The sequence below is a fragment of the Streptomyces sp. NPDC003016 genome (assembly GCF_053591455.1).
In genome coordinates this window covers 170,964-283,207 of sequence record NZ_JBSFTV010000001.1, presented here as the reverse complement: position 1 = coordinate 283,207, position 112,244 = coordinate 170,964, and the positions used below count along the sequence as shown (strand labels likewise).

Here is a 112,244-nt window from a genome sequence, read left to right as displayed (position 1 = left end):
CGTCGCGCACACCTCCGGGGACGACTCGTCGGTCTTCGACAACGGGCTGCCGCTGACCGCCACGGACTGGATGCGGGACGGGCGGCTGGAGCACCTGGTCACCACCCGGCACAGCGCGGGACTGACCGGGCTGCCGGTGGCCCCGGCGATCGGCAACCTGATCCTGGACGGCGGGGGCGGGCGCTCCCTGGAGGAGATGGTCGCGGACACCGAGCGCGGCCTGCTGCTCACCTGCCTCTGGTACATCCGCGAGGTCGACCCGGCGACGCTGCTGCTGACCGGGCTGACCCGGGACGGTGTCTATCTCGTCGAGAACGGGGAGGTGACGGGCGAGGTGAACAACTTCCGGTTCAACGAGTCGCCGGTCGGCCTGCTGTCGCGGGCCGCCGAGGCCGGGCGCAGCGAGAAGACGCTGCCGCGCGAGTGGGGCGACTGGTTCACCCGGGCCGCGATGCCGTCGCTGCGCGTCCCGGACTTCAACATGAGTTCGGTCAGCCAGGGCGTGTGACGCCCATACACTGGCCGGAAACGATCCGCATCGACACCGATGAAGCGTCGAAACCAGTCGAAGCACATCCGAGGAGAGACAAGACCGTGACGGACATCGTCGACGACCTGAAGTGGCGCGGGCTGTTCGCCCAGTCCACTGACGAGGACGCACTGCGCAAGGCGCTCGCGGACGGTCCGGTCACCTTCTATTGCGGCTTCGACCCGACGGCGGCGAGCCTGCACGTGGGGCACCTCGTGCAGGTCCTCACCGTCCGCAGGCTCCAGCAGGCCGGGCACCGGCCGATCGCCCTGGTGGGCGGGGCCACCGGCCAGATCGGTGACCCGCGGCCGACCGCCGAGCGCACGCTGAACGATCCGGAGACGGTCGCGGCCTGGGTGACGCGACTGCGCGCCCAGATCGAGCCCTTCCTGTCCTTCGAGGGCCCGAACGCGGCCACCATGGTCAACAACCTGGACTGGACCGCGGGGATGTCCGCGATCGAGTTCCTGCGGGACATCGGCAAGCACTTCCGGGTGAGCAAGATGCTCGCCAAGGACTCGGTGGCCCGGCGGCTGGAGTCCGACCAGGGGATCAGCTACACGGAGTTCAGCTACCAGCTGCTCCAGGGCATGGACTTCCTGGAGCTCTACCGGCGCCACGGCTGCACGCTCCAGCAGGGCGGCAGCGACCAGTGGGGCAACCTCACGGCGGGTCTCGACCTGATCCACCGCCTGGAGCCGGGCGCCGAGGTGCACGCGCTGGCGACGCCGCTGATGGTCAAGGCGGACGGGACGAAGTTCGGCAAGTCCGAGAGCGGGGCCGTCTGGCTCGACCCGGAGATGACGACGCCGTACGCGTTCTACCAGTTCTGGCTGAACGTGGACGACCGGGACGTCTCGCCGTACCTGCGCATCCTCAGCTTCAGGAGCCGCGAGGAGCTGGAGGAGCTGGAGAAGCTCACCGAGGAGCGTCCGCAGGCCCGTGCCGCCCAGCGTGCGCTGGCCGAGGAGCTGACGACGCTGGTGCACGGCGAGGAGCAGTGCGCGGCGGTCGTCGCGGCGTCGAAGGCGCTGTTCGGCCAGGGCGAGCTCACCGGGCTCGACGAGGCCACGCTGGGCGCGTCCCTGTCCGAGCTGCCGCACGCCAAGGTCGCCGGGCTCGGATCCGTCGTGGACCTGTTCGTGGAGGTGGGACTGGCGCCGAGCAAGTCGGCGGCCCGCCGCACGGTCAAGGAGGGCGGGGCCTACGTGAACAACGTCAAGGTCGCCGACGAGGACGCCGTACCGGCGGTCGAGGACCTGCTGCACGGCCGCTGGCTCGTGCTGCGGCGCGGCAAGAAGAACCTGGCGGCGATCGAGGTCGCGGCCGGCTGAGTCACTTGCGCGGCGGGAAGCGGCCGGGAGCGTGGTTCCACGCTCCCGGCCGCTTCTCCGTGCGCGCGTCCGCGCACCGTGCTCAGGTCCGCTGTTTCTTGCCCTTCATCGATGCCCAGAGCATGTCGCCGAGTCCGACGATCACCACGGCGCCGATCAGCTGGAGCAGGTGCCGGATCCAGTCGACCCCCTTGGTGTCCTCGACGCCGATCCCCGCCGCGACAGCGTTGCCGACGATGCTGCCGAGGATTCCGAAAATTACCGTCAACCACAGCGGGATCTGCTGCTTGCCCGGGATGATCGCTTTGGCGAGCAGACCCAGGACCAGACCCACGATGATCGCCCACAACCAACTCATGTCGCCTCCTCGTGCGGCGCGGTGTGCGCATGTCCGCCCAGTTTCGGACAACCGCCCGTACGGCGCATGTCGGACAGGTCCATACGTGGCCCGTCGGTGGCCGGGTGTCCGGGCCGGGCACGCCCCGCTCTCGAAGGCGGCGGAGTACCGGCGTACCGTGGAGGGGTCCGGTCAGGGAGCGACCGGCGCGGAACCGGGTGGTGGAACGTGATGCGGAAGCACAACAGCGCCGAGGTCTTCCGGATCACCGGTGCCCGGCAGGGACTGACCGACGACGTGCGAGGCCGGCAGCGTCGTTACGTCATTTCGATGCTGGTGCGGACCGTCGCGGTGATCCTGGCCGCGACCTTGTGGAACGTGGAGCGGCACGTCGCGGTCGTGGCCCTGGCACTGGGTCTCCTCCTCCCGTACATCGCCGTGGTCATCGCCAACGGGGGCCGGGAGAACGCCTCGTCCCTGCCCTCGGTCCACCTGCCGACACCCGTACGGCCGGCCCTGGAGGCCCGTCCCGAACCGGCCGACGCGGAACCCGGGCCGGCCGACGCGGAACCCGCACCGGAAGCGGCGGACCAGGCCCGCGAGCAGGAGCGGCACGGCCGGAGCTGATCCCGGGCGGCTCTCAAAGCTCAATAAAAGCTCAGATCAATCATGAAGTTCCGGTGCACCGCACCCTGGGTCGCGTGACATACTTCGTAGGCGCTCCGCATCCCCCGTCGGAGCGACGGACCGACGCCGGGCAGCTCCCCCCGTGGCTGCTCGGCGTCGTTTTTTTGACCTAGGGTTGAGTGCGTGAACTCCCCTGATCCCTTTCTTTTCCCCGGTTCGGCAGACGTCGGCGCCACCGTCTGCTCCGCCAAGGGCTGCCGCTCCGCCGCCGTATGGGTGCTCGCCTGGAACAACCCGAAGCTGCACACGCCGGAGCGCCGCAAGACGTGGCTCGCGTGCGAGGAGCACCGTGAGCACCTCTCCCAGTTCCTCGGCGTACGCGGCTTCCTGAAGGACGTCGTGACGCTGGAGGAGTGGGAGAGCCCCGTCGCCGAAGGCGACTGATGAACGCTTCAGCCTCCGATGGCTGACATCGGCCGGTCGGGCTGCAGGAAGGACGGGTCGTCGAGGCCGGAGCCCGCCTTCTTGCCCCACATCGCCAGCTTCCAGAGCCGGGCGATCTCCTCGTCCGGGGCGCCGGAGCGCAGGGCGCCGCGCAGGTCCGACTCCTCGCGGGCGAACAGGCACGTGCGCACCTGACCGTCGGCGGTGAGCCTGGTCCGGTCGCAGGCCCGGCAGAACGGACGCGTGACGGAGGCGATGACGCCGACGCGGTGGGGGCCGCCGTCGACGGTCCAGCGCTCGGCCGGAGCCGAGCCCCGCTCGTCCTCGCCCTCCGCGGTGAGCGTGAAGCGTGTACGCAGGGACTCCAGGATGTCACCGGCGGTGATCATGCCGTCGCGCTTCCAGCCGTGCTGGGCGTCGAGCGGCATCTGCTCGATGAAACGCATCTCGTAGTCGTTCTCGACGGCCCAGGCGAGCAGGTCGGGGGCCTCGTCGTCGTTGAGCCCGGGCATCAGTACGGCGTTGACCTTGACCGGGGTCAGGCCCGCGTCGCGGGCGGCCGCCATGCCGTCGATGACGTCGTGGTGGCGGTCGCGGCGGGTGAGGGTCTTGAAGACGTCGGGGCGCAGGGTGTCGAGTGAGACGTTGACCCGGTCCAGGCCGGCCGCCTTGAGGGCGGTGGCGGTGCGCTTGAGGCCGATGCCGTTGGTGGTGAGGGACATCTTGGGACGCGGCGCGAGTGCGGCGCAGCGCTCGACTATGCCGACCAGCCCCGGGCGCAGCAGCGGCTCTCCGCCGGTGAAACGCACCTCGGTCACACCGAGGTCGGTCACGGCGATGGAGATCAGCCGCACGATCTCGTCGTCCGTGAGCAGATCCGGCTTGGCCAGCCACTGCAGACCCTCTTCGGGCATGCAGTACGTACAGCGCAGATTGCAGCGGTCGGTGAGCGAAACGCGCAGGTCAGTGGCAACACGGCCATAAGTGTCGATAAGCATCCTCGGCCCCCTCCCCGATCCGGAATTCGTCTGTCTCGAACACTGTCGAGCCTACGCGACACCTCTGACAACACGAGGGGCCCGATACCACGAGGAGCGGTGTGGCCGCGTCGTACGACTCTACGACGCGGCCACGGGGGCACAGCTGTGGGAAAAGGGCCGCCGGTGCGCTCAGTGCGCGCCGATGCCGGTGAGCGACTTGACCTCCAGCTCCGCGTACTTGCCCTTGTCCGGCTCGTCCTTGGACAGTACGGACCCGGCCCAGCCGAGCAGGAAGCCGAGCGGGATCGAGATCAGTCCGGGGTTCTCCAGCGGGAACCAGGCGAAGTCCACGCCCGGGAACATCGAGGTGGGCTTGGAGGAGACGACCGGCGAGAACAGCACGAGGCCCACGGACGCGGTCAGACCGCCGTAGATGGACCACAGGGCGCCCTGCGTCGTGAACTTCTTCCAGAACAGGCTGTAGAGGATCGTCGGCAGGTTGGCGGACGCCGCGACCGCGAAGGCCAGGGCGACCAGACCGGCCACGTTCAGGTCGCGGGCGAGCGCGCCCAGCGCGATGGAGACGACGCCGATGGCCACGGTCGCCCAGCGGGCGGCGCGCACCTCTTCCTTCTCGGTGGCCTTGCCGCGCCGGATGACGTTGGCGTAGATGTCGTGCGCGAACGACGACGAGGACGCCAGGGTGAGGCCCGCGACCACCGCGAGGATGGTGGCGAAGGCGACCGCCGAGATCACGGCGAGCAGGATCGCGCCGCCGGTCGAGCCGGCGCCGCCGCCGATCTCCAGGGCGGCCAGCGGGGCCGCCGTGTTGCCCGCCTTGTTGGAGGCGATGATGTCGCCGGGCTTGAGCAGGGCCGCGGCGCCGAAGCCGAGCACGATGGTCATCAGGTAGAAGGCGCCGATGATGCCGATCGCCCAGTTCACCGACTTGCGGGCGGCCTTGGCGGTGGGGACCGTGTAGAAGCGGATCAGGATGTGCGGCAGGCCGGCGGTGCCGAGGACCAGGGCGACGCCGAGCGAGATGAAGTCGAGCTTGGAGGTCCCGGTGGCGCCGTACTTGAGGCCGGGCTCCAGGAACGCCGAGCCCTTGCCGCTGTTGGAGGCCGCCGTGCCGAGCAGGTCGGAGAGGTTGAAGTTGAACTTCAGCAGGATCAGGAAAGTGATCAGCAGGGTGCCGGCGATGAGCAGGACGGCCTTGACCATCTGGACCCAGGTGGTGCCCTTCATGCCGCCGATGGTGACGTACACGATCATCAGGAGGCCGACGAGGGCGACGATCAGGATCTTGCCGGCGTCGCTGGTGATGCCGAGGAGCAGCGAGACCAGTACGCCCGCGCCCGCCATCTGCGCGAGCAGGTAGAAGATCGACACCACGATGGTGGAGGTGCCCGCGGCGGTGCGCACGGGGCGCTGGCGCATGCGGTACGCGAGGACGTCGCCCATCGTGTAGCGGCCGGAGTTGCGCAGCGGCTCGGCGACGAGGAGCAGCGCGACCAGCCAGGCGACCAGGAAGCCGATGGAGTAGAGGAAGCCGTCGTAACCGAAGAGGGCGATGGCGCCCGCGATGCCGAGGAAGGAAGCGGCGGACATGTAGTCGCCGGAGATGGCGAGGCCGTTCTGGAAACCGGTGAACTGGCGGCCGCCCGCGTAGAAGTCGGAGGCGCTCTTGGTCTGACGGCCCGCCCATACCGTGATGAAAAGGGTGGCGACCACGAAAAGGCCGAAGAGGGTGATGATCAGCGGCCGGTGCTCGCTCGCGTCACCGGCGGCGGCGAGCCGGACTGTGGCCGCCGTGGTCAGCGCGGTGCTCATGCGTCGCCCTCCATACGGGACTTGATCGCCTCGGACTTCGGGTCGAGCTGCGTGGCGGCATGACGCGAGTAGAACCAGGCGATGAGGAAGGTGGTGACGAACTGGGCCAGGCCCAGGACGAGAGCCACGTTGATGTTGCCGAGGACCTTGGTGCCCATGAAGCCGCCCGCGTAGTTGGACAGCAGGACGTACAGCAGGTACCAGGCGATGAAGGCGATGGTCAGGGGGAAGGCGAAGGAGCGGTGGGAACGGCGCAGTTCACCGAACTCCGCGCTCTCCTGCACCTCGACGAACTCTTGTGTCGTGTGCCCTGTTCGGATCTGGCCCGTGCCGCCCTGGGGCGGTGGTGCATCGGTTGCCACGGATTCTCCTCGCGACGCGGGTTCGGCTGGGACGGTCAAGGTGACCTCGCTGGTGGGGGAAGTGGTGGTGCTCGTCTCCCTGTCAACGGCACGGACCGCACGACGTCTCGGTTCGGTATCCGCCATTTCTTTTCCCCACGCATTGATCCGCACGTGTGATCGGCGCTAGCTTCACTCGTCATGTACCCGCCCCTGCGCATCCGCGCGAGGGGCGGCTCTCACGGATGATGTGGAGAACCCATGGCTCATCTGGGATCCAGACGGCAGCGCGCACTGGCTCTGCCCGTCGGACTGGCTCTCACGGCTTCGCTCGGCTTCCTGCCCGGAGCGGTCGCTTCGGCCGCACCGCTGGACGAACCCGCGGCGGCGGCGACCGCCACCGGGCCGAAGATGTCGTACGTGGTCAACACCAAGGGCGGCCACGGTACGAGCGCTTCGGTGAAGCGGGCGATAGCCAGGGCCGGCGGGACGGTGGTGAAGGCGTACGACCAGATCGGCGTCATCGTCGTCCACTCGCAGAACCCGGACTTCGGCCAGCAGATACGCAGGGCCAAGGGGGTGTCCTCGGCGGGCGCGACCCGTACCGCCCCGCTCACGCCGGTCGGGATCACCGAGGAAGGCACCACGCAGAAGCTGTCCGCGGCCGAGGCGTCGAAGGCCGCCGCGGCGGCGGCACCCGGTCAGGAACCGCTGGAGGCCAACCAGTGGGACATCCGTGCCATCGGCGCGGACAAGGCCGCCGAGGTCAACGACGGCAGCAGCAAGGTCACCGTCGGCGTGATCGACACCGGTGTCGACGACACCCACCCGGACCTCGCGCCGAACTTCTCCAAGTCCCAGTCGGCCAACTGCGTGGGCGGCGTGGCGGACTCGTCGGAGGGCGCCTGGCGTCCGTACACCGACGGCAGCGACCACGGCACGCATGTCGCCGGTACGATCGCCTCTCCGCGCAACGGACTCGGCATCGCCGGTGTCGCGCCGGGCGTGAAGCTGGCGGGCATCAAGGTCAGCGAGCCGGGCACCAGCCTCTTCTTCACCGAGGCGGTCGTCTGCGGCTTCGTCTGGGCCGCCGAGCACGACATCGACGTGACGAACAACAGCTACTACGTCGACCCGTGGATGTTCAACTGCAAGGACGACCCGGACCAGAAGGCCCTGCTGGACTCCCTGACGCGCGCCACGCAGTACGCGGAGCGCAAGGGCGCCCTGAACGTCGCGGCGGCGGGCAACTCGGACTTCGACCTGGCGGCCGACGAGATCCTCGACGACTCCAGCCCCAACGACACCACCCCCGGTGACCGGATCATCGACCCGTCCGAGTGCCTGGACGCGCCGACCCAGCTGCCCGGTGTCGTGACGGTCACCGCGACGGGCGACAAGAACGTCAAGTCGTACTACTCCAGTTACGGGTACGGCGTCGCCGACGTCGCGGCTCCCGGCGGCGACAAGTGGCAGATCCCGGCCACGCCGGACGCCAACGGCCGGGTCCTGTCGACCGTCCTGGGCGGCGGGTACGGCTACAAGCAGGGCACCTCGATGGCCACCCCGCACGTCGCGGGCGTCGCCGCGCTGCTCAAGAGCGCGCACCCGAAGGCGAGCCCCGCGCAGCTCCAGCGCCTGCTCAAGAAGCAGGCCGACAACCCGGGTTGCCCGAGCCATGTCTACGACTCGGCCGGCAACTGGGTCGAGGCCACCACGTGTGAGGGCGGCAAGAACTACAACGGCTACTACGGCGCCGGCATCGCCGACGCGCTGGACGCCGTGACGGAGAAGTAGAGAACGCTGCACGCGTGCGCGGGCCGCCCGGTCCTCTTCGGTACCGGGCGGCCCGCGTCATGCTGTTTCCTGCCGCCCCAGCACCCCTGTGACCAGCAGGTACTGCGCGGCCGCGTAGGTGAGCATGACCCAGAAGCCGGGGGCGGGCAGCTGCGGCCATCCGGCGACGCCGGTGGCGATGAGGGTGTCGGAGAGCAGGAAGAGCGCGCCGCCGAGCCCGGCGTACAGGCCGGTTGCGCTCGCGCGAAGCGCCATGAGGGTGAGCAGCAGGCTGTATCCGGCGACCGGGACGCGCAGTTCGGCGGGGAGGCCGGGCCACAGGAGGGCGACGGTGGCGACGAGGGCGGCGGCGTACCCGGCGCCGAGCGCCCTGGACGTACGGCCGCGCCGGAACAGCACGAGATAGCAGACGTGTCCGGCGGCGAAGCAGCCCATGCCGGCCATGAAGGCCCAGTCGGCCCCGGCGAGCAGGAACACGTCGCCGCCCCAGCCGAGGAGCAGCGCGAGGACCAGCGTGCGCGGTGCGCCGCGCACGGCCGCGTACGCCGCGAGCAGCGGCATCAGCAGCGGCTTGGCGATCATGTGGCCGGAGTCGGCCCCGGCCACGAGGGAGCCGAGGTCCGCGAGGACCGCGACGGCGAAGGCGGCCAGGAGCCCCCGGCCCGGGGCCGCCCCGTCGACCCCGTCGGCAGCGTCGACCCCGTCGGCAGCGTGGGAACCGGCGCCGGCGGCGTCCGTACCGGCGCTCACGCGGTGGTTTCCCGCGCCTGCCCGGTCACTCCCGGCTCCGCCGGGCGCGGCTGCCAGCCGGGGCCGCGGAAGATCCGGCCCGCGCGCTCGCGCCAGGTGGCCGCCGCCCGTACGTCGCGGGCGATGGCGGCGTACTCGTGGGTCGCGACGCGCAGCGGATTGTAGGTCTCGATGTTCTTGGTCAGGCCGTAGACGGGCCGCTCGGTCTCGGCCGCGAAGGAGCCGAAGAGCCGGTCCCAGACGATCAGGATGCCGCCGAAGTTCCGGTCCAGGTAGCCGCCCTGGGAGGCGTGGTGGACGCGGTGGTGGGACGGCGTGTTCAGGACGTACTCGAAGGGGCGCGGCAGTGTGCCGACCCGCTCGGTGTGGACCCAGAACTGGTAGACGAGGTTCGCGGACGAGCAGAACGCGAGCGCGGCCGGGTGCACGCCGCACGCGATCAGCGGCAGGTAGAACGGCCAGACGGTGAGGCTCGTCCAGGGCTGGCGCAGGGCGGTGGTGAGGTTGAACCTGCGGCTGGAGTGGTGGACGACGTGACAGGCCCACAGGATGCGGACGACGTGGTGGCCGCGGTGGGACCAGTAGTAGAAGAAGTCCTGGGCGAGCAGCATCAGCGGGACCGTCCACCACAGGAGGGGGACGCGGGCGGGCGTCAGCTCGTACACCGCCATGTAGATCGCGACAATCGGGATCTTCCAGAGGAAGTCGAACGCGATGCTGCCGAGCCCCATGCCGACGCTGGTGACGGCGTCCTTGGTCTCGTAACCGGCGGCGTCCTCGTCGGGATGCAGGCGGTAGCTCACGATCTCGACGACGGTGAGCAGGACGAAGGCCGGTATCGACCACAGCACGACATCGGGCAGGTTCGGCATGCCCGCACGATAGAGGTGGCGCCGAGGGCTCGGCTAGGGGTTGTTACCGACAAGTATGTGAGACGGCTTGTCAGCGGGAGGCGAAGTACGGAATCACACCCCTGCCGCTGGGGGTGTTCCGCATACGATGCTGGTCCGCCGACGCCTACGCACTCCTGCCCCGCCTACGCCGTGGAGGAACACCCTTGCAGGGCCTCGAAGTTGTCCTCGTCCGGCTCGCCGGCACGGTCGCCGGGGCGGCGGCCAGGTCCCTCCTGGTCCCCCGCCCCGGTGCGGGCCTGGTCGGCGCGCCCCTGCGCCCGCTGCCGGGCCCGGCGAGCCCCGGCCGGCTCGCGAAGGTGCTCGGGCGCCGGCTGTCGGAGTCGTACGCGGGGCTCCCGGAGGCCGAGCGGCTGGCGGCGGCGGACGCGGTGCGGGACGCGTTCGAGGCGGCGGGCGAGATCGGTCCCGAGCGGCTGTTCGCGGTGGACCTGGATCCGGCGCGGCTGGCTGCCGGGCTGCGGGGGCCGGCCGCCGGACTGAGCGCGCGGGGCGAGGAGCTGTACGAGGAGCTGCTGGGCCTGTGCTGCGCGCACCTGGTGGAGCAGCTGACGGCGCACCCGCACTTCCCGGCGCGGGCCGCGGTGGAACAGGTGCGGGCGGCGGGGCGTGCGCGGGAGCTGGTGGAGGACGTACAGGCGCGGGTGGGGCGGCGTCCGGACGCTGAGGCACTGGCCTTCGAGCAGCGGTACGCGGACTTCGTGGCCCAGACGCACGGACGGCTGGAGCTGTTCGGGCTGACGCTGGGACGGTCGGGGAGCGAGTGGCCGCTGGACACGGCGTACATCAGTCTGGCGGTGAGCGGGGACGGCGGACCCCGGCCCGATGTCATGGGGCCGGGGGCGGCGCAGGGCTCGGTCAAGGCCGAGCAGGCACTGGCCGGCGCGGACCGGCTGCTGCTGCGGGGTCCCGCCGGGGCGGGCAAGAGCACGCTGGTGCAGTGGCTGGCGCTGAACGCGGCGCGGCGCAGTTTCCCCCGGGAGCTGGACGACTGGAACCGGTGCGTGCCGTTCGTCCTGCGGCTGCGGGCCTTCACGTCGTCCGGCGCCCTGCCGATGCCGGAGGACTTCCTGCGGGCGGCAGGGGTGCCGCTGCACGGGTCCGCCCCCGCGGGCTGGGCGGAGTCGCTCCTGGCACAGGGGCGGGCACTGGTTCTCGTCGACGGCGTGGACGAGGTGCCGATGCGGCTGCGGAGCCGTACCGAGGCGTGGCTGAAGGCCCTGATCGCGGCCTTCCCGCAGGCGCGGTACGTCGTGACGACGCGGCCGTCGGCGGTGCCGGAGGACTGGCTGGCGGGCCAGGGTTTCGTGGCGCACTCGCTGTTGCCGATGGAACGGGAGGACATCCGCGCGTTCGTCGCGCACTGGCACGACTCGGCGCGGCGCGCGTGCCTGTCCGACGCGGAGCGGGAACTCCTCGGCACGTACGAGGAGTCGCTCGTCCGGGCGGTCACGACGCGCAGGGACCTGGGGCGGCTGGCGACCAACCCGCTGATGTGCGCGGTGCTGTGCGCCCTGAACCGCGACCGCCGGATGCAACTTCCCCGCGCCCGCAAGGAACTGTACGACGCGGCGCTGGACATGCTGCTCGTACGGCGGGACACCGAACGGGAGATCTCGGGTGTCGAGGGCGTCGACCTCACCCGCGAGGAGCAGACGGCGCTGCTCCAGCGGCTCGCGTACTGGCTCGTCCGCAACGGCCAGGTCGAGGCGGAGATCGCCGACGCCGTGGAGATGGTGACGGAGTGGCTGTCCGCGATGCCGCAGGTGCGGGGCGCGCCGGAGCAGGTGTTCTCGCACCTGCTGATCCGCAGCGGGCTGCTCCGTGAACCGTCGCCGGGCGCCGTGGACTTCGTACACCGCACCTTCCAGGACTACCTGGGCGCGAAGGCGGCGGTGGAGGCGCGCGACTTCGGGGTGCTCGTACGGAACGCGCACGACGACCAGTGGGACGACGTCGTGCAGATGGCGGTGGGGCACGCGCGCGTGGAGGAACGGGCGCGGCTGCTGCGGCAGTTGATGCGCCGCGCGGACAAGGCCAAGCGGTGGCGGCACCGGCTGGTGCTGCTGGCGGCGGCGTGCCTGGAGCACGCGCCGGAGCTGGATGCGGCGGTACGGGCGGAGGTGCAGGCCCGGACGGAGGAGTTGCTGCCGCCGAAGAGCCTCGACGAGGCGGAGAAACTGGCCAAGGTGGGCGAGCTGGTGCTGGAGGTGCTGCCGGGGCCCGAGGGACTGGACGAGAACTGCGCCCAGGCGGTCGTGCGAACGGCGGGGCTGGTCGGGGGGGATGCGGCGATGGAGGTGATCGCCAGGTTCCGCGACGACCCGCGTTTCCCCGTCACCTTCGAAGTGTCCAACCAGTGGGGCGCGTTCGACACGAAGGAGTACGTGGACACGGTGCTGTCGGGTGCCGCTCTGCCGGAGACGTATCTGAAGGTCCGCACCCCGGAACAGGTGGCCGAGCTTCCCAGGCTGCGTCACCTCACGTATGTCCGACTCGAAGGTGAGCACGGAATCCCGCCGGAGATCACCGGTCACACCTGGCTGGAAGCGCTGTTCTTCAACAAGGACCCCGGACTGAGCGATCTGGCCCCGCTGGCGTCGCTTCCGCACCTGGGATCGCTCGGCTTCGACGAGTGCCAGTCGGTGACGGACCTCGGGCCGCTGCGTCACCTGCCGCTCCACCAGCTGTATCTCGCACGACTGACCGAAGGGCTGTCCCTGGCTCCGCTCGCCGGACTCCCGGCGCTGCGCACCCTGGGGCTCTCCTTCTTCGTCCCGGGTGCGACCAGCGTCGGTGACATTCCGGCCGGCCCCAGCCTCAGGAGCCTCAGCCTTCTGGGAGAAGCCCGTGCGATCCGCCTCGACGGGCTCGAGCGTTGGCCCGGGCTCGAAAGGCTGTCCATCGCGGGCGACATGCAAGCCGGGCAACTGGCTGAGCACAGTCATCCGTTCCGGCTGACCCTTCTGCAGATCGTCGACCAGGGCTTCCTCGACCTCGGCACTGTGGTGCGTCACCAGGAGCTCACCACGCTGCACCTGGCCGGATGCCGGTTCGTCTCGGGCCTGGAAGCACTGCGGGATCTGCCACACCTGAGGCATCTCAGTCTGAGTGACTGCGCAGGCCCCGTCGACCTCACTCCGCTCGCCGACCTGGAAAACCTCACGATCCACACGTACCTCAATACGACGGTGCACGGAGGGGCCCTCTTCCCACCGGAGCGGCTCACCCACCACCGCTAGACCCCCGCCGCCCCCAGCAGCAGCCCCGCCCCGTGCGTCACCGCCCTCGCCGGCGCCCCGCCCGCCATGTTCCGCAGCACCGCCGGGCGGGGCCGCCCCGCGGCGGGCGCTGCCCCGGCCGGTCGGAGACGATGCCGTCGTTGGCCCCGAGCACCCCGGCGCGCAGCCGGTTCAGCCGGGAGCCGAGGCCCCCGCCGTGGGCTTCGGCATCCGTCAGGCCGGTCACCCGGGGAGGGTCTCGACCGCGCCGTCGCCGGACGCGGACCGACGCGTACCCACCGGTGGTCGCGCACCCGGGCGGCCGGGGCTGTCAGTGGAGGCCCGTATCCTCAGTGACCATGCTCGAAGACCACTCGACAGCAGTGCCGTGGCCGACCGCCTACCCGAAGGGGTACGCGGTCGTCGACGTGGAGACCACCGGACTCGCGCGCGACGACCGGATAATCTCCGCTGCCGTCTACCGGCTGGACCACCGGGGGGACGTCGAGGACCACTGGTACACGCTGGTCAACCCCGAGCGCGACCCGGGCCCCGTCTGGATCCACGGACTGACCAGCGATGTGCTCGCGGACGCCCCGCTGTTCCCGGACATCGCGGCCGAGCTGTCCGAGCGGCTCGACGGCCGGGTGCTCGTCGCGCACAACGCGATGTTCGACTGGTCGATGATCGCCCGGGAGTACGCACGCGCCGAGCGCACCGCGCCCGTCCAGCAGCGGCTGTGCACCATCGCGCTCGCCAAGGAGCTCCGGCTCCCCCTGCCCAACCACAAGCTGGAGTCGCTGGCCGCGCACTTCGGCGTCGTACAGCAGCGGGCGCACCACGCCCTCGACGACGCGCGCGTGCTCGCCGAGGCGTTCCGCCCGAGCCTGCACGCGGCGGCGCGGGACGGGGTGCGGCTGCCGCTGCTCGAATGCCGGCCGCTCACCGAGTGGTCGGACGCGCCCCCGGCCCCCCGGGCCGGCTACCAGCCGTCGTACCGGGGAGCGGGCGGCGCGAGCTGGCGCCCGTCGCGCAAGCGCCCGGCCTGCCCGTACCCGAACCCCGGGCGCTACGAGCCGGGCAAGCTGCTCCGGCAGGGGATGCGGGTGGCGTTCTCGGGTGACACGTCCGTGGACCGCGAGCTGCTGGAGGACCGGGCCGTCGAGGCGGGGCTGCACATCGCGACGAGCGTGTCCCGGCTCACCAGTCTGCTCGTCACCAACGATCCCGGCTCGGCCACGTCCAAGACGGTCAAGGCCAAGGCGTTCGGCACCCCCGTCGTCGACGAGGCCGCCTTCACCCAGTTGCTGCGGGACGTGGTCGCGGCCGAGGTGTAGGTCCTGCGGCACGGGCAGGTCCCACGGCACGGGGGGGAGCAGGTCCCACGGCAAGGCCGGGTCCCGGCAGACGGGTGATTGGTACGCGACTCGCCCGCCGACCGCTCGCGAGCCGCCGCCCGGCGTCCCACCCTGTGGCGCATGGCACGTTGTGAAGTGTGTGGAAATGACTACGGCATGTCGTTCGAAGTGCACGCGCAGGGCGCGGTGCACGTCTTCGACTGCTTCTCCTGCGCCATCCACAGGATGGCACCGATCTGCGAACACTGCCGGGTCCAGATCATCGGCCAGGGCGTGGAGGCCGAGGGCCGCTGGTTCTGCAGCGCGCACTGCGCGCGCGCGGAGGGGAAGGTGGGCATCGTCGACAAGGTCTGACGATCCGACGCCGCGACGCGCGGCCGTCGCACAGCCGCGGCGCACATGCGGGGCTCGCCCCCGGCGGGTGACCCACCCGCCGGGGAGCACCGCGCGCCAGGTAACGTCAAGGACGTGTACCGCTTCCTGTTGTCCCGGCAGTGGGTGATCCTCACCCTCCTGATGCTCGTCCTCATCCCCACCATGGTGGAACTGGGATTCTGGCAGCTGCACCGGCACGAGCACCGGGTCGCGCAGAACGAGCTGATCTCCGGCAACCTCAGGGCCGAACCCCTGCCCGTCGGTGACATCACCTCCCCCGGGCACACCGTTCCGCGCGCCGACTACTGGCGCCGGGTGACCGCCACCGGTACGTACGACACCGCGCACGAAGTCGTCGTACGCCGCAGGACCGACGCCGACGACCAGGTCGGCTTCCATGTCCTCACTCCGCTGATCATGGACGACGGCCGTGCCGTCCTCGTCAACCGCGGCTGGGTCCCCTTCGGCGCCGACCAGCAGGCGTTCCCCGAGATCCCGGCCGCCCCCGAGGGGGAGGTAACCGTCACCGGGCGCCTCAAGGCCGACGAGACGACGGCGGGCAGCGGCATCAAGGACCTGAGCGGCCTGCCGCCCCGCCAGGTCATGCTGATCAACAGCGAGCAGCAGGCGAAGACGCTCTCGCGGCCCGTCCTCGGCGGTTACATCGAGCAGACCGAGCCCGTCCCGGCCGGTCCGAAGCCGCAGCTCGTGCCCGAGCCCGACGCCGACTCCATCGGCCCGCACATGGCGTACGCCGTGCAGTGGTGGCTCTTCGCCGCCGCGGTGCCGGTCGGCTGGATCGTTCTCGTACGCCGCGAACTGCGCGACCGCGCCCAGGCCGCCGAATCCGGCGGGGCGGACGGGTCCGGCGGGGCAGGTGGGCCCGGCGGAGGGGCGCCGGCCGAGCCCGCCACCGCCGACGCCTGAACCGGCGTCCGCCGTTCAAACGGATACGGCTTAATGCCGTCCCCCCGTGGGAACACGAGTGTGCGTGACCCAACTCATCGAGGACTACGCGCTCATCGGGGACCTGCAGACCGCGGCACTGGTCGGCAGAGACGGTTCCATCGACTGGCTCTGCCTGCCCCGCTTCGACTCGGCCGCCTGTTTCGCCGCGCTGCTCGGTGACGAGGAGAACGGACACTGGCGCATCGCCCCGTCCGGCGGGGGCCCCTGCACGCGCCGGTCCTACCGGGGGAACAGCCTCATCCTGGAGTCGGTCTGGGAGACCAGCTCCGGCACGGTCAAGGTCACCGACTTCATGCCGCAGCGCGACCGGGCCCCCGACGTCGTACGGATCGTCGAGGGCCTCTCGGGCGCGGTGTCGATGCGCTCCACGCTCCGATTGCGCTTCGACTACGGCAACGTCGTGCCGTGGATGCGCCGCTCGAACGGCCACCGGGTGGCCATCGCGGGGCCCGACTCCGTCTGGCTGCGCTGCGACGCCACCGACCGGGTGAAGACCTGGGGCCAGCAGTACACCACCTACTCGTCGTTCACCGTCGCCGAGGGCGAGAAGGTCGCGTTCGTCATGACGTGGCACCCGTCGCACGAGCCGCAGCCCGACTTCATCGACCCGTACGAGGGCCTGGAGCACAGCCTCCACGACTGGGAGGAGTGGGCCGCCCGCTGCCAGTACGAGGGCCCGTACCGCGAGGCCGTGCTGCGCTCCCTCATCACCCTCAAGGCGCTCACGTACGCCCCGACCGGCGGCATCGTCGCCGCCCCCACCACCTCCCTCCCGGAGGAGATCGGCGGCGTACGCAACTGGGACTACCGCTACTGCTGGCTGCGCGACTCCACCCTCACCCTCGGCGCGCTCATCGCCGCCGGCTACACCGAAGAGGCCGGGGCCTGGCGCGACTGGCTGCTGCGGGCGGTCGCGGGCGACCCGGCCGACCTGCAGATCATGTACGGGCTCGCCGGTGAGCGCCGGCTTCCCGAGACGGAACTGCCGTGGCTGGGCGGGTACGAGGGGTCCAAGCCCGTCCGCACCGGCAACGCGGCCGTCGACCAGCTCCAGCTCGACGTGTACGGCGAGGTCATCGACTCCCTCCATCTGGCGAGAGCGTCGGGCCTGGCCCCCAAGCCGCAGGCGTGGAACCTCCAGCTCAGCCTGCTCGGCTTCCTGGAGTCCAACTGGCGCGAGCCGGACGAGGGCCTGTGGGAGGTCAGGGGGCCGCGTCGGCACTTCGTGCACTCCAAGCTGATGGCGTGGGTCGCGGCCGACCGCGCCGTGCGCGCCCTGGAGGAGGATCCGGCGCTGCCCGGCGACGCGGACCGGTGGCGGGCGATGCGCGACGAGGTGCACCGGGAGGTCTGCGAGAAGGGGTACGACCCCGAGCGCAACACCTTCACGCAGTGGTACGGCTCCACCGCACTGGACGCCGCCACGCTCCTCATCCCCCGGACCGGCTTCCTGCCGCCGGACGATCCGCGGGTCGTCGGGACGGTCGAGGCGGTGCAGTCCGAGCTCGGTCACGGCGGTTTCATCCGTCGCTACAGCACGGACGACCGCACCGTCGACGGACTGCCGGGCGACGAAGGAACCTTCCTGGCCTGCTCGTTCTGGCTGGTCGACGCGTTGCGGATGACGGGCCGGACGAAGGAGGCCCGGGAACTCTTCGAGCGGCTGCTGACGCTGCGCAACGACGTGGGGCTGCTCGCCGAGGAGTACGACCCGGTCTCCGGACGGCAGCTCGGAAACTTCCCCCAGGCGTTCAGCCACATCGGGCTGGTGGGGTCCGCCCTCGCCCTCGACCGCACGGAGACGGCAGGATGACCCCATGGATCTTGAACTGAAGGACCGGGTGTACGTCGTCACCGGAGCCAGCCGCGGGCTCGGCTTCGCCTCCGCGCGCCGGCTGACCGAGGAGGGCGCGAAGGCCGTCGTGAGCGGCCGGGACGCGAAGACGGCCGCCGACGCCGCCGCTGAGCTCGGCCCGAACGCGGTGGCGGTCGCCGCGGACAACGCCGATCCCGCGGCGGCCGGGCGTCTGATCGCGGCCGCCCGCGCGCACTTCGGGCGCTTCGACGGCATTCTCATCAGCGTCGGCGGCCCGGCGCCGGGCTCCGCCGCCGACAACACGGACGAACAGTGGCAGGCGGCCTTCGACTCCGTCTTCCTCGGAGCGGTACGGCTGGCCCGCGCGGCGGCGGCCGAGCTCTCCGAGGGCGGTGTCATCGGCTTCGTCCTGTCCGGCTCGGTCCACGAACCGATCCCCGGCCTCACCCTCTCGAACGGCCTGCGGCCGGGCCTGGCCGGCTTCGCGAAGTCCCTCGCCGACGATCTGGGGCCGCGGGGCATCCGCGTGGTGGGTTTGCTGCCGGCCCGGATCGACACCGACCGGGTGCGCGAGCTGGACGCGCTGTCCGGCGACAGCGACGCGGCGCGCGCGGCCAACGAGTCGCGCATCCCGCTGGGCCGTTACGGCACGCCGGACGAGTTCGGCAAGGTGGCCGCGTTCCTGCTGTCCCCGGCCGCGTCGTACCTGACGGGCGTCATGCTCCCGGTCGACGGCGGCACCCGGCGCGGCTTCTGATCCCTCACGCTCACGCGATCGCGTCCTCGTCCGCCGGAAAAGCTCCCGGGGAGCCCTTCCGGCGGACGAGGACGTACGTCAGCTCACCCGCCGCGCCCGGTGCTTGACCTCGCGCATGCGGACCTCCGCAGGCAGCGCGTCCAGCCGTGCCGAAGCGCGTGCGTGAGCCAGCGGCCCACGCGTGAACCCCGCCAGCGTGCCGGCGGGCTGCGCGTGGGGCGGGAGGCGCAGCGCGACCCGTGCCCGGGGCGCCTGCCGCCGGCCCGTCAGCGTCACGCGCGCCCGTTCCACGCCGTCCAGCGTCTGCGCCTCGCCCGCCAGCGCGTTCTCCAGCGCCCGCCCCCGCACCACCGCGCCCTCGCCGTCACCGGTGTCGACCAGCACTTCGGCGAGCCGGGCACGGCGCAGCTGGGCGAGCAGCCACCACAGCGCGAGGAGGACCAGCACCACGAGGGCCGCGATGACGGCCGGCCACCACCACCCCGCGTCCCGCCACCGCGTACGGTCGGCCTCGCTCAGCAGCACGTCGTCGGGCCCGCTGAAGGGCCACCACGACGGTACGGACGCACCGAGCCCGGCAGCGAGCACGGCGCCGCCCAGGGCGAGCAGCCCCAGGCCCACGAGTCCGAGCAGGACACGGTTGACCTTCTTGGGCATCGTCTCGTCATCCCTTCCTGGCCGGACGGCCGACACGCACGGACAGGCGCGGCTGCCGCTCGAGCCCGAGCTGCTGGATACCGGCCGCGACCGCCGCATCCAAGTCGGCCCGTACGTCGTCGAGTTCACGGAAGTGGGCCACGGCCCGCACGCGCACTGTGGAGCGCCTCACCCGTACCCGCGCGGACTGCACGCCGGGCACCTCCACGGCCCGGTCCCGCAGCATCGTCGCGGCGGCGGGACGGTCGAGTCCGGCCCGTACGTGGGCGGACGTACGCCGCATCGGCAGAATCGAGCGCAGTCCGGGCGTGACGGCGAGGAGCAGCAGCCACAGGCCGAGCGCCGCCAGGGTGCCCGCGCCGGCCAGCACCCACACGTCGTCCAGGGGCCGTGTCGCGAGGCCGTCCGCCAGTTCGCGGCGCCACCGCATCGCGGAGTGGCCGGCCCGTACCGCCGCGATGTCGTACAGCAGCAGACCGGTGCCGGCGAGCAGCACCAGGGCGACCAGCGCGGCCGGCACCCGGCGGGCGGACCAGAAGCGCCCGGATCTCCCGTCGCCGCCGCCCTGCTCCAGGGTCGGCACCGGGTCGTGCGCTTCGGCGGCCGTGGACCCGCCGGGCCCGGGGGGACCGGGGGGATCGGGGGGATCGGGGGGACCGGGGGGACCGGGGGGACCGGGGGGATGAGGAGGACCGGGCGGACCGGGCGGACCGGGCGGATTGGGCGGATTGGGCGGGCGGGGAGGACCGGGCGGGCCGGAGGGGCCGGGAGGGCCGGGGGGTCCCTGTTCGCGTGCGACGACGGGGAGCGGCTGCGTACGGCCGTCGGGTTCGCTCATCGGACCTTCCCCCGTTCCCCGTGGAGCACCTGCGCCGAGTGCAGCCGCTCGACCTGGACCGCCACCTCGGACACTTCCATTCCCGCCATCGCCCGTACGCCCTGTGCGACGTGGCGCCGCACCGCGCCGCACAGGCCGCCGATGTCGGAGGGGTAGCCGAGTTCGAGGACGACGCGCACCCGCGCCGTGTCGTGGTGCACCGTCACGGTGGCATGCGGCGCCCTGCCGCCCTCGGGCACCTCTCCGAGCGCCTCGCGTGCCGACCGGGCGGCGATCTTCGCGACGACCCGGTCGGCGATCCGGGTCGCACCACGTTCGGCGGCTTCGACCTGACCGGCGGCCATCGCGGGGGTCACCTCGGCCGGTCGCCGCGTTCGCGCACGCGGAAGACATCGCCCGGTTCAAGATCGCCGTCGGCGAATCGACCTACTACGAAGCCGATCGCGCCCAACGCCGCCACCAGCAAAAATGCTCCGAAACCGCCGAAATATCCGGCGAACCCGAGCGCCATACCGGCCGCAAGGCCGACCACCGCCATGTTCATCCTGCGCTCCCTCTACTGGAGACGTGACTCCGGCTCGTCCTCTGCCTCGTCGGGCAGCTTCACATCACTGACCGCGATATTGACCTCAACGACTTCAAGCCCTGTCATGCGCTCCACGGACGACACGACGTTCTGACGGACAGCGCGGGCGACATCGGCGATCGGTACGCCGTACTCGACGACGATCTCCAGGTCGAGAGCCGCCTGCACCTCGCCGACCTCGGCCTTCACGCCCCGGGTGACGGACTTGGTTCCGCCGGGCACCCGGTCGCGGACGGCCCCGAGCGTGCGGGAGAGACCCCTGCCCATGGCGTGCACGCCCAGTACGTCGCGGGCCGCGAGCCCGGCGATCTTCTCGACCACACCGTCGGCGACGGTGGTGCGGCCCCGGCCGGTCGGGTCGCTGCCGCCCTGCTTGGTCATCGAGGGCTTCTTCCCCTCGCCGCCGGACACGTCCCTGCCGGGATTGTCCGGCGGGTTTGGCTGCGCGGTGTCAGTCATGGCCGTTCGTCCCTTTCCGGGCGGTACTGGACTCCGCTGCCCACATTAGGGCCGGTTGCCCGATCTCGCGCCGGGGATGCGGCAGGCTGGGGCAATGGCACCTGACGGATGGACACGGGCAGTACGGCAGCGGCTCGGCCTGGGCAGACTGCTGCCCCTGGGCGAAGCGGCGGACGGCGCGTGGCTGGCGGAGAAGGCAGCCGCTCCGGTTCTGCGGCGGGCGGCGGAGGGGGTCGCCGGCGTCGGCCTGGGGGCGCTGCGGATCGGGCTCGCGGACCCGGACACGGCCGCCGAGCCCGCCGTTTCGCCGCCCCCGAGCGCACTGCCGCCCGGACCGCTGCGCATCGAGGCGGACTTCACGGCCACGGCCGGGGGCGAGCCGCTGCCGCAGCGGGCGGAGCGGCTGCGCATCGCGCTGCGGGAGGCGGCGACGGCCCGGCTGGGACTCATGGTCACCGCGGTGGACCTGCGGGTGACGGACCTGGTGGAGGCGGGCCAGGAACCCGTCGCGGCCGCTCCCCCGGACGAGGGAGACGACGAGGAGGACGAGGGAAGCGACGGAGGCACAGAACACCGCGAGGGACGCGGTGAGGCGCACGGTGACGGTCCGCCCCGCCCGGAGGAGGAGGCCGCGAGCCGGGCGGCCGCCGTGGCGGCAGCGGCCGTCCCCGGCGTGGTGCGCCTGACCCGCACCCTCGGCGCCCCGGTCCACCTCACCGACGGCCACGTCCGCGTGGAACTGGCGGCGGCGGCGGACCGCCGCACGCTGGCGGTCGCCCTGGCCGTGCGCAAGGCGGTCCGCGAGGCGGTCACGGCGGCTCGGGGCGACCGGCCCACGGTGGCCGTCCTGGTGACCCGCGTGGAGTGAACCGGGTGGCCCGCGTGGAGTGAGTCAGTCGCCGATCCCCGCGAGGTCGCGGAGCCTGCGGGCCTGCGCGGCGCGCTCCGCGACGCGCTGCTCCTCGTACGTGCGCGAGGCCGCGCCCTGGAGCAGCGCCTTGGTCTCGATCACGGCGTCGCGCGGCGCGGCCAGCAGTGCGCCCGCCAAGTCCCGTACGGCGGCGTCGAGTTCACCGGCGGGCACCACCAGGTTGGCGAGGCCGATGCGCTCGGCCTCCGCCGCGTGGACGAAGCGTCCGGTGGCGCAGATCTCCAGTGCGCGGGCATAGCCGACGAGACCGTGCAGCGGGTGCGTACCGGTGAGGTCGGGGACGAGGCCGAGGCTGGTCTCGCGCATGGCGAACTGCACGTCCTCGGCGACGACCCGCAGGTCGCAGGCGAGGGCGAGCTGGAAACCGGCGCCGATGGCATGCCCCTGTACGGCGGCGACGGTGACGAGGTCGCTGCGCCGCCACCAGGTGAACGCCTCCTGGTACTCGGCGATGACCGCGTCGAGGTCTTCGTCGGAGCCGCGCGCCAGGTCGAGGAAGGAGGGCTCACCGTCGAACCCCTCGGGGCTGAACGCCTGCCGGTCCAGGCCGGCGGAGAAGGACTTGCCCTCACCGCGCAGCACCACGACCCGCACGTTGCCGGGCAGAGACCGTCCGGCTTCCGTCAACGCCCGCCACAGAGCGGGAGACTGGGCGTTGCGCTTGGCCGCATTGGTCAGGGTCACCGTGGCAACGGCGTTCTCGACGGTGAGTCGTACGCCGTCCTTGTCGAGCACAGAGTCGAGCGAAGCCATGTGGCGCCTCCGGTTCGGGTGGCAGTCGTGCGGTCAGTAAGTGACTGCACAGTAACCACCCGGGCGATCCTCCGATCGACCGGGTGGCCACCGCCCAAGAACCGATGAGCCGGGCCCGCCCGGGGCTGTCAGGCCGAAGCGGCCTTCTTGCCTCGCGTCGCCCCGCCGCGTCCCCGCAGCGTGACTCCGGACTCACTGAGCATCCGGTGTACGAATCCGTAGGAGCGACCGGTCTCTTCGGCCAGCGCCCGGATGCTCGCACCGGAGTCGTACTTCTTCTTCAGGTCTGCCGCGAGCTTGTCGCGCGCGGCGCCGGTTACCCGGCTGCCCTTCTTCAGAGTCTCGGCCACCCGTGCCTCCTCAAGGAAGTGCGCTCTGAACTCTCATGATCACCCCTTCCCGGCTTCCTGGCCACCCATTCGGCAAGGTCCGTACAACAAGGTTTGCCGGGGAGGAACCGCACGCCACAAGTGGAATAAGAAATTCCGAGAGCTTGCCGCCGTACGGCCGGACGGGGGCGGAGGGAACGGGCAGGTCAGCGCGGGCAAACGATCAGTGGAACGCAAAGGGCCCGCCCCACGGGGGACGGGCCGCAATCCGGTGCATGACACGCCACGGTACGAGAGCCACTCACTCAGATGAAGGATCACCCGTGAGCCGAATGATCCAGCCGGAGTGGATCAGGACGGAATCCGGCCAGGATCAGGCCAGGGCGACGAGGTCCTTGTAGTCGGGGCCCCACAGGTCCTCCACGCCGTCCGGCAGCAGGATGATCCGCTCCGGCTCCAGGGCGTCGACCGCGCCCTCGTCGTGGGTGACGAGGATGACGGCGCCCTTGTAGGTGCGCAGGGCGCCGAGGATCTCCTCGCGGCTGGCCGGATCGAGGTTGTTCGTCGGCTCGTCGAGGAGCAGGACGTTGGCGGACGAGACGACCAGGGTGGCCAGCGCGAGACGGGTCTTCTCGCCGCCGGAGAGGACTCCGGCCGGCTTGTCGACGTCGTCGCCGGTGAAGAGGAACGAGCCGAGCGTCTTGCGGACCGAGACGAGGTCGAGGTCGGGCGCCGCCGAGCGCATGTTCTCCAGGACGGAGCGCTCCGGGTCGAGGGTCTCGTGCTCCTGGGCGTAGTAGCCGAGCTTGAGGCCGTGGCCGGGGATGACCTCGCCGGTGTCGGGCTTCTCCGCGCCGCCGAGCAGGCGCAGCAGGGTCGTCTTGCCCGCGCCGTTGAGGCCGAGGATGACGACGCGCGAGCCCTTGTCGATGGCCAGGTTGACGTCGGTGAAGATCTCCAGCGAGCCGTACGACTTGGACAGGCCCTCCGCCATCAGCGGGGTCTTGCCGCAGGGCGCGGGGTCCGGGAAGCGCAGCTTGGCGACCTTGTCGGAGACGCGTACCGCTTCGAGGCCGGAGAGCAGGCGCTCGGCACGCTTGGCCATGTTCTGCGCGGCGACGGTCTTGGTGGCCTTGGCGCGCATCTTGTCGGCCTGCGAGTTGAGGGCGGACGCCTTCTTCTCGGCATTCTGGCGCTCGCGCTTGCGGCGCTTCTCGTCGGCCTCGCGCTGCTGCTGGTACAGCTTCCAGCCCATGTTGTAGACGTCGATCTGCGAGCGGTTCGCGTCCAGGTAGAAGACCTTGTTGACGACCGTCTCGACGAGGTCGACATCGTGGGAGATCACGATGAAGCCGCCGCGGTACGTCTTGAGGTAGTCCCGGAGCCAGGCGATCGAGTCGGCGTCGAGGTGGTTCGTCGGTTCGTCGAGGAGCAGGATGTCGGCGTCCGAGAAGAGGATGCGGGCCAGCTCGACACGGCGGCGCTGACCGCCGGAGAGCGTGTGGAGGGGCTGGCCGAGCACCCGGTCGGGCAGGCCGAGCGCGGCGGCGATGGTGGCGGCCTCGGCCTCGGCGGCGTACCCGCCCTTGGTGAGGAACTCCGTCTCCAGGCGCTCGTACTTCTTCATCGCCTTCTCGCGGGTGGCGCCCTGTCCGTTCGCCATGCGCTCCTCGTTCTCGCGCATCTTGCGCAGGACCGAGTCGAGGTCGCGGGCGGACAGGATGCGGTCGCGGGCGAGGACGTCGAGGTCGCCGGTGCGGGGGTCCTGCGGGAGGTAGCCGACCTCGCCGGAGCGGGTGATGGTGCCGCCGGCGGGGGTGCCCTCACCCGCGAGGCACTTGGTGAGGGTGGTCTTGCCCGCGCCGTTGCGGCCGACGAGGCCGATGCGGTCGCCCTTGGCGATGCGGAAGGAAGCGGACTCGATGAGCAGGCGGGCGCCGGCGCGCAGCTCGATGCCGGAGGCGGTGATCAAGGGAAAAACTCCAGGGCGGTATGGACGGCGGAAGGGACGGGCGGAGGGATTTCTTCGACGCCGTCTAATGCACAAGGAGAGTTGCCATAGACCCAGTCTAACGGTCGTGCGCAACTACTTTTCGGACACGGGTTCCGTCCCCGCGACCTGGGCTTTCCCGGGCCTCCGCGCTCTCCCGTCGTCGGCGGCCGGGGAAACGGAGGTCCGGGGGAACACCCCCGGCGGTTCTGCCGTACCCGCTACACCCCGCCCGTGTGCACCTGGAAGGCCGCCCGGCGCATGGCCTTGGCGAGGGCCGGGTCCGGGTGGGCCGCGGCCAGGGCCACCAGGACCTGGACGGTCCGCGGGTGGCCGACGGCGCGGACCTCGTCGAGCAGGGCCGGCACGGTCGACTGCACGGCGGCGTCGAGATGGCGCACCAGCAACTGGATGTCGCCGTGGTCGGCGACGGCCGCGGCGGTGTCCACCCAGAGCCAGGTGGACTCCTCGCGGGTGAGGATCTCGTGCACGTCCTCGGGGTCGGCGCCCTCGTACTCCGCCAGCCACAGCAGGGCGTAGGGGCGCAGCGAACCGTCGTCGGCCGCGGCCCGTACGCCGGACTCCGCCGGGGCGCCGACCACCCGCAGCGCGTCGAAGGCGAGCCCGCGCAGCAGCGCGTCCTCGCCGCGGGCGGCTTCGAGAAGCTCGGTGACGGCGCTGGAGACGGTGCGGGCGGCGAGCCAGGCGCGGTACTCGGCGCGGGCGGGCCCCGGGGTCAGGCGGGCGCAGCCGCGCAGCATGTCCTCGGCGGACCGCTCGATGTTCCCGGCGGGGCTCTGGGCCGCGACGCAGATCTGCTCCAGCTTGACCCACACCGCCCAGTTGCCGAGCGCGGTGAGGGTGGCGAGTCCGGGCCCCAGGGTCAGGGCGCCGACGGCGGCCTGGCCTTCCAGGGCCCAGTCGAGGAGGAGGGAGAGAGGAGCGTCCGGGGCGGCGGGGGCGGGGAGCGGCTGGGAGTCGTAGGGGACCTCGCAGCGCTCTTCGCGGAGCTCGACGACGCGCTGTTCGAGCAGGTCGAGCAGCGCCGGTACCTGAACGGGGCCGGCCGAGAGCTGGAGGAGGGAGAGCACCTGGGGAAGGGCTTCCACGACCTCGGCGACGGAGGTGCCGGTGATGCCCTCCGGGGCGGGGTGGACGATCGACCAGGCGTCGAAGAGCGCGACCCAGCCGCGCAGGACGGCCGCGTCGTCACGGTCCCAGGCGCTCAGCCGCCAGCCCGGGCGGGCGCGGTCGCCGTGCAGTTCGATCAGTCCGGCGAGCCTGGCCCTGTCCCAGCCCGCGCGGACCTGCGCCGGCGTCAGGCCCAGGTCGGCCGCGGCCCGTTGGGCGGCCGCGGCGGAGAGGGCGCCGTCCCGGCCGGGCTCGACGTGGGACTCTCCACCGCGCGGCGACGGGGAGGCCCAGCGTGCGACCCGTACGGCGTCGGCGAGCACGGTCCTGGCCTGACGGGCCAGTTCCGCGGGGGGCGGAGTGCCCTCGGGGGGCCTCGGGGCCGGGCGGGTACGCCGGTTCGTCACGGCCTGGGGTCCGCCCTGGGAAGCCAGGGGGAGGGCAGCGGCGAGGGGTCGCGGGCGGACAAGTCGGAGCCTGGAGTCGCGCGGTGTACGGGACGTCACGGGGAGCAGTCTCGCCGCTGACGCCCCGAAAGCCCAAACGGAACCGAACTCACCGCTCGTGGACCCGTTCGTGGGCCCGTTCGCGGGTCTGCTCACGGCCTGTCCGTGGCCTGTCCGTGGGCGTCGCCCGGCCGGAACACCTCCCCCGTCCGCCCCTTCCCGCCGCGTACGGGGCCGGCACTACATCAAAGGGGTCAGGAAGCGGCGCAGGACCTCTTCGTAGGTGGCCGGATCGGCGTTCCACATGGCCGCGTGGGGCGCGTGCGGGACGGTGTGGAGCACCGCCAGCTCGGGGAGGAGCCGCGCGAGCTCCCGCGAGGTGCGCCACGGGGCCACGGCGTCGTCCGGACCGTGGATGATCAGCGTGGGCACGCGCAGCCCCCCGGGGCCGGCCGCTTCGCGCAGGCGGTCTCCGCGCAGTCCCGTGCTGCCCTGCACGGCCCTGACGGCGAGCGGGAGGAGCACGCCCGGCGTGTGCCGGGCGGCGGCCAGGGCCCGCACCGTGGCCTCCCAGTCGAGGACCGGGGAGTCGAGTACGACGCCGCTGACGCGGTCGCGGAGCGGGGAGCGCACCGCGGCGTGCACGGCCATGGCCGCGCCGGTGGACCAGCCGTGCAGGATGACGTGCTCCGCGCCGCGCCGGACGGCGTAGCGGATCGCGGAGTCCACGTCGCGCCACTCGGAGTCGCCGAGGTGGCCGAGGCCGCCGGGCGGCCTGGGGGCACCGGCGTCGCCCCGGTAGGCGAGGTCGAGGACGGGAAGCTGCTGGCCCAGCAGGAAGGGCAGGATGTTCATGGGGTGGGCGCGGGTCGTGCCGAGGCCGTGCACGGTGATCATCCAGGTGTCGCGGGCGCCCGGCAGGAACCAGGCGGGCAGCGCGCCGAGTTCGCCGGGGATGTCCACGTCGGTGTGGTCGAGACCGAGTGCGGTGCGCGGATCGCCGGCGTACACCTGCGGGGTGAGCCGCACCCTGGTGCCCGGGCCGAGCGTGCCGTGGCTGACGCGTTCCAGGCGGCGCACGACGGTGTCCGCGGTGTGCGGCGCGTCGTCGAGGACGGGGCCGACGACGGCGTGGACGCCGAGGCCCTCGATGCCGTACGTGCCGGGGCGCAGCGACGCCAGGCAGCGGGTCAGGGTGATCTGTCCCGCCGCGGTGGCGTGCACGGTGAGCCGGGGGTCGCGGGGCAGCGGCCTGCCGGACGACGCCTTGAGTGCGGCGTCGCCGGCGTAGCGGCCGACCGCGACCGCTGCCGCGCCGACGCCGAGGAGTGTGGTGACGGCCGCTGCCGTCGCTGTAGCCGGGCGCACCGCTCCAGTGTCCGCACAGGAGGGGGCCGGGGCCAGTGGGCGGGGCCGGACGGCCGCGTGTCGGATTCAGCCGGGCCGGCCGTAGCCGCTCAGTTTCTCCTGCGCTTCGCGCAGCTGTCCGGCGGAGAGCAGGGACGGTTCGCGCCCCGGCACCGAGCTCGCGGTGAGCCAGAGCCTGCACATCCATTCCAGCTGCGCGGTGCGCTCGTAGGCCTGGTCGAGGGTGTCCCCGTAGGTCACGGTGCCGTGGTTGCGCAGCAGGCAGCCGAAGCGGTCGTGCAGGGCTTCGAGCACGTTCCCGGCCAGCTCCCGCGATCCGTACGTGGCGTACGGGGCGGTGCGGACGGGGCCGCCGAGGGCCGCGGCCATGTAGTGCACGAGGGGCAGCTCGGCGACGAGGGTGGAGACGGCCGTGGCGTGCACGGCGTGGGTGTGGACCACGGCTCCGGCGGCGGTGGCGCGGTAGACCGCGAGGTGCATCGGGAGTTCGCTGGTCGGGACGAGCGCGCCGAGGACCTGTTTCCCGTCGAGGTCGACGGCGACGGCGTCCTCGGGCCGCAGCCGGTCGTACGGGACTCCGCTCGGGGTGACGAGGACGAGCTCCCCGATCCGTACGGAGACATTGCCGGAGGTGCCGACCACCAGCCCTTCCCGCACCGTCCTGCGGGCCGTGGCCACCAGGTCGTCCCATGCCCGTTCGATCGCGTCCCGCGCGTCCTGCCGCTGCTCAGTCATGCGGGGATCCTGCCAGCAGGGCCGGCGGGCGGGGGCGGGAGCCTGCCGGGTGACCAGGATCTCTTCCACGGGTATCCGGCCGGGCCCACGGGGCTCGCGAGGGGCCGTCGGGCCCCTGGATTGCCCGGTTCGGAGCCGTTCCCGGCCCAAACGGAATGCGGGCAAGCCGCTTTGGGTCACCACACCGCCCGACCCAGTTCACCTTCCGTTCACTCAGGTTGCCTACGTTCCACGTGCCACTGACGTCAAACGATTGCCTGGGTAAATGGAACACATCACCTTGCTGCTCGCGATTGTGATCGTGACAGCTCTAGTGTTCGATTTCACGAACGGTTTCCACGACACCGCGAACGCGATGGCGACCACCATCTCGACCGGTGCCCTGAAGCCCAAGACGGCGGTGGCCATGTCCGCCGTGCTCAACCTGGTCGGCGCGTTCCTGTCCGTGGAGGTCGCCAAGACGATCTCCAGCGGCATCGTGACCGAAGAGGGCATCACGCCCGAAGTGATCTTCGCGGCGCTGGTCGGCGCCATCCTGTGGAACCTGATGACCTGGCTGATCGGCCTGCCGTCCAGTTCCTCCCACGCCCTCATGGGCGGTCTGATCGGCGCCACCATCGCCTCGGTCGGCGTCAGCGGTGTCAACGGCGGCACTGTCGTCACCAAGGTCCTGATCCCGGCGATCGCCGCCCCGCTCGTGGCCGGCCTCTCCGCGTACCTCGCCTCCCGGCTGACGTACCGCATCGGCCGCAACGCCGATCCGAAGGCCACCGCGAAGGGCTACCGCGCGGGACAGATCACCTCGGCGGGCCTGGTCTCGCTGGCCCACGGCACGAACGACGCGCAGAAGACCATGGGCATCATCACGCTGGCGCTCGTCGCCGGCGGTGTCCTCGTCCCCGGCTCCAACCCCCCGATGTGGGTCATCATCTCCGCCGGCCTCGCGATCGCGATGGGCACCTACCTGGGCGGCTGGCGCATCATCCGCACCATGGGCAAGGGCCTCACCGACCTCCAGCCGCAGCAGGGCTTCGCCGCCCAGACCAGCGCGGCCAGCGTCATCCTCGCCTCCTCCAACCTCGGGTTCTCCCTGTCGACGACGCACTCCTGCTCCGGCGCCGTGATGGGCGCGGGTCTGGGCCGCAAGGGCGGCGTCGTCCGCTGGTCGACCGCCACCCGGATGTTCGTGGCCTGGGGTCTGACCCTGCCGGCCGCCGGCCTGGTCGCCGCGGGCTCGGAGTTCGTCACCAAGCAGGGCGACTGGGGTGTCGCCGCGGTCGCGGTCTTCCTCGTCGCCTCCTGCGTCGCGATCTGGTTCATCTCCCGCCGTCAGGTGGTCGACCACACCAACGTGAACGACGTGGACGCCGACGAGCCCGCGGGCGTCGTGACCACCGCCATGGCGGCCGTCACCGTGCCGCCCACGGCCGCCGCCATCGCCGCCGAGGACCTCAAGACCACCATCCCGGCCCCGGCCGGCAGCTCCGCCGAGCCGGCCAGCCCGGCCGCGGTGTAAGGACAGGGACACAGCAGCATGAACATCGACTGGGCAGCTCTCGGCTCCGTATTCGGCGTCAGCCTCGTGGCCACCGTCGCACTGGTGGGCCTGTTCACCCTCGGCATCGTGGGTCTCTCCAAGCAGGAGAGCGCCTCCGCGCAGGGTGGCGGCTCCGCCGTCCTGGCCCGCACCGGCGCGTACGCCTGCTTCGCGCTGTGCGCGGCGGCCGTGACGTACGGGATCTATCTGATCGTCGTCTGACGCACCGTCCCCAATCGGGACGAACCGTCACGGAGACCGCCCCGCCACCGGCCCTCAACAGCCGGTGGCGGGGCGGTCCCTGTGTGTCTCGGCACACTCTCCCGTCGCAGGTCAACGGCAAGTTGACGGCGTTCGCGGAGCGTGGTGGACTTCCGGAGCCGAATACGGCGGCACGAGAGGAAGCCCGGTGCGAATCCGGCGCGGTCCCGCCACTGTGACCGGGGAAGACGAAGAGGTCCCCGGGAGCCAGGAACTCTCACCGCCGGTCACGTCGAACCAGGGCGCGGACCCTGAGTGAGGACATACCGCCATGCCCGGCTGCCGTTCAGTCATTCCTGTGAGTACGACCCGTTCGCTTCGAGGCGCATCGGCCTGCTGAGCCATGCGTGCCGATCGCATCTTCGCGTACGGCGCCACCGCCGGCCTGATCGGCGACCTCGTCCTCGGTGATCCCCGCCGGGGGCATCCGGTCGCCGCGTTCGGGCGGGCCGCGGGCGCCGTCGAGTCCCTGCTGTGGCGTGACCACCGCGGGTGGGGCGCGGTGCACACCCTGGTGTGCGCCGGAGGCGCCGCCGGCGCCGCCGCGCTCGCCTCCCGTGCCGTACGCCGCTCCCCCGCCGCCGCTGTCGCCCTGACCGCCGCCGCCACCTGGGCCGTCGTCGGAGGTACGTCGCTGGGCCGCGAGGCGCGTGCCGTGGGCAGCGCCCTGGAGGCCGGGGACGTCGAGGTCGCCCGCGAGCGCCTCCCCCACCTGTGCGGGCGCGACCCGCAGGCACTGGACGCGCAGCAGATCGCCCGCGCCGTCGTCGAGTCCGTCGCCGAGAACACCTCGGACGCGGTCGTGGGCGCGCTGGTGTGGGGCGCCCTGGGCGGAGTGCCGGGGCTGGTGGCCTTCCGCGCGATCAACACGCTCGACGCCATGGTGGGGCACAAATCGGCCAGATATCTGCGCTACGGCTGGGCTTCGGCCCGCCTCGACGACGTGGCCGGCTGGCCCGGCGCCCGGCTGACGGCCGCCCTCGCGGTCGTGGCGGGCGGCGCGGACGGCGATCCGCGCGGTGCGGTGCGGGCCTGGCGTACGGACGCGGCCAAGCACCCGAGCCCCAACGCGGGCCCCGTGGAGGCCGCCTTCGCCGGTGCGCTCGGCGTGCGGCTCGGCGGGACGCTCTCGTACGCGGGCCGGGTCGAGCACCGGCCCGTGCTCAACGCCGCCGGCCGGCCCGTCGGCGTACCGGACATCGAGCGGGCGGCGCGGCTGTCCCGCCGCGTCGGGGCACTCGCGCTGGCGGCGGCAGTCGGGGGGCGGCTGGCGCTCGGGGCGCTGCGGCGCGGCGCGCGCGGTGGCACACGTACAGGAAGGGGAGACGCATGAGCGGTTCACTGGGCGGCGGTCTGCTCGTCGCGGGGACCACGTCCGACGCCGGCAAGAGCGTCGTGACGGCCGGGATCTGCCGGTGGCTCGTACGCAAGGGTGTGAAGGTCGCGCCGTTCAAGGCGCAGAACATGTCGCTGAACTCGTTCGTGACGCGCGAGGGCGCGGAGATCGGGCGGGCGCAGGCCATGCAGGCGCAGGCGGCGCGGGTGGAGCCGACGGCGCTCATGAACCCCGTGCTGCTCAAGCCCGGCAGTGACCGCAGCAGCCAGGTGGTGCTGATGGGCAAGCCGGTGGGCGAGATGAGCGCCCGCGGCTACCACGGGGGGAGACAGGAAGCGCTGCTCGGGACCGTGACGGACTGTCTGCGGGAGTTGCGGGGCACGTATGACGCCGTGATCTGCGAGGGGGCGGGCAGTCCGGCCGAGATCAACCTGCGGCGTACCGACATCGTGAACATGGGCATCGCGCGAGCGGCCCGGTTCCCGGTGGTCGTCGTCGGCGACATCGACCGGGGCGGGGTCTTCGCGTCCTTCTTCGGTACCACCGCGCTGCTGAGCCGGGAGGACCAGGAGCTGGTGGCGGGCTATCTGGTCAACAAGTTCCGGGGGGACGTGTCGCTGCTCGAACCCGGGCTGGACATGCTGGAAGGGCTGACCGGGCGGCGTACGTACGGTGTGCTGCCCTTCTCGCACGGGCTCGGGATCGACGAGGAGGACGGACTGCGCGTCTCCCTGCGGGGAGCCGTACGGGAGTCCGTGGTGGCGCCGCCGGTCGGGGAGGACGTGCTGCGGGTCGCCGTGTGCGCCGTGCCGCTGATGTCGAACTTCACGGACGTCGACGCGCTCGCCGCCGAACCGGGGGTCGTGGTGCGGTTCGTGGACCGGGCGGAGGAGCTCGTCGACGCCGATCTCGTCATCGTGCCGGGGACGCGCGGGACCGTGAAGGCACTGGAGTGGCTGCGCGAGCGCGGGCTGGCGGACGCGCTGGCGCGGCGGGCGGCGGAAGGCCGCCCCGTGCTGGGCATCTGCGGCGGCTTCCAGGTGCTGGGCGAGCGCATCGAGGACGACGTCGAGTCGAAGGCGGGGACGGTCGACGGGCTGGGCCTGCTGCCGGTGCGCGTGCGGTTCGCCGTCGGGAAGACGCTGGCGCGGCCGGCCGGCAGCGCGCTGGGCGAACCCGTCGAGGGGTACGAGATCCACCACGGGGTCGCCGAAGTGCTCGGGGGCGACGCCTTCCTGGACGGCTGCCGGGTGGGGCCGGTCTGGGGCACCCACTGGCACGGTTCGCTGGAGAGCGACGCGTTCCGGCGCGCCTTCCTGCGCGAGGTCGCGGCCGCCGCGGGGCGCCGCTTCGTACCGGCGCCGGACACCTCGTTCGAGGCGCTGCGCGAGGAGCAGCTCGAACGCCTCGGCGACCTGATCGAGGAACACGCGGATACGGACGCGCTGATGCGGCTCATCGAGTCGGGCGCGCCCTCAGGACTTCCCTTCATCGCACCTGGAGCGCCCGTATGAGCACTGAGCATGCCGAGAACGCCGAGAACACCGAGAACACCGTGCTGTTGCTGTCCACCGCCGACACGGATCTGCTGGCGGCCCGCGCCTCCGGCGCCCCGTACCGCATCGGCAACCCGACCCGTATCGACGCGGCGGCCGAACTGCCGGCACTGATCGAGGGTGCGTCCGTCGCCGTCGTACGGCTGCTCGGCGGCAAGCGCGCCTGGGAGGACGGGCTCGCCGTTCTGAAGGCGTCCGGGATACCGACCGTCCTGCTGGGCGGCGAGACCGTGCCCGACGCGGAGCTGATGGCCGAGTCGTCCGTACCGGCCGGCGTCGTCGCCGAGGCGCTGCGCTACCTCGTCGAGGGCGGGCCCGGGAACCTCGTCGAGCTGGCCAGGTTCCTGTCCGACACGGTGCTGCTGACGGGCGTGGGCTTCGCCGAGCCGCAGAAGATGCCCGAGTGGGGCGTGCACGGCTCGCGTACGTACGACGAGGGGCGTCCGACGGTCGGTGTGCTCTTCTACCGCGCCCACGAGCTGTCCGGGAACACGTCCTTCGTCGACGTACTGTGCGACCAGATCGAGGCGAAGGGCGCCAACGCCCTTCCCGTGTACTGCGGTTCGCTGCGCAGCGCCGACCCGGAGCTGTACCGGGAGCTCGGGAAGGCCGACGCGCTGATCGCGACGGTCCTCGCGGCGGGCGGCACGCGCGCGAGCGACGCCTCGGCCGGCGGGGACGACGAGGCGTGGGACATCGGCGCGCTCGCCGACCTCGACGTGCCCGTACTGCAAGGACTGTGCCTTACGTCGTCGCGGGCCACCTGGGAGGCGTCCGACGCGGCGCTGTCGCCCATGGACGCGGCGATGCAGGTCGCCATCCCCGAGTTCGACGGGCGGCTCATCACCGTGCCGTTCTCCTTCAAGGAGCAGGGCGAGGGTGACGTGCCGGTGTACGTCGCCGATCCCGAGCGGGCCGCGCGCGTCGCGGGTATCGCCGTGCGGCACGCGCGGCTGGCCCACAAGCCGAACAAGGACAAGCGCCTCGCGCTCGTCTTCACGGCGTACCCGACGAAGCACTCGCGCGTCGGCAACGCGGTGGGCCTCGACACGCCCGCTTCCGCGATCCGGGTGCTCGACGCCCTGCGCGACGCGGGTTACGGGGTGGAGGGCCACCCGGACAACGGCGACGAGCTGATCCACCGCCTCATCAACGCCGGTGGTCACGACGTGGAGTGGCTGACCGAGGAGCAGCTCGCCGCCGCGCCCGCGCGCGTGCCGCTCGCGGACTACCGGGCGTGGTTCGACCAGCTGGAGCCCGAGCTGCGCGAGGGGATGCTGGAGCACTGGGGCGAGGCGCCCGGGCAGCTGTACGTCGACGGGGACGAGATCGTGCTGGCGTCGCTCCAGTTCGGCAACGTCGTCGTGATGATCCAGCCGCCGCGCGGCTTCGGGGAGAACCCGATCGCGATCTACCACGACCCCGACATGCCGCCGTCGCACCACTACATGGCGGCGTACCGGTGGCTGGAGAACTCGTTCGGCGCGGACGCGATCGTGCACATGGGCAAGCACGGGACGATGGAGTGGCTGCCGGGCAAGGGCCTCGGCCTGTCGGCGGGCTGCGGGCCGGACGCCGTGCAGGGCGAGCTGCCGCTGATCTACCCGTTCATCGTCAACGACCCGGGCGAGGGCACGCAGGCCAAGCGGCGCGGGCACGCCACGGTCGTGGACCACCTGGTGCCGCCGATGGCGCGTGCGGACACGTACGGCGACCTGGCGAAGCTGGAGCAGCTGCTGGACGAGTACGCGCTGGTGAGCGACCTCGACCCGGCGAAGGCGCCCGCCGTGCGGGCGCAGATCTGGACGCTGGTGACGGCCGCCCAGCTCCACCACGACCTGCATCTCGACGAGCAGCCGGACGACGACGACTTCGACGAGTTCGTCATGCACATCGACGGCTACCTGTGCGAGATCAAGGACGTGCAGATCCGCGACGGCCTGCACATCCTGGGCGGCGGTCCGGAGGCCGGGGCCCGGGTCAACCTGGTGCTGGCCGTGCTGCGCGCCTCGCAGGTGTGGGGCGGCAAGGCCAACGCCCTTCCGGGGCTGCGGGCCTGCCTGGCCGAGCACTTCGGGCTGGTCGAGAAGGAGCTGCTGGGCGAGCCGGGCGCACCGGTCAAGGTGGCGGACGGGCTGACGGCACTGGTCGACGGTCCGGCGCGGACGGGCGCGGACGCGATCGACCTCCTTGAGCAGCTGTGCCGGCGTCTCGCCGAGGGCATGGAGGAGCGGCGCTGGGACGCGGCCGAGGCGGCCGGGCTCGTGGGTGAGGTGCTGGGCGTCGAACTGCCGGACGCCGTGGCCGTGCTGCGGTTCGCGTGCGACGAGGTGGTGCCGAGGCTGGCCCGTACGACGGACGAGATCGACAACATCCTGCACGCGCTGGACGGCGGTTACGTGCCGGCCGGGCCGTCCGGGTCTCCGACGCGCGGTCTGGTCAACGTCCTGCCGACCGGGCGCAACTTCTACTCGGTCGATCCGAAGGCGATCCCGTCGCGGCTCTCGTGGGAGGTCGGCCAGGCGCTCGCGGACTCACTGGTGGCGCGCTACCTGACGGACACCGGCGACTACCCGAAGTCGGTGGGCCTGACCGTCTGGGGTACGTCCGCGATGCGCACCCAGGGCGACGACATCGCGGAGATCCTGGCGCTGCTGGGCTGCCGTCCGGTGTGGGACGACGCGTCGCGCCGGGTGACCGGCTTCGAGATCGTGCCGCTCGACGAGCTGGGGCGCCCGCGCATCGACGTGACCGTGCGGATCTCCGGGTTCTTCCGCGACGCGTTCCCGCACGTGGTGGGGCTCATCGACGACGCGGTACGGGCCGTCGCCGAGCTGGACGAGCCCGCCGACCGCAACTTCGTACGCGCGCACGCCGACGAGGACACCGCCGAGCACGGCGACCGGCGGCGCGCGACGGCCCGCATCTTCGGCTCCAAGCCCGGGGCCTACGGCGCCGGTCTGCTGCCGCTGATCGACGCGCGCAACTGGCGCTCGGACGCGGACCTGGCCGAGGTGTACGCGGTGTGGGGCGGATACGCGTACGGGCGCGGGCTGGAGGGGAAGGCGGCTCGCGGCGACATGGAGACGGCGTTCCGGCGGATCGCCGTGGCCGCGAAGAACGTGGACACCCGGGAACACGACCTTGTCGATGCCGACGACTACTTCCAGTACCACGGCGGCATGGTCGCCATGGTGCGGCACCTGACGGGTGAGTCGCCCGAGGCGTACGTGGGTGACAGCGCCACGCCGGACCAGGTGAAGACGCGGACGCTGGGCGAGGAGACGCATCGCGTTTTCCGGGCGCGGGTGGTCAATCCGCGGTGGATGGCGGCCATGCGCAGACACGGCTACAAGGGCGCCTTCGAGATGGCCGCCACGGTGGACTACCTCTTCGGGTACGACGCGACCGCCGGGGTCGTCGACGACTGGATGTACGAGAAGTTGTCGAGCGAGTACGTCTTCGACCCGGAGAACCGGGACTTCATGAAGAAGTCCAACCCGTGGGCGCTCAGGGGCATCACGGAGCGGCTGCTGGAGGCGGCCGAGCGCGGGCTGTGGGCCGAGCCGGACGCGGACACGCTGGAGCGGCTGCGGGCCACGTACCTGGAGCTCGAAGGCGACCTGGAAGGGGACGACGCGTGAGCGGGCCGCAGTGCGTTCCGGGTGCCCTGAACCAGCTTGAAGTGGAGGCTTCCTCGTGAGTACGCCGTACCCCTTTACCGCGATCGTCGGCCAGGACGACCTGCGGCTCGGACTGCTGCTGAACGCCGTCTCGCCCGCCGTCGGCGGTGTGCTCGTGCGCGGCGAGAAGGGCACCGCCAAGTCGACCGCCGTACGCGCCCTGGCGGCGCTGATGCCTCAGGTGGCGGTGGTCGCCGGGTGCCGGTTCTCCTGCGACCCCGGCTCCCCCGACCCGGCGTGCCCGGACGGGCCGCACGAGGCCGGGGGCGGTGTGTCGCGACCGGCGCGGACGGTCGAGCTGCCCGTGGGCGCCTCCGAGGACCGGCTGGTCGGCGCGCTCGACATCGAGCGGGCGCTGGCCGAGGGCGTCAAGGCGTTCGAGCCGGGTCTGCTGGCCGACGCCCATCGCGGCATCCTGTACGTCGACGAGGTCAACCTGCTGCACGACCACCTGGTCGACCTGCTGCTGGACGCCGCCGCGATGGGCGCGTCGTACGTGGAGCGGGAGGGCGTGTCCGTGCGGCACGCCGCGCGGTTCCTGCTCGTCGGGACCATGAACCCCGAAGAGGGCGAGCTGCGGCCGCAGTTGCTGGACCGGTTCGGGCTGACGGTGGAGGTGGCCGCCTCCCGGGAGACCGATCAGCGGGTGGAGGTCGTGCGGCGCAGGCTCGCGTACGACGACGACCCCGCCGGGTTCGCCGCGAAATGGGCCGGCGAGGAGGCGGCGCTGCGGGCCCGGATCGTGGCCGCGCGGGCGCTGCTGCCCGAGGTGCGGCTCGGCGACGGGGCGCTGCGGCAGATCGCGGCCACCTGTGCGGCCTTCGAGGTCGACGGGATGCGGGCGGACATCGTGATGGCCCGTACGGCGACCGCGCTGGCGGCCTGGGCCGGGCGCACCGACGTACTGGCCGAGGACGTGCGCCAGGCCGCGCTGCTGGCGCTGCCGCACCGGCGGCGGCGGAACCCCTTCGACGCGCCGGGTCTCGACGAGGACAAGCTGGACGACACGCTGGAGCAGAACAGCGGGTCCGACGACGACGATCCCGACCCTGATCCGGACCCTGGCCCGGACGGGCCCGGTGGGGGCGGGCAGCCGCCGCAGGGTGACGGCGACGGTTCCTCGGAGGCGCCGGACCAGGACCGGCCCGGTGAGGCCGAGCCCGAGCCCGAGGCCGGTGAGGGGCAGCGGGCCCCCGCGGGATCCGGGGGCGAACAGGCGGCCACGCGGGCCGGGGAGCCGTTCCGCACCAAGATGCTGAGCGTGCCGGGTCTTGGCGAGGGGGCTGCGGGGCGTCGGTCCCGTGCGCGTACCGAGCACGGTCGTACGACCGGGGCCCGGCGGCCGCGCGGGGCGCTCACCAAACTGCACTTGGCGGCGACCGTGCAGGCCGCCGCGCCGCACCAGCGGGCGCGCGGACGCAGTGGGCGTGGGCTGGTCGTACGGCGGGACGATCTGCGGCAGGCGACGCGGGAGGGGCGCGAGGGGAATCTCGTTCTTTTCGTCGTGGACGCCTCCGGGTCGATGGCGGCCCGGCAGCGGATGAGCGCGGTGAAGGGCGCCGTGCTGTCGCTGCTGCTCGACGCCTACCAGCGGCGGGACAAGGTCGGGATGGTGACGTTCCGGGGGAAGGACGCGGAGCTGGTGCTTCCGCCCACGTCGTCCGTCGACGCGGCCGCCGTCCGGCTGGAGACGCTGCCGACCGGTGGGCGTACGCCGCTGTCCGCGGGGCTGCTGAAGGCGCATGACGTGCTGCGGGTGGAGCGGCTGCGGGACCCCTCGCGGCGTCCGCTGCTCGTGGTCGTGACCGACGGGCGGGCGACGGGCGGCCCCGAGCCGCTGGCTCTGGCGACGCGCGCGGCCCGGCTGCACGAGGTGGAGGGCGTCGCCTCGGTGGTCGTCGACTGCGAGTCCGGGCCGGTGCGGCTCGGGCTGGCCGGTGAGCTGGCGCGGGATCTGGGCGGCACGGCCGTCACGCTCGAGGAGCTGCGGGCCGACAGCATCGCCGGGCTCGTCAAGGACGTACAGGGAACGAACAACAGGAGGGCAGCCTGATGCCGCAGGGACAGCCGAGCGTCGTACCGGACGACGGTCTCACCACGCGTCAGCGGCGCAACCGGCCGCTCGTCGTCGTGCACACGGGGGTGGGCAAGGGCAAGTCGACCGCCGCCTTCGGGCTCGCGCTGCGCGCCTGGAACCAGGGGTGGCCGATCGGGGTGTTCCAGTTCGTCAAGTCGGCGAAGTGGAAGGTCGGCGAGGAGAACGCGCTCAAGGTGCTGGGCGCGAGCGGCGAGGGCGGGTCCGTCGCCTGGCACAAGATGGGCGAGGGCTGGTCCTGGGTCCAGCGCGACGCGCAGCTCGACAACGAGGCGGCGGCGCGCGAGGGGTGGGAGCAGGTCAAGCGCGACCTGGCCGCCGAGACGTACAAGCTGTACGTGCTGGACGAGTTCGCCTACCCGATGCACTGGGGGTGGGTGGACACCGACGAGGTGGTGCGGGTGCTGAGGGAGCGGCCGGGGACGCAGCATGTGGTGATCACTGGGCGCAATGCCCCCGAGAAGCTCGTCGAAGCCGCTGATCTGGTGACGGACATGTCCAAGGTCAAGCACCCGATGGACGCGGGCCAGAAGGGGCAGCGGGGCATCGAGTGGTAGCACGTCTTGTCGTCGCCGCGCCGTCCTCGGGGAGCGGGAAGACCACGGTCGCCACCGGGCTGATGGCCGCCTTCGCGGCGGCCGGGCTCGCCGTCTCGCCGCACAAGGCCGGGCCCGACTACATCGATCCCGGGTACCACGCGCTGGCCACCGGCCGGCCGGGGCGCAACCTCGACGCGTACCTGTGCGGTACGGAGCTGATCGCGCCGCTCTTCGCGCACGGTGCGGCCGGGTGCGACGTCGCCGTCGTCGAGGGTGTGATGGGGATGTACGACGGGGCTTCCGGGCACGGCGAGCTGGCGTCCACCGCGCAGATCGCGAAGCTGCTGCGGGCTCCGGTGGTGCTCGTCGTCGACGCGTCGTCCCAGTCGCGGTCGGTGGCGGCGCTGGTGCACGGGTTCGCGTCCTGGGATCCCGAGGTGCGGATCGGGGGCGTGATCCTGAACAAGGTGGGGTCCGCGCGGCACGAGGAGTTGCTGCGGGAGGCGCTGGACGAGTCGGGGGTGCCGGTGCTGGGCGCGCTGCGGCGCGAGCGGCAGGTGCGGACGCCTTCGCGGCACCTGGGGCTGGTACCGGTGGCCGAGCGGCGGGCCGAAGCGGTCGACGCGGTGGCGGCGCTGGCGGAGCAGGTGCGGGCGGGCTGTGACCTGGACGCGCTGCTGGCTCTGGCGCGCAGCGCGCCGGAGCTCGGCGTGGACGCGTGGGACGCGGTGGCGCAGGTCACGGGTGCGGGGGACGCTGCGGCGCAGGTCGCCGGGGAAGTGAGCGGGCGGCCGGTGGTCGCCGTCGCGTCCGGGGCCGCGTTCACGTTCTCGTACGCCGAGCACGGCGAGCTGCTCTCCGCCGCCGGCGCCGAGGTCGTGCCGTTCGATCCGCTCCGGGACGAGCGGCTGCCCGAGGGGACGCGCGGTCTCGTCATCGGCGGTGGGTTTCCCGAGGTGTACGCGCCCGAGCTGTCCGGTAATGAGCCGTTGCGCAAGGCAGTTGCCGAGCTGGCGTTGTCCGGGGCGCCCGTCGCCGCCGAGTGCGCCGGGCTGCTCTACCTCTCGCGGTCTCTCGACGGGCAGCCCATGTGCGGCGTGCTCGACGCAGAGGCGCGGATGTCGGAGCGGCTGACGCTCGGGTACCGCGAGGCGGTCGCGGTCTCCGAAAGCTCGCTGGCCGCCGTCGGGACCCGGCTGCGGGGACACGAGTTCCACCGGACGGTGATCGAGCCCGCGGCGGGTCCGGCTCCCGCCTGGGGGATGCGTCTGCCCGAGCGGCGGGTCGAGGGGTTCGTACAACAGGGTGTGCACGCGAGTTACCTGCACACCCACTGGGCCGCCGAGCCGGGCATGGCCAGGAGATTCGTCGAGAGGTGTGCGGGATGAGCGGGGCCAGCGGGATGGACGGGGCGAGCGGGATGAGTGGGGCGAGCGGGATGAGTGGGACGCGCACGAAACTGACCGGTGTCGGTGTCGGGCCCGGCGATCCCGAGCTGGTGACCGTGAAGGGCGTCAACGCCCTGCGGGACGCGGCGGTCGTGGTCGTTCCCGTGATGGACAGCGGCGAACGCGGGCGTGCCGAGGCGACCGTGCTGCATTACGTCGATGCGGCGAAGGTCGTCCGGGTCGTCTTCGCGCTCAACGAGCGCGAGGACCGGGCACGGCGCGAAGCCGCCTGGGACGCGGCCGGGGCGCGGGTCGCCGAACTGCTGCGGGAGCACGGCTCGGTGGCGTTCGCGACGATCGGTGATCCCAACGTCTACTCGACGTTCACGTACCTCGCGCAGACGATCGCGGAGCTGGTGCCGGGGACCGACGTGGTGACCGTGCCGGGCATCACCGCCATGCAGGACCTGGCCGCCCGCAGCGGGGCCGTGCTGACGGAGGGGACCGAGCCGCTGACGCTCGTTCCCGTGACCGCCGGGGCCGCTGTGCTCAAGGAGGCCCTGGAGGGCCCCGGGACGGTCGTGGCGTACAAGTTCGGGCGGCTGGCGGGCGAGGTGGCGACCGCGCTGCGCGAGACGGGACGTACCGGGGACGCGGTGTGGGGATCGGCGCTCGGGCTGCCCGGCGAATCGATCCGGCCCGCCGCCGAGCTGGAGGAGGACGGGGCTCTGCCGTACCTCTCCACGCTCATCGCGCCCGCGCGGCGTGACGGCGGTCGCGGGGGCAAGTTGTGAGTTCGGTGCGCGGTTCAGTGCGCGATGCCCACCACCAGCCAGATGAAGGCCACACCGGCGACCGTGCACAGCAGCGTGGAGCGCGCCGGGTGGTCGTGGTGGGCCTCGGGCAGGATCTCGGCGGCCGCGAGGTAGAGCAGGGCGCCGCCGAAGAAGCCCAGATAGCTTCCGAGAAGTTCCTCCGGAAGGGTGAAGAGGAGAGTGGACGCCGCGCCCGCCACCGGGGCCAGCGCGTCCGCGAACAGCATCGCCACGGCCTTGCGGCGCGCGTTCCCGTACAGGCTGGTGAGCGTGTACGTGTTGAACCCGTCCGCGAAGTCATGGGTGACGACGGCGAGCGCGACGGTCGTGCCCATGCCGCCGCCGACCTGGAAGGCCGCGCCGATCGCGATGCCGTCCATCAGGCTGTGACCGACCATCGCCGCCGCTGCCGTCAGCCCGACCTGGGGTACGCGCCCCTCGTTCGCGCCGTGCGCCGCCCGGCGTACGGCCAGCAGGCGCTCCACCAAGTGGGCCGTCAGAAAGCCGCCGACGAACAGCAGGAGTGCCTGCGGTACGCCGAACCGTTCGTCCCCCGCGGCCTCCAGCGCCTCCGGCAACAGCTCCAGGCCGACGACGCCGAGCATCAGCCCGCCCGCCAGGCCCAGCACCAGGTGGCGGCGGTCGGTGACGCGCTGCGCCACCCAGCCACCGAAGAGCGTCATGAGGAACGCGCCGAGCGCGACGAAGACCGCCATGTGCCCTTGCTAGTCGATCGGCCCCCTGCCGCGCACCTCCGTGATCGCACCCGCTCACCCCTGAAGTGCCTGAATTCCCCGACTTCCCCGAGTTCCCCGAACTCGTGAATACCGTGAATCCCGAGAGGACCCCCACTCATGGCCGATGCCCCCACCGGCAAGGTGACCTTCGTCGGCGCCGGGCCCGGCGCCGCCGACCTGCTGACCTTCCGTGCCGCGCGCGCCATCGCCGAGGCCGACGTCGTGATCTGGGCGGCGAGCCTGGTACAGGCCGAGGTCCTGGAGCACGCGCGCGAAGGCGCCGAGATCCTCGACTCCGCCGCGATGTCCCTGGAGGACGTCGTCGCGGTGTACGAGCGGGCGCTGCGGGACGGGCTGAAGGTGGCGCGCGTGCACTCCGGCGACCCGGCGCTGTGGGGCGGCACGCAGGAACAGGTCGACCGGTGCGACGAACTCGGCCTGGACGTCGAGATCGTGCCGGGCGTCTCGTCGTTCTCGGCGGTCGCCGCGATCGCGCAGCGCGAGCTGACGATTCCCGAGGTCGCGCAGTCCGTGATCCTGACCAGGCTCGGCGGCGGCAAGACGCCGATGCCGCCCGGTGAGGAGGTGCGGGAGTTCGCGCGGCACGGCACGACGATGGCGGTCTTCCTGTCGGCGGCCAGGTCCGGGCAGCTGACGGCGGAGCTGCTGGAGGGCGGTTACCCGACGGACACGCCGGTCGTCATCGCGTACCAGGTCACCTGGCCCGAGGAGTTGGTGCTGCGGTGCACCGTCGCGACGCTGGAGGAGACGGTGAAGGAGCACAAGCTCTGGAAGCACACGCTCTTCCTGGTCGGCCCGGCGCTCTCCGCTTCCGGTACGCGCTCGCACCTCTACCACCCCGGCCACTTCCACGGGTTCCGGCGGGCCGACCGCACCGCGCGGGCGGCGCTGCGCGCGGAGCGCGGCTCCGCAGAGGTGAGAGCGGAGAAGTCCGGGTCATGATCACTGTTGTCGGTACGGGGACGGGCGCGCCCCTGACCCCCGACGCCCGTACGGCGCTGGACGCCGCCGGGCTCGTCGTCGGGGGCCGGCGCCATCTGGACGGCGCCGGGCTGCCCGAGGGCGTGGCCCGGGTGGTGCTCGGGCCGCTCGCGCCCGCGCTGGACGCGGTCGCGGAGCATCTGGCCGAGCGGGCGGACCGCACGGATGCCGGGGTCGTGGTGCTGGCCTCCGGGGACCCCGGGTTCTTCGGGATCGTACGGGCGCTGGCCGAACGGTTCGGGGCGGACGCGCTGGACGTGCGCCCGGGGGCGCCCTCCGTCGCGGTCGCGTTCGCGCGGCTCGGGCTGCCGTGGGACGACGCGGTCGTCGTCAGCGCGCACGGGCGGGCGCTGCGGACCGCCGTGAACGTGTGCCGTGCGCACCCGAAGACGGCCGTCCTGACCGGGCCCGGGGCCGGGCCCGCCGAGCTGGGCGCCGCCCTGGCCCGTACCGGCATTCCGCGCACCCTCGTCGTCGCGTCCGCGCTCGGCGACCCCGCCGGGGGCGAGAGCGTCGAGCGCCTCTCCCCCGGCGAGGCCGCGGCGCGGGACTGGCCGGCGGCGGTCAGCGTCGTCGTGTGCCTGGACGAGTCGCGGGCGCTGGCGCCGGCGCAGCGGACGGTCGCCGGGCGGGGCAACGGCCCCGCCCAGTGGGCGCTGCCCGAGGCCGCGTTCGAGCACCGCGACTCGATGATCACGAAGTTCGAGGTACGGGCGCTGGCGCTCGCCCGGCTCGGTCCGCGCCTGGGCGACCTGGTGTGGGACATCGGGGCGGGGTCGGGGTCCATGGCCGTGGAGTGCGCGCGGCTGGGGGCGGCGGCGATCGCGGTGGAGAAGACCTGCGACGGCGTGGAGCGCGTGCGGGCCAACGCCGCCGCGCACGGGGTCGACGTACAGACCGTCCACGGAGCCGCGCCGACCGTGCTGTCCCAACTGCCCGAACCCGACGCGGTGTTCGTCGGCGGCGGCGGGGGCGAGCTGCCCGGCATCGTCGCGGCGTGTGCGCGCAGCGCGCGGCGCACGGTCGTGGTCGCGCTGGCGGCCCTGGACCGGGTGCCGGCGGTACGGGCGGCGCTCGCGTCCGCCGGGTTCGCACCCGAGGGCGTCCTGCTGCAGTCCTCGCGGCTCGCGCCGCTGCCCGGGGACGTGACCCGGCTCGCGGCCGCCAACCCTGTCTTTCTGCTGTGGGGCCACCGCCCCGCGGAACCGGCAAGTGAAGGAGCAGTTCAGTGATCGGCCTCATCTCCGCCACGGCGGCAGGCGCCGTGGCCCGCGACCGGCTGGCCGCGGCCTGGCCCGGTCGTACGCAGGTGTACGACGGCCCGGTGCGGGAGGCGGTCGGGCGCGCCTTCGCGGAGTGCGAGCAGCTGGTGTGCTTCCTCGCCACGGGCGCGGTGGTACGGCTGGTCGCCCCGCTCCTCGCGGACAAGGCGTCCGACCCGGGCGTCGTCTGCGTCGACGAGGCGCAGCGCCACGCGGTGTCGCTCCTGGGCGGCCACGGCGGCGGCGCGAACGAGCTGGCGCTCGCGGTGTCGGGGGTGCTGGGCTGCGCCCCGGTGATCACGACGGCGACGGACGCCACGGACGTACCGGGCCTGGACACGCTGGGCTGGCCCGTCGAGGGCGCGACGGCCGCCGTGACCCGCGCGGTCCTGGACGGCGACCCGGTCACGCTGGCGGCGGACGCGGTGTGGCCGCTGCCGCCGCTGCCGGCGAATGTGGCACCGGCGGACGCGGCGGTGGGTGACGTCCGGGCGCCGGGCGCGGACGACGCGCGGCGGACCGCCGGGGACACGGAGCGGGCCGGCGATGCGGAGCGCGCAGAGGCCGGGGCGAAGGCCGGCCTGGCCGAGGCGGTCGCTGCCGCCGCCGTGCCCGTGGGAGGGCTGCCCGGTGCCATGGCCGCGACCGTCGCGGCCGGTGTCCTCGCGGAGGCGGCCTCGGCCGCTGCCGGGCCCGCGGAAGAGCGGGTGCCGGCCGGGCCCGCCGTGCTGCGCGTCACCGACCGGCTCGTCGGCATCGGGGACCGGGAGGCCGTGCTGCGGCCGCCGTCGCTGGTGGTCGGCGTGGGAGCCAGCAGGGGCGCCTGCGCCGACGAGGTGTCCGGGCTGATCGAGGAGGCGCTGGCGGACGCCGGGCTCTCGGTGCGGTCCGTCGCCGCGCTCGCGACCGTCGACGCCAAGGCCGACGAGGCCGGGATCGTGGAGGCGGCGGCCCGGCTCGGAGTGCCGCTGGAGACGTACGCCGCCGAGGAGCTGGCCCGTATCGACGTGCCGAACCCCTCGGGGGCTCCGCTCGCCGCCGTCGGGACGCCGTCCGTGGCGGAGGCCGCGGCGCTCGCCGGCGGGGGCGAACTCCTCGTACCGAAGCGGAAGTCGGCCCCCGAGGGGCGGGCGGCGATGGCCACCTGCGCCGTCGTGCGCAGGCAGCCGCGCGGGCGGCTCGCCGTCGTCGGGCTCGGGCCCGGCGCCCGCGATCTGCTGACACCGCGCGCCCGCGAGGAGATCCGGCGGGCCTCGGTGCTCGTCGGGCTCGACCAGTACGTCGACCAGATCCGCGACCTGCTGCGGCCGGGCACCCGCGTCCTCGAGTCGGGGCTGGGCGCCGAGGAGGAGCGGGCCCGTACCGCCGTCGCCGAGGCCCGCGCCGGGCACGCGGTCGCACTGATCGGGTCGGGGGACGCGGGCGTGTACGCCATGGCCTCGCCCGCGCTGGCCGAGGCGAGCGACGACATCGACGTCGTCGGCGTACCGGGGGTGACGGCGGCGCTCGCCGCCGCCGCGATCCTGGGCGCCCCGCTCGGCCACGACCACGTCTCGATCAGCCTCTCCGACCTGCACACGCCGTGGGAGGTCATCGAGCGGCGCGTACGGGCCGCGGCGGAGGCCGACCTCGTCGTGACGTTCTACAACCCCCGCAGCCGGGGCCGTGACTGGCAGCTCCCCGAGGCGCTGTCGATCCTCGCGGAGCACCGCGAGCCCACGACGCCCGTCGGTGTCGTACGCAACGCCTCGCGCCCGGACGGCACGAGCCGCCTCACCACGCTCGCCGCGCTCGACCCGGCGACCGTCGACATGATGACCGTCGTGGTCGTCGGCAACACCGCCGCCCGCGAGATCGCGGGCCGCATGGTGACGCCGCGCGGCTACCGCTGGCAGACGGAGGGTTCGTGATGACGACGGACACGACAGGCACCACGGACACGACGAACGCGGCGAAGACCACGGACAGGATCGTCCACCCCATCGAGCAGGAGTCCTTCCGGCGCCTGCGCTCCCGCCTCGACACGTCGCACTTCGCGCCGCTGACGCGGGCCGTCGTGGAGCGGGTCATCCACTCCGCGGCGGATCTGGAGTACGCCACCGACCTGGTCTGCGACGAGCGCACGCTCGAAACCGCGCACGCCGCGCTGCACGCCGGTGCGCCGGTCGTCGTGGACGTGGAGATGGTCGCGGCGGGGATCACCCGGCGCGAGACCGTGTGCCGGCTGAAGGAAGCCCAGGCCGGACCGGAACTGACCCGCAGCGCCCACGCGATCAGGCTGGCGTACGAGCAGGTCGGGCCCGGCGCCCTGTGGGTGATCGGCTGTGCGCCCACCGCGCTGGAGGAACTGCTGCTCCTGGACGCCGAGCCCGCGCTCGTCATCGGGCTGCCCGTCGGCTTCGTCGGGGCGGCCGAGTCCAAGGCGGCGCTGCGCGAGAGCGGGCTGCCGGCCGTCAGCAATGTTTCGGAGAAGGGCGGTTCGGCGGTCGCAGCGGCCGCGCTGAACGCCCTGCTCTACACCCCCCTCACCAAGGAGAAAGCGTGACCACCGCGCCCGCACTGCTCATCGCCGGCCACGGCACCCGCGACGACGCCGGAGCCGGAGCGTTCCGCGACTTCGTCGAGGAACTGGGCAGGCGCCACCCCGAACTTCCCGTCGCGGGCGGCTTCATCGAGCTGTCCCCGCCGCCGCTCGGCGACGCCGTCGCCGGCCTGGTCGAGCGGGGCGTCACGCGCTTCGCGGCCGTTCCCCTGATGCTGGTGTCCGCCGGTCACGCCAAGGGCGACATACCGGCGGCGCTGACCCGCGAGAAGGAGCGCCACCCCGGGATCTCGTACACCTACGGCCGTCCGCTCGGCCCGCACCCGGGTCTGCTGGCCGTGCTGGAGCGGCGGGTCGACGAGGTGCTCGGCGACCTGGACCGGTCCGAGGTGACCGTGCTGCTCGTGGGGCGCGGCTCCACCGACCCGGACGCCAACGCCGAGGTGCACAAGGCGGCACGACTGTTCTGGGAGGGACGTGGGTATGCGGGTGTGGAAACCGCGTTCGTCTCGCTCGCCGCGCCCGACGTGCCGAGCGGGCTCGACCGCTGCACGAAGCTGGGAGCCAAGCACATCGTGGTCCTGCCGTACTTCCTCTTCACCGGGATCCTGCCGGACCGGGTGCGGCGGCAGACGCGGGACTGGGCCGATGCGCACCCGGAGACCGGGGTGCGTCCGGCCGATGTGATCGGCCCCACCGAGGAGTTGATGGCCCTCGTGATGGAGCGTTACCAGGAAGCCGTCAAGGGCGACCTGCGCATGAACTGCGACTCCTGCGTCTACCGCATCGCCCTGCCCGGCTTCGAGGACAAGGTGGGGGCGCCGCAGCAGCCGCACTTCCACCCCGACGACGACGGGCACGGACATGGACACGGGCACGGACACGGACACGGGCACCACCATGCGCACGCCCACTGACACCGCTCACGATCTGCGCCACCACGGAGACGCCGAGGTCCGCGAGGGCGGTCTGACCGACCTCGCGGTCAACGTACGGGCGGACACTCCCCCGGCCTGGCTCAAGGCCCGCGTCGCCGCGTCCCTGGACACGCTCGCGGCCTACCCGGACGGGCGGGCCGCACGCGCGGCGGTGGCGCGGCGGCACGGGCTGCCGGTGGAGCGGGTACTGCTGACGGCGGGCTCCGCGGAGGCGTTCGTGCTGCTCGCGCGCGCGCTCGCGGTGCGCCGGCCCGTCGTCGTACACCCGCAGTTCACGGAGCCCGAGGCGGCGCTGCGGGACGCGGGGCACGAGGTCGGGCGGGTGCTGCTGCGCGAGGAGGACGGCTTCCGGCTGGATCCGGCGGCCGTTCCCGAGGACGCCGATCTGGTGGTGATCGGCAACCCGACCAACCCCACGTCCGTGCTCCACCCCGCGGAGACCGTCGCCCGGCTCGCGCGCCCGGGGCGGACGCTGGTGGTCGACGAGGCGTTCATGGACGCGGTGCCGGGCGAGCCGCAGGCGCTGGCGGGGCGTACGGACGTACCCGGTCTGGTGGTGCTGCGCAGCCTCACCAAGACGTGGGGCCTCGCCGGACTGCGCATCGGATACGTCCTGGCCGGCCCGGAGACGGTCGCGGCGCTGGAGCGGGCGCAGCCGCTGTGGCCGGTGTCGACGCCGGCGCTGGCCGCCGCGGAGGCGTGCATGGCGCCGGCGGCGCTCGCGGAGGCGACGCGGGCGGCGCGGCAGGTGGCCGCCGACCGGGCGCATCTGCTGGCCGGGCTGGCGGAGTTCGACGAGGTGCGGGTGGTGGGGGCGGCCGAGGGCCCCTTCGTCCTCGTACGGATGGAACGGGCCGACGAGGTACGGGTGCGCCTGCGGGGGCTGGGCTTCGCGGTGCGGCGGGGGGACACGTTTCCGGGGCTCGGGCCGCAGTGGCTGCGGCTCGCGGTGCGCGACCGGGTCACGACCGGCCGGTTCCTCCAGGCGCTGGACCAGGCACTGACGCTGGTCGCGCGCTGACCGGCCTTCCCCGTTCCCCGGGGCCCGGCCCCCCGGCCCTCCGGGGCCCGGCGCCCCGCGGACGTGTCCCTGTCCGCCGGACGGGCGTGGTGCCGCCGGCGGCGGCTCTCAGCCCGTCCTGCGGACGAGTGCCGGGAAGCAAGGGGCAGGGATCCGGGGTCAGGTGCAGAGGTCAGGGGCGAAGGCCCCTGCCGTCAGGCCCGGTTACGGGCGCGGCGGGTACGGGCCACCGCCAGGGCTCCGGCGCCGGCCACCAGCAGCAGGCCCGCACCACCCGCCAGGTACGGTGTCGTGGAGTTGCCGCCGGTCTCGGCGAGGCTCGCCCCGGCCGCCGTCCGGGGCTTCACGTCCGGGGCCGGAGCCTCCTTCGGCTCCTCCGCAGGCTTCTCCACCGCCGGCTTCTCCTGCGCCGGGTTCTCCACCGCCACCGGTGTCTTCGGCGGCTTCGGTGACTGGCACGTCGCTCCCGCCAGCGTCACCGTGCCCTCGACCTCGGCGACGTTCAGCTTCAGCGGATTCACCGACACCTTCAGCTCGAGCGCCGTGGCCGCGGCCGTACGCGAGGTGGTGTGCGTCTTCGACAGGTCGAGCGTCACCACGCCCACCGCGGGCACGTCGACCCGCGTCCGCCCGCCCGCCGACAGCGTGACCCTCCTGCCGAGCACGGTCACCGCACCGAGCACGTTCGACTCGGCCACGGGCTGCTTGCCCGCCTCGCACAGCGCCTTCGACGTGACCTTCTCGACCTCGATGAGCGAGAGCAGCGGCAGCCCCGGCACATGCACCTCGGCGTGCGCGAGGTGGGTGTGGCCCTCGGCCTTGTGCGCGTCGGCCGTCGCCTTCGCCGTGGCCACGTCGGCGCGCAGCACACTGACCGGCCTGCCCTGTTCCACGCCGTCCAACTGGACCGTCAGGGCGGTCTTCTCCGCGCTCGCCGGGGCGTTCACCTCGTTGAGGGTGGTCCTGAGCGGCACGTGGACGCTCTTGTTGAGCAGGGACACGTCGAGTCCGGTACGGAGCACGACGGCGCTCGCCTTCCCCTCGCCGCCGCCCTCGGTGGCGTGCGCCGCCGGAGCGGCGGCGAGCAGGGCGGCGGGGCCCGCGGCCAGCGCGAGGGCGGCCGCGGTGGCTGCGGACCGGCGCGTGGACCGGCGCTCGGGCCGGGCCGCGGACCGGCGTACGGGCCGGGCCGCGGACCGGCGTACGGGCATGCTGAAGATGGTGCTGTTCAAGGTGGTGGAACCCCCACAAGTGACACGGCGCCGCCCGGCGCACTCCACGGGGACACGCGGGCGCCGGCGGCTGAGACACGGGAATCCTTACGCACTTCGAGTGAACGGTCAGCTACCCGGAGTCATTTCACTCCAAAGAGGGGTTTCCGATCCCGCATTCGAATCCGCCGAGTCTCCGGGCACGGACGTTCCCGTCAGCGCCCGTCAGTACCCGCCCGATCCCGCCCGATCCCGTCCGATCCCGTCAGCCGACGATCCGCCCGTTCAGGACGATCCGCCGCGGCGCCGCCAGCACGCGCACGTCCGCGCGCGGGTCCTCGTCGTACACCACCAGGTCGGCGGGGGCGCCCTCCTCCAGCAGGGGGCGCCCGAGCCATTCGCGCGCCCTCCACGTCGTCGCCGACAGCGCGTCCAGGGCCGGGATGCCCGCCTTCATGAGTTCGGCGACCTCGTCCGCCACCAGGCCGTGGGCGAGCGAGCCGCCCGCGTCCGTGCCGACGAAGACGGGCACGCCCGCGTCGTACGCCGCGCGCACCGTGTCGTACCGGCGCTCGTACAGCTGCCGCATGTGCGCCGACCAGCGCGGGAACTTCGCCTCGCCGCCGTAGGCGAGGATCGGAAACGTCGCGATGTTGACCAGGGTCGGCACGATCGCGACCCCGCGTTCGGCGAAGAGCGGAATGGTGTCCTCGGTCAGCCCCGTGGCGTGCTCGATGCAGTCGATGCCCGCCTCGACGAGGTCGCGCAGCGAGTCCTCGGCGAAGCAGTGCGCGGTGACCCGGGCCCCGAGCCGGTGCGCCTCGGCGATGGCCGCCTCGACCTCGCCGCGTGGCCAGCACGCCCCCAGGTCCCCGGTCTCCCGGTCGATCCAGTCGCCGACGAGCTTGACCCAGCCGTCGCTGCGCCGGGCCTCCCGCGCGACGTACGCGACGAGGTCGCCGGGCTCGATCTCATGGGCGAAGTTACGGATGTAGCGACGGGTACGGGCGATGTGCCGGCCCGCCCTGATGATCTTCGGCAGGTCGGCGCGGTCGTCGATCCAGCGGGTGTCGGACGGCGACCCGGCGTCGCGGATCAGCAGCGTGCCCGCATCCCGGTCGGTGATCGCCTGCTTCTCGCTGGTGTCCTCGTCCACCGGGCCGTGCCGGTCGAGCCCGACATGACAGTGCGCGTCGACCAGTCCGGGCAGCGCCCATCCCTCGACGACCTGCGCGTCGCGTACGCCGGCGGGCCGTTCGTACGTGACCCTGCCGTCCACGGCCCACAGCCCGTCCCGTACGTCGTCGGGCCCCGCGAGCACCCGTCCCCTCACCCGCAGCACCGTGTGATCACTCATGCGCAGCACTCTACGAGGGGGCGACTACGCTCGGCCCGGAGAGACCGAACACTGATCCGAAGAGAGCTCCGCCGTGACACACCCGCTTCTGGACCTGGCCCCGCTGACCGCCGCGCACTTCGCGGCCGTCGAACGCCGGGTCGCCTCGCTGCTCTCCACCGAGCAGGACGTGGTCATCATGCAGGGCGAGGCGCTGCTTCCCCTCGAAGGCTGCATCCGCGGCGGCGCCCGCCCCGGCTCGACCGCGCTGAACGTGGTGACCGGGCCGTACGGGCAGACCTTCGGGAACTGGCTGCGCGACTGCGGCGCGGCGGTCTTCGACCTGACCGTCCCGTTCCACACGGCGGTCACCGCCGAGCAGATCGGCCAGGCCCTCGACGAGCACCCGGAGATCGACTTCGTCTCGCTGGTGCACGCGGAGGCGGCGACCGGCAACACCAACCCGGTGGCCGGGATCGGTGAGGTCGTACGGGCCCACGGCGCCCTCTTCATGCTCGACGCGGTCGCCTCGGTGGGCGCCGAGCCGCTGCTGCCCGACGCGTGGGGCGTGGACCTGTGCGTGATCGGCGCGCAGAAGGCGATGGGCGGCCCGGCCGGCGTCTCCGCGGTGTCGGTGAGCGAGCGCGCCTGGGAGCGGATGGCCGCCAATCCGGCCGCCCCGCGCCGCTCGTACCTCTCCCTCCTGGACTGGAAGGAACGGTGGATCGACGGCGGCCGCAAGGCGCTGCTGCACGCGCCCGCGCAGCTGGAGATGCTGGCGCTGGAGGCGTGTGTGGAGCGCATCGAGGCGGAAGGGCTCGACGTGCTGATGGCCAGGCACCGGGCCGCGGCCTCGGCCACGCGCGCGGGTGCGATCGCGCTGGGCGGCGGCCTGGAGCCGTACGTCCACGCGGCGCGCGACGCCGCGCCGGTGGCCACGACGCTGCGCGTTCCCGCCGGGGTGGACGCGTCCGAGGTGGTCGCGAAGGCGCTGGCCGCCGACCCGTCGCTGCCGTTGATCGCGGGCGGCGGGTCGCTGTCCAAGGAGATGATCCGGGTCAATCACTACGGCATCGATGCCACACGGGGCGTGGTCCAGTCGTCGCTCGGCGCGCTGGGCGCGGCGCTGAGCGAATCGGGAAGGCAGGTCGACTTCGAAGCTGCCCGAAAGGCCGTTGCGGAAACCTGGCCCGGCGAATAAATTCTCTGAATTCAATGAACTCCGGAAAACGGGAAGCTGCTTTTATCAGTGCAGCTTCCCGTTTTCTTATGCCCGCTCCTCCCGAGCTCAAACGTGGAGGTTTCAAGCAAAGATCGGGGCGGTTTCGGGGGTGTGACCGACCCCACATCGCGGGTGATTTGGCTGGTAATTTCCCGCCAAATCGCCCAGATTTGCAGTCTGCTCGCGTGAAGTGTGTGCCCGCGCGATAACACAGATTCCCCTTCCACCCAACCCCTTCCCGCGATGCATTTTTTGAATTCGCTGGGTAAATTGCATCCGCATGACCGCCGCACAAGCAGACCTTGCACGGACCCGAAGCGAATTCCTGCAGATCGAAGCTCCGCGAGCAGAGGACGGAGCCGCGATCTGGCGCATTGCCCGCGACTCCAAGGTCCTGGACCTCAACTCCTCGTACAGCTATCTGCTGTGGTGCCGCGACTTCGCGGCGACTTCGGTCGTGGCCCGGGACAGCCCCGGAGGCGAGCCGATCGCGTTCATCACGGGCTACATCCGCCCCGAGCGCCCCGAGACCCTCGTCGTCTGGCAGGTCGCCGTCGACCACGCCCACCGCGGGCGCGGGCTGGCCGGCACGCTCCTGGAGGCGCTGACCGAGAAGGTCGCCGCGCGCCAGGGGGTGAAGGTGATCGAGACGACCGTGACCCCGGACAACACCGCCTCCAACCGGCTGTTCACCTCGTACGCCGAGCGCCACGGTGCGCCCCTGGAGCGCGAAGTGCTCTTCGAGGGCGAGCTGTTCCCCGAGGACACGCACCTGCCCGAGGTGCTGTACCGCATCGGCCCTCTCGCCGCCTGATCCGCCCCCTGCCGACTTCCTTCCCCCTTCTTTCCCCAGGAGAGCGCCGTGACCATCACCCCTCCCGCCCTGAGCGTCTTCGAGACCCTGGAATCCGAGGTACGCAGCTACTGCCGCGGCTGGCCGGCCGTGTTCGACCGCGCGCAGGGCAGCCACCTCCACGACGAGGACGGCCACACCTACCTCGACTTCTTCGCCGGCGCCGGGTCACTCAACTACGGTCACAACAACCCGGTACTGAAACGGGCGCTGATCGACTACATCGAGCGCGACGGCATCACCCACGGCCTCGACATGGCGACGACCGCGAAACGTGCCTTCCTGGAGACCTTCCAGAACGTGGTGCTGCGGCCGCGCGACCTGCCGTACAAGGTGATGTTCCCGGGCCCGACCGGCACCAACGCCGTCGAGGCAGCGCTGAAGCTCGCCCGCAAGGTCAAGGGCCGCGAGTCGGTCGTGTCCTTCACCAACGCCTTCCACGGCATGTCGCTGGGCTCGCTCGCCGTCACCGGCAACGCGTTCAAGCGGGCCGGTGCCGGTATACCGCTGGTGCACGGCACGCCGATGCCGTTCGACAACTACTTCGACGGCACGGTCCCGGACTTCCTGTGGTTCGAGCGGCTGCTCGAGGACCAGGGGTCCGGCCTCAACAAGCCCGCCGCGGTGATCGTCGAGACGGTGCAGGGCGAGGGCGGCATCAACGTCGCCCGCGCCGAGTGGCTGCGCGCGCTCCAGGACCTGTGCCACCGCCAGGACATGCTGCTGATCGTCGACGACATCCAGATGGGCTGCGGCCGCACCGGCGGTTTCTTCTCCTTCGAGGAGGCCGGCATCACGCCGGACATCGTCACCCTGTCGAAGTCCATCAGCGGGTACGGCCTGCCGATGTCGCTGTGCCTGTTCAAGCCCGAGCTGGACGTCTGGGAGCCGGGCGAGCACAACGGCACCTTCCGCGGCAACAACCCCGCGTTCGTCACCGCCACCGCCGCGCTCAACACCTACTGGGCCGACGGCCAGATGGAGAAGCAGACCATCGCCCGCGGCGAGCAGGTCGAGCGCGCGCTGCTGGCCATCGCCGACGAGAACGACGGGGCCGGGGTCGGCTTCCGGGGCCGGGGCCTGGTCTGGGGCCTGGGGTTCGCCGACAAGGAGCGCGCCACGGCGGTCTGCCGCCGCGCCTTCGAGCTCGGCATGCTGCTGGAGACCTCGGGTCCCCAGAGCGAGGTCGTGAAGCTGCTGCCGGCGCTCACCATCTCCCCCGACGAACTGGACGAGGGGCTGCGCATCCTGGCCCGTTCCGTCCGCGAGACCGCCTGACGGCGGGGCCGCCCGACCGCTTCACCGTCTCACCGCAGTAACACAGAAGGGCTCGACTGACCGTGATCGTCCGATCGTTCAAGGACATTGAAGGCACCGACCGCCATGTGAAGGCCGCCTCCGGAACCTGGGAGAGCAAGCGCATCGTGCTCGCCAAGGAGAAGGTCGGCTTCTCGCTCCACGAGACCGTGCTGTACGCGGGTACGGAGACGTCGATGTGGTACGCGAACCACATCGAAGCCGTCCTGTGCACGGAGGGCGAGGCCGAACTCACCAACGACGAGACCGGCGAGACCCACTGGATCACGCCGGGCACGATGTACCTGCTGGACGGCCACGAGCGCCACACCATGCGCCCCAAGACCGACTTCCGCTGCGTATGCGTCTTCAACCCTCCCGTCACCGGACGGGAGGACCACGACGAGAACGGTGTCTACCCGCTGCTGACCGAGGAGGTCTGAACCATGACCGACGTACTGACCCCGCGCATCGAGACCCCCCGCGCCGACCTCTACCCGACGCGCGGCGCCGCCGAGGTGACCACCCCCCGCCAGGACCCGGTCGTCTGGTCCGCGCCCGGCGCGCCGGGACCCGTCGAGCCCGCCGAACTCATGAGCTTCGAGCGGGACGGCTTCCTCACCGTCGACCAGCTCATCACCCCGGACGAGGTGTCGCTCTACCGGGCCGAGCTGGACCGGCTGATCACCGACCCGCAGGTGCGGGCGGACGAGCGCTCGATCATCGAGCCCAAGTCGGGGGACGTACGGTCGGTCTTCGAGGTGCACCGCATCAGCGAGGTCTTCGCGCAGCTGGTGCGCGACCCGCGGGTGGTCGGCAGGGCCCGCCAGATCCTCGGCTCGGACGTGTACGTCCACCAGTCGCGGATCAACGTCAAGCCGGGCTTCGGGGCCTCGGGCTTCTACTGGCACTCGGACTTCGAGACCTGGCACGCCGAGGACGGCCTGCCGAACATGCGGACCGTGTCCGTCTCGATCGCGCTGACCGAGAACTACGACACCAACGGCGGCCTGATGATCATGCCGGGGTCGCACAAGGAGTTCCTGGGCTGCGCGGGCGAGACGCCGAAGGACAACTACAAGAAGTCGCTCCAGATGCAGGACGCCGGCACGCCGTCGGACGCCGCGCTGACGCGCATGGCGGACCGGCACGGCATCAGGCTCTTCACGGGCAAGGCCGGTTCGGCGACCTGGTTCGACTGCAACTGCATGCACGGCTCGGGCGACAACATCACGCCGTACGCGCGCAGCAACGTCTTCATCGTCTTCAACAGCGTGGAGAACACGGCGGTCGAACCGTTCGCGGCGCCCGTGCCGCGGCCGGAGTTCATCGGGGCGAGGGACTTCACGCCGGTGAAGTAGGCAGGCGGCCGGGTGGCGCGAGCCCCCGGACAGGCGGGCGGGACCGGTTCGGTGGAACCGGTCCCGCCCGCCTCGTGCTCGCCCCAGGCGCTTCAAGTACTTCAGGCGCTTGAGGCGGTCAGCGCCGGATAGTCGGTGTAGCCCTTGGCCTCGCCGGCGAAGAAGGTGGCCGGGTCCGGGGTGTTGTACGGTCCCCCGGTCTTCAGCCGGGCCGGGAGGTCCGGGTTGGCGAGGAAGAGCGCTCCGTACGCGACGAGGTCGGCGACGCCCTCCTCGACGAGCCCGAGCGAACCGTGGTCCGTGGGGCCCTCGGTCGCCGGGTTGAGGACGAAGGTGCCGGAGAACTTCGCGCGCAGTTCCAGCAGCAGTCCACGCTGCTCGGGGGAGACCTCGACGGCGTGCAGGTAGGCGAGGCCGAGCGGCGCCACGGCCTCGACGAGCGCCGGGTACACGGCGTCGGTGTCGGTCTCGGCGATGTCGTTGTACGGGTTGGCGGGCGAGATCCGCAGGCCGGTCCGGTCGGCGCCGACGGCCGCCGCGACCGCCTTGGCGACCTCGACGGCGAAGCGGATGCGGTTCTCGACGGAGCCGCCCCACTCGTCGGTGCGCAGGTTGGTGTTGGTCGCGAGGAACTGCTGGATGAGGTAGCCGTTGGCGCCGTGCAGTTCGACGCCGTCGAAGCCGGCGTCGATGGCGTTGCGGGCGGCGGTCTCGAAGTCGGCGATGGTGTCCAGCACCTCGGCGCCGGTCAGCTCGCGCGGGGTGACGAAGTCCTTCATGCCCTCGGAGGTGTAGAGCTGCCCGGCGGCGGCCACCGCGGAGGGGGCGACCGGGACCAGCCCGTCGGGGAGGAGGACGGGGTGGCCGATGCGGCCCGCGTGCATGAGCTGGGCGTAGATCCGGCCGCCCGCGGCGTGCACGGCGTCGGTGACCTTGCGCCAGCCCGCGGTCTGCTCCCTGCTGTGCAGGCCGGGGGTGAACGGGTAGCCCTGGCCGACGACGGAGGGCTGGACTCCTTCGGTGACGATCAGACCGGCGGAGGCACGCTGGGTGTAGTACTCGGCGGTGAGCTCGGTCGGTACGCCGCCCTCGGCGGCGCGGCTGCGGGTCATCGGGGCCATCACGATGCGGTTGGCGAGCGGGGTGCCCGACAGGTCGAACGGATCGAATGCGGTGGTCACGGCAGAAGCCCCCAGAGGAGATACGCGAATATGTGGTCGACCAATGAATCCCGGCCGGAGCCACTGTAACGCATTACTTGGCCGACCAAGGTAAAGTTGTCCCCACAGTTCCGAGAAGGAGTTCCCATGAGCGCCGAGCCCGCCTGTCCCGAGCCCCCGAGCACCGCGAGCGGCGGTCCGGTCAGCCACTCCATCTCCCAGACCGCCCGGCTCCACCGCATCGCCGCGGGCCGGCTCCTGCGCGGTCTCGGCCTCTACCCCGGCCAGGAGTTCGTGATGATGCACCTGTGGGACGTGGGGCCGGTGCGCCAGTCGGAGCTGATCAAGGCGGTCGGCCTGGACCCGTCGACGGTGACGAAGATGCTCCAGCGCCTGGAGCAGTCGGGCCATGTACGCCGTCGCCCCGACCCCGCGGACCGGCGGGCCGCCCTCGTCGAGGCGACCGGCCGGAGCTGCGGCCTGAAGGCGCAGGTGGAGCAGGCCTGGCAACGGCTGGAGGAGATCACCCTGGCGGGACTCGACGAGCCCGAGCGCAAGGAACTGCTGCGGCTGCTGGGCCGCGTGGAGGCCAATCTCTGCCCGCAGGCGCGCGAGGAGGCACAGTCCGCGGCGCAGGCGTGCACGGCGGACTCCGCTCCTGGCGGCTTCGCCCCGCCCGGTGGACGAGGAGCGGAGTCCGGGGCCTGAGCACCGGGGTCCGAGCAACGGGGTCCGAGCAACGGGCCACCGGGCCCGAGCACCGAACCCCCGGGCCTCGGACCCCGGGCCCGAGGCCACCGAGTCCGGACACCTGGCCCCCGGGCTCCGGGGCAGCGCGCCGGCGACGCTTCAGCCGGCGAGCACGTCCAGCGCCCGGTCCACATCGGCGCCGGTGTTGTAGAGGTGGAAGGACGCGCGCAGGTTCCCCGCGCGCACGGAGACGACGATGTCCGCCTCCGTCAGCGCGTCGAGCCGGTGGGCGAGCCCCGGGGTGGCGACGACCACGGAGTCGGCGGGAACCGGTTCGTGGCCGAGGGAGACGAGCCCCTCCCGGAAGCGGGCGGCGAGCGCGGTGGTGTGGGCCCGTACGTTCTCGACGCCGATCTCCTCCAGGAGCGCGAGGGACTGCTCGGCGCCGACGTACGGCAGGAAGGGCGGCGGCTCGTCGAACCGGCGGGCGCTGCGGGCGAGCTCCGCGACGGGGCCGTACGTACTGCTCCAGACGTCCTCGCCGGCGATCCATCCCGCGTGGAACGGTATGAGGGATTCCTGCGCCTCTTCGGTGACGGTGAGGAACGACGCGCCGCGCGGCGCCATCAGGTACTTGTAGCCACCGGTGACGGTGTAGTCGAAGCTCCCCGCGTCGAAGGGCAGCCAGCCCGCCGCCTGGGACGCGTCGACGAGCGTGCGGGCGCCGTGGGCGGCGGCGGCGGCCCGTACGGCGGCCAGATCGGCGACGCGCCCGTCGGCGGACTGCACCGCGGAGAAGGCCACCAGGGCGGTTCCCGGGCGCACCGACCCGGCCAGGGCGTCCAGCGGCACGTACCGCACCTTGAGGTCCCCGCGGACCACGAACGGGTTGACCACCGAGGCGAAGTCCCCCTCGGCGCACAGGACTTCGGAACCGGCGGGCAGCGAGGCCGCGATCAGCCCGACATGGACGGCCACCGCGCTGCCGAGGGCGACCCGCTCGCCGGGAACCCCGACGAGCCGCGCGAAGGACGCGCGGGCGGCGATCGGGGCGTCGAAGCTGTTCCCGCCGTCGGGACTGCCGGTCGCGTTCAGCTCGGCCGCGGCCTTGACGGCCTCGACGCCGCGACGGGGCAGCAGCCCGCAGGTGGAGGTGTTGAGGTACGTCGTCTCAGGCGCGAACTCGGCGCCTACGGTTTCGGTGAGGGTGAGGGGCTCCATGTCCTCTACTCTGCTGCCTCACCAACTCCTCGTCCATTGCATATGTTTGACCCCGTACCCCAAGCAATGCTTATGTGTTGCTCCCGCTGCCGTCGAGGCGGCTCGCCCACGCCTGTTCCGGCGCCTGAGCAACGCCCTCCAGGGCTCTCCGGGCCGTGCCCCGAAGGCGGCTTCCCTACCGCATGGCCGACGGCCTTGCCCGGCTGCCCGGACAGGGCCGGCCCTGGAATCATGTCGCCCGTGCTCGCCTCGTCCGATACGGTCGCGGAAGTGTTTTCACTGCTGGGAGCCCATGAGGTTCGCGTGGGGCCTCTCCGGCAGTTCCCGGGCTGAAAGCAGGTTTCGTTATGGCATGCCGTATCAGTGAGCTCGTGCTCGGTTGCCGCGACCCTGAGGTGCTGGCACGGTTCTGGTGCGAGGTCCTGGACTTCGTCGTGCTCGATCGCGAGGACGACGGCACGCTGGAGATCGGACCGCGCGAAGGGTTCGGTGGTCCGCAGCCGACGATCATCCTCAGTCGCCGGGACGAGCCGGAGAAGGGGAAATCCCGGCTGCACATCGACGTCAACGCCACCGACCGCGATCAGGACGCCGAGCTCGAACGCCTTCTGAAGCTCGGTGCGCGCCCGGCCGACATCGGCCAGACGGGGGAGGAGCAGTGGCATGTCCTGTCCGACCCCGAAGGCAATGAGTTCTGCCTGCTCAAGACCCGCCTCAACCCACTCTGATGCTCATCGGTCACGCCTCGGCACCAGGCACCCAGGGTCTGCCCCGAAGTCCGGTGTGACGGGCGTGTCGTGAGCGTGGAGTGAGTGCGGTCTCCGGCAGGGGGTTCATCGGCCGGGAAGAACCTGGACACCGGGAACCCCGTGGCCACTCCTGGCGGTGACGGGCCGGCGTGACCTGACCGATGAGCAGAGGGCGCGGCCGGAAAACCGCTCATTCCTCGCGGGAGACCGCCAGAGACCGCGCGGGAGACCGCAGGGGTTCAGGGAGCGGCGGTCGCGGTCGGGCGGCTGAAGGCCGGCCGGTAGGCGCTGGGCGTCAGGCCGGCCGCGCCGGCTTTCGCGGTGATCGAGGGCGGGGCGGTCGCCCTCGTGGCGTCGGCGGCCGCGGCGTTGTCCGGGGCGGTGTTCGTAGCCGTGGAGGCGCGGCAGCCGCATCCCGTGGTGCCTGCCGCTCGGCCTGTTCCGCGACCCGGTCGTCGCGGTGGCGGTGGCGGCGGGTTCGGCGTGCAGCGCCGCCTTCCACGGGATGGCCTTCGTCCTCAGCCTGTACTTCCAGCAGGTCCACCACCTGTCGGCGCCGGACACCGGCCTGATGTTCCTGCCCCTGACCGGGCTGATCCCCCGTGGTGGACATGGCCTCGGGGAGGCTCGCGAACCGCTGCGGCCCGCGCCGTCCGCTGCTCATCGGCCAGAGCGCCGCGGCCGCGGGGCTGCTGCCCCTGCTGTTCGTCGGCCCGGACACTCCGCTGCCGGTGACGGCGGTGCTGCTGGTTCCGGTGGGCCTGGGCGTCGGCCTCGCCCTGCCGCCGCTGACCGCCGCCATGATGGAGGCGGTCCCCGCCGGGCGGCCGGGGCTCGCGGCGGGTGTGCTCAACGCCGCCCGCCAGGTCGCGGGCGGGCTCGGCGTCGCGGCGTTCGGCGCGCTGGTCGCCGTCGGCTTCGCGGCCGGTCTCCGTACGTCCCTGCTGGTCAGTGTCGGGCTTTGGACGGCGACCGCGCCGGCGACGCTCACCCGGCCGCGGTCCGACCGCGCCGGTACTGCCCCGGAGCGGCTCCGCACTCCCGCTTGAACGGCACACGGACGGCCCGCCGGGACCGAGGTCCCGGCGGGCCGCTGTTGCCGTGGGCAGCAGTGCCCGCGTGCCTACGGGGTCACTTGCCGTAGTACGCGTTGTAGACCGACACCGCCGACTTGTTGCCCTTCTTGTCCGCGATGGCGGCGCGGAAGGAGACGCCCTTCCCCTTCGCCGGGTTCTTCACGGAGATCCTGCCGCTCCTGACGTCCTTCTTCTTCCACGTACGGCCCCCGTCGTACGACACGTACACGGTCAGCGACTTGAGGTTGCTGCCCGCGGCCGCGCCCTGGACGGAGACCGGGACCGACTGGGTCGTGCCGGCCGGCGCCGTGCTGTCCGGACCGAGCTTCGCGCCGAAGCGCGCCGTGGAGATCGGCGCCTTCACCGTGTCCGCGGACTTCTTGGACCGGAACGTGAAGCTCGCGTCGACGCGGGTCGAGGCCGCCGCGACCTTCTTGCTCCGGCTGATCGACGTCGACAGCTTGTACTCGGCGTCGCCGGCCGGGACGGTGAACTCTTCGCTGCCGTCGAGGGGGTCGGCCGTCTGGGCGATCCTGGTGCCGTTGCGGTACAGGGTCGTCTTCACCGAGGAGTAGACCGAAGCGCCCGCGTGGTTCTTGCCGTCGGCGAAGACCGGCAGCATTCCGGAGAGGGTGTTGCCGTCGCGGAAGACCCCGAAGTCGGAGCTGATACGCGGCCCGAAGACGCCGACGTTGAAGGTCTTCTCGTACTTCCGACCCCCCTTGAACGTCTGAGGGGCTCCCAGCGCGTACGCGGCCTCGGTGATCGGGAAGCCGTCGGCGTCCCGGCCGGCGTACTGCTCGAAGTCCATGGTCCACTTGGCGTTGTCGACCGTGGACACATACACCGTGCGGGTCCCCGGCAGCTTCTGTCCTTGGGGCATCACCGCGACACCGCCGCTGTCACCGATGAAGCCGATCACGGTCACGCCACCGGTCTTGCCGGACGCCGAGGCGCCCATGCCGGCCTTCACCCTGGCGAGCTCGCTCGACTTGAAGTGCTTGGTGTAACCGGTGGGGAACCGGTTCACCTCGCGGCCGGTCGCCACGTGGTAGTCGGTGGCCGCGCCCTTGGACCACGCCCCGTTCAGCGTGAAGGACAGCGGACCGGCGGACGCCGCGCCGACCGACGCGGTGCGGAGCTGCTGGAACGAGTCGGCGAACAGGCCCCACTCCACGCCCACCGGTTCGGACCAGTAGGACACGGCTGCCAGTCGCTGCTTCGCCGCGCTGTCCGGCACGGTGACGTCGAGCGCCCTGGTGGTGCGCGCGTCGATCGTCACGGACGTGTTCTTCGTGACGTCCAGCTTCGGCTGGACCAGCAGGTTGGCGGCGCTGCTGTCGCTCGCGCCGTCAAGGACGAGGGAGTTCAGCAGGTACGCGCCCTTGGGCACCCGGACCGTCACCGTGCCGGACGGGTCGTACACCTCGAAGCCCTGCTCGGCCTCGTCGCTGTACGGCATGAGGTCGGTGGAGAAGAGCGCCGCGGGCTTTCCGTCACGCCCGATGTGCTTGAGCGTCACGTCGTACGCCTCGGACTCGCGCTGCACCGCCGCCCCCGTGCGGACGGACTGGCCGCCGCCCGTGGCGACGACGTACGCGGAGTACGCGCCGTGGGTGGAACCGCCCGGCTTCGTGTCGGTGATCAGGTCGGCGGAGGCCGTTCCGCCCGCGGGCACGGTCAGGCTCTTCGTCCCGAGGGTGAAGAATCCGGCCGGGGCGGGCCGGCCCTTCGGGTCGGTGCCGGCCACCGTCAGGTCGAGGGTGAGGTCCGTCGTGCCGAGGTTGCGGTAGGTGACCTGCTTGGTCACCGGCTTGTCGTCGGTGTGCGGCCACTGCTGCGTGCCGAGGTTCAGCGACACCGGCTCGGCGACGACGGTCTGCTGGACCGCCTTGTCGACGGCTATCCGTCCCGAACCCTGCTCGAACGGCGTGTACGCCCCGCCCTTCGCGGACGCGGTCAGCGCGCCCTTGATCTCGGCGTACGTCCACTTCGGGTGCTGCTGCTTGAGGATCGCGGCGGCGCCGGCGACATGCGGGGTCGCCATCGACGTACCGGAGATCGTCAGGTAGCCCGGCGGCTTCTCGCCGACCTCCTTGGCGATGACGCTGCCCTTCGCCGAGGCGGCGGTGATGTCCACGCCGGGCGCGGTCACGTCGGGCTTGACGGCGCCGTCACCGACCCGCGGCCCGGTGCTGGAGAAGTCGGCCAGCTTGTCGTTGTCGTCGACCGCTCCGACGGTGAGCGCGGCGTCCGCGCTGCCGGGCGAGCCGACCGTCCGGGGGCCTTCGTTGCCCGCCGCGATGGCGAACAGGATGCCCTTCTCGGCGGACAACTTGTTGACCTGGGCCTCCAGCGGGTCCACCGCGGGGGTGTCCTGGCCGCCGAGCGACAGGTTGACGACGTCGGCGCCCTGCTCGACGGCCCAGTCCATGCCCGCGATGATGCCGGAGTCGTCGCCGTAACCGTCGTCGCTGAGCACCTTGCCGTTGAGCAGCTTCGCGCCGGGCGCGACACCCTTGTGGACGGCGCCCGCGCCGGCCGCGATGGACGCGACGTGCGTGCCGTGGCCGTAGCGGTCCTTGGCGTCGGGGGACGTCGAGAAGTTCCTCTCCGCGACGACCTGGTTCTTCAGGTCCGCGTGGGTGGCGTCGACACCCGTGTCCAGGACGGCGATCTTGACGCCCTTGCCGTCGTATCCGGCCGCCCACGCCTTGGGCGCTCCGATCCGCGGGACGCTCCTGTCCAGGCTTGCCCTGCGGACGCCGTCGAGCCAGACGTGGGCGATGCCCGACGCGTTGGTGCGGACGCCGCCGTCCTGCTCGCGGGTCAGGGCGTTCCACAGCTCGGACGCGTCCTGCCGGGGCGTCGTGACGGCGTCGGCGTTCAGCGACTCGAGGGTCCTGCGGACCGTGGTGTCACCGGCGTCGCGTACGTCCGACTTCGCCTGCGCGGCGGCGCCGCGGTAGCCGACGATGACCTTCAGGCCCTTCTTCTGGGCCTTGCGGCTGGTCGCCCTGCTGAGCTCGGTGACGTCGAACAGACGCCGGTCGAGCCTGCCCGAGTCGACCAGCCGCTGTGCGTCGACGGGGATCACCGTGGTGTGGCCGTCGGCGCGCTTCACGGACACGGGTATGTGCTCGCGGCCCTTGGCGCGCTCGAAGCCGACGACGCGGCCCTCCGCGTCGGCCAGGACGCGGTCCCCCGTGATCAGCGTGATGCGGTGCTTGGGCACGAGGGCCGTGCCCTTGCCCGTGCCCGACGCGGCCGTGGCCGCCGTGCGCTCCCCCGCAGCCGACGCCGGGCTGGTCAGGCCCGCCGTCAGCGCCACGGCCGCGGCCGCGGCAACAGTCGTCGCGCACACCTTTTTCACTTGTCTTGACAACACTCCCCCTGAGATGCATGAACCGGGCGAATAGGAATTCGCCCGGGCTCATCAGTATGACCGGTGGGGCGTGTGCTCAACAGTGGGTTTCAGGCGAAGAGGCGAGCGAATCGTCGATGGGACGGCCGGTGGTTCACGCCCGCCCGGAAGTTACTCCTGACGGCCGTCCACCCGGCGCGGCAGACCCTGCGGGTTGTCGTCGCGCAGCTCCGGCGGGAGCAGCGCCTGCGGCGTCGACTGGTAGGTGACCGGCCGCAGCCAGCGCTCCACGGCCGTCGCGCCCACCGACGTGGACGTGGACGTCGTCGCCGGGTACGGGCCGCCGTGGTGCTGGGCGGGGGCGACCGCGACCCCCGTCGGCCACCCGTTGACCAGCACCCGGCCCGCGAGCGGGGTCAGCTCCGCGAGCAGACCCGCCCCGGTGTCCCCGTCACCCGCCAGTTCCCGCGTGGAGAGCTGGAGGGTGGCGGTGAGGTTGCCGGGCAGCCGGGAGAGTACGGCGGTGATCTCGGCGGGGTCGTCGTAGCGCGCGACGACGGTGACCGGCCCGAAGCACTCCTCCAGGAGCAGGTCGTGCGCGCCCCCGGTGGCCAGCAGCCGGGCCGGTACGGTCAGGAACCCCGCGCTCACCGCGTGCTCGCCGCCCTCGCCCGGGGCCACCGGGGCTTCGGTGTCCGCCAGCGCGGCCCGCTCCCGTACGCCGGAGACGAACGCGTCCCGCATCCGGTGGTCGAGCATCACGCCGGGACCGGCGGCGCCGACGGCCTCGGCCAGGGACTTCAGCATCCGGTCGCCGGCCTCGCCGGCCGGGGCCAGGACGAAACCGGGCTTGGTGCAGAACTGCCCCGTGCCCAGCGTCAGGGAGCCCGCGAGGCCGGTGCCGATCTGTTCGGCCCGCTCCTCGGCGGCCGCCGGCGTGACCACGACCGGGTTGAGGGAGCCGAGTTCGCCGTGGAAGGGGATCGGGGCGGGGCGGGCCGCCGCGGCGTCGAAGAGCGCCCGTCCGCCGCGCACCGAACCGGTGAAGCCCGCGGCCGCCACCAGCGGGTGCTTCACCAGCTCGACGCCCGCGTCGAAGCCGTGGAGCAGGATCACCACGTCCTCCGGCAGGCCGATGTGAGCCGCCGCCCTGCGCAGCACGGACACGCAGAGCTCGGAGGTGGCGGGGTGGTCGGGGTGCGCCTTGACGACGACCGGGCAGCCCGCGGCGAGCGCGCTCGCGGTGTCGCCGCCGGGCACCGAGAAGGCGAGCGGGAAGTTGCTGGCGGCGTAGACGGCGACGACGCCCAGCGGGATCTTGTAGCGGCGCAGGTCGGGCCAGGGCGGCGTCCTGGCGCCGTCCTCGTGGTCGATCCTGATGTCGAGGAACGCGCCCTCGTCGACGACGTCCGCGAACGCCCTGAGCTGGGCGGTCGTACGGGCGAGTTCGCCGGTCAGCCGGACCGGGCCGAGCGCGGTCTCCGCGTCGGCGGCCTCGACGACCTGCTGCTCCGCCTCGTCGAGGAGGCCGGCCGCGGTACGGAGCAGGGCGGCCCGTACCGCACGGTCGGCGAGGGCGGGACGAGCGGCGTGCGCGGCCCGTACCGCGCGGTCGACGTCTTCCGCCGTGGCCTCCACCGCGACCCGCTCGCGCGGGTTCCCGGTTCGGGGGTCGACACTCCAGACTGGTGCTGCTGCCACCGTGGCGTCCTTCCAGCTGTTCGGTATTCTGAACAGAGTTCCTGTTTCTGAATATGCTGGGACTCTAATAACGGGCGTTCTGTGGGGTCAAGAAGGGGCGAGACGCGATGTCGACTGCCGATACGGGTGGTGCGCAGGTCAAATCCGCGGTGCGGACCGTGGAGTTGCTCGAATATTTCGCCGGCCGCCCCGGCATGCACTCGCTCGCCGCCGTCCAGGAGGCGGTGGGGTATCCCAAGTCCAGCCTCTACATGCTGCTGCGCACGCTCGTCGAGCTCGGCTGGGTGGAGACGGACGCGACGGGCACGCGGTACGGCATCGGCGTGCGGGCCCTGCTCGTCGGCACGTCGTACATCGACGGCGACGAGGTCGTGGCCTCCGCCCGCCCCACCCTCGACCGGCTCTCCGACGACACGACGGAGACGATCCACCTGGCCCGCCTCGACGGTACGAACGTCGTGTATCTCGCGACCCGCCAGTCCCAGCACTACCTGCGCCCCTTCACCCGCGTCGGGCGCCGGCTGCCCGCGCACTCGACGTCCCTCGGCAAGGCGCTGCTCGCGACGCACACCGACGAGCAGGTCCGCAAGCTGCTGCCGGAGACCCTGCCCGCGCTGACCGAGCACACCATCACCGACCGCGAGAAGCTCATCGACGAGCTGCGTCTCGTCCGCGAACAGGGCTACGCGGTGGACCGCGAGGAGAACACGCTGGGCCTGCGCTGCTTCGGTGTCGCCATCCCCTACCGGACCCCCGCCCGCGACGCCATCAGCTGCTCGGTGCCCGTCGCCCGCCTCACCCCGGCGCACGAACAGCTGGTCAAGGACGCGCTGTTCGACGCCCGGGACCGCCTCACGCTCGCCACCCGCAGGCTCTGATGGCGGTGACCCTGCGCGAGGTGGAGCCGTCCGACCTCGACCTGTTCCACCAGCAGTTCCAGGACCCCGAGGCGAAGCGCATGGCGGCTTTCGGCCCGGCGGATCCCGTGGACCGGGCCCGGTTCGACGCGCACTGGGAGCGCAGCATCGCCGAGTACGCCGTACGGACCGTGCTCGCCGACGGCGAGGTCGTGGGCAGCGTCTGCGTGTACGGAGAGCCGGGCGATCTCCAGGTGACGTACTGGATCGAGCGCGCGCACTGGGGCCGGGGCGTGGCCACCGCCGCCCTGCGCGCGCTGCTCGCGCTCGTCCCCCAGCGGCCGCTGTTCGCGCGCGCCGCCGCGGACAACGCCGGGTCGGTCCGGGTCCTGGAGAAGTGTGGGTTCACCGTCACCGGACACGACCGGGGATTCGCGAACGCCCGCGGGACGGAGGTCGACGAGGTGGTCCTCACCCTCACCGGCCGATAGCCGCCTCCCCCGGACGGGGGAGGCGGTTCACCACCGTGCAGGAGGCGCGGCGGCGGCCGGTCCCGGAACGTGGGTGTCATGACCCGGACCGCTTCCGTCCCCACCCCCCGGGGCCCTCGCCCCGCCCCCGCCGGCCGGCTGCGCGCGGCGGCGCGCGCAGCCGCCGTCGTCTCCTGCGTCCCCTACGTGGCGCTCAAGGCCGCCTGGATCGCCGGCAGCGGCGTCGGCATCCCCGACGGCAGCACGCTCCTCGACCACCCCGGCCTGACGGCGGCCGCCAACAGCGTCACGCTCCTGATGGACGCCAGCGTCGTCGTACTGGCCCTGCTGCTCACCCAGGAGTGGGGCCGGCGCGTCCCCGCGTGGCTGCTCGTCCTGCCCATGTGGGCGGCGACCGGGCTGCTGACGCCGATCGTGACCGGGTTCCCGCTCCAGCTGCTGGCGAAGGCGTTCACGGAGACGTTCGCGGATACGCGGAGCGCGCCGGGCGGCAGCGAACCGTTCCTGGACGCGTGGGTCTTCGGCGTCGTCTACACCGGCTTCGTCGTCCAGGGCCTCGCGCTGGGCACCCTCTTCGCGCTGTACACCCGCGAACGCTGGGGCCACCTGTGGCGGGGCACGGTCGGGGACCTGCCGGACTCCGCCGTCGGTCCCCGCCTGCGGGCGGCCGCCGTGGCCGCGTCCGTACTCGCGGCCCTCGCCGGCGTCCCGCACCTGATGTGGGCCGCGGGCTCGGCCACGGGTCTCAGCGGGACCCGGGCCGACGGGCGTACGCCGGACTTCCACCTCCTCGAAGGGACCTACGCCCTGTTCGCGGCCGTCACCGCCGCCGCCGTACTGGCGCTCGCCCTGCGCCGCGGCCGGAGCCTGGCCCTGCGGACGCCGCTGGCGCTCGCCTGGACCGGTTCGGGCGCGCTCGGCTGCTGGGGCGGCTGGCTGCTCGTCGCCTCGGCGCTGCCCGTGACGGACGGAGCCGAACAGGCCACCGCGCTGATGCTGCTGACCTACGCTGGCCAGATGATCGCCGGCCTGTCCGTCCTCGCCACGGGTGCCGCCTTCCTGCGACGGCGCGGGCGCCACGCGTGAGGCACCTGTTCGGGGCGCGGGCCCGGCTGCGGTGGGTCCATCTGATCCTCGGTGGCGCGCTGTCGATGCCGTACTTCCTCCTCGGCAGCGTGTTCGTCGGCCCGTTCATCGGCAACGGGGACGTCTTCACCTCGACGTCCCTGCAGTTCGCCGCCTTCGGCATCGCGCTGCCGGTCGCCGCCCTCACCGCGTTCTTCCCCCTGGTCAGGCCCCTGTCGGCGGGCGCCGTACGGGCGTTGTGCGGGGTGCCCGACGGACAGCTGGCCGACGGGCCCGCCCGGTCCGGGGCGGCGCGGGTGCGGACCGCGGGCTGGTTCACGCTGCATCTCGGGGTCGGCGGCATCATCAGCGGCATGACGCTCGCGGTGCCGCCGTTCGCGGGCGCGCTGATCCTCCTGCCCCTGCTCACCTCGGTGCGCGGCGCCCCCGCCGGGCTGCCCGAAGTCCTCGACCACACCTGGGCGATGGCGCTCGCCCCGGTCGCCGGGGCCGCGATGCTGGTGGCGCTGGCGGCGTGCGCGGCGGCGGCCGGGGCGCTGCTGGCCCGCTGCGCCCCGGTGCTGCTCGGGCCGGCACCGGCCGACCGGCTCGCGGCGGCGGAGCGGCGGGCCGCGGACCTCGCCGTACGCAACCGGCTGGCCCGCGAGCTGCACGACTCGGTGGGGCACGCGCTGAGCGCGGTCACGCTCCAGGCGGGCGCGGCGCGCAGGGTGCTGGACAGCGATGTGGGGTTCGTACGGGAGGCGCTGACCGCGATCGAGGAGACCACGCGGCGTACGGTGGGCGAACTGGACGCCGTACTGGGCCTGTTGCGCCAGGGGGAGGACGCCGGCGGCGACCTGCCGGGGCCCACGCTGGACGCCTTGGACGGTCTGCTGGCCCGCAGCGGCGTGCGGGTCGCGTACACGCAGGACGGCGATCCGGCCGCTCGTGCCCCCGAACCGGTGTCCCGCGAGGCGTACCGCATCGTCCAGGAAGGACTGAGCAACGCCCTGAGGCACGGCGGCGCCGCCCCGGTGTCGCTACGGATCGCCCTGCGCGGCGAGGAGTTGGAGATCGTGATGGAGAACCCGCTGCCCGCCCCCGGCAGGGCCCCGGTGGTACGGCCCGGCGGCGGCCGGGGTCTGCCCGGCACAGCCGAACGGGCCACCCTGCTCGGCGGCCGCGCCGAGGCGGGCCCGCACGGCGACGTGTGGCGGCTCACGGCCCGGCTGCCCGTCGGCGGCGCGGGAGGGCGGCGGTGAACGCGCCGGTCAGGGTCGTGCTCGCCGACGACGAGCACATGGTCCGCACCGCCCTGCGCGTCATCCTCGACGCCGAGCCCGGCCTGGAGGTCGTCGGCGAGGCGGCGACCGGCGCCGAGGCGGTGTCGGTGGTGCGGGAGCTGCGGCCGGACGTGGTGCTGATGGACGTGCGCATGCCGGGGATCGACGGCATCCGCGCCACCGAGCGGATCCTCGGCGGCATGGAGACGCCACCGCGCATCGTCGTCGTCACCACCTTCGAGAACGACTCGTACGTGTACGACGCGCTGCGCGCCGGCGCCGCGGGGTTCCTGCTCAAGCGCGCCGCGGCCGAGGACCTGGTCCAGGCGGTCCGGCTGGTCGCCCGCAGCGACTCGCTCCTCTTCCCGTCCGCCGTGCGCACGCTGGCCGCCGAACACGCCAGGCGGCAGCCCGCCGCGCCGCCCTGGGCGGCGCGGCTGACCGAGCGCGAGGCGGAGGTGCTGCGGCTGATGGCGACGGGCCTGGCGAACGCGGAGATCGCGGACCGGCTGCGGGTCGGCCCGGCGACGGCGAAGAGCCACGTGGCGGCCGTGCTGGCGAAGACGGGCGCACGCGACCGGACCCAGGCGGTGATCGCGGCGTACGAGTCGGGGTTCATCACACCGCGCTGAGCCGGGCGGCCGGGATGAGGATCGTCTGAGAAACAGCCCACCGGGGAACGTGACCGCCCGTTTCGTTCGTCTCCGTACGAGATGAACAGAACGATCAGGCACGCCTCGGTGTCCTGCCTGCTGATGGTGCTCGCCCTGCTGGTGCGGATCACCTGGGTGCAGGCGTACCAGGGCCAGGCCCTCGCGGACGACAAGCACAACCGGCGGGACGTCATCGCGCAGTACGCGCAGCCGCTCGGGAACATCATCGTGGCCGGCTCGCCGGTCACCGGATCGAAGAGGACGGAGGGGGGCGACCTCGCGTACAAGCGGACCTACCCGGACGGCGGGCTCTACGCGGCCGTCACCGGCTACAGCTCGCAGGCGTACGGAGCCACCCAGCTCGAAGGCGTCTACAGCGACGTCCTCGACGGGACCGACACCCGGCTGAAGAGCCCGGCCGGTCTCCTCACCGGCGGGCGGAGCGACCCCGGTGACGTCGTGACGACCATCGACCCCGCCGTGCAGAAGGCGGCGTACGAGGCGCTGGGCGAGAAGAAGGGCGCGGCCGTCGCGATGGACCCGGAGACCGGGCGGATCCTGGGCATGGTCTCCACGCCTTCGTACGATCCGTCGGAGATCAGTGGTACGCGCGACGGCGACGCCTGGCAGCGGCTGACCGGCGACGAGGACAAGCCGATGGTCAACCGGGCGCTGCGGCAGCCGCTGCCGCCGGGTTCGACGTTCAAGCTGGTGGTCGCCGCGGCGGCGCTGGAGGACGGGCTCCACGGGTCGGTCGACGAGCGGACGGACAGCCCGGACCCGTACACGCTGCCCGGCACGCGGACGGTCCTGGAGAACGAGAACAGGTCGGCGCCCTGCGAGGACGCCACGCTGCGCACCGCGCTCAAGTACTCCTGCAACAACGTCTTCGCGAAGCTGGCCGTCGACCTCGGCCAGGACAGGGTGAAGGCGATGGCGGAGAAGTTCGGCTTCAATACCGAGAAGCTCGATGTGCCGGTGCGGGCGTCGAAGAGCGTGTACCCGTCCGGCATGGACGAGGCGCAGACGGCGCTGACGGGCATCGGCCAGTTCGACGTGACGGCCACCCCGCTCCAGATGGCCATGGTCTCGGCGGCCCTCGCCAACGGCGGTGAGCTCGCGTCGCCGCACATGGTCTCGAAGGTGACGGACGCGGACGGCGACACCCTGGAGGACTTCGGGGACGCGGACGGTGAACGGATCGTCTCGTCCTCCACCGCCGGGCAGTTGCGGAGCGCGATGGTCACGGTCGTCGAGGACGGCACGGGCACGAACGCGCGGATCGGCGGCGCCGAGGTGGGCGGCAAGACGGGCACCGCGCAGCACGGCGTCGACAACAGCGAGACGCCGTACGCCTGGTTCACGTCGTACGCGAAGGACGCGTCGACCGGCAAGGAGGTGGCGGTCGCGGTCGTCGTGGAGGACTCGGGCGCGGAGCGCTCGGAGGTCAGCGGCAACGGCCTGGCGGCCCCGGTCGCCCAGAAGATGATGCGGGCGGCGCTCAGCCGGTGACGGGGCGGTGCAGGGCCGGCCCGAAAGTCCCGGCCCGGCCCTGCCCCCCTCGGGGGGACCCGGCTGCTTCTGCCGGAAGTTCCCCACCTGGTCGAGCACCGGGAACTCGAAGGCGCGGCCGGCCGGGCCGAGGTGCGCGAAAGCGCGGCCCTGCTCCGTGGACGTGGCCTCGCAGCGCGGCAGCGTCACCTCGCGCCGCACCGGCATTTCGCGCCGCACGGCGTTCAGGGCGGCCCGGCACCCGGGCGTGCCGACGGTCTGGGAGAACTTCTCGCACATCCGGTCCACCGGTTGCGCCGTCACGTTCCGGGCCGAACTGCTCGCCCTGGCCGTCGGCCTGGTCCTCCTGGGCTGCTGCCGGAACGGCGGCGGTGGCCGGAGGCCGTGTGCGCCGGGCCGGCCCGCCGGGCCCCGGGCGCCTCGGACTGGTACATGCCGATCCCCCGCGCCACCCTCCTGTGGTGGCCGATGCGGGTCCTGCCCGCCGTGTGGGGCCTGCGCCGCTCCTGGGCGCGGAGCGCCTGCCTGTGCGGCGTCGCGCCGGTGGCGGCGGTCCTCACCGTCGCCTTCCTGTCGGGACGCCGGGCGGACTGACGGCGGTGAGCGCCGGTACGGGCGCGGCGTCCGCGGCCGCCCGGGACGCGCGCCGCGCGAGCGCCGCCGCCCAGGCGGTCGCCGCGACGGCGAGCGTGCCGACCCCGGCGCCGACCCACGCGACGGAGGCGTGGCCGAGGCCCGCGTCGATGGCCGCGCCGCCCAGCATGGGGGTGAGCGTGATGCCCACGTTGAAGGCCGAGGTGGAGAAGGCGGGGACCAGCGTCGGCGCGTCGGGCGCGAGGGTGAACACCCGTGACCGGAGTACGGGATGGGTGACGTAGCCGGCCACGCCGAGGACGAGGACCAGCACGACGGTGAGTACCGGGTTCGGCGCGGCGAGCGCGAGGCCCGCCGAGGGCGGGGTGACGCGCGCCGAGACCCTGAGGCCGGCGATGGTGGCGATGACGAAGTGGGCGAGCGCGGCGGGGTCCTTGTCGCGGGCGATGTCGCCGTCCCGCTGTCCCGCCTCGATCGCGGTACGGATCACCGCGAGGCGCACCCGGTGGTCACGGGCCAGGCCGCCCGCGACCTCCCGGTCGCGGGCGGCCACCTCGACGGCGGTACTGACGACGAGGCAGCCACCGCCCCCGGGGCCGCGCTCGGACTCCTCGTCGATGACGCGCTGGAACTGCGCGCGGATCTTCTGCCGGACGGGAGGCCGCCCTCCATCAGCTCGCCCAGTCCGGCGTTCCTGGTCTCCATGTAACGGGCGAGCGCCCGGCCGAAGAGGTCGCGCTTGCTCTTGAAGGTGTTGTCAATGCTGCTGCGCCCCAGGCCGGTGGCCTCGCACAGGTCCTGGGTGGACGTCCCCTCGTAGCCGGCGGCCCAGAACGCCCGCATCGCGGCGTCGACCGCCCGCTCCTCGTCGAATTCCCTCGGCCGGGCCACGGCGAGGACGCCAGCAGGTTTTGGAACGCTTGGTCCATTACTTTTCCGGCCAGGACGGACTGCGGCCCGCGCGCGCGACCACCCGATCCAGGAGCGGCGCGTCCCCGGGCACCTCGACGGGGGTCCCGAAGATCCCGTCGTCGCCCGGGGTGTCGCCCGTCGGCTCCAGCAGCTCGTACGACGACCGCAGGGCCGCGGCGTCGGGCGCGTACGCCTGGCCGGTGGCGCGGGCCAGGTCCCAGCCGTGCACGACGACCTCGTTCAGGGCGACCTTCCCGGCGATGCCGCCGGGCAGCGTGACCCCGCCCGCCCGCGTCGTGTCCTGCCAGGCGCCGGGGCTGCGCCAGGCGGCGGCGAGCTCGTCGAGCTGTCGCGGAAGGCGGGTGCGCCAGTCGTCGTCGAGTACGGGCAGGGCGGCGCCGGGGTCGGTGTCGGTCGACGGCCCCAGCTCCTTCTTCGCCGCGTCACGGAAGGCGGCGGTGAGGCCGACGAGGTGCGCCAGGAGGTGGTGCACCGCGTACTTCTCGCAGGGGGTGGGGGCGGAAAGCTGCTCGTCCGTGATCCCGTCGAGCAGCCGGGCCACCTGCCGGACGGCCGGTTCGAAGTCGAGCAGGGGGGCGCTGGCGGTCATGGCACTGCCTCCGGTCTCCGGTGAGCCGACGATGTCTGCGCAGTGATGACCGCCGGCCGCCCCGGAACTCATCGGTGTGCCGGACGGGCCCGCGGAAAGGGGCGGGCCCTCGGGAAGGAACGGGCAGGGGGGGTCACACCGTGCGGGACGCCTCGAACGCGGCGCGGGTCAGGAACGCCAGCCGGGCCCGCTTCTCCGGCAGGAAGACCTCCGGCAGGTCGATCTCCGGCAGGACGATCTCCGGCCCGATCACGAACCCCGCCCGCTCCAGCCGCGCCACCGCCTTCGTGTTGAGCGCGTCCGGTTCCGCCACGACCCGCTGGTGGTCCGGGTCCGCGAACACGAAGCCGAGCATCGCGGCGAGCAGGTTCGCGGTGAACCCGTGCTCCGGGGCCGCGCCGTCGGCGGGCCCGATCAGCAGGTGCACCCCGAAGTCCCCCGGCCGGGCGTCGTAGCACTCGCTGACCCGGTCCGCCTCGGGGTCGTACGTCTGGAAGAGCGCGGCGGGTTCGCCGTCCCGCAGGACCAGGTAACCGTGGTGGGTGGTGAGGGAGTCCAGATGCGCGTAGACCTCCTGGACCTGCTCGCGCGTCGCGTCGCCCATGCCCCAGAACCGGGCCCGCTCCTCGGTGACCCAGCCGTGCAGCAGCCCGGCGTCGCGCGCCGGGTCCACGGGGACGAGCCGGACCGTCCCGAAGCCGTCGATCTTCTCCTCGTACACGGGCTCAGCGGTCACGGTCATGCGGACTCCTTGGTCAGACGGTTCCAGTCCGTGACCACGGGGACGAGTTCGCCCCGCAGCCACACCGGCAGTTGGTCATGGTGGTGGGTGTCGCCCGGGACGCCGGACGCGCCGAGCGGCACCACCCAGAGGCTGTCCTCGCGCCGTGCGAGGTCCCAGACGTAGCGGGCGGCCGGCCCGCGCGCGCAGCGGTCGGTGACGCCGGGGACGCTGGAGGTGGAGAGCACGCAGTCGTGGTCCCCGGCCACCCCCGGCCACCCCCCGGGCGGGGCGGAGGGCAGCGCCTGCCACGGCGCGAGGCGGTGTACGTCGCCCCAGGCGGCCGGCGGAGCCGGTTCCGTGGCGGCGGCGACCGCCTCGACCGCCGCCGCCACGACGGCGGGCCGGTCGATGCCGGGCAGCAGGTCCGTGGTCAGCAGGGTCTCCAGCGCGAAGCCGACGCGCGGTGTGAGGGCGAGCCAGGGCAGGAAGACCGGGGGGTACGCCGGGTCCGCCACCGGTTCGGTCAGGGCGGCCAGTTCCGGGTGGGCCGCGAACCGCCGCACCACCTCCGTCCGTACGGCGGCGTACACCGTCGCATCGGTACTGTCGGCCTCCATCCGCCGGTCCCAGCCCAGGAGCCGCTCCCGCAGCCGCGCGCCCCGCTCGCCGAGCCCTTCGAGCCCGGCGATCATCTCCAGCAGGGGGCGGGCCGACGCGAGGTGGGTGTCGGTGTGGACGGCCGCCATGTCCCCGGCGGTCCACGCCTTCGACCCGTCGAGCAGCTGCCCGATGCGGTCGGCCCGGTACGGCGGTGCGAACTCCACGCCCAGCGGCCCGGCCAGGCCGCGCTGGTTGGCCATCACCGCGACACCGTCGACCTCCGCGCGGGGCAGCGGCCGGTCCTCACCGCTCCAGGCGTACGCCGCCTCCCGGGCCGGTACGACACGCAGCCCGTTGTCCCGGTGGCGCAGCGGCACCCGGCCCGCGACCCGGTGCAGCAGCCCGCCCCCGGTGTCGGCGGCCTGTACGACGTTGACGGGCTCGACCCAGCGCTCGAACGCCCGGTCCACGTCGGCGACGGTGCGCGCCCTGAGCAGTGCGGGCAGCGCGGCGAAGCCGAGGTCCTCGTACACCCGCGTCGGGCAGCGGAGGCTGATCGTCACGGCTTCGCCGGGGCCGCCGATGACGACGGGCCCGCGCTCGGTCTCGACGACCTCGGTCTCGACCGGGTCGCCGCCCGCCACCTCGATGGTCTCGGTGTGGGCGGTGGCGGGCCGCCAGCCGTCCGGGCCGAGCGCCTCCACGCCCGCGCCGCCGGGCCCGCGCCGCAGCTCTTCCCGGTAGAGGTCCTGGTAGTCGGCCATGGCGTTGGTGATCGCCCAGGCCACGGTGGAGGTGTGGCCGAAGTGGGCCGTGCCGGGGACGCCGGGGACGGCCAGGCCCACCACGTCGAACTCCGGACAGGCCAGGCGGACCTGCTGGTAGACCCCCGGGTCCTCGATGAACCGGTGCGGGTCGCCCGCGATGAGCGGCGACCCGGTGGCGGTGCGCTCCCCGGCGACGAGCCAGCCGTTGCTGCCGGAGGTGCCGGGCCCGTCCGTGGCGAACAGGGTGATCGCCTCGTCACCGAGCCTGCGGGCTACCTCGTCGCGCCACAGCTTGGTCGGGAAGCCGGCGAAGAGGATGTGCGTGGACAGCCAGATCCCCAGCGGCGTCCACGGCTGCCACTCCCCCGGGACCAGCCCGGTGGCGGCGAACTCCGGCGCGCGGGCCGCCCCTTGGGCGAGGCCGTCGTTGACCCCGTCGACGTACCGCGTGATCCAGGCGGCCGTGTCCGCGTCGAGGGCGCGGAAACAGCGCCGGGCGGTGTCGTCCAGCCGGGACCTCCGGGCGAAGACGTCCCAGTCGACGGCGTCGGGACCGAGGAAGGAGGCGGTGGTGCCCTGCGACCTGTGCCGCTCGACCTCGATCTGCCAGGCGCGGTCGGTGGCGGCGTTGCGGCCCTGCGCGAAAGCGAGTTCGTGCGCGCTGTCGGCGCGGAGATGGGGGATTCCCCAGGCGTCCCGGAAGACCTCGGTGCTCACTCTGTTCCCATCCAGATCCCGCTAGGCTTTTAGGTAAGGCTGACCTAACCTAATCGACGCCCGTCCGGGAAACAATCCGGGGTCCCCGCAGGGAACCGCACAGGCGCCGCACTCGGCCACCCTGCTGCTCGCCGGACTCGACGGCGCGGCGGTCTTCGCCGCCGCCGGCCGCGGCCTCGGCCGCTCCCCCGCCCCCGTCGGCGTGGTCCACACGGTGCGGGGCGCCGGTTCCGTGCTCACCGGGCTGCCGGCGGGCCCGCTGCCGCGGCGGCAGCCGGAGCGGGTCCACGCCACCGCCGGCACCCTCCTCCACCCGCCGACCGCGATCAGGCCCTCACCCTAGGCGCCGGCCTGATCGCGGCCGTGGACCACCGGGTGGTGCCGGCGGCCGGCGCGGCGGGACTGCCGCCGCCCTGCGCCCTCATGGCCGCAGGGCGGCGCGTACGAGCCCGAGATCGTCGTCGGAGGCCAGCCCCGCGTGGTACAGCCGCAGTTCGGTCGCGCCGAGCGCGGCGGCGCGGGCGGCGTCCTCGGCGAGCGTGCCGGGGCTGCCGCCCATCCCGGAGACGACGGTGAGGTTGGCGGCGACGACGGTCCCGGGGCCGGCGCGGTGCTCCACGAAGGGCGCGAGCAGCTCCGGGCCGCCCGCGCACGGCACGACCACGCCGTCCGCGACCTCGAGGACGTGCCGGGGATCGACACCCGCGTTCGCCCCGCAGTGGTACGCCGACGGGTCGGCGTGCAGCAGCACGCGGAAGCCGGGGGGCGCGGCGGCCCGTACCGCCGCGACGGCCGATTCCTGGAGCGTACGGGCGGCCCGGGTGCGCCACGCGAGGGTCGCGGCGGCGAGCCCGGCACCGATGAGCTTCTCGACGGCGGACCACCCGGCGCCGAAGGCCCCGGCGGACCCCGCACCCCAGACGGGCTCCAGGGCGCGGCGTACGGCTTCCCCCAGCTCGTCCGCGTCCGCCCCGGCCTCCGCGTACCCCGTACGGCAGTCCGGGCAGAAGCAGAGCGACATCAGGTACTGGGCCGCGTCCCCGAGCGCCACCCCGGAGATCTTGTCGTGGGCGTGCAGGTGGGCGAGCCCGTACCAGCCGCAGGACTCCAGTTCGGTGCCGCGCGCGCCGGGCCGTACGGCCGCCTCCGCCGCCAGATCGGTCAGGTACGCCCGGACGGCCGGCCGGCCGATGCAGGGCGCCCAGGGGTAGCGGTCGCCGTACGCGTTGACGACGGAGGTGTCCGGGTGGTCGGCGCCGAGGCGGGAGTTGTGGGCGAGGACGACCCAGGAGTGCACGTCGAGCCCGGCGGCCGCGAGCGCTTCGGCCGCCTCGCCGTACGGATCGGCGGTGGGCGCCCAGTCCCCGGCGGCGTACGGCCGCAGGCTCCGCCCCGACCAGCGGTCCTCGTCGACGGGGTAGAGCACGGCGGCGTGTCCGGCGGTGACGATCCGGTGGCGGGGGTGGCGCGGGGTCAGGGCGCGGGTCGAGTGGTAGGCGGAGGCGAGGGTGACCTGCTGGACGCCGAGGTCCGCGACGCGGGCGGCGGCGTCCGGGTCGCCGACGACGTCCCAGGGATAGAGGAAGGCCCCGGTCTTCATGCGCGTCACGCGCGTCATGCGCGCTCACCGCCGATGCCGGCGTCGGCGCCGATCAGGGTCCGGCCGCGCTCGACCAGCTCGGCCAGCATCGTGACGTGCACGGGGTCGGGTTCGCTGAGCGGCGGCCGTACGGTGCCGACCTCCAGGCCGCCGAGCCGCACGCCCGCCTTGACGAGCGAGACGGCGTACCCGCGGCCGAGGTTGCGCAGTTCGACGAGCGGGGCGTAGAAGCCGTCGAGCAGGCGGTTGACGGTGTCGTCGTCGCCGGTGTTCAGGGCCCGGTGGAAGGCGAGCGCGATGTCGGGGGCGAAGCAGAAGACGGCGGAGGAGTAGAGGGTGACGCCGATGCCCCGGTAGGCGAGGCCGGTGAGTTCGGCGGTGGGCAGGCCGTTGAAGTAGAGGAAGGGGTGGCCGGGCAGGTCGCGGCGTACGGCGCCGACGATGCGCTGCATCAGGTCCAGGTCGCCGTACCCGTCCTTGAGCCCGATGATGCCCGGCACCCGTGCGAGCGCGACGACGGTCTCGGGGGTGAAGACGGCGTTGTCGCGCTGGTAGACGATGACGTCGAGGGAGGTGGCGGCGGCCAGTTCGGTGTAGTGGCGCAGCAGCCCCTGCTGGTCGGCGGCGACGAGGTACGGGGGCAGGGCGAGCAGCCCGTCGGCGCCCGCTTCCTCGGCGGCCTTCGCGTACTGGACGGCGAGCGCCGTGCCGTATCCGGCTCCGGCGACGACGGGCACCCGGCCGGCCGCCTCTTCCACGGCGGCGGCCACGCACGCCCGGAATTCCTCCGGCGTCAGGGCATGGAACTCTCCGGTGCCGCAGCAGGCGAAGACCGCGGCGGCGCCGGCGTCGATGCCGGCGCGTACGTGTGCGCGGAACGCGCCGAGGTCGAGGCGGCCCAGGCCGTCGCCCGGCCCGTACGCGGTGACGGGGAAGAAGAGCAGGCCGTCGAGTCGGCCGGCGAGCGGGGCTGAGGTCACGGGCGCTCCCTGTGCGTGCACAATTATGATCCGCGTCTATATCCCTGAACGCCGTCACGCTAGGGCAGCCGCCCGGAGCCGGTCAAGACGAAAAGCCGCAAGGCAGGAGCGGATCGGGCGCCTCCACGCCACACTTGACGCGTTCGGCGCCACTCCTTAGCGTGTCCACGCATGTGAATACGGTCCACGGACGCGTCCGTTTGCCGTGCCCTCCGCGGCCCATGCCGCCCCCTGCGTACCGCGCACCGAGGAGACCCGCCGATGCCCGCACCCCGCACCGTCCTGCTGACCGGCGCCGCCGGAGGCCTCGGCACCCTGATGCGCGGACTCCTTCCGGCGTACGGCTGCACACTGCGCCTCTTCGACGCCACCCCCATAGAGGGCGAGCCGGACGCGATCACCGCCGATCTGGCGGACAAGGAGGCGCTGCGCGAGGCCGTGCGCGGGGTCGACGCGGTCATCCATCTGGCGGGCATCTCGTTGGAGGCGCCCTTCGAGAAGATCATGCGCTCCAACATCGAGGGGACGTACAACCTCTACGAGGCGGCCCGCGCGGAGGGCGTCGGCCGGATCGTCTTCGCCTCCTCGAACCACGCGGTCGGCTTCACCCCCGTCCCCGCCGGGGGCGCACCGCTCATCCCGGTCGACACCCCGCACCGCCCCGACACCTTCTACGGCCTCTCCAAGGCCTTCGGCGAGGACCTGGCGCAGCTCTACTGGGACCGGCACGGCCTCGAAACCGTCTCGGTGCGGATCGGCTCCTGCTTCATGGAGCCCACCTCGGTACGGATGCTGTCGGTCTGGATGAGCCCCGGCGACGGCGCCCGCCTCCTCCACGCCGCGCTCACCGCCGAGGACGTGGGCCACACCGTCGTCTACGGGTCCTCCGCCAACACCCGCCTGTGGTGGGACCTGTCGTCCGCGCGGGCCCTCGGTTACGAGCCGCAGGACGACTCCGAGCAGTACGCCGAGAAGCTCCTCGCGGACCAGGGCGAACTCGACCCCGGCAACCCCGACCACGCGCACCTGGGCGGCCACTTCTGCACCAGCCCGCCCCAGTGGCCGTACTGAGCTCCACGCGAGCGCGCGGGAAGCTCCCGGCCGAGGCGGTGGCGGGGCGGCGGGACGGCGGGCGGCCGGTCATGGCCCGCCGGCCGGCGGCGCACCGGCACGGCAACGGGCGGGCGGCGGAGAATCACCCGCGCGACGGGTGACGGGGGACGGGTGGGGGAACGGCGAAGACGTGTCGGTCGTTAGCCCTGTCATGACCGCAATGACACCCGGCTCGAACATTCCGCTTCCCACCGCCCGTGTGGCGGTGGACGTTGCCGCCCCGGTGCGGCTCGACGTATCGGGCCTGCTGCTCACCGCCGACGGCAAGGTGCGCTCCGACGACGACTTCATCTTCTACAACCAGCCGACGGGCCCCGGTGTCACCTACCGCTCCGGCGGCCCCGCCGCCCCCGGCGCGATCGTGGTGGACACCTCGGCGGTCCCGCCGGGCATCGAGAAGATCGTGGTCACGGCGAGCCCCGACGCCGCGGGCCAGACCTTCCAGGGCATCGAGCCCACCGCCACCGTGCGGGGCGCCGACGACGGCGCCGTGATCGCCACGTTCACCCCGCCGCAGCTCGGCTCCGAGACGGCACTGGTGATCGTCGAGATCTACCTCCGCAACGGCGCGTGGAAGGTGCGCGCGGTCGGCCAGGGATACGCGAACGGACTCGCCGGCATCGCCACGGACTTCGGCGTCTCGGTGGAGGAGCCCGCGGCGGCCGCTCCCGCCCCCGCCCAGGCTCCCCCCGCTCCGCCCGCCGCCCCGGCCCCCGCCGCGAGCGGCAAGGTCAACCTCGACAAGGGCCGGGTCAGCCTCCAGAAGAATCAGACGGTCTCCCTGGTCAAGGCCGGCAAGCCGCTGCTGTCCCAGGTCAAGATGGGCCTCGGCTGGGAGCCGGCGTTCCGGGGCAAGGACATCGACCTCGACGCGTCCGTCATCGCCTACGACGGGAACCGCAAGCACCTGGACAGCTGCTACTTCGGCAAGCTGTCGATCCTGCACGGCGCCGTCAAGCACTCCGGGGACAACCTCACCGGCGAGGGCGCGGGCGACGACGAGGTGATCACCGTGGACCTCGGCCGCATTCCCGCGGAGGCGACGGGCCTGGTGTTCACGGTGAACTCCTTCACGGGACAGAAGTTCACCGAGGTGGCCAAGGCCTACTGCCGGCTGCTGGACGCGGCGACCGGTGAGGAACTGGTCCGCTTCGACCTGACGGGCGCCGAGCCGCAGACGGGGGTGATGATGGCGAAGCTGATCAAGCAGTTCTCGGGAGAATGGGAAATGACCGCGATGGGCGACTTCGTGAAGAGTCGCACCGTTCGCGGCATGGTCAAGCCGGCAGCCCAGGCCCTCTAGCGCTCGCGCGCCGGAGGGACTAGAGCTTGGTCAGTTTGGTGAAGGGACTCAGGATGCGGCCTTGCCGCCCCGCGAAGTCGATGAGAACAGCTGCATCACCTTCGACTGCAATGACCCTCCCGAGTCCGAACTGATCATGCGAGACCCGGTCGCCCACCTCGAAAACCTCGATCGGGGGGGCGTCCGCGGCCGGGACGTTGAAGGGACTGGACGGCAGGTAGCGCCGGGCTCCGGCTGACTTTGTCATTAGTTGAGAGTATGCGCCCCGGGAGGCCGCCACGCCATGCCCGTCCATGATCACTTCACCCGAGGACATCCGGCACCGGGTCGGCGGACACGTGCCGACCTGGTGTTCCGGACGTAGGGTGACCGGCCCGGCACCCAGCGAGATTCCGGGAGTGGGCCGGAATGTTCTCCGCCAACCGGGCCCCGTAGGCGGGCTGCGCGCCCGGTGCCGGGCTGCACGCCCTGCCGTCCGCGGCGGCCGCACCGGCGACGAGCAGCCCCGACGGGGCCGGCCGCGGAGCCGCGGCAACCGACCGGCCCCCGTACGCGTCGCAGATGACGTCCGGGACACTGGTCACGACCGAGGTGGCGATCACGGCCGCGATCGTCACACGGGACACTGGACGGGCCGGACGACCGGGACCGTACGACCGGGAGGGACCACGGCATGGCCGAGCGCGCGGAGTACCGCACCGTCTCCCTGATCGGAGAGGGCGGTACGGGCCGTGTCCACCTGGCGCGGGACCCCGTCGGGCGGCTGGTCGCCCTCAAGACCGTCCACGAGCATCTGACCGCCGCCCCGCGCTTTCGCGAGCGGCTGCGCCGCGAGGCCGCCGCCGCTCTCCGCGTCAAAGGCCCCTTCACCGCGACGGTGCTCGACGCCGGCCCGGAGGACCGGCGGCCCTGGCTGGCCGCCGAGTTCTGCGTGGGGCCGCCGATCGTCGAGGCCATCACCACGGCCGGGCCCCTGGGCCCCGCGGACCTCGGCACGTTCGGCTCGGCGCTCGCCGTGGCCCTGTCCGCCGTCCACGGCGCGGGTCCCGCCCTGCTCGACCTCAAGCCCGCCCACGTCCTGATCACCCGCCGGGGTCCGAAGATCGTCGACTTCGGTACGGTCGGCCGCTCCGCCGGGCTGAACCCGGCCGACTCCGGTTTCCTCGGGTTCGTCGCCCCCGAGGAGCTGACGCCGGGCAGCCGGGCGGACACGCCCGCCGACGTGTTCGCGCTGGGGGCGCTCCTCGCGCTGTCCAGCACGGGGCGCAACCCGTTCGGGTCGGGCAGTGCCGAGCAGGTGACCCACCGGACCCTGCACGACGCCCCCGACCTCCTCGGCGTGCCGGGGCCCGAGTGGCCCGGCTTCCTCGCCCGCTGCCTGGCCGCCGCCCCCGCGGACCGGCCGAGCATGCCCGAGGCCCTCGCCTGGTGCGCGGAGCGGGCCGCCCCCGTGCCGTGGTGGGAGCAGGAACCGGCGGCCGGTCTGATCCGCGAGCACGAGGAGGACCTGGCCGGGCTCCTCGCGGTCAGCGAGGGCGACGGCGGCGCCAGGGACCGGTGATGGCGAGCAGGATGCCCGGCTTCTGGATATTGGCGTAGAGCGTCTTCCCGTCGGGCGAGAAGACGACCCCGGCGAACTCGCTGAACTCGGGCTCGGCCTCGCTCCCCACGTTGAGCTCGTTGCGGGCGACCGGGTACGTACGGCCGCTCTCCGTGGCGCCGAAGAGGTGCTGGCCGCCGTCGCCGTCCTCGGCGATGACCAGGCCGCCGTACGGCGAGACGGTGATGTTGTCGGGGCCGTCGAACCGTCCGCCCGTACCGAGCAGCACCTTCAGCGTGAGCGTGCGGCGCCTGGGGTCGTAGAACCACACCTGCCCGTCGTGCGGCTCCCCCGGGCTCTCCTCACGGGCGTACGACGACACGATGTACGCGCCGCCGTCGGCCCACCACATGCCCTCCAGCTTCCGGGCTCGCGTGATGTCCCCGTCGTCGAACTGCTCGCGCACCGGGGCCGTCCTGCCGTCCCGGTCGGGCACGTCGATCCAGTCGACGCCGTAGACCGTGCCGATGCGCGTGGCGCGCGACAGGTCGTCGACGAACCGGCCGCCGGAGTCGAAGCACCTGGTGGCCTGGAGGGTGCCCGCGTCGTCGGCGAGCTTGCGGAGCTGCCCGCGGCCGTGCTTGAAGCCGTGCGGCGGGACCCAGCGGAAGAGCAGCCCGTTGGGGGTCGAGTCGTCCTCGGTGAGGTAGGCGTGGCCGCGCTTGGGGTCGATGACGACGGCCTCGTGGTCGAAGCGGCCGAAGGCCTTGACGGGCCGGGGGTCGAGGTTCGCGCGGCGGTCGTGGGGGTCGACCTCGAAGACGTAGCCGTGGTCCTTGGTCATGCCGTTCTCGCCGGCCCGGTCGGAGTTCTCCTCACAGGTCAGCCAGGTGCCCCAATCGGTGCGCCCGCCGGCGCAGTTGGTCGAGGTCCCCGCGATGCCGACCCACTCGGCGACCTCGCCGCCGCGGTGCACCTCGACGACCGTGCAGCCGCCGGACGCGGCCGGGTCGTACACCAGGCCCTCGGCGAGCGGCACCGGGTGCTTCCACTGGGAGCGCACGCCCTTGAGCTCGTGGTTGTTGACCAGGAGCGTCACACCGCGCGGCCCCTCGAAGGCCGCGGTGCCGTCGTGGTTCGACGGCGTGTACTCACCGGACTCCAGCCTGGTGACACCGGAGTGCGTGATGATCCGGTACGAGAAACCCGCGGGCAGGGCGACGACGCCCTCGGGGTCGGGGACGAGCGGCCCGTAGCCGGGGCCGTGCTCGCCCTTTCCGGCCTCGTCGCCGGCGTCCTCGCTCTCCGCCGGGTCGTCGGCGGCGAGGGCCCCGGGAGCGGTGGCGAGCGCGCCGACGCTGCCGACGAGCGCGACCGAGGCGCCCGTGAGCGCGGAGCGTCTGGCGAAGTCCCTGCGGGTGATCGTCATGCGTACCTCCTGAGGCCCGTGAGGGGCACGTGCTTTCGGCCCCAGACTTCCGCGCGCGTATAAACGAGGGCTGAACAGCGTCCGACGTCCGAGAGGCCACCGCCATGCACGTGCCCCCGCAACCTCCCCCTTCCGGCCGCCGCGTACTCGTCAGCGGCGCGTCGCGCGGTCTCGGCCGCGCCGTCGCCCACGCCTTCGCGGCGGGCGGCGACCGCGTCGCGGTCCACTACGGCTCCCGGCGCGAGGACGCCGAGCGGACCCTTGAAGGACTCGCCGGTACGGGCCACGTGCTGGTCGGCGGCGACCTGTCCGACCCGGCGGGCGCGGCCGCCGTGGCGGACCTGGCGGCGGAGGGGCTCGGCGGCATCGACGTCCTGGTGAACAACGCCGCCGTCAACGAACGCCACCCCCTCGCCGAGACGCCGTACGACGAGTGGGCGGCGGTGTGGCAGCGTCACGTGGCCGTCAACCTGCTCGCCACGGCCAACCTCAGCCACCTCGCGGCCCGCCGCATGATCGACCGGGGCACGGGGGGCCGGATCGTCAACATCGGCTCGCGCGGCGCCTTCCGCGGGGAGCCGGACCACCCGGCGTACGGGGCGACGAAGGCGGCGGTCCACGCGCTCGGCCAGTCGCTGGCGGTCTCCCTCGCGCCGTACGGCATCGGGGTGGCGTCCGTCGCACCGGGGTTCTTCGAGACGGAGCGGGTGGCGGACCGATTGAGCGGCACGGAGGGCGAGGCGATCCGGGCGCAGAGCCCGTTCGGGCGGGTCGCGTCGGCGGAGGAGATCGCGGGCGCGGTGGTGTGGCTGGCGTCGCCGGGCGCGGAGTGGTCTTCGGGGGCGGTGCTGGATCTCAACGGGGCCTCGCATCTGCGGACTTGAGGCCGGCGGGGGCGAGCGACGGGTGGCCCTGCGGGGCCTGTTCCCCACCCCGCCCCTTCCCGAACTGGGGCGCTGCCCCAGACCCCGCTCCCCAATCGCCGGAGAGGCTGGATCTTCCAGCCCGTCCGGCGGTTGAGGACACGCCCGGGGGCGTCCCGGGGGGCCTGGGGTCTTGCCCCCCCACTTACGGGAAGGGGAGTAGGGACAGGGCCCCGCAGCCGCCCCACTCACCCGCGCCCGCGCCCCCTCAACCCGCCCGGCGCGACCTCGCCTTGAACGCCGCCTTCCGCGCTTCCTTCGCCGCCTTCTTGTCCGGGTGCAGCCGCCCCATCGCCTCCAGGACGTCCGCCGTCGCCGGGTGCTCCACCCGCCAGGCCGCGTCGAAGAAGCCGCTGTGCCGGCCGGTCAGACCCGCCACCAGCCCCTGGAGCTCGTCCGGTTCGCCGTCCGCGTCCAACTGCGCGGCGATGGTGTCGATCGCGAGCCAGAAGATCATCGTCTCGGGCGGCGGCGGCACGTCCGAAGCGCCGTGCTCGGCGAGCCAGACCCGGGCCAGGCCGCCCAGTTCCGCGTCGTCGAGCACCTCGCGGACCGCGCCCTCCGCCTCCGGGCCGACCAGCGACAGCGCCTGCTGGCTGCGGAGCCTGCGCAGCGGCGCGCCGGCGTCGGCGCCGCGCGCGGCGGCGAGCAACTCCCGTGCGGCAGCAGCCGGTTCGCGGCGGACGAGCCACAGCTGGGTCTCGGCGCCGGCCGCGGCCTCGGGGAAGTACGCGATGCCGTCGAGCAGCGCCTCCGCGCCCTTTTCGGCGAGATCGCCGACGGCGGGCGCGTCGACGCCCGCTTCGAGCATGCGGGCCCGTACCCCGTACAGACCGAGCGGAGTGAGCGCGACCATTCCGTACCGGGAGACGTCCTCGTCGTCGGCGGGCGGCTCGGGCTCCGCGCCCTCCTCCGCCATCAGCGCCTCGTCGACCGGCTGGTAGGCGACGAGCCCGATCGGCTCCAGCACCCTGAACTGGTCGTCGAGGCGCATCATCGCGTCCGACACCTGCTCCAGTACGTCGTCGGTGGGCTCGCCCATGTCGTCGGGCACGATCATCGAGGCGGCGAGCGCGGGCAGCGGCACCGGCCCGTCCGCCGCGCCCTCGGAGACGGTCAGCAGATACAGATTGCCGAGTACGCCCTCCAGGAACTCGGCCTCCGCCTCCGGGTCCCACTCCAGCGCCTCGAAGTCGATCTGCCCGTCCTCGTCGACGACCCCGGCGAGGTCGTCCAGGACGGGCGCGGTGGCGTCGGCGAAGACGGCGTCGAAGGCGTCGAGCCAGATGGCGAGTACGCCCTGGGGGCTCCCGGAGGTGAGCAGCGCCAGGTTCTCGCCGGCCGTGGCGGTCCCGGTGGCCCCGGGGCCGCCCTCGGAGCCACCGGTGCCATCAGCGCTCTCGGCGCCCTCACCGGGATCTGTCACATCGACAAGTCCCGTGTCGACGGCGAGCCGCCAGGCCTCGCTCGCCTCGGCCGCACCGTCCTCGTCGGCGGCGAGCCCGAGGTGCTCGGCGGCCCCGGGCAGCTGCTCGTCGGCGAGTTCACCGCCCGCGCCGACCCGGGTCGCGGGCCCCGCCCACCGGGCGAGCCGTACGGCACGCGCGAGCAGGGGCGAGGTGAGCGCCTCACGCGCCAGCTCTGCGTCGGAGTGGAGCCGCGCCGGCGGCAGGGTGGGGCGTTCTCCGGACATCTGGGGGTTCTCCTTGGGCGCATGCGGGTCGGGCGGCCCCCAGCGTAGACGTATTCGCCCCCATGCCACCGGGTTCATGTACCCGTCAAGATCCGTACATCCTGAGCCCCTTGACAACCCCCGGGCCCACGCAAGAGATTGACGCGCGTAGAACTTCGTTCGGCCCCCCTCCTCCCTCGCACCCGGAGCCACCTGATGACAGTCCGTTCCTCCTCCCTCCCGAGATCCGCCGCAGTCGCGGCCGTCGTAGCCACCGCACTGGCAGGCGGACTGCTGGCAGGCTCGACCTCCGCATCCGCGTCCGCCACCGCGGAGGTACGGATCCACGACATCCAGGGCACCACCCGGATATCCCCGCTCGTGGGGCAGCGGGTCACCGACGTGTCCGGCATCGTCACGGGTGTGCGGACGTACGGTTCGAAGGGCTTCTGGTTCCAGGACCCGCAGGCCGACGCCGACGCCGCCACCAGCGAGGGGATCTTCGTCTTCACCAGCTCCGCGCCGACCGTCGCCGTCGGCGACGCCGTCAAGGTGTCGGGCACGGTCGGCGAGTACGTCCCCGGCGGCACCTCGTCCGGCAACCAGTCGCTCACCCAGATCTCCAAGCCGGCCGTGACCGTGGTCTCCTCGGGCAACGCGCTGCCCGCGCCGGTCACCGTCTCCGCGAAGTCCGTACCTTCCGCGTACGCCCCCGAAGGCGACCCGGCGGCGGGCGGCAGCATCAACGCGCTGCCGCTGGACCCGTCGGCGTACGCCCTCGACCACTACGAGTCGCTGGAGGGCACCAACATCCGCATCGGATCGTCGCGCGTGGTCGGCGCGACCGACCCGCACGCGGAGCTGTGGGTCACGGTGAAGCCCGAGGAGAACGACAACCGGCGCGGCGGCGCCGTGTACGGCTCGTACACCTCCCAGAACACCGGCCGGCTCCAGATCCAGCAGCTCGCCCCGGTCTCCCAGCAGCCGTTCCCCGAGGCGAACGTCGGGGACGTGCTGTCGGGTACGACCGAAGGGCCCCTGGACTTCAACCAGTACGGCGGCTACACGCTCACGGCCCGCACCCTCGGCACGGTCACCGACCGCGGCCTGGAGCGCGAGTCGACCCGGCCGCAGCGCCGCGGCGAGCTGGCGGTGGCGACGTACAACGTCGAGAACCTGGACCCCGGCGACCCGCAGACGAAGTTCGACGCGCTGGCGGCGGCGGTCGTGGACAACCTCGCCTCGCCCGACATCCTCGCCCTGGAGGAGATCCAGGACGACAACGGCGCGAAGAACGACGGCACGGTCTCCGCCGGGGAGACGCTGAAGAAGTTCACGGCGGCGATCGCGGCGGCCGGCGGCCCGTCCTACGCCTGGCGCACCATCGACCCCGTCAACAACAAGGACGGCGGCGAGCCCGGCGGCAACATCCGCCAGGTCTTCCTCTTCAACCCCGAGCGGGTCTCCTTCACCGACCGCGGGGCGGGCGACGCCACCACCGCGACCGGTGTCGTACGGGAGAAGGGCCGCGCGGCCCTGACCCACTCCCCCGGCCGGATCGACCCGGCGAACGCGGCCTGGGAGAACAGTCGCAAGCCGCTCGCCGGCGAGTTCACCTTCCGCGGCCGTACGGTCTTCGTGATCGCCAACCACTTCGGCTCGAAGGGCGGCGACGAGGGCCTGCCCTCGCACCACCAGCCGCCGGTGCGGGGGTCGGAGGTCAAGCGGCTGGAGCAGGCCAAGTCGGTGAACGCGTTCGTCAAGGACGTCCTCAAGGCGCAGCGCGACGCGGACGTGCTGGTCCTGGGCGACATCAACGACTTCGAGTTCTCGGCGACGACGAAGGCGCTGACGGCGGACGGCGCGCTCTACCCGGCGGTCGAGTCCCTGCCCCGCCCGGAGCGTTACTCGTACGTCTTCCAGGGCAACAGCCAGGTGCTGGACCAGATCCTGACCAGCCCGTCGATCAGGAACTTCGCGTACGACAGCGTGCACATCAACGCGGAGTTCGCGGAGCAGAACAGCGACCACGACCCCCAGGTCATCCGCTTCCGCCCGTAGCCCCCAGGACGCCTCCTACACGCCCGCGCTCAGGCTGAGCGCGGGCGTGTACCGCTTCACCCCGCCGCCCGTCACACCCGGGTAGCCGTGCACCTTCTGCCACTGCGGCGTCGCCGAACCCACTCCGACGGGCCCGCCCAGCGCCTCGATGTGCGCCTCGGCGCTCTCCCACTCCGCGTAGTTGAGCACGCGCGTCCCGTCCGTACTCACATGGAAGTGACCGGCGATCCCGCCGGGGTGGAGGCCCTGATCGGTACGGAGCGCCTCGAAGACGGTGTCGATCCAGTCCCGTTGCCGGGCCTCGTCGGGCCCGTCGAACTCGACGCCGACGATCACGACGGCTCCCGGCTCGCGCTCCCCCGCGCCGGGCGCGAGCGGCGTGCTCCGGTACAGCTCGTACGCGTGGAGCCCGGCCCGCTCGATCCCGGGCACGGCCGCGTCGACCGCGGCGTTGCGGTCGTCCCTGGAGGTACGGAAGAACTCCCGGTAGTCCTCCATGCCGCGCCACTGCGAGTAGTGCAGCAGCGTGTCGCCGTCCTCTCCGACGTAGACGTTGTACGAGAGCAGCCCGGCGTCCGGCCAGGGCCGGCTCTGCCACGCCTCGGCGATGGCCTCGACGGCGGCCCGCTGCCGCTCGGGCGTACCGACCCGCCAGGTACTGGACAGGACGACGCCGGCGTCCGGACGCCCCACCCGGGGAAGCGTGCCGACCTGCACGTTCCGCGTGTTCCGCGTGTTCCGCACGGACATGATGGCTCCTCCTCGTCCGACGCACCACCGGGGCGCGTCCTCGTGTCCACCATGCTGAAACGTGAAGTTTGGTTGAGGTCAAGCGAACCGCCCACCGCGGCTGTGCCAGAATCCGGGCCATGATCTTCCGTACCGCCACCCGCCAGGACCTGCCTGCCGTCCTGGCCCTCCTCGCCGACGAGGAGAAGGCCGTCGACCCGGCGTCCGTCGTCGTCGACGCGGCGCACGAGCAGGCTTTCGCGACGATCGACAGCGACAGCCGCAACGAAATGCTGGTGCTGACCGACGAGTCCGGCACGGTGCTGGGCTGCCTCCAGTCGACGTACATACCGGGCCTCGGCCGGCACGGCGGCGAGCGGGCCCTCGTCGAGGCGGTACGGATCAGGGCGGACCGGCGCGGGGAGGGGCTCGGGCATGAACTCGTCACGCGGGCCGTCGAGCGGGCCCGCGAGCGTGGCTGCACGCTGGTCCAGCTGACCAGCAACAAGCGGCGCGGCGACGCGCACCGCTTCTACACCTCGCTCGGATTCGCGCGCAGCCACGAGGGGTTCAAGCTCGCCCTCTGAGGCCGGGGAAGTCGGATGTCAGGCCGAGGGGAGCCGGAGGCCAGGCGGTCAGCCGGCGGGGCCGGTGCGCCAGGCGGTCAGAGTGAGTTCGTCCACGGTGCGCATCTCGCCCTCCAGCGGAAACTTCCGCGCTTTCTCGCCGGGTGCCGCGGCGATCGCGAGGGCGGCCGCCTGGCGCAGCCGTCCGGCCGAGGGGTTGCTCGTCCAGGAGAGCAGCGACCGCACGCTCTCGCCCGGGTCGAGAATCACCGAGGCGGGGCCCTTGTCCTGGCCCATGTACGAGGAACCCCGGTTCACCCAGATGTCGAGGACCTTGCCGTCGGTGCCCAGCGCCTGGACGGTGGGATATCCGTAGACCTGGTGGGGTTCCTCGCCGCAGTTGGTCAGGGTGAGACCGACGGCCCGGTGTCCGAGGGCCGCCTGCACCTCGCCCATGGACACTTCGGGGCGCCCGGACGAGCATCGGCCCGGCGGGGTCCCCGCCGGGGAGGCCGGGGGCGCCGAGGCCACCGGGGGCCACTCCTCCGGCCCGCGCGCGGCGGGACCGTGCGAGGACGGTCCGGGCGAGGACGGTCCGGGCGAGGACGGCGCCGAGGGGGTGGCGCTGTGCGCCGGGGCCGGCTTCGCCGTGGGCGTCGGTTCCGGTTCGCCCTCGCCGTCCGGTACGAGAACGCCGGCGCATCCCGCCAGGACCAGCGCTCCGGTGAACGCCAGTACGGACGCGGCCCCGGCTCTCCGTACGCCCATGCGTCTGCTCCCCCGTCTCGATGTCACCACACGTGTCCGCACCCCACGTGTCCGCCACCGTCGATCCCGTCGGACCACGGGGTGGCGATCATGCCGGACACCATGCGGCGCCCCTCCAACTGTTCAGCAATGCTTGCCGTTCACGCAAAGAAAATCTAAGTGGACCTTCACCGTTCGACGGCTGAGACTCACCGCATGACAGCATCAGGCCCCTTCGGCCGCGCCCTGTGCGCAATGATCACGCCCTTCACCTCCGCGGGCGCACTGGATCTGGGCGGCGCCCAGTCGCTCGCCGACCGCCTGGTGTCCGACGGCGGCTGCGAAGGTCTCGTACTGAACGGCACCACCGGGGAGTCCCCGACCACCACCGACGCCGAGAAGAGCGCACTCGTACGGGCCGTGTGCGAGGCGGTCGGCGACCGGGCCGCGGTCCTCGCCGGGGTGGGAAGCGCCGACACCCGGCACACCGTCGAGCTGGCGCGGGCGGCCGAGCGGGCAGGCGCCGACGGGCTGCTGGTCGTCACGCCGTACTACAGCCGGCCGCCCCAGGAGGCCGGGGAGGCACACTTCCTGCGGATCGCGGACTCGGTCGGCGTCCCGCTGATGCTGTACGACATCCCCGGCCGCACCGGCACCCGCATCGAGGTAGAGACGGTGCTGCGGCTCGCCGGCCATCCGCGCATCACCGCGGTGAAGGACTGTGCGCACGACCTGCTGGGCAGCGCCACCGTCCTCTCCCGGACGGACCTCGCGTACTACTCGGGGTCCGAGGAGCTCAACCTGCCGCTCTACGCGATCGGCGGCGCCGGTTATGTCAGTACGGTCGCCAACTCCGCGCCCCGCGCGCTGCGGGCGGTCCTCGACGCGTACGACGCCGGGGACACGGCGGGAGCCGCCCGCGCCCACCTGCGCGCGCTGCCCCTCGTCACGCTGACGATGGCGTCGGGCCTGCCCGGTACGGTCACCACGAAGGGGCTGCTCGGCGCGCTCGGCCTGCCGGCGGGCCCGGTCAGGGAACCGCTGCAGCCCGCCGACCTGACCACGGTCGACGGGCTGCTCAAGGCGTACGGAGAACTCTCGGAATTCACGGGACCGGCGGGACCGGCGGGACCGGCGGGACCGGCGGAACCCGGCCGGTCCCGGACGTAGGTCAGTCCCAGACGTAGGTCCGTCCGAGGATCGCGGCGTGTTCCAGCACGTCCTCCGCCGGGTCGTCGATCTGACCGGTGGAGAAGAGCATCACGCGGGGCGCGTTGTGCGAGTTGTTGTGCGTCTCGTCGGCGTGCGCCGTCCCGGCGGGCAGCCCCACCGCCATGAGTACCGCACCGCATCCGGTGATCCACCGGGCCAGCGCCCGTACCTGCTGCTCCTTCATGCCGCTCCTTCGCCGTAACTCTTGTGACTCTTCGTCCAATGTGCCGACCTGCTTATCCACCCGAACGGCCCAAAGGTCACGCGAGGTCACCCGTCAGAGTGCGGTTCACGGCGGCGGGTACGGCGTACACGGACGCGGTCAGCACGGAGGTGTCCCGGCCCGCGTCCCGGCAGGCCGGGCTGCCGGAACCCTGTGCGGTGGCGTCCGGGGCCGCCGTCCCTGCGCAGCTCGCAGGTGAACTCGCGCTGACCCGGGGCGGGTTCGGGCGTGGCCCAGGAGGACAGCGCCGGCGGCCCTTCGTGCCCCGGCGCGAGGCACTCCGTACGGAACGGTTCCCACAGGTCCCCGGGCGTGGCCTCCCGGCCGCTGTCGTCGGTGGCCGTCCGCACGACGCGCGAGAAGCCGGGGCGCAGCCCCTGCGGCAGGTCGAGGCCGTGGTGCTCCTGGAGCAGGTGGGCGATGCCGCCCTTGCCCGACTGGCTGTTGACGCGGATGAGCGCCTCACAGCCGCGTCCGGCGCCGGCGGGGGCGATGGGGGACAGGGGGATTCCCACCGGTCGGATCCGGTACGGGCGTGGTGGGCCGGACCCTTGCTGACGGCGTCCTGGCGGGTGCCGGAGCAGGCGGTGCAAGTGAGGTCTCCGGCGTAGGGGTGGCGGGGGTGGACCGGCAGGCGGTCGCAGCGCTCGACGGTCTCGCGGGCGGTGTGGATGCCGGAGAAACCGAAAGCGAGGTGGTGATGACTTACCTCCTGCCTCTGCGGGAGAGCACAGTGCACAGTCCTCGCCTTCCCGGGTAAGTCATCTGCCCAGAAGCACTCGGTGCTCTTCCGCCCGGGCAGGTCGGTACGACACCGCCACCCGCCCCTCGCACCAAAGCCTGAGCGCCCTCCCAGGCCGCGTACGGACCGTGGAAGGGCGCTCGGCTCAAGCCTCAGGTAGATCAGTTGTGGCTGTGCAGTACGTCGTTCAGGCCGCCCCAGACCGCGTTGTTCGGGCGGGCCTCGACGGTGCCGGTCACCGAGTTGCGGCGGAAGAGGATGTTGCTCGCGCCGGACAGCTCGCGGGCCTTGACGACCTGGCCGTCGGGCATCGTGACGCGGGTGCCCGCCGTCACGTACAGGCCCGCCTCGACGACGCACTCGTCGCCGAGCGCGATGCCGACGCCCGCCTCGGCGCCGACCAGGCAGCGCTCACCGATGGTGATGCGGACGTTGCCGCCGCCCGAGAGGGTGCCCATGGTGGACGCGCCGCCGCCGATGTCGGAGCCGTCGCCGACGACCACGCCGGCCGAGATGCGGCCCTCGACCATGGAGGTGCCGAGCGTGCCGGCGTTGAAGTTGACGAAGCCCTCGTGCATCACGGTGGTGCCCTCGGCGAGGTGCGCGCCGAGGCGGACGCGGTCGGCGTCGGCGATGCGGACGCCCTTGGGGGCGACGTAGTCCGTCATGCGCGGGAACTTGTCGACCGAGGTGACCTGGAGGTGCAGGCCCTCGGCGCGGGCGTTCAGCCGTACCGTCTCCAGCTGGTCGACGGCGACCGGGCCGAGCGAGGTCCAGGCGACGTTGGCGAGGAGGCCGAAGACGCCGTCCAGGTTCTGGCCGTGCGGCTGGACCAGGCGGTGCGAGAGGAGGTGGAGGCGCAGGTACGCGTCGTGGGCGTCCAGCGGCTTGTCGTCGAGCGAGGCGATGACCGTACGGACGGCGACGACCTCGACGCCACGGCGGGCGTCCGGGCCGACGGCCTTCGGCGCGGCGGCGCCGAGCAGTTCGGCGGCGCGCTCGGCGGTGAGGCGCTCGGTGCCGGCGGGGCCCGGCTCGGCGGCGAGCTCGGGGGCGGGGAACCAGGTGTCGAGGACGGTGCCGTCCGCGGCGAGGGTGGCGAGGCCGGCGGCGACAGCGCCGGTGGTGCGAGTAGCAGTCGTATCGGTCATGCCCGAACGCTAACCGGCACCGGCGTGTCGAGGCGAACCGGTCCCGGATGCCGGGCGCCGATGGCTCCGGGGCGCCCGTGGGTGGCGGCTCGCGGGATCCGGGCTCCGCCAACCGCCCCGGCCGCTTCCGACAGCACGGCGAGAGGCCCCCGGCAGACTCCGCCGGGGGCCTCTCGCCCTGTGTGCTGCTGCTGTACTGCTCTCAGACGTTGAAGCCGAGCGCGCGAAGCTGCTCGCGGCCGTCGTCCGTGATCTTGTCCGGGCCCCACGGCGGCATCCAGACCCAGTTGATCTTCAGCTCGCTGACGATACCCTCGGTCGCCGACTTCGCCTGGTCCTCGATGACGTCGGTCAGCGGGCAGGCCGCGGACGTCAGCGTCATGTCGAGCGTGGCGATGTTCGAGTCGTCGATGTGGACGCCGTAGATCAGGCCGAGGTTGACGACGTCGATGCCCAGCTCCGGGTCGACCACGTCGTACAACGCCTCGCGGACCTCCTCCTCGGTGGCCGGCTTGGTCGTCACGACCTCGGTCACGACCTCGGTCACGACCTCGGTCCCGGCCTCGGTCCCGGCCTCGGCGGATGTCGCAGCGGCGGGTGTCGCGTTCTCGCTCATGCGGTCTTCCTCTCGGCGCTCTCGCCCAGTGCCTGGGCCGTCGCGTCCTTCCATGCCATCCAGCTCAGCAGAGCACACTTCACACGCGCCGGGTACTTGGAGACACCGGCGAACGCGACCGCGTCCTCCAGCACCTCCTCCATCGCGTCGTCCGGCTCGATCTGGCCCTTGGACTGCATCAGCTCCAGGAAGGCCTCCTGGATCTTCTGCGCGTCGGCCAGCTCCTTGCCGACCAGCAGATCGTTCAGCACGGAGGCGCTGGCCTGGCTGATGGAGCAGCCCTGGCCCTCGTACGAGACGTCCTCGACGGTGTCACCGGCGTACTTCACGCGGAGCGTGATCTCGTCGCCGCACGTCGGGTTGACGTGGTGCACCTCGGCGTCGCCGTCCCGCAAGCCCCGCCCGTGCGGGTGCTTGTAGTGGTCCAGGATGACTTCCTGGTACATCGAATCAAGCTTCACGGTCCCAGCCCTCAGCCGAAGAAGTTCCGGACGTGCTCCAGGCCTTCGACGAGGGCATCGACCTCGGCCGGCGTGGAGTACAGATAGAACGACGCTCGCGTGGTCGCAGGAATTCCGTACCGCAGGCAGACGGGCCGCGCGCAGTGGTGTCCGACCCGGACCGCGATGCCCAGCTCGTCGAGTACCTGGCCCACGTCGTGCGGATGGATGTCGCCGAGCGTGAAGGAGATCGCCGCCCCGCGGTCCTCGGCCGTCGTCGGGCCGATGATCCGCAGGCCCTCGACCTCCTTGAGCCGCTTGATCGCGTACTCGGTGATCGCGTGCTCGTGCGCGGCGATCTTGTCCATGCCGATCGCGGTGAGGTAGTCCACGGCCGCGCCGAGGCCGACGGCCTGGGCGATCGGGGGCGTACCCGCCTCGAACTTGTGCGGAGCCGGAGCGTACGTCGACGAGCTCATCGACACGGTCTCGATCATCTCACCGCCGCCGAGGAACGGCGGAAGGTCCTCGAGGAGCTCCTGGCGGCCCCAGAGCACGCCGATACCGGTCGGGCCGACCATCTTGTGTCCGGTGAAGGCCACGAAGTCGGCCTGGAGCGCCTGTACGTCGAGCACCATGTGCGGCGCGGCCTGCGAGGCGTCGATGCAGACCAGCGCGCCGACCTCCTGGGCGCGGCGGATGATCGCCTCGACCGGGTTGATCGTGCCCATGATGTTCGAGACCAGCGTGAAGGAGACGATCTTCGTCTTCTCGGTGATGATCTCGTCGATGTCGGACAGGTCGAGGCGGCCGTCGTCGGTGATGCCGAACCACTTCAGCTTCGCGCCCGTGCGCTGCGAGAGCAGCTGCCACGGGACGATGTTGGAGTGGTGCTCCATCTCCGTGATGACGATCTCGGTCTCGGCGTCCACGCGGTAGGGCTCGTCGGCCCAGCCCAGCATGTTCGCCACGAGGTTGAGCGACTCCGAGGCGTTCTTGGTGAAGATGACCTCGTCGCGGCTCGGCGCGTTGATGAAGGCGGCGACCTTGTCGCGGGCGCCCTCGTACAGCGCCGTGGCCTCCTCGGCGAGCACGTGGACGCCGCGGTGGACGTTGGCGTTGCTCTGCTCGTAGTACGCGTTCAGCGCGTCGAGGACCTGGCGCGGCTTCTGCGAAGTCGCCGCGTTGTCCAGGTAAACGATCTTCTTGCCGTCGTGGATCGTGCGATCCAGGATCGGGAAGTCCTTGCGGATCGCCTCGGTGTCGAGAAGGCCCGGCAGCTGTGTCACGCGACGTCCTCCTCTGAGTTCGCTCCGCTCACGGGGCCACCCTTCGTGTACTTCTCGTAGCCCTCGGCCTCGAGCTCGTCGGCGAGCTCCGGGCCGCCGGACGCGACGATCCTGCCCTTGGCGAAGACGTGCACGAAGTCCGGCTTGATGTAGCGCAGGATGCGCGTGTAGTGCGTGATCAGCAGCGTGCCGACCTCGCCGCTCGCGTGGACGCGGTTGACGCCCTCGGAGACCTGGCGCAGGGCGTCGACGTCGAGGCCGGAGTCGGTCTCGTCGAGGATTGCGATCTTCGGCTTGAGGAGCTCCAGCTGGAGGATCTCGTGGCGCTTCTTCTCACCGCCGGAGAAGCCCTCGTTGACGTTGCGCTCGGCGAAGGCCGGGTCCATCTGGAGCTGCTCCATCGCGGACTTGACCTCCTTCACCCAGGTGCGCAGCTTGGGGGCCTCGCCGCGGATCGCCGTCGCCGACGTACGCAGGAAGTTGGAGACCGAGACGCCGGGGACCTCGACCGGGTACTGCATGGCGAGGAACATGCCGGCGCGGGCGCGCTCGTCGACGGACATCTCCAGGACGTCCTCACCGTCGAGCGTGACGGTGCCGCTGGTGATCGTGTACTTGGGGTGACCGGCGATCGAGTACGCGAGGGTGGACTTGCCGGAGCCGTTGGGGCCCATGATGGCGTGGGTCTCGCCCTGCTTCACGGTCAGGTCGACGCCCTTGAGGATCTCCTTGGAGGAGTTGTCGGCCTCGACGGAAACGTGCAGGTCGCGGATTTCAAGCGTTGCCATGGGTGTCTCAGGACTCCTGGGTGACGGAGACGAGCACATCGTCCCCTTCGATCTTGACGGGGTATACGGGGACGGGGCGCGTCGCGGGAAGGCCGGAGGGCTTGCCGGTGCGGAGGTCGAAGCTCGATCCGTGCAGCCAGCACTCGATCATGCAGTCCTCCACCTCGCCCTCCGAGAGGGAGACGTTCGCGTGCGAGCAGATGTCGTGGATCGCGAACACCTCGCCCTCGGTGCGGACGACGGACACCGGCGTGCCGTCGAGCTCCACCCGTTTCGGGGTGTCGCCCTCCAGCTCACTCAGCGCACAGGCTTTGACGAAGGCCATCAGACGGACGCCTCCAGCTCCGCGTCGATCTTGGCGAGGAGGCGCTCCTCGACGTCGGGCAGACCGATCTGCTGGACGAGCTCCGCGAAGAAGCCGCGGACGACGAGACGGCGGGCCTCGTCGGCCGGGATACCGCGCGACATGAGGTAGAAGAGCTGCTCGTCGTCGAAGCGGCCGGTCGCCGAGGCGTGGCCGGCGCCGACGATCTCACCGGTCTCGATCTCCAGGTTGGGGACCGAGTCGACGCGCGCGCCGTCCGTGAGGACGAGGTTGCGGTTCATCTCGTACGTGTCGGTGCCCTCGGCTGCGGCCTCGATGAGGACGTCACCGATCCACACGGCATGTGCGCCGTCGCCCTGGAGCGCGCCCTTGTAGACGACGTTCGACTTGCAGTGCGGCATGTTGTGGTCGACGAGGAGGCGGTGCTCCTGGTGCTGGCCCCGGTCGGTGAAGTACAGGCCGAACAGCTCGGCCTCGCCGCCGGTGCCGGCGTAGCTCACGCGCGGGTGGAGACGTACGACGTCGCCGCCGAAGGTCACCACGACCGACTTGAACGAGGCGTCGCGGCCGATCAGCGCGTTGTGCTGCGCGACGTGCACGGCCGTGTCGTCCCAGTCCTGGACGGTCACGACGGTCAGCTTCGCGCCGTCGCCGAGGACGTAGTCGACGTTGGCGGCGAGCACGGCGTCACCGGTGTGGTCGATGACGACGACAGCCTCGGCGAAGGCGCCCAGCTCCACGACCTGGTGGGCGAAGACGGTCCCGCCCTCGCCCTGCACGGCGATGCGGATCGGCTCGTCGAGGACCGTCTCCTTGGGGACGGTCACGACCGAGGCCTTCTCGAACGACGAGTACGCCTGGGCGGCGACCCGGTCCACCGGCTTGCCGGCCCTGCCCAGACGCGGGTCGTCACGGTCCACCGTCTCCTGGGTGACGCCCGCGGGGGTGGTCACCTCGACGCGGATGCCGCCGTCGGCGACCGCGGTCCCGTCGTGCAGTCCGCGCAGGCGGGCCAGCGGGGTGAACCGCCACTCCTCCTCGCGGCCGTGCGGGACGGGGAAGGCCGCCACGTCGTACGACGGAGGCGCGCTCATGCGCGTGGCGACGGTGGACTCGGCGGCCACCGCGATCGAGCCGGCGGTGGTGGAGCCCACCGGTGGGGGTCCCCCCTGGACCGTAGCTTGCCGAAGGTCCTTGGGGGCGTTCTGAGCCTCAGCCATGGCTGTCGTAGTGCTCTCTCTCTGGGTCGTGAGGTAAGTCGCTGCGGGGGTACGGGGCCTTAGCCGACCGAACCCTCCATCTGCAGCTCGATCAGCCGGTTGAGCTCCAGGGCGTACTCCATGGGCAGCTCCTTGGCGATCGGCTCGACGAAGCCGCGCACGATCATCGCCATGGCCTCGAACTCGGTCATGCCTCGGCTCATCAGGTAGAAGAGCTGGTCCTCGGAGACCTTGGAGACGGTCGCCTCGTGGCCCATGGACACGTCGTCCTCGCGCACGTCGACGTACGGGTACGTGTCCGAGCGGGAGATCGTGTCGACGAGCAGCGCGTCGCAGAGCACGTTCGACTTGGAGCCGGGGGCCCCCTCGCCGATCTCGATCAGGCCGCGGTAGGAGGTGCGGCCACCGCCTCGCGCCACCGACTTGGAGACGATGTTGGAGGAGGTGTTCGGTGCCATGTGGACCATCTTGGCGCCGGCGTCCTGGTGCTGGCCCTCGCCCGCGAAGGCGATCGACAGGGTCTCGCCCTTGGCGTGCTCGCCCATCAGGTAGACGGCCGGGTACTTCATCGTCACCTTGGAGCCGATGTTGCCGTCGACCCACTCCATGGTCGCGCCCTCGTACGCCACGGCGCGCTTGGTGACCAGGTTGTAGACGTTGTTCGACCAGTTCTGGATCGTCGTGTAGCGGCAGCGGCCGCCCTTCTTCACGATGATCTCGACGACCGCGCTGTGCAGCGAGTCGGAGGAGTAGATCGGGGCGGTGCAGCCCTCGACGTAGTGGACGTAGGCGTCCTCGTCGACGATGATCAGCGTCCGCTCGAACTGGCCCATGTTCTCCGTGTTGATGCGGAAGTAGGCCTGGAGCGGGATGTCGACGTGCACACCCTTGGGTACGTAGATGAACGATCCGCCGGACCACACGGCCGAGTTCAGCGACGCGAACTTGTTGTCGCCGACCGGGATGATCGTGCCGAAGTACTCCTGGAAGAGCTCCGGGTGCTCCTTCAGCGCGGTGTCGGTGTCCATGAAGATGACACCCTGCTTCTCGAGCTCCTCGTTGATCTGGTGGTAGACCACCTCGGACTCGTACTGCGCGGCGACACCGGCGACCAGGCGCTGCTTCTCCGCCTCGGGGATGCCGAGCTTGTCGTACGTGTTCTTGATGTCCTCCGGCAGGTCCTCCCAGGACTCGGCCTGCTTCTCGGTGGACCGCACGAAGTACTTGATGTTGTCGAAGTCGATGCCCGACAGGTCGGAGCCCCAGCTCGGCATGGGCTTCTTGCCGAACAGCTTGAGGCCCTTGAGCCGCAGCTTCAGCATCCACTCCGGCTCGTTCTTCTTCGCCGAGATGTCGCGTACGACGTCCTCGGAGAGGCCGCGCTTGGCAGCGGCGCCGGCCGCGTCGGAGTCGGCCCAGCCGAATTCGTACGTACCCAGGCCCTCGAGTTCGGGGTGGGCAGTCTCCGTGGGGAGAGTCATGCGGGGTTCCTCCCGGCCGTACTTGCAGATGCTGAATGAGTGGTCTGTGCTGTGCCGCTGCGCGGAATGAACGTCGTGCACACCCCGTCGCCGTGGGCGATGGTGGCCAGACGCTGCACATGCGTCCCGAGCAGTTCGGAGAAGAACTCGGTCTCCGCCTCGCACAGCTGCGGATACTGCTCGGCGACATGGGCGACCGGGCAGTGGTGCTGGCAGAGCTGCTCTCCGACCGGTGCGCTGCGCGCCGTGGCAGCGTACCCGTCGGCCGACAAGGCCCTGGCAAGCGCCTCGGTCCGCTCCTCGGGGGCAGCCGCCCCGACCGCCTCGCGGTACGCCCCGGCCTGGGCGGCGAACCGCGCGCGGGCGAAGGCGGTGACCGCCGCCTCGCCCTTTTCGCCGCCGCCCGCCGCCTGGGAGATCCAGTGCAGCGCGTCGGCGGCGAGCTTGTCGTAGGACTGGTCGAAGGCGTCCCTGCCGCAGTCGGTCAGCGCGAACACCTTTGCGGGCCTGCCACGGGTCCTGGCGCCGTACACGCGCTGCTCGCGGGGCTCGACGATGTTCTCGGCGACGAGCGAATCGAGGTGGCGGCGGACGGCTGCCTGGGTGAGACCGAGGCGCTTCGCGAGATCGGCGGCGGTGGACGGGCCGTGGTCCAGGACGGACCGCGCGATCCGGTTGCGCGTGGAGCGCTCACCGGTCGCGAGTTCCTCCTGCGGAGCCTCGCCCACGTTTTTCACAACGCCATTGTTGCGTAATTCGGAGGAGGGTGACAACCCGCGTCCTGATCAAGCTCCGGTGGGGTGCATCACTTAGGTACACCTAACCTGACCTGCGAAAATGATCAGTCCGGCCCCGGCGACGCGGTGGCACCGGGCGCTGAACGCCTGGTCAGCGCGGGTGCTCCGGAGCCCCTCGCGGCGGGACCGCGCCCCCTCCTTAGACTTCATGGCATGAGAAGCGAGCCCGTCGTCCAGGTCACAGGACTGGTCAAGCGGTACGGAACCAAGACCGCGGTCGACGGCCTCGATCTGGAGGTGCGCGCGGGCACCGTCACCGCCGTCCTCGGTCCCAACGGAGCCGGAAAGACCACCACGGTCGAGACCTGCGAGGGCTACCGCAGGCCGGACGCCGGAACCGTACGCGTCCTCGGGCTCGACCCGGTCGCCGACGCGGCGCGGCTGCGTCCCCGGATCGGGGTGATGCTCCAGTCCGGCGGTGTCTACTCGGGTGCCAGGGCCGACGAGATGCTGCGCCACATGGCCGCCCTGCACGCCCATCCGCTGGACGTCGGCGCGCTGATCGAGCGCCTCGGGCTCGACGGCTGCGGCCGTACGACGTACCGGCGGCTCTCCGGCGGACAGCAGCAGCGGCTCGCCCTGGCGATGGCCGTCGTCGGCCGCCCCGAACTGGTCTTCCTCGACGAGCCGACCGCCGGCCTGGACCCGCAGGCCCGCCGGTCCACCTGGGACCTCGTCGGCGAGCTCCGCGAGGACGGCGTCAGTACCGTCCTCACCACCCACTTCATGGACGAGGCCGAGCAGCTCGCCGACGACGTCGCGATCATCGACGCGGGCCGGGTCATCGCCCAGGGCAGTCCCGAGGAGCTGTGCCGCGGCGGCGCGGAGAACACCCTGCGCTTCACCGGACGCCCCGGGCTCGACGTCGCGTCCCTGCTCAAGGCGCTGCCCGTGGACACCCTGGCGGCCGAGCTGACGCCCGGGACGTACCGGATCACCGGCAAGGTCGACCCCCAGCTGCTGGCCACCGTCACCTCCTGGTGCGCCCAGCACGGCGTGATGCCCAGCGGCATCTCCGTCGAGCGGCACTCCCTGGAGGACGTCTTTCTCGAGCTGACCGGTAAGGACCTCCGCTCATGAGCATCGGTACGTACACACCGCGCCCCGGAGCGGCCCCGCTGCCCCGGATGATCGCGGCGCAGACCGTCTTCGAGACGAAGATGCTGCTGCGCAACGGCGAACAGCTGCTGCTGACGGTGGTCATCCCGGCGCTGCTGCTGGTGCTGTTCTCGTCCGTCGACATCATCGACACGGGTACGGGCAAGGCCGTCGACTTCCTGGCCCCCGGCGTCCTCGCGCTCGCCGTCATGTCCACCGCCTTCACCGGGCAGGCGATCGCGACCGGCTTCGAGCGCCGGTACGGCGTGCTCAAGCTGCTGGGCGCCTCTCCGCTGCCCCGCTGGGCGCTGATGACGGCGAAGACCCTGTCGGTACTCGTCACCGAGGTCCTCCAGGTGGTCCTTCTCACCGCGATCGCCTTCGGCCTCGGCTGGTCCCCGCACGGCGGCCCGTTCGCCGTGTTCCTCCTCCTCGTCCTCGGCACGGCGGCCTTCTCCGGTCTCGGCCTGCTGATGGCCGGCACGCTCAGGGCCGAGGCGACGCTGGCCGCCGCCAACCTGGTCTTCCTGCTGCTGCTGGTGGGCGGCGGCGTGATCGTTCCGCTCGACAAGTTCCCGGACGCGGTCCGATCGGTCCTCGGGCTGCTGCCGATCTCGGCACTGTCGGACGGCCTGCGCGACGTGCTCCAGCACGGCGCGGCCGTTCCGTGGGGCGGCCTCGGCATCCTCGCGGTGTGGGCGGTCCTGGGGCTGGGCGCGGCCGCCCGTTTCTTCCGCTGGGAGTGAGACCCGCGGGGGAGTGACTTTCGCCCGGGGTGAGAAACGCCCGTTTCGGCACCCCTCGTGAATTCCTGCACAAGCCCCGTCCTACGATGGTTGCCGTGTTGACCCCCCTCGCCCTCATCGCGCGGCGCTGGACGCCCACCCCCCGCACGCTCCGGCGCGCCGCGCTCGCCGCCGTCGTGATGACCGTCGTCATCATCGTCACGGGCGGCGCGGTACGGCTGACCGGTTCCGGCCTCGGCTGCGACACCTGGCCCAAGTGCACCGACGACAGTCTCTTCGCGACGCCCGCCCAGGGCATCCACGGCGCGATCGAGTTCGGCAACCGCATGCTGACGTACGTCCTGTCGGCCGCGGTCGGCTGGGCGATCATCGCGGCCCGGTCCACGAAGCCCTGGCGGCGCGGTCTCACCCGCCTCGGCTGGCTCCAGTTCTGGATCGTGATGGGCAACGCCGTCATCGGCGGCATCACGGTCTGGGCGGGTCTCAACCCGTGGTCCGTCGCCGGTCACTTCCTCCTGGCCAACGCCCTGCTCACGGTCGCCGTGATCACCTGGCAGCGCACCCGCGAGGGCGACACCGCCCCCCGGCCGCGCGTCCCGCGCCCCGTCCGCAAGCTCTCCTGGGCGCTCCTCGTCACCTCGGGGCTGCTGATCGCCCTGGGGACGACGGTGACCGGTTCGGGCAAGCACGCCGGCGACAGCAGCGACGTACCGCGCATGCCGTGGGACTGGATCGACGCCGCTCATGTGCACGCGGTGGCCGCCTGGGTCGTCTGCGCGCTGGCCATCGCCATGTGGTTCGTCCTGCGCGTGGTGGACGCCCCGGACGACACCCGGGCGCGCGCCCGCGACCTGCTGGTCGTCCTGGTGGCCCAGGGCGCCGTCGGCTACGTCCAGTTCTTCGCCGAGGTCCCCGAGATCCTGGTCGGCATCCACATGCTCGGCTCGTCGCTGATGTGGATCGCGGTACTGCGGCTGGCGCTGAGCCTGCGCGAGCGCCCGCTCGAAGGCGCGGTTCCGCTGCCCGCCGCCGCTCAGCCCGGCTCCTCGGTGACCGCCGCCGTCTGACGGCCGCCCTCCGGTCAGGCCAGCTTCCGTCAGGCCAGCCCCGGTCAGGCCAGCCGGTAGACGCGGCGGGCATTGCCCGCCGCGATCATCCCCGCCACCCGCTCGGCGTCCGTCCGCGACCACGCGCCGTCGCCGACCCAGCCGCCGAGCACCCTGCCCAGCGCCTCGCGGAACAGCCGGGCGCCGACGACGTGCAGCTCCGGCAGCCCCCGCGCGCCGCTGGAGAAGAGCAGCTTGCCGAAGGGCGCCAGCTCCAGGATCTCCGCGAGTACGCCCGCGGCCCGCGCCCCGGTGTGGGCGAGTGCGGGCCCGAGACCGGCGTACACATGCGGGAAGGCACTCGCCAGGTGGGCGGCGTGCCGGTGGTACGGATAGCCGTGCAGCAGCACCAGGTCGGTGCCGAGGCCCGCGGTGGCGGCCGCGAAGTCGGTGAGCAGTACCGGGTCCGTGCGGTCGATGCGCAGACCGGGATCCGCGGCACCGGCGTGCAGCTGCAGGGGGAGCCCGGAGGTGACGGCGATCCACAGCAGGTGCCGCAGGACCACGGGGTCGGCCAGCCGGTCCCCGGCCCGGCGTCCGGCCAGCCAGCGCCCCGCCGCCCCGCGCACCTCGCCGGGGCCCGGCGGATGCGGCCCGAGGGCGAGTCCGTGCCGTACGCCTGCCACGGAGGTGAAGGCCACGGCGGTTCCCGCCGCGCTGTGCACGCCCTCGGCGAGGTTGGCGAGGAAGTTCCCGACGGTTCCGGACGTGTCGGCGACCTGCTCGGCGAGCAGTTCCAGGCGGACGATCTCCCGGGCCTGGGCGGCGCCGGCCGCCGCTATCTCGGCGGGCCCCGTGAGGTCTCCCGGCAGCCCGGTGTCCACCAGATAGGTGGTGATCCCGGTGCCCCTGAGCAGCCGCCTTCCGCTCTCCGGTACGCCCAGCTCCCGGCGGCGCGCGAGATAGCGCGCGGGCGGGCAGTGCGGTTCGAGGCCGAGGAGCGGCGGGCACCAGCGGCGTACGGCGAAGCCCGTCTGGGTGTCGAAGAAGGTGGTGCCGGGCGCGGGTGGCGCGGGGGTCGTGGCGAGGTGGGTCTCGAAGGTGCCGAGGCCCAGCTCCGTACGGAGCACTCCGTGGCAGTACTGGTCCACCAGGGAAGGCGTTTCGATCATCCGGGGCTCCTGTGGTGGACGTACTTCCACAGGCTCTAACGGGTGACCCCCGCGTCAGGTGTTGCTAGGCGCTGCGCGGCAGGTCGTTGGACGGGCCGCCGACCTGGATGCCGGCCATCCGGCTCCACTCGTACGGTCCCGTGCGCACCTTGGCCGCGAAGTCGCCGTCGAAGGACTCGTGGAGCGTGATCCCGGCCTTCTCGGCGGCGCTCCGCGCGACGGCGTGGGAGGGGGCCACCAGGTCGCCCCAGCCGCCGTCCTCGCCGACGAGCACGATGCGGGTGCCCATCTGTCCGAGGTACGCGAGCTGGCCCTCGGCGCCGCCGTGCTGCTTGGCGAAGGCGGTGATCTCCTTGGCGAGCTTCGCCGCCTTGCGCTCTGCCTGCTTCGTGTCTGCCATGCCCACGATGCTACCGACGGGTAGATCGGGGGTCCAGGGCAGGTTCTCTAGCGCAGGAAGGGGTCCACCGCGACGGCGACGAAGAGCAGCGAGACATAGGTGATGGACCAGTGGAACAGCCGCATCTCCTTGAGCTTGCCGCCGGTCACCCCGGACTTCGCGCGGGACTGGAGCCCGTGCGCCTCCTTGAGCCACCAGCCGCCGGCCACCAGGGCGACCGCGGTGTAGAACCAGCCGGTGTAGCCCAGCGGGGTCAGCAGCAGCGAGACGGCGACCATCACCCAGCTGTAGGCGACGATCTGGCGGGCCACGACCCTGTTGGAGGCGACGACGGGGAGCATCGGGACGCCCACCCGCGCGTAGTCCGCCTTCACCTTCATCGACAGCGGCCAGTAGTGCGGCGGCGTCCAGAAGAAGATGACCATGAACAGGATGACGGCGGCCCAGGACATCGAGTTGGTGACCGCGGACCAGCCGATGAGGACCGGCAGGCAGCCGGCGATGCCGCCCCAGACGATGTTCTGCGCGGTACGGCGCTTGAGGATCATCGTGTAGACGACCACGTAGAAGAGGAGAGCGCCGAGCGACAGCGCGGCGGACAGCCAGTTGACGAGGAGACCGAACCAGAGGGTCGAGACCACGCCGAGGCCGATGCCGAAGACGAGGCATTCGCGCGGGCTGACGATGCCGGTGACCAGAGGCCGCTGCGAGGTGCGGTCCATCAGCGCGTCGATGTCGCGGTCGATGTACATGTTCAGCGCGTTGGCACCGCCGGCCGACAGGTAACCGCCGAGGCAGGTCACCAGGACCAGCCACAGGTCGGGCACACCCTGCTCGGCCAGGAACATGACCGGGACGGTGGTGATCAGCAGCAGTTCGATGATCCGAGGCTTGGTCAGTGCCACGAACGCCTTGACCCGGGCTCCGAACGGCCGGTGGCCTCCCGGGCTGGGAGTCAAGGCGACCCCTGCGGGTCGGGACTCGACGGCCGTCACGCACACCCCTGACAGAGAAATCCCAGCAAGCTCCGGACGTGAAGGCCCGGTAAAGACTTGCGCGTACCACGCCACTCTAGACGTTGCCCATACGTCGTTCTCCGCCGGGGTGGGTCGTGTTGGGTGCGGTCCCCACCGGCCTCCCTGCGGGCTGCCCGGCCCGCCGGGAGGCGAGGACCGGGAACGCCCTGCACCCTGGGCCGTACCCGCTCTTTTGGAGGACGCACGGCCGAAATGAGCGGGTTCTTGCGGGGGTAGGCTCGACATCGCCCGGTGCGCCTATCCAGTACCGGGATTCGACATGTGGAGAGGAGCCCTGACTCAGGGTGAGCACCAAGCCGACCACCACAGATCTCGAGTGGACCGAATTGGACCAGCGGGCTGTCGATACCGCCCGCGTCCTGGCCATGGATTCCGTACAGAAGGTCGGCAACGGCCACCCTGGTACGGCCATGAGCCTGGCCCCGGCCGCGTATGTGCTGTTCCAGAAGCTGATGCGGCACGACCCCAATGACGCGAACTGGACCGGCCGCGACCGGTTCGTTCTCTCTCCCGGTCACACCAGCCTGACGCTCTACATCCAGCTCTACATGGCCGGCTACGGCCTGGAGCTGGACGACCTGAAGGCGTTCCGCACCTGGGGCAGCCTCACGCCGGGTCACCCCGAGCACGGGCACACGACCGGGGTCGAGACCACGACCGGGCCGCTGGGCCAGGGCATCGCCAACGCCGTGGGCATGGCGATGGCCGCCCGCTACGAGCGCGGTCTGTTCGACCCGGAGGCCGCCGCCGGCGCCTCCCCGTTCGACCACACCGTCTGGGCGATCGTCTCCGACGGCGACCTGGAGGAGGGTGTCTCGGCCGAGGCGTCCTCGCTCGCGGGCCACCAGAAGCTCGGAAACCTCGTCGCCCTGTACGACGACAACCACATCTCGATCGAGGGCGACACCGAGACCGCCTTCTCCGAGGACGTCCTCAAGCGGTACGAGGCGTACGGCTGGCACGTCCAGCGCATCGAGCAGAGCGCCAACGGCGACTTCGACGTCCAGGCGCTGCACGCGGCGCTGAAGGCCGCGCAGGACGAGACCGAGCGCCCGTCGCTCATCGCGGCGCGCACGATCATCGCCTGGCCCGCCCCCAACGCGCAGAACACCGAGGCCTCGCACGGCTCGGCACTGGGCGAGGAGGAGATCGCGGCCACCAAGCGCGTGCTGGGCTTCGACCCCGAGCAGCACTTCCAGGTCGACGAGGACGTCTTCGCGCACGTGCGCAAGGCGGCCGAGCGCGGCCGTGAGGCGCACGCCGCCTGGGACAAGCAGTTCCAGGAGTGGCGCAACGCCAACGCCGAGCGCGCCGCCACGTTCGACCGCATCGCCGCGGGCGAGCTGCCCGAGGGCTGGGAGAAGTCGGTCCCGGTCTTCGAGCCCGGCAAGGCCGTGGCGACCCGCGCCGCGTCCGGCAAGGTCCTCCAGGCGCTCGGCGGTGTCATCCCCGAGCTGTGGGGCGGCTCCGCCGACCTCGCCGGCTCGAACAACACGACGATCGACAAGACGTCGTCGTTCCTGCCGGCCGGCAACCCGCTGCCGGAGGCCGACCCGTACGGCCGTACGGTCCACTTCGGCATCCGCGAGCACGCCATGGGCTCGACGATGAACGGCATCGCACTGCACGGCAACACGCGTATCTACGGCGGCACCTTCCTGGTGTTCTCCGACTACATGCGCCCCGCCGTCCGCCTCGCCGCGCTGATGAAGCTGCCGGTCACCTACGTGTGGACGCACGACTCCATCGGTCTGGGCGAGGACGGCCCGACGCACCAGCCGGTCGAGCACATGGCCGCGCTGCGCGCCATCCCGGGCCTGAACATGGTCCGCCCGGCCGACGCCAACGAGACCGCGATCGCCTGGCGCGAGATCCTGCGGCGCAACGACGCCCCGCACGGTCTGGCGCTGACCCGTCAGGGCGTGCCGACGTACGAGTGCAACGAGGACGCCGCGCGCGGCGGATACGTGCTCTTCGAGGCCGAGGGCGGCGCCCCGCAGGTCGTTCTGATCGGCACCGGCTCCGAGGTCCAGCTCGCCGTCGAGGCCCGCGAGCAGCTCCAGGCCGCCGGCATTCCGACCCGTGTGGTCTCCATGCCGTCGATCGAGTGGTTCGAGGAGCAGGACCAGGGGTACCGCGACAGCGTGCTGCCGCCGTCCGTCAAGGCCCGGGTAGCGGTCGAGGCGGGCATCGCCCTCACCTGGTACCGCTACGTCGGCGAGGCCGGCCGCATCGTCTCGCTGGAGCACTTCGGCGCTTCCGCGGACGCCAAGGTGCTCTTCCGGGAGTTCGGCCTCACCGCGGACGCGGTCACGGCCGCGGCCCGGGAATCGCTGGCTGCCGCCACCCGCTGACGCCGGTACAACGACAAGTAGGAGATGCAACTCTCATGACAGACGCACTCAAGCGCCTCTCCGACGAAGGCGTCGCGATCTGGCTTGACGACCTTTCGCGCAAGCGGATCACGTCCGGCAACCTCGCCGAGCTGATCGACCAGCAGCACGTCGTGGGCGTCACCACCAACCCGTCGATCTTCCAGAAGGCGATCTCGCAGGGCGACGGTTACGACCAGCAGCTCAGTGACCTGGCCGCCCGCGAGGTCACCGTCGAAGAAGCCATCCGCATGATCACGACGGCTGACGTGAGGGACGCCGCCGACATCCTGCGGCCGGTCTTCGACGCGACCGGCGGCCAGGACGGCCGCGTGTCGATCGAGGTCGACCCGCGCCTGGCGCACAACACCAAGGCGACGACCGCCGAGGCCAGGCAGCTCGCCTGGCTGGTGGACCGCCCGAACACCCTGATCAAGATCCCCGCCACCGAGGCGGGCATCCCGGCGATCGCCGAGACCATCGGTCTGGGCATCAGCGTCAACGTGACGCTGATCTTCTCGCTGGAGCGCTACCGCAAGGTCATGGACGCCTACCTGACCGGTCTGGAGAAGGCGAAGGCCGCGGGCCTGGACCTCTCCGAGATCCACTCGGTGGCCTCGTTCTTCGTGTCCCGCGTGGACACCGAGATCGACAAGCGTCTCGACGGCATCGGCACGGACGAGGCCAAGGCGCTCAAGGGCAAGGCCGCCCTCGCCAACGCCCGTCTGGCGTACCAGGCGTACGAGGAGGTCTTCTCCTCGGACCGCTGGGCCGCTCTGGACCGGGCCGGCGCCAACAGGCAGCGTCCGCTGTGGGCCTCGACCGGCGTCAAGGACCCGGCGTACAAGGACACGCTGTACGTCGAGGACCTCGTCGCCCCCGGCACGGTGAACACCATGCCCGAGGCGACGCTGGAAGCGACCGCCGACCACGGCAACATCACGGGCAACACGATCGCAGGCACCTACGAGCAGGCGCGCGCCGAGCTCGACGCCGTCGAGAAGCTCGGGATCGCCTACGACGACGTGGTGCAGCTGCTCGAGGACGAGGGCGTCGACAAGTTCGAGGCGTCCTGGAACGACCTGCTCAAGTCGACCGAGGCGGAGCTCAAGCGCCTCGCCCCTTCGGAGGCCTAAAAATTGTCCAGCAGCAATCCGCTGCGTGACGCTCAGGACCGACGGCTCCCGCGTATCGCGGGGCCGTCGGGCCTGGTCATCTTTGGCGTCACGGGCGATTTGTCCCGTAAAAAGCTGATGCCCGCCGTGTACGACCTGGCCAATCGCGGCCTGCTGCCACCGGGCTTCTCCCTCATCGGCTTCGCCCGGCGCGACTGGGAGAACGAGGACTTCACCCAGATCGTCCACGACGCCGTCAAGGAACACGCCCGCACGCCCTTCCGCGAGGAGGTCTGGCAGCAGCTGATCCAGGGCATGCGTTTCGTCCAGGGCAACTTCGACGACGACGCCGCGTTCGAGACGCTCAAGTCCACCATCCAGGAACTCGACAAGGCGCAGGGCACCGGCGGCAACTTCGCCTTCTACCTGTCCGTGCCCCCGAAGTTCTTCCCCAAGGTCGTCCAGCAGCTCAAGAAGCACGGCCTGGCCGACCAGAAGGAAGGCTCCTGGCGGCGGGCCGTCATCGAGAAGCCCTTCGGCCACGACCTGGCCTCCGCGCAGGAGCTGAACCGGATCGTCCACGAGGTCTTCCCGGCCAACGAGGTCTTCCGGATCGACCACTACCTGGGCAAGGAGACGGTCCAGAACATCATGGCGCTGCGCTTCGCCAACCAGATGTTCGAGCCGCTGTGGAACCGGTCGTACGTCGACCACGTCCAGATCACGATGGCCGAGGACATCGGCATCGGCGGCCGCGCCGGCTACTACGACGGCATCGGCGCCGCCCGCGACGTCATCCAGAACCACCTCCTCCAGCTGCTCGCGCTGACCGCCATGGAGGAGCCCGCCTCCTTCGAGGCGGACGCGCTGGTCGCCGAGAAGACCAAGGTGCTCGGCGCCGTCAAGCTCCCCAAGGACCTGGGCCGGGAGACCGTACGCGGGCAGTACGCGGCGGGCTGGCAGGGCGGT

Annotated in this window: 104 protein-coding genes, 2 pseudogenes and 1 riboswitch (2 of these 107 cut by a window edge); of the genes and pseudogenes, 55 read left to right on the top strand and 51 right to left on the bottom strand. The window is 72.2% G+C overall.

What is annotated here, in order from left to right; all coding sequences use genetic code 11:
- Both ACWDZ4_RS01245 and tyrS read left to right on the top strand, forming a co-directional pair.
- On the top strand, nt 1-508 hold the end of the coding sequence (locus tag ACWDZ4_RS01245) for a metallopeptidase TldD-related protein (RefSeq protein ID WP_451506377.1). 884 nt of this gene lie to the left of the window's left edge; only the last 508 of its 1,392 coding nucleotides appear in the window; its start codon lies beyond the left edge, outside the window; the stop codon is at nt 506-508.
- A gap of 86 nt (nt 509-594) precedes the next feature.
- Nucleotides 595-1,863, top strand: a complete 1,269-nt coding sequence (gene tyrS / locus ACWDZ4_RS01240) for a tyrosine--tRNA ligase (RefSeq protein ID WP_451506376.1) — start codon at nt 595-597, stop codon at nt 1,861-1,863.
- Between the two features lie 82 nt (nt 1,864-1,945).
- On the opposite strand, the gene ACWDZ4_RS01235 is transcribed toward tyrS, so the two are convergent.
- A complete protein-coding gene (locus ACWDZ4_RS01235) occupies nt 1,946-2,221 on the bottom strand; it encodes a GlsB/YeaQ/YmgE family stress response membrane protein (RefSeq protein ID WP_344490111.1) in 276 nt (91 codons plus the stop codon).
- A gap of 210 nt (nt 2,222-2,431) precedes the next feature.
- Here ACWDZ4_RS01235 and ACWDZ4_RS01230 point away from each other — a divergent pair, with 210 nt between their 5' ends.
- Nucleotides 2,432-2,827 (top strand): DUF3099 domain-containing protein, encoded by a 396-nt coding sequence (locus ACWDZ4_RS01230; protein WP_451506375.1) that lies wholly within the window; start codon nt 2,432-2,434, stop codon nt 2,825-2,827.
- Nucleotides 2,828-3,010: 183 nt separating this feature from the next.
- A complete protein-coding gene (locus ACWDZ4_RS01225; RefSeq protein ID WP_451506374.1) occupies nt 3,011-3,271 on the top strand; it encodes a hypothetical protein in 261 nt (86 codons plus the stop codon).
- A gap of 8 nt (nt 3,272-3,279) precedes the next feature.
- Here the strand turns inward: ACWDZ4_RS01225 and moaA are convergent, their stop codons facing one another.
- The 3 genes from moaA to ACWDZ4_RS01210 all read right to left on the bottom strand — a co-directional run bounded on the left by moaA (nt 3,280) and on the right by ACWDZ4_RS01210 (nt 6,446).
- Nucleotides 3,280-4,269, bottom strand: a complete 990-nt coding sequence (gene moaA, locus ACWDZ4_RS01220) for a GTP 3',8-cyclase MoaA (protein WP_451506373.1) — start codon at nt 4,267-4,269, stop codon at nt 3,280-3,282.
- A 171-nt stretch (nt 4,270-4,440) separates the two neighbouring features.
- Nucleotides 4,441-6,084 (bottom strand): solute symporter family protein, encoded by a 1,644-nt coding sequence (locus ACWDZ4_RS01215; protein WP_451506372.1) that lies wholly within the window; start codon nt 6,082-6,084, stop codon nt 4,441-4,443.
- A complete protein-coding gene (locus ACWDZ4_RS01210) occupies nt 6,081-6,446 on the bottom strand; it encodes a DUF485 domain-containing protein (protein WP_093801482.1) in 366 nt (121 codons plus the stop codon). The genes ACWDZ4_RS01215 and ACWDZ4_RS01210 overlap by 4 nt, the downstream gene beginning before the upstream one ends.
- Nucleotides 6,447-6,686: 240 nt before the next feature.
- Between ACWDZ4_RS01210 and ACWDZ4_RS01205 the strand changes: the two genes are divergently transcribed.
- Complete coding sequence (locus tag ACWDZ4_RS01205; protein WP_451506371.1) at nt 6,687-8,222, top strand: S8 family peptidase; 1,536 nt, start codon at nt 6,687-6,689, stop codon at nt 8,220-8,222.
- A 57-nt stretch (nt 8,223-8,279) separates the two neighbouring features.
- Here the strand turns inward: ACWDZ4_RS01205 and ACWDZ4_RS01200 are convergent, their stop codons facing one another.
- Together ACWDZ4_RS01200 and ACWDZ4_RS01195 are read right to left on the bottom strand one after the other, a co-directional pair.
- Complete coding sequence (locus ACWDZ4_RS01200) at nt 8,280-8,873, bottom strand: lysoplasmalogenase (protein ID WP_451506421.1); 594 nt, start codon at nt 8,871-8,873, stop codon at nt 8,280-8,282.
- Nucleotides 8,874-8,968: 95 nt separating this feature from the next.
- A complete protein-coding gene (locus ACWDZ4_RS01195; RefSeq protein ID WP_451506370.1) occupies nt 8,969-9,844 on the bottom strand; it encodes a sterol desaturase family protein in 876 nt (291 codons plus the stop codon).
- A gap of 185 nt (nt 9,845-10,029) precedes the next feature.
- Between ACWDZ4_RS01195 and ACWDZ4_RS01190 the strand changes: the two genes are divergently transcribed.
- Nucleotides 10,030-13,125 carry an NACHT domain-containing protein gene (locus ACWDZ4_RS01190; protein WP_451506369.1) on the top strand — a complete coding sequence of 1,032 codons (3,096 nt, stop codon included), beginning with the start codon at nt 10,030-10,032 and terminating at the stop codon, nt 13,123-13,125.
- A gap of 124 nt (nt 13,126-13,249) precedes the next feature.
- Here the strand turns inward: ACWDZ4_RS01190 and ACWDZ4_RS01185 are convergent.
- A pseudogene (locus tag ACWDZ4_RS01185) lies at nt 13,250-13,336 on the bottom strand (VIT1/CCC1 transporter family protein); the annotation flags it as partial.
- A gap of 121 nt (nt 13,337-13,457) precedes the next feature.
- Between ACWDZ4_RS01185 and ACWDZ4_RS01180 the strand changes: the two are divergent.
- From ACWDZ4_RS01180 to ACWDZ4_RS01160, 5 genes are all read left to right on the top strand, one after another.
- Nucleotides 13,458-14,441 (top strand): DEDDh family exonuclease, encoded by a 984-nt coding sequence (locus ACWDZ4_RS01180; protein WP_451506368.1) that lies wholly within the window; start codon nt 13,458-13,460, stop codon nt 14,439-14,441.
- Between the two features lie 141 nt (nt 14,442-14,582).
- Nucleotides 14,583-14,816, top strand: a complete 234-nt coding sequence (locus tag ACWDZ4_RS01175; RefSeq protein WP_093801476.1) for a hypothetical protein — start codon at nt 14,583-14,585, stop codon at nt 14,814-14,816.
- A gap of 114 nt (nt 14,817-14,930) precedes the next feature.
- Nucleotides 14,931-15,764, top strand: a complete 834-nt coding sequence (locus tag ACWDZ4_RS01170) for an SURF1 family cytochrome oxidase biogenesis protein (protein ID WP_451506367.1) — start codon at nt 14,931-14,933, stop codon at nt 15,762-15,764.
- 64 nt (nt 15,765-15,828) lie between these two features.
- On the top strand, nt 15,829-17,619 hold the full coding sequence (locus tag ACWDZ4_RS01165) for a glycoside hydrolase family 15 protein (RefSeq protein WP_451506366.1): 1,791 nt from the start codon (nt 15,829-15,831) through the stop codon (nt 17,617-17,619).
- 4 nt (nt 17,620-17,623) lie between these two features.
- Nucleotides 17,624-18,379 (top strand): SDR family oxidoreductase, encoded by a 756-nt coding sequence (locus ACWDZ4_RS01160; RefSeq protein ID WP_451506365.1) that lies wholly within the window; start codon nt 17,624-17,626, stop codon nt 18,377-18,379.
- A gap of 78 nt (nt 18,380-18,457) precedes the next feature.
- Here the strand turns inward: ACWDZ4_RS01160 and amaP are convergent, their stop codons facing one another.
- From amaP to ACWDZ4_RS01135, 5 genes are all read right to left on the bottom strand, one after another.
- Entirely contained in the window at nt 18,458-19,036 is a 579-nt protein-coding gene (gene amaP, locus ACWDZ4_RS01155) for an alkaline shock response membrane anchor protein AmaP (RefSeq protein WP_451506364.1), read from the bottom strand.
- A gap of 7 nt (nt 19,037-19,043) precedes the next feature.
- Entirely contained in the window at nt 19,044-19,619 is a 576-nt protein-coding gene (locus tag ACWDZ4_RS01150) for a DUF6286 domain-containing protein (RefSeq protein ID WP_451506363.1), read from the bottom strand.
- 251 nt (nt 19,620-19,870) lie between these two features.
- Nucleotides 19,871-20,218, bottom strand: a complete 348-nt coding sequence (locus ACWDZ4_RS01145; protein ID WP_451506362.1) for a hypothetical protein — start codon at nt 20,216-20,218, stop codon at nt 19,871-19,873.
- Nucleotides 20,219-20,226: 8 nt separating this feature from the next.
- On the bottom strand, nt 20,227-20,418 hold the full coding sequence (locus ACWDZ4_RS01140; RefSeq protein WP_344490159.1) for a hypothetical protein: 192 nt from the start codon (nt 20,416-20,418) through the stop codon (nt 20,227-20,229).
- A gap of 12 nt (nt 20,419-20,430) precedes the next feature.
- Nucleotides 20,431-20,919 (bottom strand): Asp23/Gls24 family envelope stress response protein, encoded by a 489-nt coding sequence (locus ACWDZ4_RS01135; protein ID WP_451506361.1) that lies wholly within the window; start codon nt 20,917-20,919, stop codon nt 20,431-20,433.
- A gap of 94 nt (nt 20,920-21,013) precedes the next feature.
- Between ACWDZ4_RS01135 and ACWDZ4_RS01130 the strand changes: the two genes are divergently transcribed.
- The gene (locus ACWDZ4_RS01130; protein WP_451506360.1) at nt 21,014-21,787 is read left to right on the top strand and encodes a nucleopolyhedrovirus P10 family protein; all 774 of its coding nucleotides are present in this window, start codon (nt 21,014-21,016) and stop codon (nt 21,785-21,787) included.
- 24 nt (nt 21,788-21,811) lie between these two features.
- On the opposite strand, the gene ACWDZ4_RS01125 is transcribed toward ACWDZ4_RS01130, so the two are convergent.
- The 6 genes from ACWDZ4_RS01125 to ACWDZ4_RS01100 all read right to left on the bottom strand — a co-directional run bounded on the left by ACWDZ4_RS01125 (nt 21,812) and on the right by ACWDZ4_RS01100 (nt 28,602).
- The gene (locus tag ACWDZ4_RS01125) at nt 21,812-22,603 is read right to left on the bottom strand and encodes an enoyl-CoA hydratase/isomerase family protein (RefSeq protein WP_451506359.1); all 792 of its coding nucleotides are present in this window, start codon (nt 22,601-22,603) and stop codon (nt 21,812-21,814) included.
- 128 nt (nt 22,604-22,731) lie between these two features.
- Nucleotides 22,732-22,953, bottom strand: a complete 222-nt coding sequence (locus ACWDZ4_RS01120) for a helix-turn-helix domain-containing protein (protein WP_006123601.1) — start codon at nt 22,951-22,953, stop codon at nt 22,732-22,734.
- Between the two features lie 352 nt (nt 22,954-23,305).
- Complete coding sequence (locus ACWDZ4_RS01115) at nt 23,306-24,904, bottom strand: ABC-F family ATP-binding cassette domain-containing protein (RefSeq protein WP_451506358.1); 1,599 nt, start codon at nt 24,902-24,904, stop codon at nt 23,306-23,308.
- A 239-nt stretch (nt 24,905-25,143) separates the two neighbouring features.
- A complete protein-coding gene (locus tag ACWDZ4_RS01110) occupies nt 25,144-26,460 on the bottom strand; it encodes a hypothetical protein (protein ID WP_451506357.1) in 1,317 nt (438 codons plus the stop codon).
- A 279-nt stretch (nt 26,461-26,739) separates the two neighbouring features.
- Nucleotides 26,740-27,867, bottom strand: a complete 1,128-nt coding sequence (locus tag ACWDZ4_RS01105) for an alpha/beta hydrolase family protein (protein ID WP_451506356.1) — start codon at nt 27,865-27,867, stop codon at nt 26,740-26,742.
- 66 nt (nt 27,868-27,933) lie between these two features.
- Nucleotides 27,934-28,602: a class II aldolase/adducin family protein gene (locus tag ACWDZ4_RS01100; RefSeq protein WP_451506355.1), complete on the bottom strand. Its 669-nt coding sequence runs from the start codon at nt 28,600-28,602 to the stop codon at nt 27,934-27,936.
- Nucleotides 28,603-28,867: 265 nt separating this feature from the next.
- Between ACWDZ4_RS01100 and ACWDZ4_RS01095 the strand changes: the two genes are divergently transcribed.
- From ACWDZ4_RS01095 to cobI, 9 genes are all read left to right on the top strand, one after another.
- Nucleotides 28,868-30,118 (top strand): anion permease, encoded by a 1,251-nt coding sequence (locus ACWDZ4_RS01095; protein ID WP_451506354.1) that lies wholly within the window; start codon nt 28,868-28,870, stop codon nt 30,116-30,118.
- An 18-nt stretch (nt 30,119-30,136) separates the two neighbouring features.
- Nucleotides 30,137-30,361, top strand: a complete 225-nt coding sequence (locus ACWDZ4_RS01090; protein ID WP_451506353.1) for a hypothetical protein — start codon at nt 30,137-30,139, stop codon at nt 30,359-30,361.
- A 176-nt stretch (nt 30,362-30,537) separates the two neighbouring features.
- Nucleotides 30,538-30,617, top strand: a riboswitch (cobalamin riboswitch).
- A gap of 126 nt (nt 30,618-30,743) precedes the next feature.
- On the top strand, nt 30,744-31,733 hold the full coding sequence (locus ACWDZ4_RS01085; protein ID WP_451506352.1) for a cobalamin biosynthesis protein: 990 nt from the start codon (nt 30,744-30,746) through the stop codon (nt 31,731-31,733).
- An 8-nt stretch (nt 31,734-31,741) separates the two neighbouring features.
- Nucleotides 31,742-33,250: a cobyric acid synthase gene (locus ACWDZ4_RS01080; RefSeq protein ID WP_451506420.1), complete on the top strand. Its 1,509-nt coding sequence runs from the start codon at nt 31,742-31,744 to the stop codon at nt 33,248-33,250.
- The gene (gene cobN / locus ACWDZ4_RS01075) at nt 33,247-36,936 is read left to right on the top strand and encodes a cobaltochelatase subunit CobN (protein WP_451506351.1); all 3,690 of its coding nucleotides are present in this window, start codon (nt 33,247-33,249) and stop codon (nt 36,934-36,936) included. Before ACWDZ4_RS01080 ends, cobN begins: the two co-directional genes overlap by 4 nt.
- A 55-nt stretch (nt 36,937-36,991) precedes the next feature.
- A complete protein-coding gene (locus ACWDZ4_RS01070) occupies nt 36,992-39,028 on the top strand; it encodes a putative cobaltochelatase (RefSeq protein WP_451506350.1) in 2,037 nt (678 codons plus the stop codon).
- A complete protein-coding gene (gene cobO / locus ACWDZ4_RS01065; protein ID WP_451506349.1) occupies nt 39,028-39,627 on the top strand; it encodes a cob(I)yrinic acid a,c-diamide adenosyltransferase in 600 nt (199 codons plus the stop codon). Before ACWDZ4_RS01070 ends, cobO begins: the two co-directional genes overlap by 1 nt.
- Nucleotides 39,621-40,997 carry a cobyrinate a,c-diamide synthase gene (locus tag ACWDZ4_RS01060; protein ID WP_451506348.1) on the top strand — a complete coding sequence of 459 codons (1,377 nt, stop codon included), beginning with the start codon at nt 39,621-39,623 and terminating at the stop codon, nt 40,995-40,997. The genes cobO and ACWDZ4_RS01060 overlap by 7 nt, the downstream gene beginning before the upstream one ends.
- A gap of 50 nt (nt 40,998-41,047) precedes the next feature.
- A complete protein-coding gene (cobI, locus tag ACWDZ4_RS01055) occupies nt 41,048-41,791 on the top strand; it encodes a precorrin-2 C(20)-methyltransferase (RefSeq protein WP_451506347.1) in 744 nt (247 codons plus the stop codon).
- 14 nt (nt 41,792-41,805) lie between these two features.
- On the opposite strand, the gene ACWDZ4_RS01050 is transcribed toward cobI, so the two are convergent.
- Nucleotides 41,806-42,528 carry a ZIP family metal transporter gene (locus ACWDZ4_RS01050; protein WP_451506346.1) on the bottom strand — a complete coding sequence of 241 codons (723 nt, stop codon included), beginning with the start codon at nt 42,526-42,528 and terminating at the stop codon, nt 41,806-41,808.
- 138 nt (nt 42,529-42,666) lie between these two features.
- On the opposite strand from ACWDZ4_RS01050, the gene cobM reads away from it, so the two are divergent.
- From cobM to cobC, 6 genes are read left to right on the top strand one after another with little or no spacing between them, the layout of a single operon-like run.
- On the top strand, nt 42,667-43,512 hold the full coding sequence (gene cobM / locus ACWDZ4_RS01045) for a precorrin-4 C(11)-methyltransferase (protein WP_451506345.1): 846 nt from the start codon (nt 42,667-42,669) through the stop codon (nt 43,510-43,512).
- Nucleotides 43,509-44,783, top strand: coding sequence for a precorrin-6y C5,15-methyltransferase (decarboxylating) subunit CbiE (gene cbiE, locus ACWDZ4_RS01040; protein ID WP_451506344.1), 1,275 nt, complete (start codon nt 43,509-43,511; stop codon nt 44,781-44,783). Before cobM ends, cbiE begins: the two co-directional genes overlap by 4 nt.
- On the top strand, nt 44,780-46,723 hold the full coding sequence (gene cobJ, locus ACWDZ4_RS01035) for a precorrin-3B C(17)-methyltransferase (protein ID WP_451506343.1): 1,944 nt from the start codon (nt 44,780-44,782) through the stop codon (nt 46,721-46,723). The genes cbiE and cobJ overlap by 4 nt, the downstream gene beginning before the upstream one ends.
- Nucleotides 46,723-47,358, top strand: coding sequence for a precorrin-8X methylmutase (locus ACWDZ4_RS01030; RefSeq protein ID WP_451506342.1), 636 nt, complete (start codon nt 46,723-46,725; stop codon nt 47,356-47,358). Before cobJ ends, ACWDZ4_RS01030 begins: the two co-directional genes overlap by 1 nt.
- Nucleotides 47,355-48,272: a sirohydrochlorin chelatase gene (locus ACWDZ4_RS01025; protein WP_451506341.1), complete on the top strand. Its 918-nt coding sequence runs from the start codon at nt 47,355-47,357 to the stop codon at nt 48,270-48,272. The genes ACWDZ4_RS01030 and ACWDZ4_RS01025 overlap by 4 nt, the downstream gene beginning before the upstream one ends.
- Nucleotides 48,256-49,314 (top strand): Rv2231c family pyridoxal phosphate-dependent protein CobC, encoded by a 1,059-nt coding sequence (gene cobC / locus ACWDZ4_RS01020; protein WP_451506340.1) that lies wholly within the window; start codon nt 48,256-48,258, stop codon nt 49,312-49,314. Before ACWDZ4_RS01025 ends, cobC begins: the two co-directional genes overlap by 17 nt.
- A 194-nt stretch (nt 49,315-49,508) precedes the next feature.
- Here the strand turns inward: cobC and ACWDZ4_RS01015 are convergent, their stop codons facing one another.
- Together ACWDZ4_RS01015 and ACWDZ4_RS01010 are read right to left on the bottom strand one after the other, a co-directional pair.
- On the bottom strand, nt 49,509-50,546 hold the full coding sequence (locus ACWDZ4_RS01015; protein ID WP_451506339.1) for an SCO1860 family LAETG-anchored protein: 1,038 nt from the start codon (nt 50,544-50,546) through the stop codon (nt 49,509-49,511).
- Between the two features lie 244 nt (nt 50,547-50,790).
- Nucleotides 50,791-51,882 (bottom strand): amidohydrolase family protein, encoded by a 1,092-nt coding sequence (locus ACWDZ4_RS01010; protein WP_451506338.1) that lies wholly within the window; start codon nt 51,880-51,882, stop codon nt 50,791-50,793.
- Between the two features lie 73 nt (nt 51,883-51,955).
- Here ACWDZ4_RS01010 and ACWDZ4_RS01005 point away from each other — a divergent pair, with 73 nt between their 5' ends.
- From ACWDZ4_RS01005 to thpD, 5 genes are all read left to right on the top strand, one after another.
- On the top strand, nt 51,956-53,062 hold the full coding sequence (locus ACWDZ4_RS01005) for a pyridoxal-phosphate-dependent aminotransferase family protein (protein ID WP_451506337.1): 1,107 nt from the start codon (nt 51,956-51,958) through the stop codon (nt 53,060-53,062).
- A gap of 301 nt (nt 53,063-53,363) precedes the next feature.
- A complete protein-coding gene (gene ectA / locus ACWDZ4_RS01000) occupies nt 53,364-53,897 on the top strand; it encodes a diaminobutyrate acetyltransferase (RefSeq protein WP_451506336.1) in 534 nt (177 codons plus the stop codon).
- A gap of 48 nt (nt 53,898-53,945) precedes the next feature.
- On the top strand, nt 53,946-55,214 hold the full coding sequence (gene ectB, locus ACWDZ4_RS00995) for a diaminobutyrate--2-oxoglutarate transaminase (protein WP_451506335.1): 1,269 nt from the start codon (nt 53,946-53,948) through the stop codon (nt 55,212-55,214).
- Between the two features lie 62 nt (nt 55,215-55,276).
- Nucleotides 55,277-55,675, top strand: a complete 399-nt coding sequence (locus ACWDZ4_RS00990; RefSeq protein ID WP_069929355.1) for an ectoine synthase — start codon at nt 55,277-55,279, stop codon at nt 55,673-55,675.
- A 3-nt stretch (nt 55,676-55,678) separates the two neighbouring features.
- A complete protein-coding gene (gene thpD / locus ACWDZ4_RS00985) occupies nt 55,679-56,593 on the top strand; it encodes an ectoine hydroxylase (RefSeq protein ID WP_451506334.1) in 915 nt (304 codons plus the stop codon).
- A gap of 101 nt (nt 56,594-56,694) precedes the next feature.
- Here thpD and ACWDZ4_RS00980 read toward each other — a convergent pair whose 3' ends face one another.
- Nucleotides 56,695-57,774: an alkene reductase gene (locus ACWDZ4_RS00980; RefSeq protein WP_451506333.1), complete on the bottom strand. Its 1,080-nt coding sequence runs from the start codon at nt 57,772-57,774 to the stop codon at nt 56,695-56,697.
- 126 nt (nt 57,775-57,900) lie between these two features.
- Between ACWDZ4_RS00980 and ACWDZ4_RS00975 the strand changes: the two genes are divergently transcribed.
- Nucleotides 57,901-58,461: a MarR family winged helix-turn-helix transcriptional regulator gene (locus ACWDZ4_RS00975; RefSeq protein ID WP_451506332.1), complete on the top strand. Its 561-nt coding sequence runs from the start codon at nt 57,901-57,903 to the stop codon at nt 58,459-58,461.
- 141 nt (nt 58,462-58,602) lie between these two features.
- On the opposite strand, the gene ACWDZ4_RS00970 is transcribed toward ACWDZ4_RS00975, so the two are convergent.
- Nucleotides 58,603-59,664 carry an aminotransferase class V-fold PLP-dependent enzyme gene (locus ACWDZ4_RS00970; protein WP_451506331.1) on the bottom strand — a complete coding sequence of 354 codons (1,062 nt, stop codon included), beginning with the start codon at nt 59,662-59,664 and terminating at the stop codon, nt 58,603-58,605.
- A gap of 347 nt (nt 59,665-60,011) precedes the next feature.
- Here ACWDZ4_RS00970 and ACWDZ4_RS00965 point away from each other — a divergent pair, with 347 nt between their 5' ends.
- On the top strand, nt 60,012-60,392 hold the full coding sequence (locus ACWDZ4_RS00965; protein ID WP_451506330.1) for a VOC family protein: 381 nt from the start codon (nt 60,012-60,014) through the stop codon (nt 60,390-60,392).
- A 632-nt stretch (nt 60,393-61,024) separates the two neighbouring features.
- A complete protein-coding gene (locus ACWDZ4_RS00960; RefSeq protein ID WP_451506329.1) occupies nt 61,025-61,462 on the top strand; it encodes an MFS transporter in 438 nt (145 codons plus the stop codon).
- 82 nt (nt 61,463-61,544) lie between these two features.
- Here the strand turns inward: ACWDZ4_RS00960 and ACWDZ4_RS00955 are convergent, their stop codons facing one another.
- On the bottom strand, nt 61,545-64,862 hold the full coding sequence (locus ACWDZ4_RS00955) for a S8 family peptidase (RefSeq protein WP_451506328.1): 3,318 nt from the start codon (nt 64,860-64,862) through the stop codon (nt 61,545-61,547).
- Nucleotides 64,863-65,024: 162 nt separating this feature from the next.
- Entirely contained in the window at nt 65,025-66,554 is a 1,530-nt protein-coding gene (locus ACWDZ4_RS00950; protein WP_451506327.1) for an aldehyde dehydrogenase (NADP(+)), read from the bottom strand.
- A 107-nt stretch (nt 66,555-66,661) separates the two neighbouring features.
- Between ACWDZ4_RS00950 and ACWDZ4_RS00945 the strand changes: the two genes are divergently transcribed.
- The 7 genes from ACWDZ4_RS00945 to ACWDZ4_RS00915 all read left to right on the top strand — a co-directional run bounded on the left by ACWDZ4_RS00945 (nt 66,662) and on the right by ACWDZ4_RS00915 (nt 73,012).
- The gene (locus ACWDZ4_RS00945; protein ID WP_451506326.1) at nt 66,662-67,432 is read left to right on the top strand and encodes an IclR family transcriptional regulator; all 771 of its coding nucleotides are present in this window, start codon (nt 66,662-66,664) and stop codon (nt 67,430-67,432) included.
- Entirely contained in the window at nt 67,432-67,902 is a 471-nt protein-coding gene (locus tag ACWDZ4_RS00940; protein WP_451506325.1) for a GNAT family N-acetyltransferase, read from the top strand. The genes ACWDZ4_RS00945 and ACWDZ4_RS00940 overlap by 1 nt, the downstream gene beginning before the upstream one ends.
- A 78-nt stretch (nt 67,903-67,980) precedes the next feature.
- Nucleotides 67,981-68,988 (top strand): hypothetical protein, encoded by a 1,008-nt coding sequence (locus ACWDZ4_RS00935; protein ID WP_451506324.1) that lies wholly within the window; start codon nt 67,981-67,983, stop codon nt 68,986-68,988.
- Complete coding sequence (locus ACWDZ4_RS00930) at nt 68,985-70,232, top strand: sensor histidine kinase (protein ID WP_451506323.1); 1,248 nt, start codon at nt 68,985-68,987, stop codon at nt 70,230-70,232. The genes ACWDZ4_RS00935 and ACWDZ4_RS00930 overlap by 4 nt, the downstream gene beginning before the upstream one ends.
- A 38-nt stretch (nt 70,233-70,270) precedes the next feature.
- Nucleotides 70,271-70,885 (top strand): response regulator, encoded by a 615-nt coding sequence (locus ACWDZ4_RS00925; protein ID WP_451506419.1) that lies wholly within the window; start codon nt 70,271-70,273, stop codon nt 70,883-70,885.
- Nucleotides 70,886-70,966: 81 nt separating this feature from the next.
- A complete protein-coding gene (locus tag ACWDZ4_RS00920) occupies nt 70,967-72,418 on the top strand; it encodes a peptidoglycan D,D-transpeptidase FtsI family protein (protein ID WP_451506322.1) in 1,452 nt (483 codons plus the stop codon).
- Nucleotides 72,419-72,850: 432 nt separating this feature from the next.
- Nucleotides 72,851-73,012, top strand: coding sequence for a hypothetical protein (locus tag ACWDZ4_RS00915; RefSeq protein WP_451506321.1), 162 nt, complete (start codon nt 72,851-72,853; stop codon nt 73,010-73,012).
- On the opposite strand, the gene ACWDZ4_RS00910 is transcribed toward ACWDZ4_RS00915, so the two are convergent.
- From ACWDZ4_RS00910 to ACWDZ4_RS00880, 7 genes and pseudogenes are all read right to left on the bottom strand, one after another.
- A complete protein-coding gene (locus ACWDZ4_RS00910; RefSeq protein ID WP_451506418.1) occupies nt 72,975-73,631 on the bottom strand; it encodes a TetR family transcriptional regulator C-terminal domain-containing protein in 657 nt (218 codons plus the stop codon). The two genes, ACWDZ4_RS00915 and ACWDZ4_RS00910, sit on opposite strands and share 38 nt — an antisense overlap.
- A 164-nt stretch (nt 73,632-73,795) precedes the next feature.
- Nucleotides 73,796-73,855: pseudogene (locus tag ACWDZ4_RS00905) on the bottom strand (TetR family transcriptional regulator); the annotation flags it as partial.
- An 85-nt stretch (nt 73,856-73,940) separates the two neighbouring features.
- A complete protein-coding gene (locus tag ACWDZ4_RS00900; RefSeq protein WP_451506320.1) occupies nt 73,941-74,534 on the bottom strand; it encodes a TIGR03086 family metal-binding protein in 594 nt (197 codons plus the stop codon).
- A 133-nt stretch (nt 74,535-74,667) separates the two neighbouring features.
- Nucleotides 74,668-75,276, bottom strand: coding sequence for a GNAT family N-acetyltransferase (locus tag ACWDZ4_RS00895; protein WP_451506319.1), 609 nt, complete (start codon nt 75,274-75,276; stop codon nt 74,668-74,670).
- Complete coding sequence (locus tag ACWDZ4_RS00890; protein ID WP_451506318.1) at nt 75,273-77,342, bottom strand: penicillin acylase family protein; 2,070 nt, start codon at nt 77,340-77,342, stop codon at nt 75,273-75,275. Before ACWDZ4_RS00890 ends, ACWDZ4_RS00895 begins: the two co-directional genes overlap by 4 nt.
- A 421-nt stretch (nt 77,343-77,763) precedes the next feature.
- Nucleotides 77,764-78,942, bottom strand: coding sequence for a hypothetical protein (locus ACWDZ4_RS00885; protein ID WP_451506417.1), 1,179 nt, complete (start codon nt 78,940-78,942; stop codon nt 77,764-77,766).
- 14 nt (nt 78,943-78,956) lie between these two features.
- A complete protein-coding gene (locus tag ACWDZ4_RS00880) occupies nt 78,957-79,922 on the bottom strand; it encodes a 5-dehydro-4-deoxyglucarate dehydratase (RefSeq protein WP_451506317.1) in 966 nt (321 codons plus the stop codon).
- 261 nt (nt 79,923-80,183) lie between these two features.
- Between ACWDZ4_RS00880 and ACWDZ4_RS00875 the strand changes: the two genes are divergently transcribed.
- The gene (locus tag ACWDZ4_RS00875) at nt 80,184-80,993 is read left to right on the top strand and encodes an NAD-dependent epimerase/dehydratase family protein (protein WP_451506316.1); all 810 of its coding nucleotides are present in this window, start codon (nt 80,184-80,186) and stop codon (nt 80,991-80,993) included.
- Between the two features lie 193 nt (nt 80,994-81,186).
- Nucleotides 81,187-82,338 carry a TerD family protein gene (locus ACWDZ4_RS00870; RefSeq protein ID WP_451506315.1) on the top strand — a complete coding sequence of 384 codons (1,152 nt, stop codon included), beginning with the start codon at nt 81,187-81,189 and terminating at the stop codon, nt 82,336-82,338.
- Between the two features lie 19 nt (nt 82,339-82,357).
- Here ACWDZ4_RS00870 and ACWDZ4_RS00865 read toward each other — a convergent pair whose 3' ends face one another.
- A complete protein-coding gene (locus tag ACWDZ4_RS00865) occupies nt 82,358-82,585 on the bottom strand; it encodes a hypothetical protein (RefSeq protein WP_214899643.1) in 228 nt (75 codons plus the stop codon).
- 426 nt (nt 82,586-83,011) lie between these two features.
- Here ACWDZ4_RS00865 and ACWDZ4_RS00860 point away from each other — a divergent pair, with 426 nt between their 5' ends.
- The gene (locus ACWDZ4_RS00860) at nt 83,012-83,899 is read left to right on the top strand and encodes a serine/threonine-protein kinase (RefSeq protein ID WP_451506314.1); all 888 of its coding nucleotides are present in this window, start codon (nt 83,012-83,014) and stop codon (nt 83,897-83,899) included.
- Here the strand turns inward: ACWDZ4_RS00860 and ACWDZ4_RS00855 are convergent.
- Nucleotides 83,865-85,307, bottom strand: a complete 1,443-nt coding sequence (locus ACWDZ4_RS00855; protein WP_451506313.1) for an alkaline phosphatase PhoX — start codon at nt 85,305-85,307, stop codon at nt 83,865-83,867. The genes ACWDZ4_RS00860 and ACWDZ4_RS00855 overlap by 35 nt on opposite strands.
- Nucleotides 85,308-85,417: 110 nt before the next feature.
- Here ACWDZ4_RS00855 and ACWDZ4_RS00850 point away from each other — a divergent pair, with 110 nt between their 5' ends.
- Nucleotides 85,418-86,191 (top strand): SDR family NAD(P)-dependent oxidoreductase, encoded by a 774-nt coding sequence (locus tag ACWDZ4_RS00850; protein WP_451506312.1) that lies wholly within the window; start codon nt 85,418-85,420, stop codon nt 86,189-86,191.
- A gap of 247 nt (nt 86,192-86,438) precedes the next feature.
- Here ACWDZ4_RS00850 and ACWDZ4_RS00845 read toward each other — a convergent pair whose 3' ends face one another.
- Nucleotides 86,439-87,923 carry a hypothetical protein gene (locus tag ACWDZ4_RS00845; protein ID WP_451506311.1) on the bottom strand — a complete coding sequence of 495 codons (1,485 nt, stop codon included), beginning with the start codon at nt 87,921-87,923 and terminating at the stop codon, nt 86,439-86,441.
- Nucleotides 87,924-88,118: 195 nt separating this feature from the next.
- Here ACWDZ4_RS00845 and ACWDZ4_RS00840 point away from each other — a divergent pair, with 195 nt between their 5' ends.
- On the top strand, nt 88,119-89,963 hold the full coding sequence (locus tag ACWDZ4_RS00840; RefSeq protein WP_451506310.1) for an endonuclease/exonuclease/phosphatase family protein: 1,845 nt from the start codon (nt 88,119-88,121) through the stop codon (nt 89,961-89,963).
- A 15-nt stretch (nt 89,964-89,978) separates the two neighbouring features.
- Here the strand turns inward: ACWDZ4_RS00840 and ACWDZ4_RS00835 are convergent, their stop codons facing one another.
- On the bottom strand, nt 89,979-90,713 hold the full coding sequence (locus ACWDZ4_RS00835; RefSeq protein ID WP_451506309.1) for an antibiotic biosynthesis monooxygenase: 735 nt from the start codon (nt 90,711-90,713) through the stop codon (nt 89,979-89,981).
- Between the two features lie 119 nt (nt 90,714-90,832).
- Between ACWDZ4_RS00835 and ACWDZ4_RS00830 the strand changes: the two genes are divergently transcribed.
- Nucleotides 90,833-91,279, top strand: coding sequence for an N-acetyltransferase family protein (locus tag ACWDZ4_RS00830; protein ID WP_451506308.1), 447 nt, complete (start codon nt 90,833-90,835; stop codon nt 91,277-91,279).
- Nucleotides 91,280-91,327: 48 nt separating this feature from the next.
- On the opposite strand, the gene ACWDZ4_RS00825 is transcribed toward ACWDZ4_RS00830, so the two are convergent.
- Nucleotides 91,328-92,026: a DUF4232 domain-containing protein gene (locus ACWDZ4_RS00825; RefSeq protein WP_451506307.1), complete on the bottom strand. Its 699-nt coding sequence runs from the start codon at nt 92,024-92,026 to the stop codon at nt 91,328-91,330.
- Nucleotides 92,027-92,221: 195 nt separating this feature from the next.
- On the opposite strand from ACWDZ4_RS00825, the gene dapA reads away from it, so the two are divergent.
- Nucleotides 92,222-93,175 carry a 4-hydroxy-tetrahydrodipicolinate synthase gene (gene dapA / locus ACWDZ4_RS00820; RefSeq protein ID WP_451506306.1) on the top strand — a complete coding sequence of 318 codons (954 nt, stop codon included), beginning with the start codon at nt 92,222-92,224 and terminating at the stop codon, nt 93,173-93,175.
- Between the two features lies 1 nt (nt 93,176).
- On the opposite strand, the gene ACWDZ4_RS00815 is transcribed toward dapA, so the two are convergent.
- From ACWDZ4_RS00815 to ACWDZ4_RS00765, 11 genes are all read right to left on the bottom strand, one after another.
- Nucleotides 93,177-93,401 (bottom strand): hypothetical protein, encoded by a 225-nt coding sequence (locus tag ACWDZ4_RS00815; RefSeq protein ID WP_451506305.1) that lies wholly within the window; start codon nt 93,399-93,401, stop codon nt 93,177-93,179.
- Nucleotides 93,402-93,487: 86 nt separating this feature from the next.
- Nucleotides 93,488-93,955, bottom strand: a complete 468-nt coding sequence (locus tag ACWDZ4_RS00810; protein ID WP_451506304.1) for a hypothetical protein — start codon at nt 93,953-93,955, stop codon at nt 93,488-93,490.
- Between the two features lie 388 nt (nt 93,956-94,343).
- Nucleotides 94,344-95,333, bottom strand: a complete 990-nt coding sequence (dapD, locus tag ACWDZ4_RS00805) for a 2,3,4,5-tetrahydropyridine-2,6-dicarboxylate N-succinyltransferase (protein WP_451506303.1) — start codon at nt 95,331-95,333, stop codon at nt 94,344-94,346.
- Nucleotides 95,334-95,535: 202 nt separating this feature from the next.
- A complete protein-coding gene (locus ACWDZ4_RS00800; RefSeq protein ID WP_451506416.1) occupies nt 95,536-95,868 on the bottom strand; it encodes a metal-sulfur cluster assembly factor in 333 nt (110 codons plus the stop codon).
- 77 nt (nt 95,869-95,945) lie between these two features.
- Nucleotides 95,946-96,410, bottom strand: a complete 465-nt coding sequence (gene sufU / locus ACWDZ4_RS00795; protein ID WP_451506302.1) for a Fe-S cluster assembly sulfur transfer protein SufU — start codon at nt 96,408-96,410, stop codon at nt 95,946-95,948.
- Between the two features lie 11 nt (nt 96,411-96,421).
- The gene (locus ACWDZ4_RS00790) at nt 96,422-97,678 is read right to left on the bottom strand and encodes a cysteine desulfurase (protein WP_451506301.1); all 1,257 of its coding nucleotides are present in this window, start codon (nt 97,676-97,678) and stop codon (nt 96,422-96,424) included.
- On the bottom strand, nt 97,675-98,466 hold the full coding sequence (gene sufC, locus ACWDZ4_RS00785; RefSeq protein WP_451506300.1) for a Fe-S cluster assembly ATPase SufC: 792 nt from the start codon (nt 98,464-98,466) through the stop codon (nt 97,675-97,677). Before sufC ends, ACWDZ4_RS00790 begins: the two co-directional genes overlap by 4 nt.
- Before the next feature lie 7 nt (nt 98,467-98,473).
- On the bottom strand, nt 98,474-98,791 hold the full coding sequence (locus ACWDZ4_RS00780) for a non-heme iron oxygenase ferredoxin subunit (RefSeq protein WP_344498026.1): 318 nt from the start codon (nt 98,789-98,791) through the stop codon (nt 98,474-98,476).
- Nucleotides 98,791-100,011: a Fe-S cluster assembly protein SufD gene (gene sufD, locus ACWDZ4_RS00775; protein WP_451506299.1), complete on the bottom strand. Its 1,221-nt coding sequence runs from the start codon at nt 100,009-100,011 to the stop codon at nt 98,791-98,793. The genes ACWDZ4_RS00780 and sufD overlap by 1 nt, the downstream gene beginning before the upstream one ends.
- A gap of 59 nt (nt 100,012-100,070) precedes the next feature.
- A complete protein-coding gene (gene sufB / locus ACWDZ4_RS00770; protein ID WP_451506298.1) occupies nt 100,071-101,492 on the bottom strand; it encodes a Fe-S cluster assembly protein SufB in 1,422 nt (473 codons plus the stop codon).
- Entirely contained in the window at nt 101,489-102,229 is a 741-nt protein-coding gene (locus ACWDZ4_RS00765) for a helix-turn-helix transcriptional regulator (protein WP_451506297.1), read from the bottom strand. Before ACWDZ4_RS00765 ends, sufB begins: the two co-directional genes overlap by 4 nt.
- Before the next feature lie 213 nt (nt 102,230-102,442).
- Between ACWDZ4_RS00765 and ACWDZ4_RS00760 the strand changes: the two genes are divergently transcribed.
- From ACWDZ4_RS00760 to ACWDZ4_RS00750, 3 genes are all read left to right on the top strand, one after another.
- Nucleotides 102,443-103,369: an ABC transporter ATP-binding protein gene (locus ACWDZ4_RS00760; RefSeq protein ID WP_451506296.1), complete on the top strand. Its 927-nt coding sequence runs from the start codon at nt 102,443-102,445 to the stop codon at nt 103,367-103,369.
- The gene (locus tag ACWDZ4_RS00755; RefSeq protein ID WP_451506295.1) at nt 103,366-104,133 is read left to right on the top strand and encodes an ABC transporter permease; all 768 of its coding nucleotides are present in this window, start codon (nt 103,366-103,368) and stop codon (nt 104,131-104,133) included. The genes ACWDZ4_RS00760 and ACWDZ4_RS00755 overlap by 4 nt, the downstream gene beginning before the upstream one ends.
- 86 nt (nt 104,134-104,219) lie before the next feature.
- Nucleotides 104,220-105,200, top strand: coding sequence for a COX15/CtaA family protein (locus ACWDZ4_RS00750; RefSeq protein WP_451506294.1), 981 nt, complete (start codon nt 104,220-104,222; stop codon nt 105,198-105,200).
- Between the two features lie 44 nt (nt 105,201-105,244).
- On the opposite strand, the gene ACWDZ4_RS00745 is transcribed toward ACWDZ4_RS00750, so the two are convergent.
- From ACWDZ4_RS00745 to ACWDZ4_RS00735, 3 genes are all read right to left on the bottom strand, one after another.
- Entirely contained in the window at nt 105,245-106,351 is a 1,107-nt protein-coding gene (locus ACWDZ4_RS00745; RefSeq protein ID WP_451506293.1) for an amidohydrolase family protein, read from the bottom strand.
- A 64-nt stretch (nt 106,352-106,415) separates the two neighbouring features.
- Nucleotides 106,416-106,751 (bottom strand): hypothetical protein, encoded by a 336-nt coding sequence (locus tag ACWDZ4_RS00740; RefSeq protein ID WP_451506292.1) that lies wholly within the window; start codon nt 106,749-106,751, stop codon nt 106,416-106,418.
- A 47-nt stretch (nt 106,752-106,798) separates the two neighbouring features.
- The gene (locus ACWDZ4_RS00735) at nt 106,799-107,752 is read right to left on the bottom strand and encodes a heme o synthase (RefSeq protein WP_451506291.1); all 954 of its coding nucleotides are present in this window, start codon (nt 107,750-107,752) and stop codon (nt 106,799-106,801) included.
- Between the two features lie 320 nt (nt 107,753-108,072).
- On the opposite strand from ACWDZ4_RS00735, the gene tkt reads away from it, so the two are divergent.
- The 3 genes in view from tkt to zwf are tightly spaced (at most 35 nt apart) and all read left to right on the top strand, a layout consistent with a single transcriptional unit that may run on beyond the window.
- The gene (tkt, locus tag ACWDZ4_RS00730) at nt 108,073-110,142 is read left to right on the top strand and encodes a transketolase (RefSeq protein ID WP_451506290.1); all 2,070 of its coding nucleotides are present in this window, start codon (nt 108,073-108,075) and stop codon (nt 110,140-110,142) included.
- Between the two features lie 35 nt (nt 110,143-110,177).
- The gene (gene tal, locus ACWDZ4_RS00725) at nt 110,178-111,296 is read left to right on the top strand and encodes a transaldolase (RefSeq protein ID WP_451506289.1); all 1,119 of its coding nucleotides are present in this window, start codon (nt 110,178-110,180) and stop codon (nt 111,294-111,296) included.
- Between the two features lie 3 nt (nt 111,297-111,299).
- On the top strand, nt 111,300-112,244 hold the 5' portion of the coding sequence (gene zwf / locus ACWDZ4_RS00720; RefSeq protein ID WP_451506288.1) for a glucose-6-phosphate dehydrogenase. It continues 579 nt past the right edge of the window; the window shows 945 of its 1,524 coding nt (coding positions 1-945); its start codon is at nt 111,300-111,302; its stop codon lies beyond the right edge, outside the window.

Coding starts and splice junctions, on each gene's coding strand:
- ACWDZ4_RS00815 (WP_451506305.1), bottom strand. CDS start 93,401: ATGAAGGAGCAGCAGGTACGGGCGCTGGCCCGGTGGATCACCGGATGC.
- amaP (WP_451506364.1), bottom strand. CDS start 19,036: ATGCCCAAGAAGGTCAACCGTGTCCTGCTCGGACTCGTGGGCCTGGGG.
- ACWDZ4_RS01050 (WP_451506346.1), bottom strand. CDS start 42,528: ATGGCGGTCTTCGTCGCGCTCGGCGCGTTCCTCATGACGCTCTTCGGT.
- ACWDZ4_RS01135 (WP_451506361.1), bottom strand. CDS start 20,919: ATGACTGACACCGCGCAGCCAAACCCGCCGGACAATCCCGGCAGGGAC.
- ACWDZ4_RS01235 (WP_344490111.1), bottom strand. CDS start 2,221: ATGAGTTGGTTGTGGGCGATCATCGTGGGTCTGGTCCTGGGTCTGCTC.
- cobI (WP_451506347.1), top strand. CDS start 41,048: ATGAGTGGGACGCGCACGAAACTGACCGGTGTCGGTGTCGGGCCCGGC.
- ACWDZ4_RS00740 (WP_451506292.1), bottom strand. CDS start 106,751: ATGGCAGACACGAAGCAGGCAGAGCGCAAGGCGGCGAAGCTCGCCAAG.
- dapA (WP_451506306.1), top strand. CDS start 92,222: ATGACAGCATCAGGCCCCTTCGGCCGCGCCCTGTGCGCAATGATCACG.
- ACWDZ4_RS00840 (WP_451506310.1), top strand. CDS start 88,119: ATGACAGTCCGTTCCTCCTCCCTCCCGAGATCCGCCGCAGTCGCGGCC.
- ACWDZ4_RS00750 (WP_451506294.1), top strand. CDS start 104,220: ATGGTTGCCGTGTTGACCCCCCTCGCCCTCATCGCGCGGCGCTGGACG.
- ACWDZ4_RS00830 (WP_451506308.1), top strand. CDS start 90,833: ATGATCTTCCGTACCGCCACCCGCCAGGACCTGCCTGCCGTCCTGGCC.
- ACWDZ4_RS00935 (WP_451506324.1), top strand. CDS start 67,981: ATGACCCGGACCGCTTCCGTCCCCACCCCCCGGGGCCCTCGCCCCGCC.
- moaA (WP_451506373.1), bottom strand. CDS start 4,269: ATGCTTATCGACACTTATGGCCGTGTTGCCACTGACCTGCGCGTTTCG.
- ACWDZ4_RS00965 (WP_451506330.1), top strand. CDS start 60,012: ATGGCATGCCGTATCAGTGAGCTCGTGCTCGGTTGCCGCGACCCTGAG.
- ACWDZ4_RS01140 (WP_344490159.1), bottom strand. CDS start 20,418: ATGAACATGGCGGTGGTCGGCCTTGCGGCCGGTATGGCGCTCGGGTTC.
- ACWDZ4_RS00760 (WP_451506296.1), top strand. CDS start 102,443: ATGAGAAGCGAGCCCGTCGTCCAGGTCACAGGACTGGTCAAGCGGTAC.
- ACWDZ4_RS00885 (WP_451506417.1), bottom strand. CDS start 78,942: ATGAAGACCGGGGCCTTCCTCTATCCCTGGGACGTCGTCGGCGACCCG.
- ACWDZ4_RS01010 (WP_451506338.1), bottom strand. CDS start 51,882: ATGAGTGATCACACGGTGCTGCGGGTGAGGGGACGGGTGCTCGCGGGG.
- thpD (WP_451506334.1), top strand. CDS start 55,679: ATGACCGACGTACTGACCCCGCGCATCGAGACCCCCCGCGCCGACCTC.
- ACWDZ4_RS01230 (WP_451506375.1), top strand. CDS start 2,432: ATGCGGAAGCACAACAGCGCCGAGGTCTTCCGGATCACCGGTGCCCGG.
- ACWDZ4_RS01145 (WP_451506362.1), bottom strand. CDS start 20,218: ATGGCCGCCGGTCAGGTCGAAGCCGCCGAACGTGGTGCGACCCGGATC.
- ACWDZ4_RS00845 (WP_451506311.1), bottom strand. CDS start 87,923: ATGTCCGGAGAACGCCCCACCCTGCCGCCGGCGCGGCTCCACTCCGAC.
- ACWDZ4_RS00945 (WP_451506326.1), top strand. CDS start 66,662: ATGTCGACTGCCGATACGGGTGGTGCGCAGGTCAAATCCGCGGTGCGG.
- ACWDZ4_RS00925 (WP_451506419.1), top strand. CDS start 70,271: ATGGTCCGCACCGCCCTGCGCGTCATCCTCGACGCCGAGCCCGGCCTG.
- cobC (WP_451506340.1), top strand. CDS start 48,256: ATGCGCACGCCCACTGACACCGCTCACGATCTGCGCCACCACGGAGAC.
- ACWDZ4_RS01160 (WP_451506365.1), top strand. CDS start 17,624: ATGGATCTTGAACTGAAGGACCGGGTGTACGTCGTCACCGGAGCCAGC.
- ACWDZ4_RS01195 (WP_451506370.1), bottom strand. CDS start 9,844: ATGCCGAACCTGCCCGATGTCGTGCTGTGGTCGATACCGGCCTTCGTC.
- ACWDZ4_RS01125 (WP_451506359.1), bottom strand. CDS start 22,603: ATGGCTTCGCTCGACTCTGTGCTCGACAAGGACGGCGTACGACTCACC.
- ACWDZ4_RS00745 (WP_451506293.1), bottom strand. CDS start 106,351: ATGATCGAAACGCCTTCCCTGGTGGACCAGTACTGCCACGGAGTGCTC.
- ACWDZ4_RS00825 (WP_451506307.1), bottom strand. CDS start 92,026: ATGGGCGTACGGAGAGCCGGGGCCGCGTCCGTACTGGCGTTCACCGGA.
- cobO (WP_451506349.1), top strand. CDS start 39,028: ATGCCGCAGGGACAGCCGAGCGTCGTACCGGACGACGGTCTCACCACG.
- cobM (WP_451506345.1), top strand. CDS start 42,667: ATGGCCGATGCCCCCACCGGCAAGGTGACCTTCGTCGGCGCCGGGCCC.
- ACWDZ4_RS01095 (WP_451506354.1), top strand. CDS start 28,868: ATGGAACACATCACCTTGCTGCTCGCGATTGTGATCGTGACAGCTCTA.
- ACWDZ4_RS00875 (WP_451506316.1), top strand. CDS start 80,184: ATGCCCGCACCCCGCACCGTCCTGCTGACCGGCGCCGCCGGAGGCCTC.
- sufC (WP_451506300.1), bottom strand. CDS start 98,466: ATGGCAACGCTTGAAATCCGCGACCTGCACGTTTCCGTCGAGGCCGAC.
- dapD (WP_451506303.1), bottom strand. CDS start 95,333: ATGACCGATACGACTGCTACTCGCACCACCGGCGCTGTCGCCGCCGGC.
- ACWDZ4_RS00870 (WP_451506315.1), top strand. CDS start 81,187: ATGACCGCAATGACACCCGGCTCGAACATTCCGCTTCCCACCGCCCGT.
- ACWDZ4_RS01130 (WP_451506360.1), top strand. CDS start 21,014: ATGGCACCTGACGGATGGACACGGGCAGTACGGCAGCGGCTCGGCCTG.
- cobN (WP_451506351.1), top strand. CDS start 33,247: ATGAGCACTGAGCATGCCGAGAACGCCGAGAACACCGAGAACACCGTG.
- cbiE (WP_451506344.1), top strand. CDS start 43,509: ATGATCACTGTTGTCGGTACGGGGACGGGCGCGCCCCTGACCCCCGAC.
- ACWDZ4_RS00780 (WP_344498026.1), bottom strand. CDS start 98,791: ATGGCCTTCGTCAAAGCCTGTGCGCTGAGTGAGCTGGAGGGCGACACC.
- ACWDZ4_RS00970 (WP_451506331.1), bottom strand. CDS start 59,664: ATGGAGCCCCTCACCCTCACCGAAACCGTAGGCGCCGAGTTCGCGCCT.
- ACWDZ4_RS00855 (WP_451506313.1), bottom strand. CDS start 85,307: ATGACGATCACCCGCAGGGACTTCGCCAGACGCTCCGCGCTCACGGGC.
- ACWDZ4_RS01215 (WP_451506372.1), bottom strand. CDS start 6,084: ATGAGCACCGCGCTGACCACGGCGGCCACAGTCCGGCTCGCCGCCGCC.
- ACWDZ4_RS00755 (WP_451506295.1), top strand. CDS start 103,366: ATGAGCATCGGTACGTACACACCGCGCCCCGGAGCGGCCCCGCTGCCC.
- sufD (WP_451506299.1), bottom strand. CDS start 100,011: ATGGCTGAGGCTCAGAACGCCCCCAAGGACCTTCGGCAAGCTACGGTC.
- ACWDZ4_RS00915 (WP_451506321.1), top strand. CDS start 72,851: ATGCCGATCCCCCGCGCCACCCTCCTGTGGTGGCCGATGCGGGTCCTG.
- ACWDZ4_RS00900 (WP_451506320.1), bottom strand. CDS start 74,534: ATGACCGCCAGCGCCCCCCTGCTCGACTTCGAACCGGCCGTCCGGCAG.
- ACWDZ4_RS01030 (WP_451506342.1), top strand. CDS start 46,723: ATGACGACGGACACGACAGGCACCACGGACACGACGAACGCGGCGAAG.
- ACWDZ4_RS00860 (WP_451506314.1), top strand. CDS start 83,012: ATGGCCGAGCGCGCGGAGTACCGCACCGTCTCCCTGATCGGAGAGGGC.
- ACWDZ4_RS01100 (WP_451506355.1), bottom strand. CDS start 28,602: ATGACTGAGCAGCGGCAGGACGCGCGGGACGCGATCGAACGGGCATGG.
- ACWDZ4_RS01205 (WP_451506371.1), top strand. CDS start 6,687: ATGGCTCATCTGGGATCCAGACGGCAGCGCGCACTGGCTCTGCCCGTC.
- ectA (WP_451506336.1), top strand. CDS start 53,364: ATGACCGCCGCACAAGCAGACCTTGCACGGACCCGAAGCGAATTCCTG.
- ACWDZ4_RS00920 (WP_451506322.1), top strand. CDS start 70,967: ATGAACAGAACGATCAGGCACGCCTCGGTGTCCTGCCTGCTGATGGTG.
- tal (WP_451506289.1), top strand. CDS start 110,178: ATGACAGACGCACTCAAGCGCCTCTCCGACGAAGGCGTCGCGATCTGG.
- ACWDZ4_RS00960 (WP_451506329.1), top strand. CDS start 61,025: ATGGCCTCGGGGAGGCTCGCGAACCGCTGCGGCCCGCGCCGTCCGCTG.
- ACWDZ4_RS01085 (WP_451506352.1), top strand. CDS start 30,744: ATGCGTGCCGATCGCATCTTCGCGTACGGCGCCACCGCCGGCCTGATC.
- ACWDZ4_RS00895 (WP_451506319.1), bottom strand. CDS start 75,276: ATGACCGTGACCGCTGAGCCCGTGTACGAGGAGAAGATCGACGGCTTC.
- ACWDZ4_RS00835 (WP_451506309.1), bottom strand. CDS start 90,713: ATGTCCGTGCGGAACACGCGGAACACGCGGAACGTGCAGGTCGGCACG.
- ACWDZ4_RS00975 (WP_451506332.1), top strand. CDS start 57,901: ATGAGCGCCGAGCCCGCCTGTCCCGAGCCCCCGAGCACCGCGAGCGGC.
- ACWDZ4_RS00940 (WP_451506325.1), top strand. CDS start 67,432: ATGGCGGTGACCCTGCGCGAGGTGGAGCCGTCCGACCTCGACCTGTTC.
- ACWDZ4_RS01175 (WP_093801476.1), top strand. CDS start 14,583: ATGGCACGTTGTGAAGTGTGTGGAAATGACTACGGCATGTCGTTCGAA.
- sufB (WP_451506298.1), bottom strand. CDS start 101,492: ATGACTCTCCCCACGGAGACTGCCCACCCCGAACTCGAGGGCCTGGGT.
- ACWDZ4_RS01090 (WP_451506353.1), top strand. CDS start 30,137: ATGAACATCGACTGGGCAGCTCTCGGCTCCGTATTCGGCGTCAGCCTC.
- ACWDZ4_RS00865 (WP_214899643.1), bottom strand. CDS start 82,585: ATGACAAAGTCAGCCGGAGCCCGGCGCTACCTGCCGTCCAGTCCCTTC.